The following is a 102473-nucleotide window of genomic DNA, read 5'->3' as shown; positions in this document are numbered from 1 at the left end:
ACTGGAACATCATCCGCAAGTTCAGCAACGTGTCGTACGACCTCACCGCCACCCAGCACCGCGAGGACGGCACCACGTCGACCACGGACGTGTTCCCGCTCACGCCGCAGCCGTGACCCCGACGAGCACCAGCTGACACCGCGGCCCACGCAGCAGGCGCCATGACAGCGGGGCGCTCCCGCACCGCGGGAGCGCCCCGCTCGGTCGCCGAGGGACGTCCACGATCCTCGGTGCACCCGTCGAGCGGGCGCCGGGACACCGATGCCCGCGCAACCGTGGGACAATCGTCCGACCGTCCGACCCACCTGAGGAACCGTGAGCCCACAAGCATCCGCTCCGCTCGAGCCCGCCGCGACTCCGGCCGAGGCGATCCGCAACTTCTGCATCATCGCGCACATCGACCACGGCAAGTCGACGCTGGCCGACCGCATGCTGTCGATCACCGGCATCGTCGAGGACCGGGCGATGCGCGCGCAGTACCTCGACCGGATGGACATCGAGCGCGAACGCGGCATCACGATCAAGTCGCAGGCCGTCCGGATGCCGTGGGAGCTCGACGGTGCGACCTACGCGCTGAACATGATCGACACGCCCGGGCACGTCGACTTCTCGTACGAGGTGTCCCGGTCGCTGGCGGCGTGCGAGGGCGCGATCCTGCTGGTCGACGCCGCCCAGGGCATCGAGGCCCAGACGCTGGCCAACCTGTACCTGGCGCTCGAGAACGACCTGCAGATCATCCCGGTCCTCAACAAGATCGACCTGCCCGCCGCTGACCCGGACAAGTACGCGGCCGAGCTCGCGCAGCTGATCGGCGGCAAGCCCGAGGACGTCCTCCGGGTGTCGGGCAAGACCGGTGTCGGCGTGCCGGAGCTCCTCGACCTCGTCGTCCGCACGGTGCCGGCACCCGTCGGTCGTGTCGACGCCGCGCCCCGCGCGATGATCTTCGACTCGGTCTACGACAGCTACCGCGGCGTCGTGACCTACATCCGCATGATCGACGGCTCGATCGCCCCGCGCGAGAAGGTCCAGATGATGTCGACCAAGTCGACGCACGAGATCCTCGAGATCGGGGTGTCGAGCCCCGAGCCGAGCCCGACGAAGGGCCTGTCGGTCGGCGAGGTCGGCTACCTCATCACCGGCGTGAAGGACGTCCGCCTGTCCAAGGTCGGCGACACCGTCACGAGTGCGCAGCGGCCGGCGACCGAGGCCCTGCCCGGCTACACCGACCCGAAGCCCATGGTGTTCTCGGGCCTGTACCCGATCGACGGCTCGGACTACCCGGACCTCCGTGAAGCGCTCGACAAGCTCAAGCTCTCCGATGCGGCGCTCGTCTACGAACCCGAGACCTCGGTCGCGCTCGGCTTCGGGTTCCGCTGCGGGTTCCTCGGGCTGCTGCACCTCGAGATCATCACCGAGCGCCTGTCCCGCGAGTTCGGGCTCGACCTCATCACCACGGCCCCGAGCGTCATCTACGAGGTCACCACCGAGGACAACTCGGTCACCGAGGTCACGAACCCCTCCGAGTTCCCGACCGGGCGCATCGTCGAGGTCCGTGAGCCCATGGTCCGCGCCGCGATCCTGGCGCCGAAGGACTACGTCGGGGCGATCATGGAGCTCTGCCAGCAGCGCCGCGGCTCCCTGCTCGGCATGGAGTACCTCGGCGAGGACCGTGTCGAGATCCGCTACCAGATCCCGCTCGGCGAGATCGTGTTCGACTTCTTCGACCAGCTCAAGAGCAAGACGCAGGGCTACGCCAGCCTGGACTACGAGCCGGTCGGCGACCAGGCGGCCGACCTCGTCAAGGTCGACATCCTGCTGCAGGGCGACCAGGTCGACGCGTTCAGCGCCATCGTCCACCGCGACAAGGCGTACGCGTACGGCACGCTGATGACCGAGCGTCTGCGCAAGCTCATCCCGCGCCAGCAGTTCGAGGTCCCGATCCAGGCCGCGATCGGCGCGCGGATCATCGCGCGCGAGAGCATCCGCGCGATGCGCAAGGACGTCCTCGCGAAGTGCTACGGCGGTGACATCACCCGCAAGCGCAAGCTCCTCGAGAAGCAGAAGGAGGGCAAGAAGCGCATGAAGACCATCGGTCGCGTCGAGGTCCCGCAGGAAGCCTTCATCGCCGCGCTGTCGGGTGACGTCGAGGAGAAGAAGAAGTAGGTCCCAGCGGCGCGACCGGGCGCGCAGGACCGTCGGGCAGACCGCCGGGAGGCTCGCCGCGGCCGGTCCCACCGCCCCGGTCCGCAGCACGCGCACGTCCACGGCCGCGCTGACGTCGCCCACAGTCGTCACGACGACCACGAGCGCGCCGCTGCCCGCATGCAGCGCTCGGCGGACCACCGGACGGGCGTCGTGGAGGTACGCACGCTGCCCACGACGGACGCGTCCGCGACGGCCCCGGGCCTCCAGTGCGGTGTGCACCGGCGGTGCGCCGCCCTGGTTCGTCGACGTCCGCGCGCCCCGATACGATTGCGTCATGAGCAGCCGCGGAGGGTACCTGACCGCCCTGACCTACGGAGCGGTCGGTGCGACGCAGGCGCCGGACCTCATGACGTACCCGCCCGAGGGCTTCACGCCGGCCGAATCCCGGGCCCGGATCGGCCACGGCGACCAGCGGTTCGAGACCGCGGTGACCCAGGCGCTCACGTGGCAGATCCAGGAGCGCAGCGGCATCGGGGTCCGCGTCGACCAGGCGCCCGACGACGACGAGGTCCGCTACAACCCGGTGACCTTCGACGACCAGGGGGTGCCGATCCGACCGGCCTCGATCGGCACGCCGCGCGTCGAGCAGTTCTCGGCCGACGGCACCCCGCTCGTCACCGCAGGCACCAGCGCCGTGCTGACGATGCACGCGTTCGGGCAGACGGTCCACGCGCCGGTGCGCGTCGTGTCGGTCATCGACGAAGCCGACCGCAAGGGCTTCGCCTACGGCACGCTCGAGGGGCACCCCCTGTCGGGCGAGGAGTCCTTCGTCGTCGAGCGCACCGCCGACGGCTCGGTGTGGCTGCAGATCCGGCAGTTCTCGCAGCCGGCCAGCGCGAAGTGGCGCTTCGTCGCGCCGCTGCTCCGTCGTCAGCAGCGTGTCATGGCAGAGAAGTACCTGACGGCGCTGCGCGGGGACTAGTCCGCGGTCAGTCCTCGTGTCGCAGCGGTGGCAGCGCCGCGATGGCGTCCTCGATGAGCGGCGCGTCGGACACGCAGTCCCGGGCGATCGCGACGGCGTTGGTGTGGCGGAGCGCGTCGACGTCGTAGACCCCGGTCGCGACGGCGAGGAACGGGATGCCCGCGGCGTCCGCGGCCTCACCGTCGCGGGGGGTGTCGCCGACGATCACGGCGCGGGTACCGGCCAGGGCGGCGGCCGCGAGGGCGGTGACGCCGGAGCGCTCGACCGCCTCGTCGCCGAAGTACGAGTGGTCCCAGTCGAAGGCGTCGACGTCGAAGCCCGCACCGGCGAGCTTGACCCGCGCCCGGTACGCCGAGTTGCCGGTGAGCAGGCCGTTCCGCCACCCGAGCGTGCCGAAGCGGGCGACGAGTGCGGTTGCGCCCGGAGCGGCGACCCGGTGCTCGCCCGAGCGGTGTCGTTCCTCGGACAGGTCGCGCAGGTGTCGGCTGACGACCGGGATGACCTCGTCGCCCAGGTCGTGGGCGCGGACGTGCTCGGCGATGATGCCGGCGTCGGTCCGGCCGTGCTGGTGCCCGACGAGCTGAGGGAGGTCCCGGCCGATGGCGCGCTCGAGGGCCAGGTGGTAGAGGTTGCCCGGCGAGGTCGCGTTGCGGACGAGGGTGCCGTCGATGTCCCACAGCACCGTGGTCGGGACGGTGTGGTGCTCCATGGCTCCATCATGGCGGACAATGGAGTCCATGCCGAGTGCTCTCCCGATCGCTGACCCGGCACCCGCGGACGGACTCCTCACACCGCGGGCTGACGCGGGCGACGTCCCCTTCGGCGTGTACGTGCACGTGCCCTTCTGTCGGGTGCGCTGCGGGTACTGCGACTTCAACACGTACACGGCCTCCGAGCTGCGCGGGGTCCGCCGTGACGACTACGCCGGGCACGCGGTGCGCGAGATCCAGTGGGCGGCGCAGGTGCTCGACCGGTCCGGTGTCCCGCGCCGGCCCGTCTCCACCGTGTTCTTCGGTGGCGGCACCCCGACGATGCTGCCGGCGAGCGACTTAGCGATGATCCTCCGGGCCGTCGACGACACGTGGGGCATCCTGCCCGGGGCCGAGATCACCACCGAGGCGAACCCCGACTCGGTCGACGCGTCCTCGCTCGAGACGCTCCGCGCCGGCGGGTTCAACCGGATGAGCTTCGGCATGCAGTCGGCGGTGCCGCACGTGCTCGCCACCCTCGACCGCACCCACGACCCCGAGCGCGTGCCGATCGTCGTGGACCTGGCCAAGCAGCAGGGCCTCGACGTCTCGCTCGACCTGATCTACTCGACCCCGGGGGAGTCCCTCGACGACTGGCGGACGTCACTGGACGCCGCGATCGCGTGTGAGCCGGACCACGTCTCGGCCTACTCGCTCATCGTCGAGGACGGCACCGCGATGGGCCGCGCGGTGTCCCGGGGCGAGCTGCCGGCACCGGACGACGACCTGGCCGCCGACATGTACGAGCTGGCCGACCGGGTCCTGGGCGAGGCGGGCTACGGCTGGTACGAGGTCTCGAACTGGGCGCGCGGCGATGCCCAGGCCAGTCGGCACAACCTGTCGTACTGGAAGGGCCACGACTGGTGGGGTGTCGGACCCGGCGCGCACTCGAGCGTCGCCGGCACCCGCTGGTGGAACGTCAAGCACCCCGCGGCGTACGCCGCCCGGGTGCTGGCTGCCGAGTCCCCGGCCGCCGGTCGCGAGACCATCGACGACGAGACCCGGTACGTCGAGCGCGTGCTGCTCGCGGCACGCGTGCGCGGGGAGCTCACGACGTCCGAGCTCCGCCAGGAGGCCCGTGGCCGGGTGGCGGGACTCATCGCACGCGGTCTCGTGGACGGCCGCAGTGCCCTCGGCACGCCCGGCACGGCGGGGCGCCTGGACCTGACGCTCCGGGGCCGGTTGCTCGCGGACGCGGTGGTGCGCGAGCTGCTCGACTAGGCCTTGATGAACTGGAACGTGAGCGGGTACTGGTAGAACCGACCCTGGTTCGCGGCGACGGCAGCCATGATCGCGAAGACGACCACGAGCACGCCGATGACGGGCAGCAGGACGAACCCGATCAGCACGACCGTCAGCAGGCCCGAGACGAAGCTCGCGATCGCGACGGTGATGTGGAAGTTCAGTGCCTGGCGGGTGTGCTCACGGACGAACTGCCCTCGGTCACGCAGCACGACGTAGGCGACGAGCGGCACGATGAAGTTGAAGAAGATGCCGCCGATGTGCGTCAGCGTGGCCCAGAGGCGCTGGTCCTCGGGCGACATCGGCCGGGGCGGCTGGTACTGGGGCCCGCCGGGCTGCTGTCCGTAGCCCTGGGGTCCGTTCGGCGGCTGTCCGTAGCTCATGCCCAGAGCGTATCGGCACGGTGCGCAGAAGTGCCTGACGTCGGTGCCCGGGCGTAGGATCAGCACTCGACACGTCCGAGTGCCAGTGCGACAGGAAGGGGTCCCGGTGGTCAGTGAACGCTCCCTCGAAGTCCTCAAGGCCATCGTGCGGGACTACGTCGCCTCGCGCGAGCCCGTCGGGTCCAAGACCATCGTCGAGCGCCACGCGTTCGGCGTCAGCGCAGCGACGATCCGCAACGACATGGCCCTGCTCGAGGACGAGCAGCTCATCATCGCGCCGCACACGTCGTCCGGCCGGGTGCCGACCGACAAGGGCTACCGGCTCTTCGTCGACCACCTGGCTGCCGCCCGTCCGTTGACCAGCGCGCAGCGGCAGGCGATCGAGACCTTCCTCGGGGCGTCGAACGACCTCGACGACGTCCTGAGCCGCACGGTCCGGCTGCTCAGCCAGCTGACGAACCAGGTCGCGCTCGTGCAGTACCCGTCGATGGTCCGCGCGCGGGTCCAGCACGTCGAGCTGGTCCGGCTCGGCGACACCCGCCTCATGGTCGTCCTGATCACCGACACGGCCCGGGTCGAGCAGCGCGTGGTCGAGACCGACGTCGACCTCGACGAGTCCGCACTGGTCGAGCTCCGCACCGTGCTCAACGGTGCGACCGTCGGACTGCTGCTGCACGACGTCCCCCGGGCGCTCCGTGCGATCCCGGCGCAGATCCGTCCCGAGTCCCAGACCCTCGCCGGGGTCGTCGTGGCGACGCTGATCGACCAGGTCGCCGCCAACCGGCAGGATCGCCTGTTGATGGCGGGCGCCGCGAACCTGGCGAAGAGCGAGTCGGACTTCTCCGGTGGCCTCTTCCCGGTGCTCGAGGCGATCGAGGAACAGGTGACCCTGCTCCGGCTGTTCGGGGAGATGCAGCTCGACGATGCCGCGGTCACCGCGCGCATCGGCGTCGAGAACGCCGAGTACGGCCTCGACGCCACCAGCATCGTCGCCGGCGGGTACGTCGCGGCCGGCGGCGAGGTCGCCCGACTGGGCGTCCTCGGGCCGACCCGCATGGACTACGGGTCGAACATGGCCGCGGTCCGCGCGGTCGCGCGGTACCTGTCCAGACTGCTCGGGGAGAATTGACGACCGCCCCGGTGTCCGCCGCCTCGGTGCGCGCCACCCCGACGACGCACCAGGCTGTCCGGACGCACCCCGGGCCTCCAGACCGATCCATCCACACCACCGACGAAACCTCCTGAGGAACACGTGGCAGACCACTACGACGTCCTCGGTGTCCCGCGCGACGCGGCCGACGCCGACATCAAGAAGGCGTACCGCCGACTCGCGCGCGAGCTCCACCCCGACGTGAACCCGAGCCCCGACGCAGCCGAGCGCTTCAAGGACGTGACGCACGCGTACGACGTGCTGAGCGATCCCGAGCAGCGACGCCGCTACGACGCCGGCCCCTCGGCCGACAGCCCGTTCGGCGGCGGTGGCGCGGGTGGGTTCAGCGACATCTTCGACGCCTTCTTCGGTGGTGGTGGGGGTGGTGGTGGCCGTGGCAACGGTCCCCGCAGCCGCGCCGAGCGCGGGCAGGACGCCCTGCTCCGCATCGAGGTCGACCTGGACGAGGTCGTCTTCGGCACCCACAAGGACGTCGAGGTCGACACGGCCGTGCTCTGCGAGACGTGCGGCGGTTCCTGCTGCGCTCCCGGCACCAGCCCTCGCACGTGTGACATCTGCGGCGGGACCGGGCACATCCAGCGCCAGGTCCGCTCGCTCCTCGGCAACGTGGTGACGAGCGCCCCGTGCGGCACCTGCCGCGGACACGGCACCGTCATCCCCAACCCGTGCCCGACGTGCCAGGGCCAGGGGCGCGTCCGCGCACGTCGGACCGTCCCCGTCGACGTGCCCGCCGGCGTCGACTCCGGTCTGCGGCTGCAGATGCCCGGTCAGGGCGAGGTCGGTCCCGCGGGCGGTCCCGCTGGTGACCTGTACCTCGAGATCCGCGTGCGGCACCACGACGTCTTCAGTCGCGACGGGGACGACCTGCTCGCCACCCTCGAGGTCGCGATGACCGACGCCGTCCTCGGCACCACCACCACGATCGACGGGCTCGACGGTCCGGTCCAGCTCGAGATCCGCCCGGGCGTGCAGAGCGCCGACGTGCTCGTGCTCAAGGACCGCGGTGTGACGAAGCTGCGCGGGAGCGGCCGTGGCGACCTCCGGGTCGGCGTGCAGGTCGTCACCCCCACAAAGCTCTCGCACAAGGAGCGTGGCCTGGTCGAACAGCTCGCCAAGTCGCACAAGGCGTCGCCGCCGCAGCTCGCCCGCTTCCAACAGGGCATGTTCGGCAAGCTGCGCGACCGCTTCTTCAACTTCTGATGGCGTCGCTCTACCTGGTCGACTCGCTCGACGGCGTGACGGTCGGCGGGTCCGTCGCCCTCGACGGACCCGAGGGCCGGCATGCCGTCACGGTGTCGCGCGTGCGGGTCGGCGAGACGCTCCGGCTGTCCGACGGCCGGGGCACCGTCGTCGTCGGGCCGGTCGAGTCCGTCGACCGCGACGCACTCGTGCTCACCGTCGCGACGATCACCACCTCGCCCGTCCCCGTGCCGTCGCTGACGCTCGTGCAGGCGCTCGCCAAGGGCGGTCGCGACGAGATGGCCGTGCAGGCGGCGACCGAGATCGGTGTCGACCACGTCGTGCCGTGGGCAGCGGCCCGGAGTGTCTCACGGTGGGAGGGCGCGAAGGTCGCGAAGGGCCGGGCCCGGTGGCAGGCCATCGCGCACGAGGCGGCGAAACAGGCCATCCGGTCGCGCGTGCCGTCGGTGTCGGACCCGGTGACGACGACCGCGATCGCCGCGACCACAGCGCCGTCCGCCGGCGTCGTGGTCCTGGTCCTCGACCCGACCGCCACCGAGCGGCTCGCGACGTGGGAACCACCGGCGGACGCCACCTCGATCGCGCTGGTCGTCGGACCCGAGGGCGGCATCGACGCCTCGGAGCTCGACCGGCTGTCCGCAGCCGGGGCCGTCCGAGTCCGTCTGGGCGACACCGTGCTGCGGACGTCCACCGCCGGCCCCGCGGCGCTCGCGGTGCTGCAGTCGCGGCTGGGGCGCTGGTGAACTCGGTGTGCCGGTCAGTGGCGCGTCCTACGATGGGTCCATGAGCAGCGTCTTCTCGAAGATCATCGCGCGCGAGATCCCGGCGACCGTCGTCACCGAGGACGACCGCGTCATCGCGTTCGAGGACATCGCCCCGAAGGCCCCCGTACACGTGCTGGTCGTCCCAAAGACCGAGGACTACGCCAACGTGACCGAGTTGGCCGCCGGGGACCCCGGACTCCTCGCCCACATGGTGGCCACCGCGCAACGCATCGCCGACGAGCGTGCCGGCGGCCAGTACCGTCTCGTCTTCAACACCGGCGAATCCGCCGGACAGACCGTGTTCCACGTGCACGCGCACGTACTCGCAGGCGACCTGCAGGAAGGCACCCTTGCCAGCTGACGAAACCGCACCCACCGAGACGGAAGCCGTCTCGGAACTCAGTGTCGACGGGATCGCGATGGTCCAGTTGCTCGGCCCCCAGGACCGACTGCTGAAGACCGTCGAACGCCAGTACCCGGGCGTCCGGGTCCTGGTCCGCGGCAACGAGGTCACCCTCACGGGGCCGGAGCGCGACGTCGCCCGAGCCCGCGCGCTCGTCGACGAGCTCGTCGGCATGGTCAAGCGCGGACAGGACATCGGGCAGGGCGACATCCCGACCTCGGCCCGGATCATCGACGAGGCGCGCAGCCCCGCCGACGTCTTCGGTGCGCCGATCGTGTCCAGCCGCAACAAGTCCGTGCGTCCCAAGACCGACGGGCAGCGCCGCTACGTCGACGCCATCGACGTGAACACCATCACGTTCGGCATCGGTCCCGCCGGCACCGGCAAGACGTACCTGGCGATGGCGAAGGCGGTGCAGGCCCTGCAGCGGCGCGAGGTCACCCGCATCATCCTGACCCGGCCCGCGGTCGAAGCGGGCGAGCGCCTCGGCTTCCTGCCCGGCACGCTGACCGACAAGATCGACCCGTACCTGCGGCCCCTGTACGACGCGCTCAACGAGATGATGGACCCCGAGCTCGTGCCGAAGCTGCTCGCGGCGGGCACGGTCGAGGTGGCTCCTCTGGCGTACATGCGCGGTCGCACGCTGAACGACTCGTTCGTCGTCCTCGACGAAGCGCAGAACACCACGCCCGAGCAGATGAAGATGTTCCTGACGCGACTCGGCTTCGGGTCGAAGATGGTCGTCACGGGTGACATCACACAGGTCGACCTGCCGGGCAACCTCTCGGGGCTCCGACTCGTCACGCAGATCCTCTCCGAGGTGCAGGACATCCACTTCGCCCGGCTCGGCAGCGAGGACGTGGTCCGGCACACGCTCGTCGGGCGCATCGTCGACGCCTACACGGTCTACGACGAACAGCGTCTGGCGGAACAGGCCGGTCATCGCCCCGGTGGCCGGGGGACCGCCCCGACGCCGAACCCGGGCGGCGCGAACCGCGCCGAGCGTCGCGGGCACGCGCCGCAGGACCGTCAGAGCGGTCCGTACCCCCAGAACGACGCCCGAGGAGGCACCCGGTGAGCATCGAACTCAACAACGAGTCCGGTGTCGCCATCGACGACGACGCGGTGCAGCGGCTGGCTGCGTTCGCGCTCGACGCGATGCACGTGCACGCCGACGCCGAGCTCGCCATCGTGCTCGTCGACGAGGGCGCGATGGAGCAGCTGCACATCCGGTGGATGGACGAACCGGGGCCCACGGACGTCCTGAGCTTCCCGATGGACGAGCTCCGTCCCGGCACCGAGGACGACCCGACGCCCGCCGGACTCCTCGGGGACATCGTGCTCTGCCCGCAGGTCGCCGAGGCCCAGGCCGCCACGGCCGGTCACTCGACGACCGACGAACTCCTCCTGCTCACGTGCCACGGCATCCTGCACCTGCTCGGGTTCGACCACGCCGAGCCGGACGAGAAGGCCGAGATGTTCGGGCTGCAGGGGGAGATCCTGACCGCCTTCGCCGCCCAGCGTCGGGGGCGGTGACCGCAGTGCTGCTCGTCGCCGTCCTGCTCGCGGTGGCGTTCGTGCTCGTCGTCCTCGGCGGTCTGCTCGCCGCGTCCGACAGTGCCCTCGGGGTGCTGTCGCGTGCCGACCTCGACGAGATCGCCCGCGGACACCAGCGCCGCCGTGCGATCGAGGCGATCGCCGACGACGTCGGTGCCCACGTCAACGCCCTCAACTTCTTCCGCGTGCTCGCCGAGACCGCGGCCGCGGTGCTGGTGACCATCGCGTTGTTCACCGTCCTCGACACCTGGTGGGTCGCGCTCGTCGTGTCCGCGGCGATCATGACCGCGGTGTCCTTCGTGCTCGTCGGGTCCAGTCCCCGCAGCGTCGGTCGTGCCCACGCGGACCGCCTGGTCGGGGCGACCGGCGGGCTGGTGCACGGGGTCCGCATCGTCCTGGGGCCGCTGGCCGACCTGCTCGTCGTGATCGGCGACCGGGTGACACCGGGGCGCAACGGCAGCACGTCGAGCGTCTCGAGCGAGGAGCAGCTGCTCTCGCTCGTCGACGAGGCGACCGAGAGCAACGTGCTCGAGGCGGACGACCGCGAGCTCATCCACTCGGTGTTCGAGTTCAGCGACACCCTCGTGCGCGAGGTGATGGTGCCGCGCACGGACATGGTGACCGCCGACGCCGCGCACACGCTGTCCGCCGTCATGGAGCAGTTCCTCGCCACGGGCGTCTCCCGCATGCCCGTGACGGGTCGCGACAGCGACGACGTCCTGGGCGTGGTGTACCTGCGCGACCTGGCCCGCGCCCTCCACGAGAGCAAGGACGCCGGCGGGCGCGTGGTCACCTCGCTGCTGCGCCCGGCCGAGTTCGTCCCGGAGTCGAAGCACGCCGACGAGACCCTGCGGCACATGCAGGCTGCCAAGAACCACCTCGTGCTCGTCGTCGACGAGTACGGCGGGGTCGCCGGGCTGGTCACGATGGAGGACCTCATCGAGGAACTGGTCGGCGACATCTCGGACGAGTACGACCGCACCGTGATCGACCGCGTCGAGGTCTCCGACGGCGTGTGGCGCGTCTCGGCGCGCATGCCGATCGACGACCTCGGCGACCTGTTCGGCGTCGACCTCGACGACGACGACGTCGACACCGCGGGTGGCCTGCTCACCAAGGAGCTCGGCCACCTGGCGACGGCGGGGGAGTCCGTGTCCGTGTCCGGCGTGGTGCTGACCGCCGACCGGGTCGAAGGCAAGCGCCGACACCTCATCTCCGTGCTCGCCGAACGCACCGACGCCCTCGCCGGCGCCGAGCAGGCGTTCGACGACACCGCATCCACCACGACGGGAACCACCCACGCATGAGCGACACCGAGCAGACCCCCACCTACCGCGCGGGCTTCGTCTCGTTCGTCGGCCGGCCGAACGTCGGCAAGTCGACGCTGACCAACGCGCTCGTCGGCGAGAAGGTCGCGATCACCTCGTCGAAGCCGCAGACCACGCGGCGCGCGATCCGCGGCATCGTGCACCGTCCCGACGGCCAGGTCATCATCGTCGACACCCCCGGTGTGCACCGTCCGCGCACCCTGCTCGGCGAACGGCTGAACGACCTGGTGCAGTCCACGCTCGGTGACGTCGACGTGATCGGGTTCTGCGTGCCGGCCAACGAACCGATCGGCCCGGGCGACCGGTTCATCAACGAGACGCTCGACCACTTCCCGCGTGCGAAGAAGATCGCGATCGTCACGAAGGTCGACCGCGCCGGCAAGGAGAAGATCGCCGAGCAGCTCCTCGCCGTGTCGGCGCTGCGCGAATGGGACGCGATCGTGCCCACCTCGGGCACCCAGGGCACGCAGCTCGAGGCGCTGCTCACCGAGATCACGTCGATGCTCCCCGAGTCGCCGCCGCTCTACGGCGCCGACGCGATCACCGAGGAGACGAGCGAGGAACGCATCTCGGAGCTCATCCGCGAAGCCGCGCTCGAGGGGGTCCGCGACGAGCTCCCGCACTCGCTCGCGGTCATGATCGAGGACATGGTCGAGCCGGACCCGGACGACGACCCGAACGGCCCGCTGCGCATCTTCGCGAACCTGTTCGTCGAGCGGGACAGCCAGAAGTCCATCGTCATCGGACACAAGGGCGAGCGCCTGAAGGACGTCGGCACCCGCGCGCGGGTCGAGATCGAATCGCTGCTCGGCGGGCGCCACGTGTACCTGAACATCCGCGTCAAGGTCGCCAAGGAGTGGCAGCGTGACCCGAAGCAGCTGGGTCGGCTCGGGTTCTGAGCGTCCACCGCGCGTCATCCCGGCGAACGACGCGCACATGACGGGCTCGACGTACCGTGGACGGGTGTTCCGTCCCATGCTGCGCGCGCAGGTCATCGCCGACCTGGTGATCGCCGGCGCGCTCGGGCTGCTCGTCGCGGCGTCGTCCGCGCGCGGCATCGACGACCTGAGCAGCTACGTGGTCATCGTGGGGCTCACCGCGGCACTCGCGCTCCGTCGCCTGTCGCCCGGGCTGGCGTTGACGATCGCCTGGGTGTTCGCCGTCGTGCAGATGGTGACCATGCAGGTGCTCGGGTCGAGCAGCGTGTTCCCGGCCGACCTGTTCATCGGCGGCGTGCTGTACACCACGAGTGCGTACGGCAGCCGGCGGGTGCGCCTGTACGGCCTGGTCTCGGCCATCACCGGGGCCGTCGTCGCGGCCGGCTACTACGGCATCACCGACTTCGCCACCCGGTCGCAGGGCGAGACGATGTACGGCGCCGGACCGGAGTCGTGGACGCTCACCGTCGGGGTGTTCGCGGTGGTGCTCGCCGTGCTGCTCCTCCCGTGGCTCGGCGGCGTCGTCGCCCGCACGCGGCAGACGGCCAGGATGAGCCGCGAGGCCCAGCTGCTCGCCGAGCGTGACGCCGCGCGCGCCGACCGCGCCGTGGCCGTCGAACAGGAGCGGGTCCGCATCGCCCGCGACATGCACGACATCGTCGCGCACTCCCTCGCCGTCGTGATCGCCCAGGCCGACGGCGCACGGTACGCGCTGAAGGCCGACCCGGCCATCGCCGACCAGGCACTCGGCACCATCTCCGGCACGGCACGACGTGCCCTCGGCGACGTGCGCGAGCTGCTCGGCGCACTCCGTCACGAGCAGGGGACCACACCGACCCCGGACGTCGACGACATCGAGCGGCTCGTCCACGAGATGCGGGACGTCGGCGTCGACGTGCGGGTCGAGCGGCGCGGGGACCCCTCGTCGCTGCCCACCTCGACGCAGCTCGCGGTCTACCGCATCGTCCAGGAGAGCCTGACGAACGCGTACAAGCACGGCGAACAGGGCACGCCTGTGCACACGACCCTGACCTACCGCCCGGACACCGTCGAGATCGACGTGGTGAACCGGCGCGCCGACGACGGCCGCGCGGGACCCGGCACGGGCCACGGCCTGGTCGGGATGCGCGAGCGTGCCACCATGTCCGGGGGCAGCATGACCGCGGGACCGCGCGGTGACGACTTCGCGGTGGCCGTCCGGATGCCGTCGCACCCCGCCAGCGGGCAGATGCCACGCGGGCTCTTCACCCCGACCGACCAGGAGCGAACCGCCCGATGACCGCCAACCCCATCCGCGTCGCGCTCGTCGACGACCAGGCGCTGTTCCGCACCGGCATCCGGATGCTCATCGACTCCCAGCCGGACCTGCAGTTCGTGGGTGAAGCGGGCGACGGTGCCGAGGGCGTCGAGCTCGTCCGCCGCCACCGCCCGGACGTGGTCCTGATGGACGTCCGGATGCCCGTGATGGACGGCATCTCCGCGACCGCCAAGATCGTCGAGGACGCGGGTCCCGACGGTGCGAAGGTCCTGGTCCTCACCACGTTCGACTTCGACGAGGCAGCTGCCAAGGCGATCCGGGCCGGCGCGAGCGGCTTCGTGCTCAAGGACGCCGACCCCGAGTTCCTGCTGGCAGCGGTCCGCACGGTGCACGCGGGCACCGCCGTGTTCGCGGCGTCCGCCACCCGCGAGCTCCTCCGCCGGTACGACGACTCGGCCGAACGAGCCGCCAACGTCCCCGCCGCCGTGGACGACCTGACCCCGCGGGAGCGCGAGATCTTCGACCTCGCCGCGCGGGGTTTCAGCAACAGCGAGATCGCCCAGCACGAGTTCGTCAGCGAGGCCACGGTGAAGACGCACGTGTCCCGCGTGCTGACGAAGCTCGGGCTGCGCGACCGCGTCCGGTTGGTCGTGTTCGCACACGAGCACGGGCTCGTCACCCGGGACTGAACCCGGCGGCGCGCCGGCGCTGCTGTCATCCCGCAGGATGAGTCCTCCACTGGGACGTGCACCGATCGGTCCATCCACAGGAGACGACCGGCCGACGCGCCAGGAGCCTCCAGCGGGCGAGGGTTGACCCATGACCACCAGCCACGCTCCGATCATCCGCCTCGACCACGTGTCCAAGCACTACGGCGACGCCGCGCGCCGGGTCACCGCGCTCGACGACGTCAGCGTCGACATCGGCGCGGGGGAGTTCACCGCGGTCATGGGACCGTCGGGTTCCGGCAAGTCGACGCTGATGCACGTCGCAGCCGGTCTCGACGCCGTGTCGACCGGCCGGATCTCGATCGACGGCACCGACATCACGCAGCTCGGTGACAAGGACCTCACCGAACTGCGCCGCCGCCGGCTCGGGTTCGTGTTCCAGTCGTTCAACCTCGTCCCGACCCTCGACGTCAGCGAGAACATCCGTCTGCCGTTCCTGCTCGGCGGCCACAAGCCCTCGCGGGACGAGGCCGCCTGGATCGACCGCCTGGTCGACCAGCTCGGGCTCGGCAACCGGCTCGGGCACCGCCCGCACCAGCTCTCCGGCGGCCAGCAGCAGCGGGTCGCCATCGCCCGGGCACTCGCCTCGCGCCCGGCCGTGGTGGTCGCGGACGAACCGACCGGCGCGCTCGACTCCCGGACCGGTCGCGACGTGCTGGCGATCCTGCGCGGTGCCGTGGCCGAGTGGGGCCAGAGCGTCGTGATGGTCACGCACGACCCCTCCGCCGCCGCCAACGCGGACCGGATCCTGTTCCTCGCCGACGGCCGCATCGTGGGGGACCGCCCCGCGATGTCCGCCGCCGAGATCTCCGCGACGATGCTCGGGATGGAGGCCGCAGCGTGAACGCCGTCCGCGACTTCCGGCCCACCATCCTGGTGGCTGCCCTCGGCACCACCTTCGGCTCCGCCCTCGTCATCGCACCCGGCATCGTCACGGAAGCGCTCGGCGCCGCCGGGTTCGGCGACGTCGCCGCGGTGAAGTCGATCCTCGACGTCATCGGGTGGCTGTTCCTCGGGATCGCGCTCTACGTCGGCGCGATCGTCACCGCCAACACCTGCGCGACGCTCATCGCGGGGCAGACCCGGGTGATCGCACTCCAGCGCCTGGTCGGCGCCACGGGAGCGTCGCTGCGTGCTCGCATCACCCGCGCCGGGCTCGTCGTCGGTGTCATCGGCGGCCTCGTCGGGGCCGTCGCGGGCACCGGTCTGAGCGCGTTGTTCGTCGCCGTCCTGCGCAGCAACGGGTTCCTGCCGGACACGTCGTACACACTGGTGCCGTGGCAGCTCGTGCTGCCGATCGTCGCCGTGGTGCTGGCGACGTGGGGCGCGTTCGCCGTCGGCTCCAAGCGCGTCCTCAGCGTGACCCCGCTCGAGGCCCTGTCCTCGAGCATCGAGCCGAGCCACGACGACCTGCGGTCCGGCACGGCGCGCAAGGTCTGGGCGATCCTGCTCATGGCCGGTGGTGGTGCACTCATGCTGCTGGGCCTGGTCCTCAGCGGGTCCACGCCCGTCGCCGTGCTGCCCGCGGCACTCGGCGGGTTCGTGTCCTTCGCGGGTGTCGCCGTCGGTGCCACGATCGTGATGCCGCCGGTCCTGGCACTCATCGGCAAGATCGGCGCGAAGGACCCGGTCGTGCTCCTCGCCGGGCGCAATGCCCTGCGCGCGCCCGGTCGTGCCGCACGGGCCACCATCGGGCTCGTCATCGGCGTCACCCTGCTCGTCACGTTCGCGGTCGCGCTCGGGATGATGCAGCACGTGCTCGAGACCGAGGTCGGCAAGCAGGTCCAGGGCGCCAGCGCCGACCAGGTGCAGGCCGTGCGCGACTTCTTCCTCCAGGTCAACGGCGTCGTCAGCGTGATCGTCGGGTTCTCCGCCGTCATCGCCGCCGTCGGGGTGGTGAACGCGCTGGCACTCGGCGTGCTGCAGCGGCGTCGTGAGCTCGGACTGCTGCGCGTCCTCGGCCTGACGGGCGCCCAGGTGCGGCGCATGATCATCACCGAGGCGGTCCAGATGGTCGTCGCGGCCGTCCTGACCGGGCTCGTGCTCGGCACCTTCTACGGCTGGGTGGGCGGGCAGACCCTGCTCGGCACGCTCGGCACCGTCGGAGCTCCGGTCCTGCCCACGATGACCATCGTCATCGTGGTCGTCGGCGCGCTGCTCCTCGCCGTCGCCGCGACCGTCGCCCCGGTGCGCCGCGCCATGCGCGTCCCGCCAACCGAGGCACTCGCGGTCGACTGACCCGCGGTGCGCGGCGCGCGGCGCGTGGCGGTGGCTAGTGGCGGTGACGCGACCGCATGAGGAACGGGAGGCCCGGTGCCAGCTGGCACCGGGCCTCCCGTTCGTCGTCGGTGCGCGGACCGGTGTCGTGTCCGGGCCGCTGCGCTACCGGCCGCTTCTGACCACGCCACGTGCTCGAGGTTCCGCGACTCGCCGCTCAGGCCCATCGAGGTGACAGGTCTCGAGCGTGTCGGCCCGCGAGATGTCGGAATTGTGGAACCTCGGGAAGGCCCTCGTCGCTCGCCCTGTCACAGTCACGAGCTCCGGTGCTACCGTTGGCTCGATGTACTCGGCGCTCCTCCTCCTTCGCTGCCGCGACGAGGCCTGACAACGGCCCACCTCGTCGCGGAGTCTGTCGTCGGCCGACACCACCTGACGAACCGAAAGCGAACGACCGATGCAGAACACCCAGCGCCCCTCCGGGATGCCGATCCACAAGTACGTCCCCTTCCACGAGCAGATCACCGTGGACCTGCCCGACCGCACCTGGCCGACGAAGCGCATCGACAAGGCCCCTCGCTGGTGTGCCGTCGACCTGCGTGACGGCAACCAGGCACTCATCGACCCGATGGACGCCGACCGCAAGCGCGCCATGTTCGACCTGCTCGTGGGCATGGGCTACAAGGAGATCGAGGTCGGGTTCCCCAGCGCCTCGCAGACCGACTTCGACTTCGTCCGCAGCCTCATCGACGAGGGCGCCATCCCGGACGACGTCACCATCCAGGTCCTGACCCAGGCGCGCGAGCACCTGATCCAGCGGACGTACGAGGCGATCGACGGCGCGAAGCAGGCCATCGTCCACCTGTACAACTCGACGTCGATCGTCCAGCGCGAGGTGGTGTTCCGCACCGACGTGCAGGGCGTCGTCGACATCGCGGTGGCCGGCGCGAAGCTGTGCAAGGCCGCCGAGGCGACGCTCCAGCACGACACGACGATCTACTACGAGTACTCGCCGGAGTCCTACACGGGGACCGAGCTCGAGGTCGCGCTGCAGATCTGCAACGCGGTGCTCGAGGTGTTCGAGCCCACTCCCGACCGCAAGGTGATCATCAACCTGCCGGCGACGGTCGAGATGGCGACGCCGAACGTCTACGCCGACTCGATCGAGTGGATGTCGCGCAACCTGGCCCACCGGCAGGACGTGATCCTGTCGCTGCACCCGCACAACGACCGCGGCACCGCCGTCGCCGCCGCGGAGCTCGGCTACATGGCCGGCGCTGACCGCATCGAGGGCTGCCTGTTCGGCAACGGGGAGCGCACGGGCAACGTCGACCTGGTCGCCCTCGGCATGAACCTCTTCACGCAGGGCATCGACCCGGAGATCAGCTTCGCGGACATCGACCAGGTCAAGCGCACGGTCGAGTACTGCAACCAGCTGCCCGTGCCGGAGCGCCAGCCGTGGGCCGGCGACCTGGTCTACACAGCGTTCAGCGGCTCGCACCAGGACGCGATCAAGAAGGGCTTCGACGCCATGCAGGCCAAGGCGGCCGCGGCGGGCACGAGCATCGACGAGGTCGAGTGGGCCGTGCCGTACCTGCCCGTCGACCCGAAGGACATCGGCCGCTCGTACGAGGCCGTCATCCGCGTCAACTCGCAGTCGGGCAAGGGCGGGGTCGCCTACCTGCTCAAGACCGACCACGCGATCGACCTGCCGCGCAAGCTGCAGATCGAGTTCTCCGGCGTCGTGCAGCAGCGCACCGACACCGAGGGCGGCGAGTTCACGTCGGAGAAGATCTGGGACCTGTTCCGCGACGAGTACCTGCCGGCCGACGACGAGTCGGACAAGTGGGGCCGCTACGAGATCACCAAGACGGCGACGTCGAGCGACTTCGCGGGCACCACGTCGCTCTCGGTCGCGATGCGCGTCGACGACGGCTCGGTCTCGGCCGAGGCGATCGGCACCGGTCCGATCGACGCGTTCCTGTCGGTCATGCGGGAGCAGGGCGTCGCCGTGACGCTCTACGACTACTCGGAGCACACCATGAGCGCCTCCGGTGACGCGAAGGCGGCGTCCTACGTCGAACTCGACGTCGACGGAGTCCGCCTGTGGGGCGTCGGGATCGACGCCGACATCGCCACCGCCTCGCTCAAGGCGATCGTCTCGGCGGTCAATCGTGCGGTCCGCGCGGGCGCCGCGTCCGGCGCGGCGCCGGAGCTCGTCTCCGCCTAGGCATCGCACCCCGCTCCACACATCGCGCCCCGTCCTGACGGGGCGCGATGTCGTTGCGGGGGTGCGATCCGTGCGGTCAACGGCACCACGGCCGGGAGGCGCGGTGCGGGTCCGACGCGCACCGCGCCTCCCGTCCGGTGTCGGCCCGGTGCGCACCGACCCCGTCGGCGCATGGTGTCGTGGGCACGGGGGATACTGGGTCCATGCCGCTGTACCGGGACGAGTGCGTCGTGCTCCGCACCCACAAGCTCGGCGAAGCGGACCGCATCGTCACCATGCTCAGCCGGCAGCACGGCAAGATCCGCGCCGTGGCGAAGGGCGTCCGGCGCACCGGGTCCAAGTTCGGCAGCCGGCTCGAGCCCTTCATGGTGGTCGACGCGCAGTTCTACGAGGGCCGCTCGCTCGACATCGTCACGCAGGCTGAGTCGCTCGGGTCGTACGGCGCCCAGATCGTCGCGGACTACGGCGCCTACACGGCGGCGAGTGCGATGGTCGAGACGGCCGACCGGCTCAGCGAAGCAGACGCCGGACTCCAGCAGTACCTGTTGCTCGTCGGCGCGCTGCGCTCCCTGTCGAGGAGCGAGCACATGCCGAGTGCGACGCTCGACTCGTACCTGCTGCGGGCGATGAGCATCGCGGGGTGGGCGCCCTCGTTCTCGGACTGCGCCGTGACGGGCGAGCCGGGTCCGCACTCGGCGTTCGTCGTGCAGCTCGGCGGTGTCGTCGCGAACAGCGCTGCGCCTCCCGGGTCACCGCGGCTCGACGGCACGACGCTGACGATCCTCGGCTCGCTGCTGGCCGGGGACTGGGCCACCGTCGACGCGGCGGACGAGCGCTCGCGGTCGCGCGCCTCCGGCGTGGTGGCGGCGTACGCCCAGTGGCACCTGGAACGATCGCTGAAGTCCCTGCCGCACGTCGACCGGTCCGAGCGTCCGGCCGCGGTGCCGGCGCACGACGGACCGGCGCACGACGGGGTGGCCGTGGTGGCACGAGCGGTCGCTGCGACCCCGGCGCCGCCGGTCCCGCAGCCGGACGAGCACGACCTGTCCTGACGGCCGGACACGGACACGCACACGCACACGCACACGGACACGCACACCCGTCCCGCACCCGCGGACGCATCCACCGAGGAGGAACGCACCGCATGAGCCCGCGCCGATCCGATGCCGCCGAACCCTTCCGGCCGGTCGACTGGACGGGCGAGACACCGCCCGCGATCCCCAAGCGCTTCGTCCCGCAGCACGTGGCGATCGTGATGGACGGCAACGGCCGGTGGGCGAACGGCCGCGGACTCACCCGCATCGAGGGGCACAAGGCCGGCGAGGCGTCGTTGCTCGACGTCGTCGCCGGGGGCATCCAGATCGGCGTCGAGCACATCAGCGCCTACGCGTTCTCGACCGAGAACTGGAAGCGGTCACCGGAGGAGGTCCGGTTCCTGATGGGCTTCAACCGCGACGTGATCCGCCGTCGCCGCGACCAGCTGAACGAGTGGGGCGTCCGCGTGCGATGGGCCGGCCGACGTCCGCGGCTGTGGCGCAGCGTCATCGACGAGCTCGAGACCGCCGAGCAGATGACGGCGGGCAACGACGTCCTGACGCTGACGATGTGCGTCAACTACGGCGGCCGGAACGAGATCGCGGACGCCGTGCGCTCCCTGGCCGAGGACGTCGCCGCCGGTCGACTCAAGCCGAGTCAGGTCACCGAGAAGGCGATCGCCAAGCGGTTGTACGTGCCCGAGATGCCCGACGTGGACCTGTTCCTGCGGAGCTCGGGCGAGCAGCGCACCAGCAACTTCCTGCTGTGGCAGTCGGCCTACGCCGAGATGGTGTTCCTCGACCGGCTGTGGCCGGACTTCCGACGGACGGACCTCTGGGGAGCGGTGGAGGAGTACGCACGCCGCGATCGCCGGTTCGGCGGTGCGGTGGACACCCCGACGGCATGATCGAGGGGCGCGATCCCGCGATCGGTACCCGGGAGACCGTCACGCCGACGAACGGCTGACGCGGACGCTACGACAGCAGTGCAGCCGCGGAACCGACGGCCTCGAGGGTGGCCCGCACACTCGGCACCCGCTCGGCCCCGGCCGCGACGACCACCTCGACGCGCCGGGCCAGGTCGTCGTCGACGGGGTCGATCACCACCTCGGCGGGGATCACCGTCGTCGCGAGCGCCAGTCGGGGGAGCAACGCCACGCCGAGCCCCGCGGCGACGAGCCCCACGACCGCGGCGGCGTTGTCGGTCTCGAGCACGATGTCCGGCGTGAACCCGGCCGTCGCGCACGAGGCGAGCAGGTGGCCCCGGCAGCGGGGGCAGCCGCCGATCCAGCGGGCATCACGCAGCGACGCCAGGTCCACCGTCGGACCGGATCCAGCGGACGCGCCGGACCCGGCCGACGCCCGCGAACCGTCCACGGGACCGTCCGCAGCGGACGCGTCCGACGGCCCAGGGCCTCCTGCCCGGACCAGCGCCAGCGGGTCCCGCCCGATCGCGCGCGTCAGCAGCGTCGGGTCCGCGACGACCTCGTCACCGACGTACGTGAACGTCAGCGCCAGGTCCACCTCGCCGCGGCGGAGCATCGCGAGCGCCTCGGGAGGCTCGACCTCGACGTAGGTGGTGCTGACACCGGGGACGGTCGCGGCCATCGTCGCCAGGATCGCGGGGACGAGCGTCGACGAGGCGCTCGGGAAGCCGGCGATCCGCACCCGTCCGCGCGTGAGGCCGCCGACGGCGTCGAAGTCCTCGCGCGCGGCGGCCAGCGCGGCCTGCACGTGCAGGGCGTGGTCGGCGAGCACCCGGCCGGACTCGGTGAGCGTCACGCCACGCGCACCGCGGAGCACGAGCGCGTGCCCGAGTCGCTGCTCGGAGCGGTGCAGCATCTGGCTGACGGCGGGCTGGCTGTACCCGAGGGCGGTGGCGGCCCCGGTGATCGAGCCCGCGTCAGCGACGGCTCGGAGCACACGGAGCAGCTGCAGGTCGATCGTCTCCACAACACGATGTTATGGCAGGGCGAAGGATCCTGTCCTGGTGTGATGGCTCGGGCTCCCGGACCATGGGCGGCATGGACTCCTACGTCGATGGCCACGGGTACCTGGCCGCCTGTACGGCCGGGTTGCCGACGCACGGCACGCTCGCCGCCATGCGCGCCGACCTGGACGAGTGGGGGCGCAGTGCGTCGGACCCGGCGCGCTACGGCGCGCTCGTCGAGGAGGGCCGCGCGCGGTTCGCGGCACTGGTCGGGGTGCCTGCCGACCGGGTCGCGACGGGTTCGCAGACCTCGACCATGACCGCGGTCGTCGCGGCGGCGCTGCCGGACGGAGCCGAGGTCGTGGTGCCCGACGGCGACTTCAGCTCGATCGTCTTCCCCTTCCTGGCACAGGCGCACCGCGGCATCCGCGTGCGGAGCGTCCCGCTCGCGACGCTGTCGACCGCGCTGACGTCGGACACGGCGCTGGTCGCCTGGTCGGCCGTGCAGTCCGCGACGGGGGAGGTGGTCGACTCCGCGGCCGTCGTCGCAGCGGCTCGTGCCGTCGGCGCCCGCACGCTGTGCGACCTCACCCAGGCCGCGGGCGTGCTCCCCGTCGCCGCCGCACCGTTCGACGTCACCGTCACCCACGCCTACAAGTGGCTCTGCGCGCCGCGTGGCGTCGCCTTCATGACCATGTCCGACGACGCGCTCGGCTGGCTGCGGCCCGTGCAGGCCGGGTGGTACGCGGGCGCCGACGTGTGGTCCTCGTGCTACGGCCCGGACATGCGGCTCGCCGACGACGCCCGGCGGTTCGACGTGTCCCCGGCCTGGCAGGCCTGGCCCGGGGCGGTCGCCGCCCTGCGGCACGTCGGATCCCTCGACATGGCCTCGGTCTGGAGGCACGGTGCCGGTCTCGCGGACCGGCTGGCGGACGCGCTCGGTGCGGTGCGGCAGTCGCAGGCGGTCATGACCGTGCCCGATCCGTCCGGCGCGGGGCTCGCAGCGCTGACGGCCGCGGGCATCACCGCGTCGGGGCGTGCCGGTCGGCTGCGGCTCGCCTTCCACCACTGGAACGACGACTCCGACGTGGACGCGGTCGCCCGGGTGCTCGCCCGTTAGTCTTGCCGGGTACGTTTCCGCACCGGGCACCCAGCTCGGCGACACTGATGGAGTTCTCCTTGGCTCAGCCCTCCCGTCTCGACTCGGTCATCGCCCTCGCGAAAGGCCGCGGGTTCGTCTTCCAGTCGGGTGAGATCTACGGCGGGTCCCGCTCCGCGTGGGACTACGGGCCCCTCGGCGTCGAGCTGAAGGAGAACATCAAGCGGCAGTGGTGGCAGCGGTTCGTCCGCGGTCGCGGCGACATGGTCGGCCTCGACTCCGCCGTCATCCTGCCCCGCAAGGTGTGGGAAGCATCCGGTCACGTGGCGACCTTCACCGACCCGCTGGTCGAGTGCCTGCACTGCCACCACCGCTTCCGCGAGGACCACCTGATCGAGGCCTTCACCGCCAAGAAGGGCCGTGCCCCCGAGGGTGGCATGGCCGAGATCGCCTGCTCGAACTGCGGCACCCGCGGGCAGTGGACCGAGCCCCGCGAGTTCTCCGGCATGCTCAAGACCTACCTGGGCCCGGTCGAGTCGGAAGAGGGCCTGAACTTCCTGCGCCCCGAGACCGCGCAGGGCATCTTCGTCGACTTCGCCCAGGTCGTCACGACCAGCCGCATGAAGCCCCCGTTCGGCATCGGGCAGGTCGGCAAGGCGTTCCGCAACGAGATCACCCCCGGCAACTTCATCTTCCGCACGCGCGAGTTCGAGCAGATGGAGATCGAGTACTTCGTGCCGCCGGCCTCGGCGCAGGAGCACTACGAGCAGTGGATCGCGGACTCGGTCGCCTGGTACACCGACCTCGGCATCGACCCGGAGAACCTGCGCCGCTTCGACGTGCCGGACGGCGAACGCGCGCACTACTCCGACGCCACCGCCGACATCGAGTACCGGTTCGGGTTCCAGGGCTCGGAGTGGGGCGAGCTCATGGGCGTCGCGAACCGCACCGACTTCGACCTGAACAACCACATCGAGTCCTCCGGCAAGGACCTGCGCTACTTCGACCAGGCCGCCAACGAGAAGTACGTGCCGTACGTCATCGAGCCGTCGTTCGGCCTGACCCGCGCGCTCATGGCCTTCCTGCTCGACGCCTACCACGAGGACGAGGCGCCGAACGCGAAGGGCGGCGTCGACAAGCGCACGGTGCTGCGGCTCGACCCGCGCCTGGCCCCGGTCAAGGCCGCCGTGCTGCCGCTGTCCCGCAACGAGCAGCTGTCGCCCGTCGCCCGCGGCCTGGCCGACGACCTGCGCAAGGTCTGGAACGTCGACTTCGACGACGCCGGCGCGATCGGCCGCCGCTACCGCCGCCACGACGAGATCGGCACCCCGTTCTGCATCACGGTGGACTTCGACACCCTCGACGACAAGGCCGTCACCGTGCGCGAGCGCGACACGATGAGCCAGGAGCGCGTGTCGCTCGACCAGCTGCAGGGGTACCTGGCCCAGCGCCTGCTCGGCGCGTAGCCACCGCCTCCGCGACGCGGTCGTGCTGCCGGGAATGCCGACGGCACGGCCGCGTTGACGGTCGTGTGAACGATTCTGTGAAGGTCGACGTCTGGTCCGACATCGCGTGCCCCTGGTGCTACATCGGCAAGCGCAAGTTCGAGGCCGGGGTCGCCGCGTTCGGCGGTCCGGTCGAGGTCGAGTACCACTCCTTCGAGCTCAGCCCGGACACCCCGGTGGACTTCGAGGGCACCGAGGCCGAGTTCCTCTCCGGCCACAAGGGCATGCCCGTCGACCAGGCACAGCAGATGCTCGACCAGGTGACCGCGATCGCCGCTTCGGTCGGGCTCGACTACGACTTCGACGCCATGCACCACACGAACACGGTCAAGGCGCACCAGGTCATCCACCTGGCCAAGCAGCACGGCAAGCAGCTCGCGATGGTCGAGCGGTTGTTCGCCGCGTACTTCGAGCGAGGCGAGCACGTCGGGCAGGAGTCCTCGTTGGCGGACCTGGCCGCCGAGGTCGGTCTCGACCGCGACGAGGTCCTCGCGACCCTGCGCGACGACGCCAAGGTCGCCGACGTCCGTGCCGACCAGGCACAGGCCCAGGCGTACGGCATCAACGGCGTGCCGTTCTTCGTGATCGACGGCAAGTACGGCGTCTCGGGCGCCCAGGACCCGGCGGCGTTCGAACAGGTCCTGCGTCAGGTCGTCGCGCTGCGCGAGACCACACCGGACGAGGTCGCGTCAGCGACGGAACATGCCGGGGACGACCGTGCAGCCGACGTGGCGGCGACCCGATGACGGACCTGGACGTGCGCGCCGCGGCCGCACCGGTCCTCCAGGCCGTGCCCGGACTGCAGCCGCTGCTGGCGGACGCCGCCGTGTGCGAGGGCGACGCCTGCTTCGTGCCCGGCGCCGAGGGCGACTGGTCAGAGGTCCCGGACTAGCGCTGTGGTTCCTCGTCGGTGATGTCGGCGACCGTCGCGTCGTACGCGGCGATCAGCGCATCGGCGTCGACGAACGCGCTGGCGCCGTGACGACCGGCCCCGAGCGCCACGCGGCGGCCGACGATGCGTTCGTCGGCGAAGACCGGCAGGTCGCCCGTCGCGCCGATCGGGGTGATCGTGCCGCGTTCGTAGCCCGAGGCCTGCAGGGCCGTCGCCGCGTCGGGCATCGACAGCTTGTTCACGCCGACGAGTGCGCGGAGCTTCTTCCACGCGATGCTCCGGCCCCCGGGCACGAGCGCCAGCACGAAGTCCCCGTCGTGGCGCTTCACCACGAGCGTCTTCACGATGTCGCCCGGGTCGATGCCGAGCAGCTCGGCAGCCTGGGCCAGGGAGTCGGCGGCGGGACGCTCCACGACCTCGACCTGCAGGCGCCGGGCTGCTGCGTCGGCGTCGAACCGGGCGATGGCGTCGGTGGTCATGTGGAGAACGCTACCGGCGGACGCCGACGTGGGAGGATGGAGGGGCGATGACGATCACACAAGCCCCCCGGAAGCCCCTGCGCATCGGCCCCATCGAGGTCGACGTGCCGGTCGTGCTCGCGCCGATGGCGGGCATCACGAACATGGCGTACCGCCGGCTCTGTCGTGAGTACGGCGCGGGCCTGTACGTCTGCGAGATGATCACCTCGCGCGCGCTGGTCGAGCGCACGCCCGTGTCGATGCAGCTGATCCAGCACCACGAGTCCGAGACGCCGCGGTCGATCCAGCTCTACGGGGTGGAACCGAACACCGTGGCCGAAGCCGCCACGATCCTGGTCGGCGAAGACCGTGCCGACCACATCGACCTCAACTTCGGGTGCCCCGTGCCCAAGGTCACGCGCAAGGGCGGCGGCGCTGCCCTGCCGTGGAAGACCGACCTGTTCCGCGACCTGGTGACGAAGACCGTCAAGGCCGCCGGCGACGTCCCGGTCACGGTCAAGATGCGCAAGGGCATCGACGCCGACCACCTGACCTACCTCGACGCCGCCCGCATCGCGCGGGACGCCGGCGTCGCCGCGGTGTCACTGCACGCCCGCACGGCGAACGAGCACTACTCCGGCCAGGCCGACTGGTCCGCCATCGCGACGCTGAAGGAAGCCGTCACCGACATCCCGGTGCTCGGCAACGGTGACATCTGGTCCGCTGCCGACGCGCTGCGCATGGTCGACGAGACCGGCTGCGACGGCGTGGTCGTCGGGCGTGGCTGCCTGGGGCGTCCGTGGCTGTTCGGCGACCTGGCGGCGGCCTTCCGCGGCGAGGGGCTGCGGTACATGCCCTCGCTGGGCGAGGTCGCGGTCGGGTTCCGTCGGCACGCCGAGCTGCTCGTCGAGTTCTTCGGGTCCGAAGACCAGGGGTGCAGGGACATGCGCAAGCACGTGGCCTGGTACTTCAAGGGCTACCCGATCGGCAGCGATGTCCGCTCCGGTCTGTCCATGGCGTCGTCGCTGCAGGAGATCGACGACCTGCTGGGCCAGCTCGACCACGACGCGCCGTACCCGGGCGCCGACGCCGAGGGGCCGCGCGGCCGTGCCGGACACCCCAAGCGCACCGCCCTGCCCGACCGCTGGCTCGAGAGCCGCGACGTCGACGCCGACTTCCGCCGGGTCCTGGCCGCCGCCGAGCTGCACCACAGCGGCGGATGAGCGCCACCGCCTCGTACGGGCCCGCCGACGCCGACCGGTGGTTGCCGGAGCAGCACGGCAACCGCCGCAGCGACTTCGCCCGTGACCGCGCCCGGCTGCTGCACTCCAGCGCGCTCCGGCGTCTGGCTGCGAAGACCCAGGTGCTCAGTCCGACGACCGGACTCGACTTCGCCCGCAACCGGTTGACCCATTCGCTCGAGGTCGCCCAGGTCGGGCGCGAGCTCGCCGACCAGCTCGGGCTCGACCCGGACGTCGTCGACACCGCGTGCCTGGCCCACGACATCGGTCATCCGCCGTTCGGCCACAACGGCGAGACCGCGGTGAACGCCTGGGCGGCTGACATCGGTGGGTTCGAGGGCAACGCGCAGACACTGCGGCTGCTGACCCGGCTCGAGCCGAAGGTCTACGGGTCCGACGACCGTCCGTACGGCCTGAACCTGACCCGGGCGTCGCTCGACGCATCGTGCAAGTACCCGTGGCCGGCCTCGCAGGGTGTCGGCGAAGCGTCCTCCGGGCGCACCAAGTTCGGCTTCTACGACGACGACCACGACGCGTTCGAGTGGCTCCGTGCGGGCGCACCCCGACGACAGCGCTGCATCGAGGCGCAGGTCATGGACCTCTCCGACGACATCGCGTACTCGGTGCACGACTTCGAGGACGCGGTGGTGGCGAGCTTCATCGACGTGGCGGCCCTCGGTGACCGCGTCGGCGAGAACGACATCGTCGCCGCCATGCACGCGTGGGTCGGCGACGACCTCAGCCGCGACGAACTGCTCGAGGCGTTCGACCGCCTGCGCGCGCTGCCGCTGTGGATGACCTCCTACGACGGCTCCCGGCAGGACGCGGCACGGCTCAAGAACCTGACGTCGCAGTTGATCGGCCGCTTCGCCCGCACCGCGACCAGTGCGACGCGACAGGCCTACGCGTCCGGCTCCCTGGTCCGGTTCGCAGCGTCGGTCGTGACCCCGCCCGAGATCATCGGTGAGATCGCGGTGCTCAAGGGCATCGTGGCGGCGTTCGTGATGACCCAGGGCGATCGGCAGCCGGTGTACCAGGACCAGCGCACGATCCTGACCGAACTGCTCGACGCCGTGGCCGACCGCGGGGACCGCGCCCTCGAGCCCGGGTTCGCGGCCGACTGGCGCGCCGCCGAGGACGAGGCCGGGCGGCACCGAGCGGTCGTCGACCAGGTCGCCAGCCTGACCGACCAGGGCGCCATCGCGTGGCACAGGCGCCTGGTCGTGGGGGAGCGGGAGCCCGTCCACATCCCCGTCTGAGCGGTCGGTGGGGTCCTCGGTCCGAACTAGGATCGAGGGGTGGCTGGACTCATCGTGCGGAACGACATCGACGAGGTCCGCGCGCGCGTGAACATCGCCGACGTCGTCGGTGACTACGTCACGTTGAAGTCGGCCGGGGTCGGCTCGTTGAAGGGCCTCTGCCCGTTCCACGACGAGCGATCGCCGTCGTTCCACGTCCGCCCGCAGGTCGGCCGCTACCACTGCTTTGGCTGCGGTGAGGACGGCGACGTCTTCAGCTTCATCATGAAGCAGGACCACACGACCTTCTCCGAAGCGGTCGAGCGGATGGCCGCCAAGATCGGCTTCACGCTCCACTACGAAGAGGGCGACGGGCCCCGCACCGACTACAACACGCGTGCCCGCCTGATCGCCGCCAACGAGGCGGCGCTGCAGTTCTACACCGCGCAGCTCACGACCCCGCAGGCCGACCCCGCCCGGCGCTTCCTGGGCGAGCGTGGGTTCGACCCGGCCGCCGCGCAGCACTTCGGCGTCGGGTTCGCCCCGAAGTCGTTCGACGTCCTGCGGGACCACCTGCGCGGGCAGGGCTTCACCCTCGACGAGATCGTCGCGGCGGGTCTGGTCAGCCAGGGGGACCGGTCGCCGTACGACCGGTTCCGTGGGCGGCTGATGTGGCCGATCCGCGACGTCACGGGGGCCACGATCGGCTTCGGCGCGCGCCGCCTGCTCGAGGACGACAAGGGCCCGAAGTACCTCAACACCCCCGAGACCGCGATCTACCACAAGAGCCACGTGCTCTACGGCATCGACCTGGCCCGACGTGACATCTCCAAGCAGAAGCAGGTCGTCATCGTCGAGGGCTACACCGACGTCATGGCCTGCCACCTGGCCGGGGTCACGACCGCGGTGGCCACGTGCGGCACGTCGTTCGGCGTCGACCACATCAAGTCGCTGCGCCCGATGCTCGGCGACGTCAGCGGCGGTGACCCGAACGCCAACGGCGAGGTCGTCTTCACGTTCGACCCGGACGAGGCCGGACAGCGTGCGGCCTCCCGAGCCTTCGCCGAAGAGCAGCGGTTCGCCGCCCAGACGTACGTCGCGGTCGCCCCCGGCGGACTCGACCCGTGCGACCTCCGGCTCGCCAGGGGTGACGACGCGATCCGACGGCTGGTCACGAACAAGCGGCCGATGTTCGAGTTCATGATCCGGCGCACGCTCGACGGACACGACCTCGAGACCGTCGAGGGTCGGGTCAGCGCCCTCCGCTCGGCAGCGCCCGTGCTCGCCGGCATCCGTGACCGCTCCCTGACCCAGGGCTACGTGCGCGAGCTCGCCGGCTGGCTCGGCATGGAGATGGGCGACGTCCGTCGTGCCGTGGAGAGTGCCCGGTCGCGGGCCTCGTCCGACCAGGGCCGCGGGCACGGATCCTCGAGCGCGGGGCAGTCCGGTCCCGGTACGCAGCCGGTCGCGCCGATCGACGAGCCCGTCGCCGGCATCCGGTCGTTGCCGAACGACCCGATCACGCGCATGGAGCGTGACGCGGTGATGGCGATGGTGCAGCAGCCGACGTCCGTGGGGGCGCCGCTCCTCGGCTTGGCGGCTGCCGCCACGTTCTCCGCGCCGATGCTGGCCGTGGTGCGCGACGCCGTCGTCGCGAACGTCGACGCGCTCGGCGGGAGCGACTGGCTCGACCGTCTGTCCTCGGACGTGCCAGCACCGGTCCGGGGCCTGGTGTCCGAGCTCGCGCTCGCGCCGATCCCCGCCCGCAACGACGAGGACCTGGCGATCTACTGCCGGGGCATCGTCGTGGCGCTGGTCGAGCGCGACCTGCTGGCGCGCAAGGCGTCGTTGCTCGGGCAGCTGCAGCGTGCCGACCCGAACGAGAACGCCGAGCGTCGCGGCGAGATCCAGCGTCAGCTCGTCGACCTCGACGCGCAGCGGATGCGGCTGCGCGCTGACGCCGAGGCGTCCTGACCGCTCGCCGTCCTCGCGTGCCCCCAGGCCCGGATCGGCGGCCGTCGCGGGGTGTTCGCGGGTCGTCGCGGGGTCCTTGCGGTCGTCCCGAGGTCGCATGACGCGCCGTCGGCGCATCGTCGGGGTCGCACGACGTGCCGCCCGCCGGAGCGCGAGGCGACCGATGGTGCGACCTCGCCGAACATGAAGGGCATGTCGGGCGACGTCGAGCAAACCCCGCCGTGGTGCGCGGCGCAACGAAGCTGCGCGACGCGCCGAACTCCAGTGGCGGAATCATGCGGCATACGCACGACTGCTGCGTTACAGCGGTGTAACAGAATCGCCCCCGGTGGAAGAAGTTCCGTGGCAGGGTGTCTCTCAATGAGTGTCCCTGGTCGGTCACACAGTCGAACCACCCTCCGTCCAGGGTCCCTGCAACCACCACCAGAGAGGCATCGGACATGGCATCCGTGTTCACGAACCACCGCGCCACGTGGGGCAAGCGCGCCCTCGCGCTCGGCGCCGGAGCAGCAGCGACGGCGCTGGTGCTGACCGGCTGCGCGGGCGGCGGCAGCGGCGGCTCCGGCGACCTGAACGGCCTGATCATCGGCACGACCGACAAGATCACGTCGCTCGACCCGGCGGGCTCGTACGACAACGGCTCGTTCGCCGTCCAGAACCAGGTGTTCCCGTTCCTGATGAACACCCCGACGGGCAGCCCCGACGTCAAGCCGGACATCGCCACGAAGGGCGAGTTCACCGACCCCACGACGTACGAGGTCACGCTCAAGAAGGGCCTCGAGTTCGCCAACGGCAACAAGCTGACCTCGAGCGACGTCAAGTTCTCGTTCAACCGCGAGATCAAGATCAACAACCCGAACGGCCCGCAGTCGCTGCTCGCGAACCTCAAGAGCATCGACACGCCGAACGCCACGACGGTCGTCTTCCACCTCGACCACGCGGACCAGACCTGGCCGCAGGTGCTGTCCAGCCCGGCCGGCCCGATCGTCGACGAGGACGTCTTCTCGGCCACCAAGCTCACGAGCGCCGACGACATCGTCAAGGGCAACGCGTTCGCCGGCCAGTACGTGATCAAGTCCTACAAGGAGAACGACCTGATCTCCTACGAGGCGAACGACAAGTACGACGGCGTGCTCGACAAGGCGAAGACCAAGGACGTCACCGCCCAGTACTTCACCAAGGAGACCGACCTGAAGCTGGCCGTGCAGAAGGGCGACGTCGACGTGGCGTACCGCTCGCTGACGCCGACCGACATCACCTCGCTCCGCAAGGACAGCAAGCTCCAGGTCATCGACGGTCCCGGCGGCGAGATCCGCTACGTGGTCTTCAACTTCAAGACCCAGCCCTTCGGCACCGGGCAGAGCGACGCCGACGAGGCGAAGGCCCTGGCCGTCCGCCAGGCCGTCGCCGACGTCGTCGACCGGAGCGCCCTGGCGAAGGAGGTCTACAACGACACCTACTCGCCCGTGTACTCGATGGTGCCGGACGGGCTGACGGGTGCCGCGACGCCGTTCAAGTCGATGTACGGCGACGGCGGCGGCGCACCGGACGTCGACAAGGCGAAGCAGACCCTGTCGGACGCCGGTGTCGACGGCAAGATCGAGCTCAACATCCAGTACGCACCGGACCACTACGGTTCGGCGTCCGATGACGAGTACGCGCTGCTGAAGTCGCAGCTCGAGGCCTCGGGTCTGTTCACCGTGAACATCCAGTCGACGGTCTACACGACCTACGCCACCGAGCGCACGAAGGACGCCTACCCGGAGTACCAGCTCGGCTGGTTCCCGGACTTCTCGGACGCGGACAACTACCTGTCGCCGTTCTTCACGAAGGACAACTTCGTGCAGAACCACTACGACGACCCGACGATCCAGAAGCTGATCGCCGACGAGCAGGAAGAGTCCGACAAGTCCAAGCGCGCGGACATCATCGAGCAGGCGCAGGAGCGTCAGGCGTCGCAGATCTCGACGCTGCCGCTGCTGCAGGGCAAGTCGGTCGCGGTGGCCGGCAAGGACGTCAAGGGCGTCGAGCTCGACGCGTCGTTCAAGTTCCGCTACGGGACCATCACCAAGTAACCCGGCGACGGGCAGGGGGCGCTCCCACGAGGAGCGCCCCCTGCTCGTGTCACTGGAAAGGCACCCCACCCCGTGACCCTCACGAACTCCGCTGGCGTCGACACGGAGCCCACCAAGCCACCGGCACAGCGACGTGCCAGCGGCGGCGGGCTCGGTCGCTACATCGTCGTCCGCTTCCTGCTCATCTTCCCGACCGTCTTCATCCTGGTGACGCTCGTGTTCTTCCTGATGCGCGTCATCGGGAACCCGATCACCGCGAGCGTCGGCGGACGCCTCACCCCCTCGCAGCTGCAGGAACGTCTGCACGCCGCCGGCTACGACCGCCCGGTGATCGTCCAGTACCTGGAGTACCTCGGCCAGATCGTCCGCGGCGACTTCGGCTCGTCGGTGACCGACAACCGTCCGGTCACCGAGATCATCCTGCAGTACGGCGGCGCGACGGCCGAGCTGGTGTTCTACGCGCTCGTCGTGGCCCTCGTGCTCGGCATCCCGCTCGGCATGCTCGCCGCGTACCTGCGCGACAAGTGGCCGGACGTGCTGCTCCGCGCGCTCGCGATCCTGACCTACGCGACCCCCGTGTTCTTCGGTGGCCTGCTGCTGAAGCTCGTGTTCTCGGTGTGGCTCGACTGGCTGCCGCTCGGCGACCGGGCGTCGACCCGCGCGCAGCTCGTCCTCGACCGGATCGACAACCCCACCGGCGTGTACATCATCGACGCGATCCGGACCGGCAACGGGCAGATCATCGGCGACGTCCTGTCGCACGCGGTGCTGCCGGCGCTGACCCTCGGTCTGCTCACCGCCGGGATCTTCCTGCGGCTCGTGCGCGCGAACATGATCGGGTCGCTCGGCTCGGAGTACGTCGACGCGGCCCGCTCGCGCGGCGTCCGTGAGTCGCGGCTGGTCCGGACGCACGCCTTCCGACCCGCCCTGGTGCCGATCATCACGGTGATGGGCCTGCAGATCGCGATGCTGCTGGGTGGCTCGGTCCTGACGGAGACCACCTTCGGCTGGCGCGGGCTCGGCTTCGAGCTGAACCAGTACCTGTCCGCCCGTGACTTCGTCGCGGTGCAGGGCATCGTCGCGATGCTCGCGGTCATCGTGGCCGTCACCAACTTCGTGGTGGACGTCGTCGCCGCGCTGATCGACCCGAGAGTGAGGTTCTGACGATGTCCGACATCACCCTCGTCGACCGCCACGAGCCGCTGTGGAAGCGGCTCCCCGTCGTCGTCCAGCTCCGCAAGAGCACCGGATGGCAGCGCGCGATGCTCATCGTCGGCGTCGTCATCTGCGCCGTGTACCTGCTCGTCGCCGTGTTCGCACCGCTCATCGCCCCGTACGGCTTCGGCCAGCTGCAGGGCACCGACGGGCAGAGCTTCCCCCGCACGGGCGCCCCGAGCGCCGAGCACATCTGGGGCACCACGGTCGGTGGCTTCGACGTGTTCAGCCGCGTCGTGTTCGGCACCAGGACCGCCGTGCTCGTCGTCATCGTCGCCGTCGTCGTCTCGATCATCATCGGCGTCCTGCTCGGGATGGTCTCCGGCTACCTGGGCGGCTGGCTCGACCGGGTCCTGGTCGTGGTGGCCGACGCCGTGTTCGCGTTCCCCTCGCTGCTGCTCGCGATCGTCGTGTCGATCGTGATCTCCGGCGGCAACTCGAGCTACCAGGGTGGCATCCTCGCGGCGGCGATCTCGATCACCGTGGTCTACGTGCCGCAGTACTTCCGCGTCGTCCGCGCTGAGGCCGTCCGCCTGAAGAACGACGCCTTCGTCGAGTCGGCGCGCGTGATCGGTTCGAACCCGTGGCGCATCATGACGCGCCACGTGCTCCGGAACTCGACGCGGTCGCTGCCGCTCATCCTGACGCTCAACGCGAGCGACGCGATCCTGACCCTGGCGGGCCTCGGCTTCCTCGGGTTCGGCATCGGCCCGACCGCTGGCGCGGAGTGGGGCTACGACCTCAGCCGTGCCCTGTCCGACGTCGCGTCCGGCGTCTGGTGGACCGGCGTCTACCCGGGTGTCGCGATCGTGGTCCTGGTCCTCGGGGTCACGTTCATCGGCGAGAGCCTCAACGACATCTCCGATCCCCGCCTGCGTGCGCGCCGGCGGCTGAAGCAGCTGGTCTCCACGCGCGACAAGGCGACCACCGCGGAAGGGGCAGCAGCATGACCGGCACCGACACGGATCCCCAGGGCGACCCGGTCGTCGTCGTCGACGACCTGACGGTCACCTTCGCGACCGACGGGGGCGCCGTCGACGCGGTCAAGGGCGTGAGCATCGACGTCCGACCCGGCGAGGTCCTGGCGCTGGTCGGCGAGTCCGGTTCGGGCAAGTCGGTGACGGCCAGGAGCATGCTCCGGCTGATGCCCGAGACCGCGACGCTCGGCGGCGCGGTGCTGCTCGACGGCACCGACGTGGTGTCGGTCGGGTCGCAGAAGCTCCGCGAGCTGCGCGGCACCGCCGGCGCGATGGTGTTCCAGGAGCCCTCGACCGCGCTCAACCCGGTCTTCACGGTCGGGTGGCAGATCGCCGAGGGGCTGCGGGCGCACGGCGGCGTGTCGAAGAAGGACGCCCGCGCCACGGCGATCGAGTACCTGCGCCGGGTCGGCATCCCGGACCCGGAGGACCGGGTGGACCACTACCCGCACCAGTTCTCCGGCGGGCAGAAGCAGCGCGTCGTCATCGCGAGCGCGCTCGCCCTCGAACCGAGCGTGATCATCGCGGACGAGCCGACGACCGCCCTCGACGTGACCGTGCAGGCAGAGATCCTCGACCTGCTGCGCCGGTGCCGGGACGAGTTCGGCGCGGCGATCGTGATCATCACCCACAACATGGGCGTGGTCGCCGACCTGGCCGACCGCGTGGCCGTGATGTACCAGGGCGAGATCGTCGAAGAGGCCCCGGTCGCCGAGCTGTTCGGCAACCCGCAGGCCGACTACACGAAGCGCCTGCTGGCCGCGGTCCCGCGTCTCGAGGCGAGCACCGGCGTCGCCCGGCGCGCCATCATCGCGGAGGACGTCGAGCCGGTCGTCCAGGCGACGGCGCTCGAGATCGAGTACCCCGGCCGTCTCGGCAGCCCGGCGTTCCGCGCGGTCAAGGGCGTCGACCTGGCCATCCGACCCGGCGAGGTCCTGGGACTCGTGGGGGAGTCCGGTTCCGGCAAGACGACCATCGGCCGGGCGATGGCTGGGCTGACGAAGGTCACCGGCGGCTCGCTCCGGGTGCTCGGGCAGGAGATGCTCGGCTACCGCGAGCGGGACTTCAAGCGGCTGCGCAAGGACATCGGGTTCGTGTTCCAGGACCCGGCGACGTCGTTCAACCCGCTGCTGACGATCGCCGAGTGCGTCGCCGAGCCGCTCATCGTGCACGGTGTCGCGTCGTCCCCGCGTGCGGCTCGCAAGCAGGTCGACGAGCTCATGGAGGCCGTGCAGCTCCCCGCCGCGTACGGCGACCGGTACCCGCACGAGCTCTCCGGCGGGCAGCGACAGCGTGCGTCGCTCGCCCGGTCGCTCGCGCTGCGGCCGAAGCTGCTCATCGCCGACGAGCCGACGAGCGCGCTCGACGTCTCGGTGCAGGCCCGCGTGCTGGAGCTCTTCCTCGAGCTGCAGCAGGACTTCGGGTTCGCGTCGCTGTTCATCAGCCACGACCTCGCCGTCGTCGGAGCGCTCTCCGACCGGATCGCGGTGCTGTACCGCGGCGACCTGGTCGAGACGGGCACCACTGCCCAGGTGCTCGGCGCGCCGCAGCATCCGTACACGCAGCGCCTGCTGGCGTCGCTGCCGGTGCCCGACCCCGTCGAGCAGGCCGAGCGACGGCGTACGCTTGAGCGACTGGAGCAGGCCGGAGCCTGACCCACCTGCTCCCTGCAGGAACGGGTCCGGACCGACCTCCCTGGAGGCCGCACCCGCGTTGACGACGCGGGTCGCGCCTCCAGGCAGGCAGCTCCGGTGCACGACGTCCGTCGCGCGGACCGATGCGGTCCGCGCTGCGCCGCCAGGGGGCGGCGCGGAAGGGGTTCCATGATCGGGCTGAACGACCCGACCGTCGTCGCGGACGACGTCTCCATCGAGTACCGGGTCCCCGGGTCCCGGCCGATCCGAGCCGTCGGTGGCGTGAGCCTGACCGTGCGGAGCGGCGAGATCCTGGCGGTCCTGGGTGAGTCCGGCTCGGGGAAGTCGAGCTTCGCCGCCGCGGTCGCCGGGCAGCTCGGAGCGCGCGGCGAGGGCGAGGGTGCGCACCGACGGCACATCGTCGGCGGGGAACTCACCGTCCTCGGCCAGCCGATGCGCGGACTGCGGGCCTCGTCCCGCCGGCTCGCGCGCCTGACCGGTCGGATCGGCTACCTGTCCCAGGACGCCGCCGACCGCCTCAGCCCCGACCTCACGGTGGGCGAGGCCATCGCCGAGCCGATCTACGCCCGCGACCGCCGGTTCGACCGGAAAGAGGCCGGCCTGATCGTCGCCCGGTTGGTCGACGCGGTGCACCTGCCGCTCGGGGTGATGCGGCTCAACACGTGGGAACTCTCGAGCGGACAGCGGCAACGCGTCGCCCTGGCCCAGGCACTCGTCCTCGAACCGGAGCTGCTCGTGGCCGACGAGCCCGCTCGTGGCGTGGACGTGCTGGTGCGCCAGGCCGTGCTCGAGGCCCTGGCCGGACTCCAGCGCAACCGGCAGTTCTCGGCGGTCGTCGTGTCGAGCGACCTGCGCGAGGCCCGTGCCCTCGCCGACCGCGTCGCCGTCATGAGCGAGGGCCGCCTGGTCGGGCTCGGCACGTTCGACGAGGTGCTCGACAGCCCCGTCGACCCCTACGTGCGGACCCTCGCGGCGACCGCCGCGCGCCCCGTCAAGCGTCCCGCCGGTGCCCAGGCGGCTCCGCGCCGGTCCGCGGCGCCGTCCGCTGCAGCAGCATCGTCCCCCGCGGCCGCCGGCACCGGCGCCCGTGCACCCCGACAGGAGAACGCGTGACCGACACCGACGTCCAGCCCCGCGGCCACCGAGCCGTCGTCACCGACGCCGGAGCGCCGCTGCCCGTGGCCCCGCCGGCCCCGGGTCCGATCGCGATCCTGCCGAAGCCGACCGACCTGCACGTGTCGGCCGTCACCGGCGCCGGCGGCACCGTCGCCGCACTGGACGGTGACACCCGTGGCATCGTCTGGCTCGACCCGCGTGACCCGTCCGGCCTGCAGGACGCCCTCGACGCCGCACCCGCGGTCTCCTGGGTGCAGCTGCCGTTCGCCGGGGTCGACGCCTTCGCGGACCTGATCGGCGCGCACGGCGACACCGTGCTGTTCACCTCGGCCAAGGGCGCCTACGCCGAACCGGTCGCCGAGCACGCGCTGGCGTTGACCCTCGCGACGCTCCGGGTGCTGCCAGCCCGGGCCCGTGCCTCGTCGTGGGCGACCGAGCCGGAGGGCGTGTCGCTGTACGGCCGCCGCGTCGTCGTCATCGGCGCCGGTGGCATCGCGCTCGAGTACCTGCGACTGCTCGCGCCCTTCGACGTGGACGTGACGGTCGTCCGGCGCTCGTCGTCCCCGGTGGAGGGCGCGGCGCGCACCGTGACCACCGACCAGCTCGACGCCGTGCTGCCGGACGCCGACGTCGTGATGATCGCCGCCGCGATGACCTCGGGCACCGCGAAGCTGCTCGGCGCCCACCAGTTCTCGATCATGAAGCCCTCGGCACGACTCGTGAACATCGCCCGTGGTGGCCTGGTCGACACGGATGCCCTCGTCGAGGCCCTGCGCACGGGGGAGATCGCCGGCGCCGGGGTCGACGTCACCGACCCGGAACCCCTGCCCGACGGGCACCCGCTGTGGGACACGCCCGGGGCGGTCATCACGCCGCACCAGGCAGACACGCCGGAGATGGTGGAGCCGCTGCTCGCCGAGCGGGTGCGGGTGAACGTGACCGCGTTCCTCGGCGGTGCGGGCGAGGGCTTCGTCGGCGTGGTCGACCCGGTCGCGGGGTACTGACCGGCGGCACGCCCGGGGTGCACGTCCGATGCGCGGGCACGGGCGCATCTCCTGCTATGCTCGTGTGCGTTGTCCAGGCCGGTTCGTCCGGAACGGCAGCTGATCCTCGATAGCTCAATTGGCAGAGCAGCCGGCTGTTAACCGGCAGGTTGTTGGTTCGAGTCCAACTCGGGGAGCGTCAGGCCCTCACCGTCCGCGGTGGGGGCCTCTTCGTTTCTGTCGATGATGTTCCCGGCTGGGTCCCCGGTCGAACCTGTTAGCGTTCACAGGTGCCCGTCCTCCGTCGATCCGCCGCCGCAGTGCTCTGCGTTGCGGTGGTCGCCCTCCTGGTCGGCTGCACCGCGGGCGCCGAGTCCGAGCCGGACGAGTCGGTCGACAGTGCAGCCTCCACCGAGGTGACGCCGTCGGGGACGTCGCCGATCGTGTTCGCGTTCGTGTGTGACTCCGGGGACGCCGAACGGACCGAGACCTACACGACGTACTCCGCCGTGTGGCAGGACGACCGCACGGGGTGCCGCGCCGAGCGCATCACCGGCACGGAGATGTCCGCGCAGCAGCAGGCCGCGGTCGAGGCCACCGACGGAGCCGCGACGCTCGAGGAACTGGCGACGACCTGCGCCCGCACCACGGGAGCACCATGGTCGACCGACGTCGGCGACTCGGACGCCGCGCACGTCGCCGACGGCCTCGTGCTCTACTGCCCCGGCCATCCCGCCATGCGACACCTGCGGGACGCGTTGGCGGCATACCGGGGCTGAGCCGGGCCTCCAGTCCGTGCCGGCTCCGGGCTGGTTGCGGTCTGCCTGCGGGCGTTCAGCCCTCGGGGTGGTCGCGGCCGGGCAGCCACGACTGACCGGGTCCGCCCCAGCTGTGCTTCTTGACGGCCTTCTGGACCTGCTTGGCGTACGGGTGGACGAGTCGGTCGGCGTAGAGCAGCCCGTCGAGGTGGTCGTACTCGTGCTGGAAGACCCGCGCGAGCCACCCGTGTGCCTCGATCTCGAAGGGGGCACCGTGCTCGTCGACGGCCCGGAGCAGCGCGCCCTCGGAGCGTCGGAGCGGGAAGCGAAGCCCCGGGATCGAGAGACAGCCCTCGGACTCCTCGTCCTCGTCGAGCTCCTCCACCGACTCGGGTTCCGGGGGAGTGATCCACAGGACCGGATTGATCGCCACGCCGCGCCACTGCACCTCGGCATCATCGACGAATGAGTACACGAACAGCCGCTTGCCGACACCCACCTGCGGCCCGGCCAGTCCCACGCCTGGCGCCAGGTCCATCGTCTCGAACATGTCCGCGACCAGCGCGCGCAGTTCGTCGTCGAAGGCGGTGACCTCGGTCGCGGGGTCGTGCAGGACGGGTTCACCGGTGATCCGGATCGGGAGGACGGCCATTCACCCAGGTTATCCGGCCGTGTCGGCTAGCCTCGACGCGTGACGCCGGACCTCCAGCTGCCTGCGGCAGTGAGCAACCTGACGCCGTTCCAGGCGCTGATGATCCCGGTCGCCCTCGTCGGAGCGGTGTTCCTGTCCCTGGGGGCGCAGTTCCAGTCGCGCGGGGTCAAGCGCGTCGAGGCGAAGCTCGGCAAGCAGTCGAAGGGGCTGAGCATCGGGCACGTCATGGCCCTGCTCGGCAGCGGCTACTGGGTGCTCGGCACGCTCATGCTCGGGATCGCCGTGGTCCTGCAGCTGATCAGCATCACGTTCGCACCGCTGATCGTGGTGCAGCCCCTCGGTGCGGTGGCGCTCGTGATCACCACGTGGTTCTCGTCCCGCTCGTCGGGCATCCCGCTCGGGCAGCCGGCGCGCCGCGCGGTGTGGACCTGCATCATCGGCGTCGGCATCTTCGTCGCGATCGCAGCGTTCGTCGGGCACGAGAGCGCGATCACCCAGCCCCAGCTGATCACGGTGCTGCTGATCCTGGCCGTGGTGCTCGCCCTGGTGCTCGTGTCCTTCCGTGTCGTGGCCAAGCACAAGAGCGCGCTGTACTACATCGTCGGGGCCGGCATCCTCTACGGGTTCGTCGCGACGCTCGCCAAGGTGACGCTCAACCGCTTCGTGAACCACACGTTCGACTGGGTGACCGTCCTGGCCATCGTGGGGGTCGTCGTCGCGGCGGCCCTCGGCGGGTACTTCGTGCAGAACGCGTACTCCACCGGGTCTGCGGACCTGGTGATCGCGGGGCTGACCGTGGTCGACCCCATCGTGGCGGTGGGCATCGGCGTGATCGTGCTCGGTGAGGCCTCCGGTGCGCCGGTGATCGCCGTGCTTGGGTTCGTCGTCGCTGCGGCGATCGCCGTCACGGGCGTGTTCCTGCTCGCCAAGCACCACCCCGAGGCCGCGCGCCGGTAGGCGTGCCGGCGGCGCTGCCGTCCTTTCGCCCTGCCGCCCCGTCGGTCCGGGCGCATGTCAGCCGCGCGGCGGACGTGCCCACCGATCGGCGTACGGTAGCGTTTCACACCCAGACCAGCCCGGTACCAGCGCCAGCAACGGGTACCGGACGAAGGCCCAGGAGAGGACGACGCCCGCCGTGTCAGGAGACGCCACCCCCGCCCCGCTCGACCACCCCACGGAGCACCGGCCACTGCGGGTGCTCATGGCCGCCGACACGTTCGCCCCGGACGTCAACGGCGCCGCGACCTTCACCGAACAGCTCGCCGTCGGACTCATCGAGCGCGGCCACGAGGTCCACGTGATCGCGCCGGCTGCCAACCGTCACCACGGCACCTACGACGAGGAACTGCACGGGGTCAACCTGGTCGTGCACCGTCTGCCCTCGTACAAGTGGCCGCTGCACGCGTGGCTCCGGTTCGCGTGGCCCTGGACGGTCCGCAAGCACGTCGCACCGATCATCGACGCGTTCAAGCCCGACGTCGTGCACATCCAGTCGCACATCATCGTCGGTCGGGGCGTCGCCCGCGAGGCGCACGACCGCGGGATCCGCATCATCGCGACGAACCACTTCATGCCGGAGAACCTGCTGGAGTACACGCCGTTCGGCCGGTTCACGCTGCCGATCGCGCTGAAGATCGCGTGGAACGACGCCGCGCACACCTACCGGCTCGCCGACGTCATCTCCACGCCGACCAACCTGGCTGCCGACTACCTCCGCAAGGCGATCGCCGGACAGCGGGTGCTCGCGATCTCCTGCGGCATCGACGCCTCGCGGTACCTGGCGCGTGAGGGCCGCCCGGCCACCAACGACATCACCTTCGTCGGGCGGATCGCGCCGGAGAAGAACCTCGACGTGCTCTTCCGCGCGCTCCCACTGCTGCCGTCCGAACTCCGCGCGACGATCACCATCGTCGGCGACGGCGAGATGATCCCGAAGCTCACCGCCCTGGCGAAGGAACTCGGCATCGAGGACCGCGTCACGTTCCTCGGGTTCGTCTCGGACGAGGTCAAGTACCGCGCGCTGACGAACTCGACGGTGTTCGCGATGCCGTCCACCGCGGAGCTCCAGAGCATCTCGTCGCTCGAGGCGATGGCCTCCGGACTCCCCGTCGTGGCCGCCGACTCCATGGCGCTGCCGCACCTGATCGACGGCAACGGGTACCTCTTCGAGCCGGGCAGCGAGCGTGACCTCGCCGACAAGCTCACGATGGTGCTCACCGCCTCCGACGAGGAGTACACGGCCATGCGTGCACGGAGCCTCGCCATGATCGAGGCACACGACATCAACCGCACGCTCACGACGTTCGAGGCGCTGTATCGTGGTGAACCGGTGGCCTAGGCCTGCCGACGAGGGGCGGTAGCCAAGCTGGTCAAGGCAGTCTGCTCATAACGGAACGATTCGCGGGTTCGAGTCCCGCCCGCCCCACGTAGTCGTGACCCAGCGCGGGTTCGAGAAGTTCCTGACGCTGGCCCGCTCCACGTCGTGACCCAGCGCGGGTCCGAGAAGACCCGAAAGGCCGGCCCGCCCCACGTGCACTTCCGCAAGAACAAGAGCCACGGACCTGACGTGGTCGATAGCCAAGGCCCCACCCCGAACGTGACGTTCGAGGCCTCCAAGGGATCCACCGGCGTGCGCGTGAACGCCTTCCGCATCGGGTTCATGGGCGGCATCGGTGTGCTCGTCGCCCTGCTGGCGGGTTCGCTGATCGGCCAGCTGTCGACCGTCCTGGTCTACATCGGCGTCGCCCTGTTCATCGCGCTCGGCCTCGACCCGCTGGTGACGTTCCTCGAGCGCTACATCCCGCGCTGGCTGGCCATCCTCGCGGTGGTGATCACGGTGCTGGCCGCGTTCGCCGGGGTCGTGTTCGCCGTGGTGCCGATCCTGATCGCCCAGGCCACGAACCTGGTGCAGAACTTCCCGGACATCGTCGAGAACGTCTCACAGCTGGAGTGGGTGCAGAACCTCTCGAAGCAGTTCGCCGGCTCGTTCGACGTTGACCACGCGCTGCAGTCGGTGCAGTCCTTCGTCGAGGACCCGGGCAACCTCCTCAGTCTCGGCGGCGGGATCCTCGCGGTCGGCAGCGGCATCCTGTCGGGGCTCACGGGCGCCCTCATCGTCCTCATCCTGATGCTCTACTTCCTCGCGTCGATGCGGGGGATGAAGCGCATGATGTACCGCTTCGTCCCGGCGTCGCGTCGGCAGAACTACATCGCCGTCAGCGAAGAGGTGACCTCGTCGGTCGGCCGGTACGTCGTCGGACAGATCAGCCAGGCCGGCATCAACGGGGTCCTCAGCCTGGTCTTCCTGCTCATCATCGGCGCGCCGCTGCCGGTGCTGCTGGCCACCTTCGCGTTCATGGGCTCGCTCATCCCGCTCGTGGGCACCATCGGCGCCGCGATCGTCATCTCGCTCCTGTGCCTGTTCGCGTCCCCCGCCACGGCCCTCGCCGCGGCGATCTACTACCTGGTGTACATGCAGGTCGAGTCGTACCTGATCTCGCCGCGCATCATGTCCCGCGCGGTCCAGGTCCCCGGTGCCCTCGTCGTGATCGCGGCCGTCGCCGGGGCCACGATCGGCGGGGTGCTCGGTGCACTCGTCGCGGTCCCGGTCGCCGCATCGGTGATCATCATCGTGCAGAAGGTCATCTACCCCCGGCAGGAGCAGGCGTGACCGAGCTCGACGACGCAGCGACGGCACGTGATCGCTGGGTGCGCAGTCCGCGTGGGCCGCTCGCCCTGGTCAATGCGCAGCGGGTCGACCAGCCCCAGGTGGTCTGGCCCGTACCCGGTCAGTGGGCCCCCGCCACGGGCGGACTGACCGTGACCGCCGGTGCCGAGGACGGGGTCGTCGTCGACGGGGTGCCGGTCGACGGCACGGTCCTGGTCGCTGGGGACGACGCCGTGGTCGCCTCCGTCGTCGCGTTCCCCGACGGGCGCGCCGGCACCGTCGCGGCGACCGGCGGTGGACACACCCTGCGTGTCTGGGATCCCGCCGCCGAGGCGATCACCCGCTTCGCGCGCATCGATAGGTTCCCCGCGTCCGATGGGTTCGTCACCACTGGCCGGTTCGTCCCGGTCTCCGACCACGCGGCGCCTGGTCACGTCCTCGACGCCGCCGGCGAACCGCTCGTGGTCGCCGGCACGGTCACGACGACTGTCGGCGGGCAGACGGCGGAGCTCGTCGCGGTGCGGTCGGCGCCGTACGGCGGGACGCAGCGACTCCAGCTGATCGTCCAGGACGGCACGAGTGCGCTGCCCGAGAGCGACCCCGGCAGCGCCTACTCGATGGGTCGGTTCCTGTTCCTCGACGACCCCGGCGTCGCCGCCGAGGTCGAGCTCGACTGGAACCGGCTGGTGCTGCCGCCGTGCGCGTTCTCGTACCAGTACGCCTGCCCGATCCCACCGCCGTCGAACCGCGTGAGCGCGCCGATCGCGGCGGGGGAGCGACACCCGCTCGACGTCGACGGGGCTGTCTTCCACTGATCGCGGGCGCGGCCTTGCCGTTCCCAGCGGGCACGCTGCATAATGGGCGTGTCCGACAGGACATCACAATCGCATATCGATGGTTCCGGGCCGCTCTCGAGCGCTGATCACGGATCCTCCAGCACTGGCCGATGGGCCTCCTGCACAGGTCGATGGGGAAGTCGCACCTGATGATCGGAGGAACCATGACCGGGACTGCGTCGGGAGTGCTCTACGTGCACTCCTCCCCTCGCGCGCTCTGCCCCCACGTCGAATGGGCAGCAGGTCGCGCGATGAGTCGCGCCGTGAACTTCTCATGGCTCGACCAGCCCGCTCAGGACGGCGCCCGTCGAACCGAGTACACGTGGACCGGCGCGATCGGCACCGGAGCGGCCATCGCCTCCGCGCTGCGCGGATGGGAGCACCTGCGCTACGAGGTCACCGAGGAACCCACAGCGGCTTCTGACGGCGGCCGGTGGATGCACACGCCCGACCTCGGCGTCTTCTACGCGCAGACCGACGTCACCGGCAACATGGTCATCCCCGAGGACCGTGTGCGCTACGCCATGGAGGTCGCCGGCAGCAACGCACTCGAACTGCACCGCGAACTGCGGCTGGCACTCGGGCAGGCCTGGGACGACGAGCTCGAGCCGTTCCGTCACGCCGCCGAGGGCAACCCCGTCGTCTGGCTCCACCGCGTCGGCTGACCCGCCGCGACCGCGCCCAGCGCGCCCCCGATCCCGCGAGACGCCGCCGAACACGGCGGCGTCTCGTGTGTGTCACTGCTCCGCACGACCGGGCCGAGGCGACGCCGGGAAGCCGCACCGGGCCTCCTGTCCGGTGGCTCCTCAGACGGCACCGGGGAACGGACACGGCACCCCGCGATCGCGAGGTGCCGTGTCCGTTCCGCGGTGCCGTGCGCCGCGTCGCTCTAGGCCGAGCGGAACGCGACGACCGCGTTGTGGCCACCGAAGCCGAACGAGTTGCTCAGCGCGACCAGGTCGCCCTCGGGCAGCTCGCGCGGTGCGGTCGCGACGTCCATGACGATCTCGGGGTCCTGCTGCGTGAGGTTGATCGTCGGCGGGGCGACCCGTTCGTGCAGCGCCAGGACCGTGAACACGGCCTCGAGCGCACCCGCACCACCGAGCAGGTGTCCGGTCGAGGCCTTGGTGGCCGACACGACGACGGAGTCGAGGTGGTCCCCGAAGACCCGGCGCATCGCGTGGTACTCGGCGATGTCCCCGACCGGGGTCGACGTGGCGTGCGCGTTGACGTGCACGACGTCCTCACGCGTGGCACCGGCGTGCTCGAGCGCCATGAGGACGGCGCGGGCGGCTGCGCTGCCCTCGGGGTCGGGCGCCGTGATGTGGAACGCGTCCGAGGTGATGCCGGCGCCGGCGACCTCGGCGTAGATCTTCGCGCCGCGGGCCTCGGCGTGCTCCTTCGTCTCGAGGATCAGCGCTGCAGCACCGTCGGCGAGCACGAAGCCGTCACGCGTGACGTCGTACGGACGCGATGCTGTCTCGGGGGAGTCGTTGCGACGCGAGAGCGCCTGCATCGCTGCGAACGACGCGAGCGGCATCGGGTGCAGTGCCGCCTCGGCCCCACCGGCGATGACGATGTCGGCGTCACCGGTCGCGACGTGCCGGTAGGCCTCGGCCAGGGACTCGGTGGAGGACGCGCAGGCGGAGAGGTAGGTCCGGGCGCCACCGCGGGCACCGAACTCCATCTCGATGGCCGCTGCCGGCCCGTTCGCCATCAGCATCGGGACCGTCATCGGCAGGACGCGCCGCGGGCCGCGCTCACGCAGGGTGTCCCACGCGTCGAGCAGGGTGTTGACCCCGCCGATGCCCGTGGCCCAGTCGACGATCAGCCGTTCGGGGACGACGGTCGCGTTGTCGATGCCGGCGTCGGCCCAGGCTTCGCGCGCGGCGATCAGCGAGAGCTGCGACGAGGGGTCGAGCCGCTTGGTCTCGGGGCGGGTGAGCTGGTCGGTGATCCAGTGGCGCGCCTGGCCGGCGAACTCGACGGGGAGTTCGAGCTCGGCGAAGCGCGGGTCCTCGATCCTGGTGATGCCCGACTTGCCCGCGAGCAGGGCGTCCCAGGTCTCCGAGGCGGTCGCGGCGAGGGGGGAGATCGCACCGATCCCGGTGACGACGACGGTCTTGTTGGTCATGGAACGACTGGTTTCTGCTGAGGTGGACATGGCGAGCGCCGCGGCCCGTGACCGGTGAGGTCGAGCCGGACCACGGCGCTCAGGAAGTTCGTGTCAGGCCTGGGCCTTGACGATGAAGTCGACGGCGTCACCGACGGTCTTGAGGTTCTTGACCTCTTCGTCGGGGATCTTGACGTCGAACTTCTCTTCGGCGTTGACGACGATCGTCATCATCGAGATGGAGTCGATGTCGAGGTCGTCCGTGAACGACTTGTCGGCCTGCACCGTGTCGGTCGCGATGCCGGTCTCGTCGTTGATCAGCTCGGCCAGGCCGGCGAGGACTTCTTCGTTGGACAGGGCCATGATGGTGTCTCCTTGAGGGGGGTGTCGTTTGACCGTGGACCAGCCTAGGGCACGGGGTGGACCCGCGCCCGCCGCCGGGCGGGACTGTGGGAAGTGGCGGTCGTCCTAGGGCAGGACGACCACCTGCGCACCGAACACGAGTCCGGCGCCGAACCCGATCTGCAGGGCGAGGCCGCCCGACAGGGCGGGGTGCTCCTCGAGCAGGCGGTGCGTCGCGAGCGGGATGCTCGCGGCCGAGGTGTTGCCCGTCGTCGTGATGTCGCGGGCGATCATCACGGACTCCGGGATGCCGAGCTGCTTGGCGAACTCGTCGATGATGCGGATGTTCGCCTGGTGCGGCACGAAGGCGGCGAGCTGGTCGGGGCGGACCCCGGCGGCGTCGAGTGCTTCGCGTGCGACCTTGACCATCTCCCAGACGGCCCAGCGGAACACGGTCTGCCCCGCCTGTCGCATCGTCGGCCGGGGAGCGCCGGCCGCCCACTCGTTGTAGGTCGCGGTCATGCCGATCGCGTCCCACTTGGAGCCGTCGGACCCCCAGATGCTGGGGCCGATCCCCGCGAAGTCGCTGGGTCCGACGATCGCGGCGCCCGCTCCGTCGCCGAGCAGGAACGAGATCGAGCGGTCCGTCGGGTCGACGACGTCGCTGAGCTTCTCGGCGCCCACGACCAACACGTGGTCGGCGACGCCGGACTTCACGAACGAGTCGGCCTGGGCGATGCCGTAGGCGTACCCGGCGCACGCGGCGCTGATGTCGTACGCCGCCGCGGGGGTGGCGCCGATGCGCTCGGCGAGGAGCGCTGCCATCGACGGGGTCGCGACGGTGTGGGTGACGGTGCTGACGAGCACGACGCCGATCTGGTCCGCGGTGATGCCGGACTTCGCGATCGCCTCGCGTGCGGCGGCCTCGGCCAGGTCGACGGCCTCGACGTCGGCACCGGCGCGCATGCGCGTGATGATGCCGGTCCGCTGGCGGATCCACTCGTCGGAGGAGTCGATCGGCCCGATCAGGTCGTCGTTCGGGACGGTCTTCTCGCCGCGGGCGGCGCCGAACCCGAGGATGCGGCTGAACTCGTGTCCGCGGCGCTGCGACAGCACCGGACGGACCGTCGCGGTCGGGCCGGCCTGGAGGTTCGTGGCCCGGTCGTCGGTGTTGCTTGCGTCCGTCACGCGGTCACCTCGGTCTTCTCCGCGCCCTGGGCGCTCTGCAGCAGTTCGATCGCGGCCGGCAGGTCCTCGGGGGTCTTGATCGCGACGGTGGGCGTGCCGCGCAGGCCGCGCTTCGCGAGTCCGACGAGTGCGCCGGCCGGCGCGAGTTCGATGATCCCGGTGACGTCGGCCTGTCGGAACGAGTCCATCACGGCGTCCCAGTGCACGGGGCTGGCGATCTGGCGCACCATCAGGTCGACGAAATGGCGGCCGTCGTCGACACGGGAGCCGTCGGCGTTCGTCCAGATCGGGAGCGTGGGGTCGGCGACGGACGCCGACGCGGCGACCGGGGCCACGCGGTCGACGGCCGGGCTCATGAAGCGCGTGTGGAACGCACCCGCGACGGCGAGCGGCACCACGCGGGCCTTGGCGGGCGGGTCGGCGGCGAGGGCGGCGATCGCTGCGGCGGGGCCGGCGACGACCGTCTGTCCGCCGCCGTTGTGGTTCGCGGGGACGAGGCCGTGCGCCTCGAGCGCCTGCGCGAGCTCGTCCGGGTCGCCACCGAGGACCGCGGCCATCGACGTCGGCTCGAGCGCGGCCGCGTCGGCCATCGCGCGCCCGCGTTCGGCGACCAGGGCGACGGCGTCGGTCGGCTGCAGGACGCCGGCGACCGCCGCCGCGGTGAACTCCCCGACGGAGTGGCCGGCGACGCCGCCGACCAGGGCGCGGCGGCCGTCGGCCAGCAGCGCGTCCGCGGTGACGATGCCGGCCGCGACAATGAGCGGCTGCGCGAGCGCGGTGTCCTTGATCGTGTCCGCGTCGGACTCGGTGCCGTGCAGGGCGAGGTCGACGCCGATCGCCTCGGACCACTCCCCGACGCGGTCACGGACGGCGGCGTCCTCGAGCCAGGGGGCGAGGAAGCCGGGGGTCTGGGAGCCCTGTCCGGGCGCGACGACGACGATCACCGGACAATCCTGTCGGGGTCGGGGAGCGGCACCCGTGTGGACACCCGACACAGATCGGGGAGCGACATTGTGGGACCCCTACCGGCGGACCGGGCGGCGACGGCCCGACGCCGACTCGGACATGGCCCCGAGGATGAGCGCCGACTGCACGATCAGGGCGTCACGGGCGTGCGTGGCGTCCCAGCCGATGATGTCGGCGACGCGGCGCAGGCGGTAGCGGACGGTGTTCGGGTGCACGAAGAGCTCCCGCGCCGTGGCCTCGAGCGACCGGCCGGTGTCCAGGTAGCACCAGAGCGTCTGCAGGAGCTCGGTGGACTGGTCCTTCAGCGGCACGTAGATGCGCTGCACGAGCGCGGACCGGGCGAGCGGGTCGCCGGCGAGTGCACGCTCCGGCAGCAGGTCGTCGGCCAGCGCGGGACGGGGAGCGCCGCGCCAGGCCCGCGCGACCGCGAAGCCGGCCAGTGCGGCCTTCGCCGAGGTGGACGCGTCCACCACCCCCGGGACCTCGTTGCCGAGGACCAGGTGCCCCTCGCCGAACAACGGCTCGAGTGACTGCGCGATGGCCATGAACGAGACCGGTTCCTCGCCGTCGGGCACGTCGTCGCGCGGGGTCGCGCGACCGATGACCACGACGAGTCGTGAGCCCTGTACCCCGATCAGCACGTCGGCGTCCATGTGCCGGGCCGTGCGGCGGACCTGGTCCACCTCGAGCTGCTTCGGCGCGGTCCCGACGAGCACCGCGACCTCGCCGTGCCCGTGCCAGCCGAGGGCGGCGATGCGGGACGGCAGTTCGTCGTCGTACTCCCCGGACAGGATCGAGTCGACGACCAGTGCCTCGAGTCGCGCGTCCCAGAGCCCACGGGCCTCGGCCGCGCGGGCGTACACGTCGGCAGCGGCGAAGGCGATGTCGCGGGAGTACTTGAGGATCGCCTCCTGCAGCATCTCGTCGTCGGCGGCGCGTTCCTCGACGACCGTCACCACGACGCGGATGAGCTGGAGGGTCTGCTGCAGGCTCACCGAGCGCAGCAGTTCGCGCGGTGCCGATCCGAAGACGTCGGCGGCCGCGATCCACGGGGTCGACGCGCTGCCCTCGAGCCATGAGATGAACGACGTGATGCCGGCCTGCGCCACCATGCCGACGGCGGACCGGCGGCCGGGTGGCATCTCGCTGTACCAGGGGAGCGTGTCCTCGAGCCGCTTGATGGTGGCGGTCGAGAGTTCGCCCGACACCTGCCGGAGCCAGGAGAGCGCGCGTTCGCGGTCGCTCTGCTGGCCCCCGGCAGGGTCGGTGCGGGGTGTCGTCACTACCGGCGTCAGCTCTCGCCGCCGGCGCTGCCCGTGGTGCCGGCGGTCACGTCGTGCAGGCGGTACTTGTCGATCGCCTGCTGGACGAGGGCGCCGTCGACCCGGCCCTGACGCGCGAGCTGCTGCAGTGTCCGCACGACGACCGAGGGGCCGTCGATGTGGAAGAAGCGGCGGGCCGCGGGGCGCGTGTCCGAGAAGCCGAAGCCGTCGGCGCCGAGCGTGGCGTAGTCGGTCGGCACGAACGGGCGGATCTGCTCCTGCACCTGGTGCATGAAGTCGCTGACGGCGACGACCGGCCCCTCGGTGCCGAGGAGGCGCTCGGTGACGTACGGCGTGCGCGGCTGCTCGTTCGGGTTGAGGAACGCGTGCTGCTCCGCTGCGAGGCCGTCGCGGTAGAGCTCACCCCAGCTCGTGACGCTCCAGACGTCGGCCGACACGCCCCAGTCCTCGGCGAGCAACTGCTGCGCTTCGAGGATCCACGGCACGGCGACACCGGACGCCAGCAGCTGGGCCTTCGGGCCGTCGTGCTCGCTCCGCTTGAGCAGGTACATGCCCTTGACGATGCCGTCGACGTCGATGCCCTCGGGCTCCGCCGGCTGCACGATCGGCTCGTTGTAGACCGTCAGGTAGTACATGACGTTCGGGTCGGCGTGCTTGGGCGAGCCGTCCTCGTTCGTGCCGTACATCCGGTCGAGACCGGCCTGCACGATGTGCCCGATCTCGTAGCCGTACGCGGGGTCGTAGGACACCACGGCCGGGTTCGTCGTCGCGAGGAGCAGCGAGTGGCCGTCGGCGTGCTGCAGGCCCTCACCGGTCAGCGTGGTGCGACCGGCGGTGGCGCCGATCATGAACCCGCGGGTCATCTGGTCGCCGGCGGCCCAGATGGCGTCGCCGGTGCGCTGGAAGCCGAACATCGAGTAGAAGACGTAGACCGGGATGAGCGGCTCGCCCTGCGTCGAGTACGAGGTGCCGACGGCGGTGAACGCCGCCATCGCCCCGGCCTCGTTGATGCCGACGTGGATGATCTGGCCCTGCGGGCTCTCCTTGTACGCCAGGAGCAGCTCGCGGTCGACGGACGTGTAGTGCTGCCCGTTCGGGTTGTAGATCTTCGCCGTCGGGAAGTACGCGTCCATGCCGAACGTGCGTGCCTCGTCCGGGATGATCGGCACCACGCGGTTGCCGAAGTCGGGGGAGCGCAGCAGGTCCTTCAGCAGTCGGGCGAACGCCATGGTCGTGGCGATCTCCTGCTTGCCGGAGCCCTTCTTGACGACCTGGTACTTGGCGTCGTCCGGCAGGGTGATCGACGTGTACTTGGTGCGGCGCTCGGGGACGTACCCGCCGAGGGCCCGACGGCGCTCGTGCATGTACTGGATCGCCTCGTCGTCGTTGCCCGGGTGGTAGTACGGCGGCGTGTAGGGGTTCTCCTCGAGCTGTGCGTCGGAGATCGGGATGCGCATCTCGTCGCGGAACTGCTTGAGGTTGTCGAGCGTGAGCTTCTTCATCTGGTGGGTCGCGTTGCGGCCCTCGAAGCTCGGGCCGAGGCCGTAGCCCTTGACCGTCTTCGCGAGGATGACGGTCGGCTGGCCCTTGTGCTCGGTCGCGGCCTTGAACGCCGCGTAGACCTTGCGGTAGTCGTGGCCACCGCGCTTGAGGTTCCAGATCTGGTCGTCGGTGTAGTCCTTTACCAGCTCGAGCGCCTTCGGGTCGCGCCCGAAGAAGTTCTCGCGGACGTAGGCACCGTTCTCCGCCTTGTACGTCTGGTAGTCGCCGTCGGGCGTCTGGTTCATCAGGTTGAGGAGCGCACCCTCGGTGTCGCGTGCGAGCAGGTCGTCCCACTCGCGGCCCCACACGACCTTGATGACGTTCCAGCCCGCGCCGCGGAAGAACGCCTCGAGCTCCTGGATGATCTTGCCGTTGCCGCGGACCGGTCCGTCGAGCCGCTGCAAGTTGCAGTTGATGACGAAGTTCAGGTTGTCGAGGCCGTCGTTGGCCGCGACCTGCAGCTGGCCGCGGGACTCGACCTCGTCCATCTCGCCGTCGCCGAGGAACGCCCAGACCTGCTGGTCCATCGCGTCCTTGATGCCGCGGTTCGACAGGTACTTGGCCTGCTGCGCCTGGTAGATCGCGTTGATCGGGCCGATGCCCATCGACACGGTCGGGAACTGCCAGAAGTGCGGCATGAGGCGCGGGTGCGGGTACGAGGACAGCCCGCCGCCGGCGTGGGACTGCTCTTGGCGGAAGCCGTCGAGCTGGTCCTCGCCGAGCCGGCCCTCCATGAAGGCACGCGCGTACATGCCGGGGGAGGCGTGGCCCTGGAAGAAGACCTGGTCGCCACCGGACGGGTGGTCCTGGGCGCGGAAGAAGTGGTTGTAGCCGACCTCGTACATGGCGGCGCTCGACGCGTACGTCGAGATGTGTCCACCCACCGCGATGCCGGGCCGCTGTGCGCGGTGCACCGTGATGGCCGCGTTCCAGCGGATCCACCGGCGGTACCGGCGCTCGAGCTCTTCGTCGCCCGGGAACTCCGGCTCGTTCTCCGGAGCGATCGTGTTGACGTAGTCCGTCGTCGGGACCATCGGCACGCCGAGGTGCAGCTCGTTCGAGCGCTTCAGCAGGCTCTGCATGATCTCGCGGGCCCGCTGGTGGCCGTGCGTCGCGACGAGTCCGTCGAGCGATTCACGCCACTCTGCGGTCTCTTCCGGGTCCTGGTCGGTCCCTGCGATGCTGCGCGGGTCCTGGTCGTTCACCGTCACCCTTGACCTCGTTCGTTCTCGTGGTGGTGGACATAGGTGGTCCACCGGTCGATCGGGTCGCGACCGTCGGTGGGAGCCGCGGTCCACTCTAGGCCCCACCACCGACTCGGACGCTGGGTGCGCGCACGCTTGCATTCACGTGTCGTCGGCGTACGATTGCCGATCGTGCCCACGCGAACCCGCGGGGCGTGGATCGACGGGCACACCCGCAGCCCGAGGAAGCAGCACCCAACGATGGCACTGGAGATCGGCTCACTCGCGCCGGACTTCGAGCTCCCGAACCAGTTCGGTGAGCACGTCCGCCTCAGCGACTTCCGCGGCACCCGCCCGGTCGCCCTCGTCTTCTTCCCGCTGGCGTTCTCGTCGACGTGCACGACCGAGCTCTGCGACCTCCGGGACAACATCACGATGTTCCAGGACAACCGCATCGAGCTCATCGGCATCTCGGTCGACTCGAAGGCCACGTTGCGGTCGTTCGCCGACCAGAACGGCTACGACTTCGAGCTGCTCGCGGACTTCTGGCCGCACGGCGCCGTCGCCAAGGAGTACGGCGTGTTCCTCGAGCACAAGGGCTTCGCGAACCGGGCGACGTTCGTCATCGACGTCCAGGGCCGCATCCGCGCGTCGATCATCTCCGAGCCCGGCGTGGCCCGCGACGTGACCGAGTACCGCGCGGCGCTCGACCGGCTCGCCGCCTGCACGGCGCCCGTCACCGTCGGCTAGCAACCGCTCGTCGGTCCGGTTCCGAATCCTCCGCAGGTGCATCCGCACCCGACAGGAGGCACGGTGCACGCCCACGACACGACGTCCCCACCCGACGTGGTCGCGTCCACCGCGTACGCCCCGTTCCCGGTGTCGTCAGACCCCGTCCCGTGGTCGCTGACCCGCATCGTCGTGCCGACCTCGTCCGGCCCCGTTGTCGTGCACGCGCGCCCGGGCGACCGACCACTGCTGCTGCTGCACGGCGTCGCCGGGTCGTGGACCACCTGGACGCCCCTGCTCCGTGCGGCACACGGGTACGGCGACCGCGGTCTGGTCCTCGTCGACCTGCCCGGGTGGGGTTCGTCACCCGCTCCGACGACCCCGATCGGCGTCGACGACACCGTGCGGGTGCTCACCGAGGTCCTCGACGCGGTCGGTGTCGGTGCCGTCGACGTCATCGGGCACTCGATGGGCGCGTTCATCGCCCTGCACCTCGGGGTCGCCGTCCCGGAGCGGATCCGGACGATCGGGCTCGTGTCGGGGACGACCTTCGCCGCGACGGACGCCGCCCGGCGCCCGCTCCGCGGCGTCCTGACCCTGCCGGCGTTCGCGCTGCTGCGCGCCGGTCTGGCGGTCGCCCGGAGCGCCGCGGTGCCGATGCTGCGCGGCCTGGCGCGCGTCGGCCTGCTGCGGCTGCTGGCCGCGCCGGTGTTCACGCACGTGCGGGCGCTGGACCGCAGCGTGCTCGATGCCTTCGTCGAGGAGCTCCGGCCCGCCGGCTTCCTGGCCGCCGCTGCCGCTGGTGGTGCCTACGACACGGACCGTTGGCGGACCGTCCGGAGCCCGGTCACCGCGGTCGCCGGACGGGACGACGTGTTCGCCCGGGTCGAGGACCTGGAGCGCCTCGCCGAGGTGCTGCCGCACGTCCGGACGGTCCTGCTCGACGACTGCGGCCACTTCGCGCACGTCGAGCACCCCGACGCCGTCGTCGCGGCGCTGGCCGGTCGGCCGGTCAGTGGTACTGCGGAGGCCAGTCGAACGCGGCCGAGCGGTGCGGGGCCTCACCGAACGTCGTGACGGCGATGTCGACCTGCTCCAGGTCCCGCAGCGGGATCGACCGCGGGTTCGCGAACCACCGGTCGCCGTCGATCCACACCGTGACGTCACCGTGCAGACCCCCGACGTGTCCGGGCCCGAGCGAGACTCCCCACTCGTCGAAGAACTGACCGAGGGTGAAGTCCCGACGTTCCGGGGACTCGACGTGGATGATGCCGGAGGTGTCGTGTGTGTGGATCTCGGCCGCGAACCTGCGTGCCGCGGAGTGCCCGATGTTCCCCGGCACGACGACGGGCTCGTCGCCGTCGGTGATCGACAGGTGCGTGTGGATGTGCTCGGCCAGCCGCTGCCCCCACACGTCGTGGAGTCCGGCGGCCTCGGCGCGTCCGGCGAGGTCCGTCGGCCGTGGCCACGGCGGAGCGCCCTGGTTCGCGGAACACCCCGTCAGGAGCACCACGAGCGCCGCTGCCGTCACCGCCACCGTCGCTCGTCGCACCCCTCAGTTCCTACTCGGTCGCACGCCGGCCGGGAACGTGGCCCTGACCCGCGCGCGGACTTCGGACACCACGGCCCGTCGCATGTGCGGGGAGAACAGCGAGTGGTCGCCCCCGGGGACGCGGACGAGGGTCACCGAACCCGGCTCGGCGCCCGGTGCCCAGCGCGCGAGGGCCGCCCGGCCACCGAGCCGGTCGAACAGGGCGGCGTCGACGTCCGCGGCGATCATCACGACGTCGGTGCCGGCGGAGACCAGCGGACGGACGTGGTCGACGACGCCGCCGGCACGGTCCCGTCGCGCGATGCGCTCACGCAGGGCCTCCGGCACGACCACGTTGTAGCGCTCACGCACCCACCGTCTGGCCGGTGACGGTGCGTCGACGGCCCGGACGCCGTCGCTGTAGCTGCCGGGTTCGGCGGCACGTCGCCGGTAGTCGTTCGGGCTGATCTCCACGACGAGTCGCGGGGACGCGGACGACCCGCGTCCCGCGAGCCAGGCGCCGGCGCACATGCCGACCAGCGCGAGCCGGTCGTGGTCGACGTCGAGCGCGGCCACCACCGCGGCCTGGTCGTCGATCCACTCCTGTGCGAACAGGTAGTCGCGTTCGTCGGCGGCCACGGGGGAGCTCTCGCCCGTGCCCCGGCGGTCGACACGCAGCACGCGGACGCCGTCCCGCGCGAGTGCCCGAGCGAGCTCCACCTGGTAGTCCGACGCGCCCACGCGGTGCTCCGCTGCGCCGTTGTGCAACACGACCACGGGGGCGTCCTCGTCGTGCGGCACCGTCTCGATCGCGAACAGGCGCTCCGGGCCGAGGAGCACGACACGCTCGGACACGCCGTGCCCCAGGTGCAGGACGTCGTCCACCTCCGGAGGGGTCGTGGCGGTCCCGGCGGCGGGTGCCAGGTCGTCGATCCAGGAGACCACCGTCTCGAGGGCGTCGGCGGGGATGCGCGCGTGGATGCTCGTGCCGTCGAGGAGTTCGGCGCTCCCGGCGACCTCGACGACGGCGACGTCCCCGAGGGCCTTCGGGGCGCGGGCACCGGGACGCACCAGCACCAGGGTGGCGTCCGACCGGGGGCCGTGTCGGAGTGCCCCGAGGGCCGCCAGCTGGTCCGGGTCGAGGTCGATGCCGACCAGGGTCTCGACACCGTCGACGACGCGGTCCGCACCGATGGTCATCGTCGCCAGGGCGCGCTGTCGCCGAAGCCAGGCGCGACCCGACTCCGGAGCGTCCCAGAGCACGAGCCCGTCGTCGTCCGTGGCCGCCGCAGCCGCGACGAGCGCCGCCGACGCCAGTCCGACGAAGACGACGCGCTCGACACCGGTCGTGCGGAGCACGGCCGCGGCGTGCCGGGCGGACCGGACCAGCGCGTCGGGGTCCGCATCGGCCTGGGCGTCACCACGTCCGGACGGGTCGTAGCGGATCGAGGCCACGCCACGGGCCTCCAGGCGGTCTGCCAGCAGGCGCAGCGTGCGGTAGGCGATCACGCCCTCCTGGCCGAGCGGCGGGCAGATCACGACGCCGAGCCGCGCCGACGGCGGCGTCTGGACGGCGACACGGAGGGCCGGGGAACCCGACCACCCGTGCGACGTGGTCACAGGTCCAGCGCGCGACGGACGTCGGCCGGCCACGAAGCCGGGTCGGTGCCGTGCGCGGCGAAGAGGGCGATGGTGACGCGTTCCAGTCCCCAGGCGACGCAGGCGCTGTGGGCGACCTCGCCGTCCTCGGTGCGGATGTCGAACGACGTGCCGAAGTGGTCCTCGTGCAGGTTGGCCGAGCCGATCGCGGTCGGGTCGCCGGCGTCGCCGTAGACCGGCGTGACGAACTCGAACTTCAGCGCCTGCTCGACCTGGTTGCGGGCCAGCATCCGGCCGACCCGGCCGAAGAACGGGTCGTTGGCCGGGACGACGTCGATCTCGAGGCCGAACGAGGTCAGCAGGTCGCGGATCACGGGGACACGCCCGTCGCGGTGCGCCTGCGCCGAGGCCGGGGTGCCGACGTGCACGAACTCGTGCATGTGGAAGGCCTGCAGGCGCATCGGGTCGAGCGACGGCTCGCGGCGGAACGAGTCACCGAAGATGTCGAAGGTGCGGCCCTGCTGCGGGACCGTCCCCGTCAGCAGCCCGTAGAGCGGGTGGCACACCGCCGGGGTGAGCATGAGGTCGGCGGGGTCGAGGAAGTCCTCCCACCGCTCGCCGCGCTCGCGAGCCGCCAGCAGCTCGCGGTGCTTGCGGTCGTCGCCGGTGAAGCCCGAGATGGACGCGGCCAGGTCGGGGAACGAGGCGATGTAGTCAGTGCGTTCGAAGGCGGCGAGGGGCTCGACCGGCGGGAAGCGGACCACCGCGGTGTCGAGGTCGGCCATCGACCGGACACCGGCGGCGTCGACCGCGCTGGACACGCGCTCGAAGACACCGGTCCGGCCGTACAGGCCGGGGGAGCCCAGGTCGATGAGCACACCGTCTGCGAGCAGGTCCCGGCGCAACGCTGCGCGGGCCCGGTCGAGCGGCGTGTCGGTCGCGGTGGTGGGGTCGGTGATCGTCATAGGATCGCTCCGGTCATCAGGGCCAGTCCGGCGTCGTTCTGCAGGAGACGGTCGTTGCTCACCATGACGGCGGCACCGTGGGCGTCGCGGAGGTTCCGCGAGATGCTCATCGGCCCGGAGGCGGCGTACCCGGCGATCCCGACGATGCGCAGCGCCTTCGTGACGAGGTCGGTGACCCGCTCGGACGCGCCGATCTTCAGCGCGTTGGCGGCGAGGGCGTACGCGCTCGACTCGAGCGTGTCAGGGTCGTCCGCGACGCTGTCGAACCGCTCCGCGGCGTGCCGGACGCCGTCGGCGAGGAACTGCAGCTCGACCAGCAGCTCCGCGAGCCGGAGCGCACCCGGGGGCGTGGTGCCGACGTTCGCCCGGGCCTGCTTGCGGACCGCTGCCCGCGCACGCTCGGCGGCCGACGCGGCGATGCCGAGCCAGACCGACGCCCAGAGGACGTGCGAGACGGGGAGGACGGTCTGCGCGGAGATCGTCGCGTAGTCGTCACGGAACACCGCGTCCGCCGTGGTCTCGGCGTCGAGGACCCAGCCGTTGCTGCACGTGCCGCGGAGCCCCATCGTGTCCCACGTCGAGGTCTGCGAGAGCACGGTGTCCTTCGTCCAGCAGCCGACGAGCCGCTGGTCGGACGCGGCGGCGTCGGGGTCGCGGCGCGCGGTGACGAGGACGACGTCGGCCTCGGTGGCGTAGGAGATGACCGGCGCGTCCTTGCGCAGGCGGATCCGGGCCGCAGACGAGGGCTCGTGCTCGGTGTGCAGGGTCTCGATCGCGCAGGTCGAGCGGCGGGCGTCACCACCGACGCCCTTCTCGGTCGTCGACGACGCGACCAGGGCACCGTCGCGGACCGCGGCGGTCATCGCGAGCACGCCGGCGCCGTCGCCGCCGTGCCGCCACAGCGCCATGACCTGCCCCTGGTGCATCGCGAACACCATGCCCGTCGCCGCGCACGCGCGACCGAGCTCGGTCGCGATGACCGAGAGCTCGGAGACGGAGGCACCCTCGCCACCGAGTCCGGTCGGCACAGCGGCGGCGAGCAGACCGTACTCGCGCATGGCGGCGATCGCCTCGCGCGGGGGACGGGCGTCGCGGTCGACCTCGTCGGCGTGCTGCGCGGCGACGGCAGCGACGGCGGCGGTGCGCTCCGCGAAGCGGTCGACGGGGACCGGTCCGGTCCGCAGCAGCGGGGTCTCGTGGTCCGTCAGGGTCATGAGGTCGCCAGCGCGGCGGCGGCGACGATGGACGCCACCGAGCCGAAGGTCGCGCGGTTCAGTACGTGGTCCGGGAACTCCGCGTCGAGGTCGTTCTCGACGGCGAGCATCACGTTGACCGTGGCGTGGGAGGTGAGCCCGAGCGCGTAGAGGTCGGCGGTCGACGCGACGTCCCCGGCGTCGACGGTCAGGCGTCCGTGGTCGGCGAGCGCACGTCGGACGGCCTGCTCGGCCGTCGGGTCAGCGAGTGCGAGCGAGGTCGCTCCGGTGTTCTGGTCCTGTTGCATGTGAGCAACCATAGGGAGCGGACGACCCCGGAAAACCGCCGTGCCGGTGCGGGAACCCGCACCCTCCGGACCCGTTCCTGCACGGGTTGACAGTCTCGCCGGGCATGTCCGCCGTCACCGCTCCGAGAGGGCCACAGCCGTCGCGAGCGCCAGCCCCCGTTCGTGGGACAGGGACACGTCGACGGTGGTGATGCCGGCCGTCGCCGCGAGTCCGGCGGCCGCTCCGACGAGCTCGACGGAGGGAGCGCCGTGCTCGTCGAGGACGATCGCGACGTCGCGGAGCGGGACCGACTCGGACCGCGTGGGGCGGAGGAGCTTGATGACCGCCTCTTTCCCGGCGAAGCGGGCCGCCAGGCGTTCCGGGTCGTCCCCGGCGTCGGCGCGCTCCCGCTCGGTGAAGACGCGGGCCAGGTACCGCTCGCCGTGGGCACTGATGCCGGCGCGGACGTCGTCGACCGACGCCAGGTCGCAGCCGGTGCGGATCTGGGTCATGCGGTCAGCGTACGGCGGGTGCTCAGCGGCGGACGAGCCGCGCCACCCCGATCTTCGAGTCGGCCATCCCGTAGAACACGTACCGCACCCCGTCGATCTCCTCGATCGCCGTCGGGAACACCACGTTCGGCACGATGCCCGACTGCTCGTCCTCGGTGTCGGCGGACAGCAGCGGCTCGGTCGTCCGGGACACGACCTGCCACGGCCGCTCCGCGTCGAGGATCATCGCCCCGGCCGCGTAGTTGACGTTCTGCTGCTGGGCGAGGGAGCCGACGAGCTCGCCGGTCACCCCGTGGTGCAGGAGCAACCAGCCCTCCGGCACGCGGATCGGCGCCGGTCCCGCCCCGATCTTGAGCGCCTCGAACGGCATCTCCGGTGCGGCGAGGACCCGGTGCCCGCGCCACTCCGCGAGTGCCCCGACGTCCTCGCGGACCCGGTCGAGGTGCACGAACGAGATCCAGATCGACGGCCGGGTGTCCTCGACCCACGACGGCGGGTGCACGCCCTCGCCGGGGCGGATCTCGGACAGGTCCCAGCCCGGGCGCTGCAGCACCGCGATGCTCGTGACGCCGTCCGGTCCGACGACCGGCTCGGGGAGGAAGACGCAGTCCTTGTTGAAGTACAGACCGAGGTCGACGTCGAGGGCGTCGTCGTACCCGAACCGGACGGGTCCGAGCCGGCGCCACGCGCGCAGGTCCTCCGACACGGCCACGGCCGTGTGCGGTCCGAGCGGCCCGTAGGCGACGTACGTCATGACGTGCAGGCCGATGGCCGGGAGGAACGTGGTGCGCGGGTCCTCGACGCCGGCGTTCTGCGCCCCCACCTCCCACGTCCGCTCCGGCTCGAGCACGATCCCCTCGCGTTCGACACCGACGGGCACGCCGTCCTCGACGACGACGCGGGCGATGCCGATCCGGGAGACGTTGCCGGTCGCCACGAGCCGGGGGAGCAGGTAGAGCTCGCCGTCCGGGCCGCGGCCGCTGCCGGGGTTCAGCACACCCTCGGCTTCGAGCGGGTCGTCCGCCAGCGGCGACATGAGCAGGCCGACCCGCTCGAGGGCGTACGGGAAGTCAGCGGCGGCAAGGGCGTCAGTCATGGTGGTCCTCTCGGTAGCAGTACATCTCGCGGGTGCCGCGCGGCGCGTCCCAGCCCTGTGCGAACACGCGGTCGCCGTCCCAGCGGAGCAACCCGCCCCACGCGAGGGACCCGCCGCTGTGCAGCTCGCGCTGGGTGAACGGGGCGTCGACGTCGTAGCGGGCCTGGGCGGCGGCGAAGTGCCCGGCGGGGTCGCGGTGGAAGAAGTCGAGGACGAGCCGGTCGCCGTCCACGACCGCGCACGCGACCTCGTACAGCTGCGGCCCGAGCGAGGACATGTCGAGGTAGTCCTCGGGCGCGAACGTCCAGTGCACCATGTCGTCGGAGTGGCCGACGGTCAGGCGTCCACCGCACCCCTCGGACAGGTACATGAGGTACTCGCCGCCGATCCGGACCGCTTCCCCGCGGTCGTTCCGCGGGATCACGGCGCCCTTCGCCCAGAGCTGCGACACGGCGTACGGCACGACCTGTCCGAGCTTCTCCCAGTGCACCAGGTCGTCGGACACCGCGAGGTTGATGTCGCATCCGACTTCGCCGTCCAGGTGGTCGGCGGACGGGTACTCGGCACGCTCGGGTGTCCCGGTGGTGTCCCAGATGCCGTTGTAGAACAGGAACCAGCGTCCCTCGGCACGGTAGAGCTTCGGGTCCTCGACCCCGAGCGACTCGTTGCGGAGCGTCGGCCAGAGGATCGGGCCGCCGTCGTCGACCCAGCCGTCCGCGGTCAGGACCGCGTGCCCGATCCGCGACGAGGTGCTCTCCTTGCGCGGGGCCGCACGGTAGACGAGATGCAGCTGCTCCGGGCCTCCTGGCCGTCCGTCGACCGGAGCGACGCCCAGCGTGGGGTTGAAGACGGACTCGGCCGTCCACCCGATCCCGGTGGGGTCCGCCCAGGCACGCGGCTGCGTGAAGGTGAGCGACGGATCGCGCCGGAACGGCCCGATCATCCAGGCCGGTGGGTCGTCGTAGACGGCGGAGAAGTCGTCCGTCGAGATCCGGTCGGTCAGCGCGTTGTCGTGCCGGAGGGCTCGCTCGTAGTCGGCGACGAGCTGGGCGCGGTCGAGCTGACTCGGTTCGGACCGGCTCGGGTCGAGGTCGGCGCTCATCCCTTGACCCCGGACCCGACGTCGGTCGAGATGAAGTAGCGCTGGAACACGATGAACAGCACGACGACCGGCGCGGCGAGCACGACCGCCCCGGCGAGGATCGCTCCGAACGGGTTCGCGGTCGACTGGGCGATGTTCGAGATGTAGTTGGCGAGCGACACCGCAAGGGGCTGCATCGATGCCTCCTTCGTGATGAGGAACGGCCAGAGGAAGTCGTTCCACGGCCCGATGAAGGTCACGAGCACCACGGTCACGAGCGCCGGCCGGACCAGGGGGAGTGCCACCCGCCACAGCACGCTGATCTCACCGGCACCGTCGATCCGCGCGGCGTCGAAGATCTCCTGCGGGACCTGCAGGAAGTACTGGCGGAAGATGATCACCGCCGTCGAGTTGATCGCGAACGGCAGGATCATGCCGAGGTAGTTGTCGGCGAGTCCGTAGTTCCGCGCGATGAGCACGTAGAGCGGGATCATCAGCAGCTGGAACGGGATGACCTGCACGAGGAGTGCCAGGGCGAAGGTGACGCCGCGTCCCTTCCACTGCAGGACCGCGAGCGCGTAGCCGGCGAGGACGCCGAAGACGACCGTGCAGATCACCACGCCGCCGGTGTAGATGCCGGAGTTCAGGAGCCCCTGGCCGAGGTTCACCCGGGAGTTGATCTCGGCGTAGTTGTGCCCGGTGATGTTCGACGGGTTCGGGAACGCACCGGCGATCGAGGTGTCCGGGGACGCCTGGAGCGAGCCGACGATCATGTACCAGAACGGGAACAGGAAGACCGCGGCGCCGATGAGGAGCACCACGAACCGGAGCGCCGCCTGGCCGCGGCTCAGCTGGATCCCGTCCATGCGGCGTCGCCGCGTGCGGCGCGGTCTGGAGGCCCGACCTTCGTCGTCCCCGCCGGTGCCGGTCCCCGGGACGGGGAGGCCCGCAGCGCCTGCGGCGCCGGTTGCTGTCTGGCTCATCGTTCTCTTCCTCCGGCGAATCGGTTCTGCAGGAACGCGATGACCATGACCCCGACGACCAGCACGATGCCGATCGCGGACGCGTACCCCGGGTGGTTCTGCTCGATGCCCTGCTGGTACATCACCAGCACGGGTGACGACGACGAGCCGTTCGGGCCGCCGCCGCCAGTCAGCAGGTAGGGCTCCGTGAACAGGTTCGCCCCGATGACGGTGCTGAGGAGCAGGACCAGCACGGTCGCGGGTCGGACTCCGGGGGCGGTCACGGAGAAGAACGACCGCACCTTGCCCGCACCGTCCGTCGCGGCTGCTTCGTAGAGCTCCTTCGGCACGTTCTGCAACGCCGCCAGGTACAGCAGGATGTAGAACCCGAGCTGCTTCCACGTGACGAAGAGCGCGACGATCGGCATCGCCCAGTGCTCGTTGACGAGCCACCCAGGGTTCGGGGCGAGCGGGCCGAGGAGCTTCGACACGAGGCCGGTCTGGTTGAACAGGAACAGCCAGACGCCGACGACGGCGACGGACGCCGTGACGTACGGCACGTAGTAGCTGACCCGGAAGAACGTCGACCAGCGGACGACGCTGTTGAGCGCCGCCGCGAGCACGAGCGACAGCACGACGGTGAGCGGCACGTTGATGAGCAGGAACTCGCCGACGTTCAGGAACGACTGCCGGACCTGGGGGTCCTCGAACGCCTGCACGTAGTTCTGCACGCCGATGAACGGTCGGTCGACGGTCGCCCCCGGGGCCGAGAAGAAGTAGTCGTGGAACGACATGTAGACGGCGAGGACCAGGGGGTAGGCGAAGATCACCAGCACGAACACCAGGTACGGCGCGCTGAAGAGCCAGCCGAGGGGGTTCCTGCCGAACACCCGGATGCGCCAGGGGTGCCGGTGCTGACTGCGGTCCCCAGCGGATGCGGCGGCCGGGGCGGTCGCTGTTGCGGTCATGGTCGGTCCTCCTTCACTTCTGGACAGCGAGCTGGGTCGTCTTGGTGGCCGCGGCGGCGAGCTGCGGATCGAGTTCGCCGTCGCCGGAGATGACGGCCTTCGTCCAGAAGTTCCGGAACGCCTGCAGGACGGCCGTCGAGTTGGGACCCGTCGGGTCGTCGACGGTCCTGGCTGCCTGGGCGCCGAACTCCCGGTACGACGGGTTCTTCGCGAAGTAGTCCGCGTAGGTCGACGCGAGGTCCTTCCGGATCGGCATCTGCCCGGTCGTCTCGAGCAGCGCGCGGTCCTGGTCGGGACTCGTCGCGTACTTGAGGACGTCCCACGCGGTTCCCTGGTTGCGGCACGACGCGTACATCGCGGCGTTCTTGGCGTCCGGGAACGTCCAGGTCGCGTCCGCTGCGGTGCCGTCCTTCGTCGGCACGGGCACGACGCCCCAGTCCACCGCACCCTTGTAGCTCGCGACCGCCCACGGGCCGACCATCGCCATCGCGGCCTGGCCGGTGGCGAAGGCGTCACCCTGGAGCTGGTCCTTGCCGGCGTACCCCTTGGCGTACACGGTCTTCCAGAAGTCCGCGACGTCCTTGCCGGCGGCGTCGTCGAACGTGGCCTTCTGGTCCCCGTCGAGCAGCCCCGTCCCGCCGGTCTCGGCGGCGTACAGCGGCAGGAAGTCGAAGTTCGGCTGGAAGAACTCGCTCGTCGCCGCGGGGTAGATGGCGAACGGTGCGGCCTTCGCAGCCTTGATCTTGGCGGCGGCGGCGAGGAAGTCGGCGTAGGTGCTGAGCTTCGGGTCGGTGGTGCTCAGCCCGGCCTTCGCGAAGAGCTTCTTGTTGTAGAACATCATCACCGGGTTCGACTTCCACGGCATCTGGTAGTAGTCGCCGTCCGGGGACTTGTACTGGTCGGCGGTCGTCCCCGAGCGCGCCTGGATGTAGGCGTCGGCACCGGGGAACTTCGACAGGTCGACCAGGCCGCCCTGCTTCTGGAACTGCCCGGTGGCGGCGGGCAGGTTGTTGAACACCAGGCACGGGGTGGTGCCCGCCGTGATCGCGGCGCCGATCACCTCTTCGGTGCTCTTGCCCGCCGGGACCTCCTGGGCCTTGATCGGCTCGTCCGGGTGGTCCTTGTTCCACGAGCTGACGAGCCCCTTGCCCCAGGTGACCTCCTGGGCGTTGTTCGAGTACCAGATCGTGATCGGACCGTGCTTGGTCCTCGCCTCGGGTCCGGCCACCGTGTTGCCGGTGGCGCAGCCGGAGACGGTGAGCGCCACGGTCGCCGCGAGGGCGGTGCCGATGGCGAGCATGCGGCGGTGCATGTGACTCCTTCGTCGGGGGTGCGTCCGAGCCGTCGAGGCTCCCGCGCGCACTACGCGGTCGTGTGCTGTCGGGTCGGGGGCGCGCCCGTCGACCCGCGGACGATGAGTCCGGCGGGGTGCAGAGCGCGGTCGACGGGCGTGGTGCCGTCGACGAGGTCGAGCAGTGTGGCGGCGACGATGCGTCCCCACTCGGCCGGGTCGTTGTCGAGGGTGGTGAGGGCCGGGAACACGAGCCGCCCGATCTGCGAGCCGTCGAGTCCGGTGACCGAGAGGTCGTCCGGCACCCGGAGACCGCGGTGCTGGGCGACGGACATGCCGGCGATCGCCATCGGGTCGTTGCCGTAGACGATCGCGGTCGGCCGGTCGCGCTCGGCGAGGTCGAGGAGCTGCTCGGTCGCGGCGGCCCCCTGTTCGGGCGAGAAGTCCGTCGGGACCACGACCGCGTCGACGCCGGCCTCGAGTGCTGCATCGGCGAACAGCTGCCGCCGCTCGTGTCCGTGCAGCATGGACTCAGGACCGGACACGTGGGCGATCCGCTCGTGACCGAGGCCGACCAGGTAGCGGACGAGCTCGTGGATGCCGGGGGCGTAGTCCCGACGGACCGCGGGGAACGCCGTCGGCACGTCGGGCTCGCCGAGCGTGACGGCGTGCACCCCGAGCTCGGCGATGAGCTCGATGCGGGGGTCGCCGGCGAGCAGGTCCGTGACGATGAACCCGTCGACCCTGGCGTCCGCCGCGAGCGTGCGGTAGGCGCGTTCCTCGGCGTCGTGGTCCCCGACGAGGCTGAGCACGAGGACCTGGCCGCGCTCCGACAGGACGGTCTCGAGGCCGGAGATGAACGACGCGAAGAACGGGTCGACCTCGATGATGCGGGGGTCGCGACGGACCACCAGGCCCAGGGCGTACGCACGACGGTTGGTGAGGCCACGGGCGGCCGGGTTGGGGCGCCAGCCGATGTCGGCCGCGACCCTGTGGATGCGTTCGCGGGTCGTGGCGTTGACACCGGGCCGGTCGTTGAGGGCGAGGGACACGAGGCCCTTCGAGACGCCCGCTTCGCGTGCGACGTCGACGATGGTGGGGCGTCGTGTCATCGTCCGCTCCTTCGCGTCGTGCCCGTGTTCATGGTTCTAAACCGGTTCAGGGGCATTTATACCGGTTTAGGTGCAGCGTCGCAAGCATCGACCCAGAACCGGACGGGAGGCGCGGGTCGGGCCCGCACCGCACCTGGCGTCCGTCACCAAGTACGATCGTCGCTGCGGGCTCTTAGCTCAGTTGGTAGAGCACTTCGTTTACACCGAAGTGGTCGGCGGTTCGAGCCCGCCAGAGCCCACCGTGCCCCCACTGCGGTCGTGGTCCGGGTCGCGGACCGCCGAACAGGAGCCCGACGCATGCTCACGCCGCAGCTCGTCACCGGGACGCTCGTCGGCATCAGCGCACTCGTGGTCCTCGCAACGGTGCTGCTGCTGGCGGTCCGGGCGCCGAAGCCGTTCGCGCCGGCGCTCGCCGTCCTGCAGGGCACCGTGCAGCTCGCTGCCATCAGCCTCATCCTGTCGAACATCATCCGCAGCCCGTTCTGGATCGGCGTCGCCCTGTTCGTCATGTTCACCGTGGCGACGTGGACCGCGGCCCGTCGGCTGGGTGCGTACCGGCGCATGGTCGGACCGGTCGCGAGCGCCATGGGCGCCGGCGTCGTCGTCAGCCTGGCAGTGGTGTTCAGCACCGGAGCGATCGAGTTCTCGCCCCGGTACGTGCTCGCCATCGGCGGGATCGTCATCGGGAACGCGATGACGATCGCCACGCTGAGCGGTCGGCGGTTCGTCGAGCTCACCGGCGACCACTGGGAGGAGGTCGAGGGGTGGCTGGCGCTCGGCGCACGTCCACGCGAGGCGACCGTGGACCTGGTGCGCCGTGCTGTCCACGCCGCCATGGTCCCGACGACCGACCAGACCCGCACCACGGGGCTCGTGACCCTGCCGGGAGCGTTCGTCGGGGCCGTGTTCGGCGGGGTCTCGCCGCTCGAGGCGGGGCGGTTCCAGATCGTGGTCCTGGCCAGCATCATCGGCTGCGGCGCGGTCGTGGCCATCGTCCTCACGCGGTGGCTCGCCCCCGTCCGTGTGCGGCCGGCGGTCCTGCACAACTGACGAACGCGCGACGGCAGCGCCGTGGTGGTCGGGACAGGTGGGCGTGCACCTGACCGGCCGCCCGTCGACGCCGCGCCCCGGGCGCCTCGCGGGGTGATCCGGCATGATCGACAGGTGCCCTCCCCGAACGTGACCGCCGCGTACCGCGCCGCCCGTGACCAGCTCCTCGCCGTGACGGACCCAGCACGAGCTGACCACCCGGCGCTGCCCGGCGCGACCGTCGCCGGGTTCGCCTGGCCCGACCTCGGCGACACGTTCAACTGGGCCGACGACTGGTTCGACGTCATCGCCGCGGGCAACGACCGCACGGCGCTCTGGCTCGCGGACGCCGACGGCGACCGCCGGTTCAGCTACGCCGAGATGGCCGCGCGCTCCGACCGGCTCGCGGTCGTCCTCGACGCCCACGGCGTCCGGAAGGGCGACCACGTGCTGGTGATGCTCGGCAACCAGCTCGAACTGTGGGAGACGATGCTCGCGGTCATCAAGCTCGGCGCCGTCATCCTGCCGACCTCGACGATGCTCGACACCGCCGACCTGCAGGACCGCGTCGACCGCGGGTCCGTCGCCCACGTGGTCACGAACGCGTCTGAGACCTCCAAGTACACGGGCGTGCACGGGGACTTCTCACGCATCGTGATCGGCGGCGCCGCGGACGGGTGGACGCCGTACCCCGACCACCTCGGCGACCCGGCACCCGCGGGCGAACAGCGCCCGGTCGTCACCACCCGGACGACCGACCCGTGCCTGGTGTACTTCACGTCCGGCACCACCTCGAAGCCGAAGATGGTCGTGCACACGCAGACCTCGTATCCGGTCGGGCACCTCAGCACGATGCACTGGATCGGTCTGCGGCCCGGCGACGTCCACCTGGCGATCAGCTCACCGGGGTGGGGCAAGCACGCGTGGAGCTGCTTCTTCGCACCGTGGATCGCCGAGGCCACCGTGTTCGTGCACGACACCCCGCGCTTCGACCCCGCGGCGCTGCTGGCACAGCTCGACCGGGCCGAGGTCAGCACGTTCTGCGCGCCGCCCACGGCCTGGCGGATGATGCTGCAGGCCGACCTCGGAGCCCGGCCACGGGCACTGCGCGAAGTGGTGTCCGCCGGCGAGCCGCTCAACCCCGAGGTCATCGACCGGGTTCGCGAGGCATGGGGCCTGACGATCCGCGACGGCTACGGCCAGACCGAGACGACGGCGATCATCGGCAACGCCCCGGGCGCGGACGTGACCGCCGGCGCGATGGGGACGCCGCTGCCCGGCGTCACCGTGGTGCTGCTCGACCCGGTGACCGGTGCACCCGGGGACGAGGGCGAGGTGTGCCTCGACCTGAGCGAGCGCCCGGTGAACCTGATGGCCGGGTACCTCGGCGAGGCGGACCGGACCGCCGACGCGATGCGCGACGGCCACTTCCACACGGGCGACATCGCCGCCCGTGACGCGGCCGGACAGCTCACCTTCATCGGCCGCACCGACGACGTCTTCAAGTCCTCCGACTACAAGGTCTCGCCGTTCGAGGTCGAGAGCGCCCTGCTGCAGCACCCGGCCGTCGCCGAGAGCGCGGTCGTCCCCGCACCCGACCAGGCGCGGCTCAACATCGTGAAGGCCTACGTGGCGCTCGCCGCGGGCTGGGAGCCGACGGCCGACACGGCGCGCCAGGTCCTCGAGCACGCACGCGACGTCCTCCCCGTGTACGCACGGGTCCGCCGCGTCGAGTTCGCCGAGCTGCCGAAGACCATCTCCGGCAAGATCCGCCGGGTGGAACTCCGTGAGCTCGAGGAGCGGGCGGCAGCGAGCGGGACCCCCGCCGTGGGTGAGTGGCGCGAGGACCACTTCCCCGAGCTCCGCGGCGCGCGCGCAGCCGAGGCGCCCGGCGCGAGCTGACGCGGCGCCAGCCCGGCGCGACCCACGGCCGGACAGGAGGACCGGGCCGGGCCCGCACCGCGCCTCCCGTCCGGTGGTGACCGCTACCCGTGCCGCGGGGACGCGGTCAGGGCACCCTGCAGCGCGCGCGCCTGCGCGAGCCAGAAGGCACGCGACACACCGGCCTTCGGCATCACCGCGTCGAAGCCGTGGAACGCGCCCGGCACGACCTCGAGCGTGCAGTCGACCCCGGCGGCGCGGAGCCGCTCGGCGTAGTCGACGTCCTCGTCGTGGAACAGGTCGTTCGCGCCGACTCCGACCCAGGCCGGCGGCAGCCCTGCGAGGTCGGTGCGGCGGGCCGGGGCCGCGTACGCCGACACGTCCGGGCTGCCGGGATCGGTGCCGAGGTACGTCGCCCAGCCGTAGCGGTTGCTGCCCGGCATCCACACGTGCACGTTGGTGGTGTCCATGTCGGTCCGCAGCACCGTGCGGTCGTCGAGCATCGGGTAGACCAGCAGCTGGAAGACCGGCACCGGACCCGGTCGGTCCACGGCCATCAGGGTGGCCGCGGCGGCGAGCCCACCGCCCGCGCTCGCACCCCCGATCGCGATCCGGGCCGGGTCGATGCCCAGCCGTCCGGCCCGCTCCACCAGCGCGACGAACGCGCTGTACACGTCCTCGGCGGCGGCGGGAGCGACGGCGTCGGGCGCCAGGCGGTACCGGACGGCGGCGACCGCGATCCCGAGGCTGCGGACGAAGCCGGCGTTCGCGCGGTCGTCCTGCTCCGGGCTGCCGGAGATGAGCCCGCCACCGTGGACCCAGAGCAGCAGCGGCGTCGGGCCCTCGGCGAGCGCCGGACGGAGCAGCCGGACCGACACGTCCGGGTTGCCCGCGGTGCCCGGCAGGTGCAGTTCGGATGCCGTGACCTCCGGCCCGAGGTCGGCCGGCCGCGGCCGCACCCGCCGGACGAGCCCCGTCAGGCGCGGTCCCCAGGAGAACCCGGGCAGGAAGCGGATCGCACGGAGGTCGGGGTGGGTGGGGGTCATCGTGTGCTCCTGGCTGTGCCGTCTGCCGGTCCCGTTCCGCCGGTGTGCCGAACGTACTCGTCGACGAGGGCGAGTTCCACGTCGGTGACCGGCTCGAACACGCCCTCCGCCCACCGCAGGTCGTCCTCGGTCAGGGGTGCCGACCCGGGCGCGGCAGCGGCGTTGCGACGACGCAGCCGCTCCCACAGCGTGTCGTGGTCGACCTCGAACACGTGGAAGCGCACCCGCGCACCGCAGGCTCGGGCGTCCGCGAACTTCTGCCGCCGCTCGGCAGCGGTCCACAGCCCGTCCTCGAGGACCACGTCCACGCCCGCCCGCAGCAGGGTCAGGGCATGCCGGTACAGGACCACCTGCAGGGACTCGTGGAAGTCGGAGTCCGCGTGCGGGACGCCGATCATCGCCTGCCACTCGTCCGTCGCGATCCGGATGCCGTCGCCGGCGGCCTCGAGCCGGCGTGCCAGCGTGGTCTTGCCGGACCCGGGCAGCCCGCAGAACAGGGTGAGGGTGGGTGCGCTCGGGGACAGGGCCATGCGCGCACTCTGCCACGGTCGGTCGTGCCATGATCGGGCGATGACCCGGCACATGGTGGCACTCGGCAGCTCGTTCGCCGCCGGACCGGGGCTCGCGCCCGTGGTCGACCGGCTGGCCGGGCGCTCGGGTGCCAACGCGTCGCACCAGATCGCTCGTGCACTCGGAGCCCGCCTGACGGACGCATCGGTCAGCGGTGCGACGACGGACACGGTCCTGCGTACGGCGCAGCGCGTCGGCCCGAAGCGGCTCCCACCGCAGATCGAGGCCGTGCGCCCCGGTTCGGACGTCGACCTCGTGACGATCACCGCGGGCGGCAACGACCTGCGGTACGTCGGATCGCTGTCGGAGGCGGCGTGGGGGAGCTGGCTGTCCGCACGGCCCCTGACCCGCGCGCTCGGCCGACGGCTCCAGCGGACGGCAACGGCCGACCCGCCGACGCAGCGGGACGTCGACGCCGCGACCGCCGGGCTGGTGGACGTCGTCCGGGCAGTCCGTGACCGCGCACCCGCGGCTCGGGTCGTGCTGGTCGACTACCTGACGATCATCGGGACGGCCACCACGCGCTCACGGCTGGCGCCCTTCTCCGAGGACCAGATGCTGGCGTTCCGACGGACCGCCGACCAGCTCCGCGACGCCTTCGCCGCGGCGGCAGCGCAGTCGGGCGCCGAGCTCGTCGACGTCGCCGGGATCAGCGACGAGCACGCCGTCGGCTCCGCCGAGCCGTGGGTGCAGGGCTTCACGGCCTTCCGCAAGGGCGACGCGGCCTTCTTCCACCCCACGCCCGCCGGCATGCGTGCCGTCAGCGACGCGGTGCTCGCGCACCTGCGCCGGTGACGGACGGGAGGCACGGTGCGGCCCCGCACCGCGCCTCCCGTCCGCGATGCCCCCGGCTGGTCATCGCGGCGACCGGCTCAGGAACCGGGCTGGATCGCCTGGACCTCGAGCTGGGTGTCCTGCGTGTTCGTGCACGCGGACAGCTGCAGCTGGCCGGCGTCGATGAACAGCGACTGCTTCGACCCGGGCGGGTAGACGCGGAAGCCGTCGGCGGTCGTCGCGCCGCAGTCGCCGAAGTCCCCGGCCTGCGCGACGATCACTGTGGCGTGGGCGATGCTCCCCGCGGCGATCGTCACCGTGCCGTGCGGGCTCGCACGGTCGAAGGACGCGGCGGCACCGAGTTGGGTGCCGTTGCCCTTCCCGACGAACGAGACGCCGGGCCAGCCCTGCAGCGTGCACGGCTTCGACCCGGTGTTGCGGAAGACGAGCTCGTAGCCCTGGTGTCCGGCTGCGCCGCCCCCGGGGGTGCTCGTCACGGACCCGGCGAGGTCGGTGGTCGCGCAGGCGCCGGTGCGGAGCGAGTCGCCGCCGGTGCCGCTGCCGCCGGTGCCGCTGCTGCCGGTTCCGCTGCCGCCGGCTGCGCTGCTGCCGGTGGTCGGGCTCGCCGTGCCGGAGGCGGTGCTCACGTGTGTGGCGGGCGTCGCGGCGGTCGTGGTGGCGGTCGTCGGCTCCGCGGTGACGGATCCGTTCGCGGCGCACCCGCTCAGGGCGATGAGCGTCGCGATCCCTGCCGCGCTGGCGAGTGCCAGGGTCTTCGAGGGTGTCATGGTCAGGCTCCTTCCTGTCGGCCTGCGTCCACGATGCGCGCGGGTGTGTGAGGTTTCGATGAGGCCGTCCGACGTGCTGTCCGGAACCGGATCGTGACCGTCAGGCCGGGTCGCTCGCGGTCCCGCGGGTCCGTGTCGGCCAGGGACAGCGTCGCTCGTTGGACGCGCGTCGCCCACTGCACGATGGCCAGCCCGGTGCCGGTCCCGGCGCCGCCGGTGCTGCCGGCCCGCAGTGCACGTCTGCGGTCCCGCGCCGGGATGCCCGCGCCCGAGTCCGCGATCGTCAGGGTGCCCTCCGCCACCCGCACCCGGATCGGCGGACTGCCGTGGCGGTCGGCGTTCGCGAGCAGGTTCTGCACGATCTGGTCGACCAGGTCCGGGTCGGCGTCGACCGTCGTCGGTGCGAGGTCGACGTCGAGGTCGCGCGCGGTCGCGTCCCGGTCCAGGGACGTGATCACCGCCGACTCGACGACCTGGTCGAGTCGGATCGCCTGGGTGCTGACCACCGAGGTCGACGACGACCGTGCGCGCAGGAGCAGGCGGTCGGAGAGCGTGACGAGCCGGTCGACCTGCCGGATCGTCTGGTCGGGTGGAGCACGCCGCTCCGCGAGGACCCGCAGGGCAGCGAGGGGAGTCCGGAGCTCGTGGGCCGCCTCGACCAGGAACTGTTCCTGTGCCTCGAGCCCGCGCACGGCGGGCCGGACCGCCAGACCGGAGACCAGGTGCGCGAGTGCCGCGGCGACGACGGTCAGGGTGCCCGCGGCCAGCAGCAGTCCCGTCCGGAGCTGTGTGTGGCCGGCCGCGGCGGCCACGGGCTTCCCGGCGACCGCGATGCCGCCCGTGTAGGTGCCGTCGACGTAGGTGCCGTAGTCCGTGATCGTCGACGCTGCCCAGTGCAGGCGCTCCCCGTCGGGGGATGCGGCCTCCGGCGCCACGAAGGTCACGACGCCGCCCTTCGCGTGCCGCGCGTCGGCGAGGGCACGCCGGAGGACCGCGTCGCTCGGCAGGGCGTCCTGGGCGGGTTGGGCGTAGGCGATGGCGGTGTTGGTGACGAAGCCGTACACGGGGACCGACCCGGCCGCGTGGCTCTGTTGCACCGGACCGAGGTGCAGCTGCTGGTCGTCGCCGAACGTCACCAGGTCGGCGAGGGTCTCCACCCGCTGCTGCAGGTCGGTGTCCGTGGCCTCGCCGCGTGAGGCCAGGTCGATGTGCAGCGCCGCCGCGACGAGGACCCCGAGGCACGCAGCGGTCGCCGCGGCGAACACGACCGTCGTCGTCCACCGGATCCGTGCGATGCGACGGCGCGCCGGGTCGGACCGGCGAGCGGAGCTGCTGCCGGGCATCACACGGGCACCCGGTAGCCGACGCCGCGGATGGTCTCGATCGGGTCCGGCGGACCGAGGCGGCGACGGAGTTGGCCGACGAGCACGTCGACGACGTTCGAGCCGGGCGGGCTCATCTCGTCCCAGCAACGCTCGAGCAGCTCGGTGCGCCCGACCACACGTCCCGTCGCGGACAACAGGACCTCGAGGACCTGGAACTCCTTCGCGGTCAGGGTCAGGAGAGCCCCGTCGCGGCGCGCCTGGTGCCGCGCGAGGTCGAGTTCGAGGTCGCCGGCTCGCAGCACCGGCGGGCTCGGATCGACGCCGCGGCGACCGAGCGCACGGATCCGCGACACGAGCTCCGCGAACGCGAACGGCTTGACCAGGTAGTCGTCCGCCCCGTGGTCGAACCCGGCGACTCGGTCGGACACCCGGCTCCTGGCGGTCAGCAGCAGTGCCGGGGTGGTGTCGCCGTCCTGCCGCATCCGGTCGACGAGCGCGAGTGCGTCCCCGTCGGGGACCATGCGGTCGAGGACCAGGCAGTCGTAGTGGGTGGCCACGCGCTGGACGTCGGCGACCCCGATCGTGGTGACGTGGTCGACGACGAAGCCCTCGTCGCGCAGGCCGTCGACGACCGCAGCGCCGAGCTCGACGTCGTCCTCGAGGAACAGCACCTTCACGCGTGCGACGGTACGGCAGTGCCGGGGGCGTCGTTCGCGCGCGCCGCGATCAGCGCAGCGGCAGCGCCGCGCTCAGCGCAGCCGCAGCGCCGCGCTCAGCGCAGCGGCAGCTGGGCCGCAGCCGGGTCGAGCGCTCCGAGCAGCTCGGTGAACGCCGCGTCGGCGCGTTCGAGGTCGCCCGTCGCCTCGACGTCCATGAGTAGGCCGCGGATGACCGCGAGCACCAGGGTCGCCGAGCCGCCGCGGCCGATGCTCGCGAGCCCGGCGTCGAGCGGCCCCAACCAGTCGGTCGTCGCCTGCCGCGTGAACCCGGGCCACAGCGACTGCTCGGACTGCTGCCGGAGCTGGGTGAACATCCGCAGGAACGGTGCCTCGTCCGGGCCGGTCATCGACACCCACGCGCGGCCGAGGGTGGTCGCGTAGTGCTCGTCCGGGCGGAGCCGCAGCAGCCCTCCCCAGCTGTCGAGGTGTCGCCGTCGGGCCTGCCGGAGCACCGCGAGCAACAGGGCGTCGCGTGTGCCGAAGTGGTACAGGAGCATGCGTGCCGAGGTACCGGTGGCCTGCACGAGGGGCTCGAGCCGGTCCGGGAGCCCGTGCTCCAGCGCGTGGTCGGTGCACCGCTCGAGCAGCTGCTCGGCGATCTCCGGCCGCGGGTGTCGTCCCATGTCGGCATCGTCGCACACCGCCCGCGTTTCACGTAACGATCGCTACATGTACCGTTGACGAGACACCGCTGTCGAACCAGGAGGAACTCATGGACGTCGTCTTCGTGCACGGAGCACTGGTCCGCGACGGGACGTGGTGGTGGCAGCCCACCGCCAACGTGCTGCAGCAGCGCACAGGGATGCGCAGCCACGCGGTCGCCCTGCCGTCCTGTGCCGAGGGCGGCTCGACCGAGGTCGCCGCGGACGGCCTGGCTGCCGATGCCGCAGCGCTCCGCCACGTGCTCGACCAGCTGGACGACGACACCGTCGTCGTCGCCCACTCGTACGGCGGGACCGTCGTCGCCGAGGCCGGCCACCACCCGGCCGTCGCGCACCTGCTGTTCGTGTCGTCGTACCTGCCCGACGTCGGCCAGCCCCAGGGCGGGATCATGAGCGGCGAGCCCGACCCGGTTGCCGTCGCCGAGGTCCGTCCCGGCGTGATCGGTGTGGACGGGTACGACGCCGAGTCGTTCGGCGCCCGGTTCCTGCAGGACGCCGACCCGACGACGCAGCAGGCGGCGTGGAGCCGCGTGACGGAGCAGGCCGTCGGGGCGTTCGCGACGCCGACCACCGTCGCCGGGTGGCAGGGCGTCGACTCGACGTACCTGGTGTGCACCGAGGACCGCAGCACCACCGTCGGCCTGCAGCGGCACCACGCGGCGCGGGCGACGCGCAGCATCGACCTGCCGACGGGGCACCACCCGTTCATCACGCGACCCGACCTGGTCGCCGACGCGGTCGAGCGGTTCGTCACCACCGCATGACGGGAGGCCCGGTGCCAGCTGGCACCGGGCCTCCTGTCCGACCCGTGATCGCGGCTCAGGCCGCCATCGGGCCGTACCGACGGTGCCCCTTGACGTCGTACCGGTCGAGCATCATGACCTTGTCCCAGACGCGGACGAAGTCGGCGACGAAGCGCTGCTGCCCGTCGCTGCCCGCGTAGGCGTCGACGACCGAGCGCAGCTGGGCGTTCGAGCCGAACACCAGGTCGTTGCGCGTCGCGGTGAAGCGTCGTTCGCCGGTGGCCTGGACCGTGCCCGCGAAGGTCGACTCGGTGTCGTCGGTCGTCGTCCAGACCAGCTCGGTGTCCGTCAGGTGCACGAAGAAGTCCGTGCTGAGGACACCGACGCGGTCCGTGAACACGCCCGCGTCCGAACCGTCCCAGTTCGCCCCGAGGACCCGCAGGCCCCCGGTCAGCACGGTCCACTCCGGCGCGGTCAGGGTCATCAGGTTCGCCTTGTCCAGGAACGTGGCCTCGGGGGCGACCCCGGGGGCGAACTCGGCGAAGCGGTCCGACACGAAGTTCCGGAACCCGTCGGCGACCGGGCGGAGCCACTCGAACATCTCGATGTCCGTCAGCTCCTGCGTGGTGTCGACGCGACCGGGCGTGAACGGCACCGTCGTGTCGGAGCCCGCCGCTCGCGCTGCCTGCTCGACCGCAGCGCAGCCGGCCAGCACGACCAGGTCGGCCAGTGAGACGTGCTTGTTGGACGTGCGGGCGAAGTCGGCCTGGACGCCGCGCAGGGCCTCGACCACGGGGACGGTCCGCCGGTTGACCGCCCAGTCCTTCTGCGGCGACAGCGCGATGCGGCCGCCGTTCGCCCCGCCGCGCTTGTCGCTGTCGCGGTAGGTCGACGCTGCGGAGAACGCGGTGAACACCAGGTCGGACACGGACTGCCCGGACGCCAGGACGGCCTGCTTGAGCGCCTGCACGTCGGCGTCGTCGAGCGGGGCGCCCTCGGCCTCTGGGAGCGGGTCCTGCCAGAGCAGGTCGTCGGCGATCGTCACCTCGGGTCCCAGGTAGCGGTGCTTCGGGCCCATGTCGCGGTGGGTCAGCTTGTACCAGGCCTTCGAGAACGCCGTCGTGAACAGGTCGAAGTCGGCCAGGAACCGTTCGCAGACCTCGCGGTACGCCGGGTCGACCTTGAGCGCGATGTCCGACGTCATCATCATGAGCGGGTTCATCTGCCCGGGCACGTGCGCGTCCGGGGTCTTCGGCGCGGCGGGGTCCGTCGGGGTCCACTGCAGGGCACCCGCGGGGCTCTTCGTCTGCTCGAAGTCGTACGCGAACAGGTTCTCCAGGTAGGCGTTGTCCCACTGGGTCGGGTTCGGCGTCCAGCTGCCCTCGATGCCGTTCGTCGAGGTGTACTCGGCGTTGCCGGTGCCGACCGGGTTGTGCCAGCCGAGACCCATCGACTCGATCGGCGCGGTCTCGGGCGACGGGCCGATGTCCGACGCGGGGACCTGCCCGTGGCTCTTGCCGAAGGCGTGGCCGCCGGCGATCAGTGCGACGGTCTCCTCGTCGTTCATCGCCATCCGCGAGAACGTGATCCGGATGTCGCGCGCCGAACCCATCGGGTCCCCGTTCGCGTACGGGCCCTCGGGGTTGACGTAGATGAGCGCCTGGTGCGACGCGGCGAGCGGACTCTGCAGGTCGTAGTCCGCGTCGCCGTTCTGCCCGGTCCACCGCTCGTCGCGCGTGACCATGTCGTCGCCCTGGTGCGCCTCGTGCGGGTTCCACACCTCGGGTCCCCACCAGGTGCCGTCGTCGGGCTCCCAGGCGTCGAGCCGGCCCCCGCCGAACCCGTACGTCGGCAGGCCCATCAGCTCGAGCGAGCAGTTGCCCGTCAGGACCATCAGGTCCGCCCAGCTCAGCGCGTTGCCGTACCTGTGCTTGATCGGCTGCAGCAGCCGGCGGGACTTGTCGGTGTTGCCGTTGTCCCACCAGCTGCCGATCGGTGCGAACCGCTGCATCGCGGTCCCCGCGCCACCGCGGCCGTCGGCGATGCGGTACGTGCCCGCGGCGTGCCACGCCATCCGGATCATCTGCGGGCCGTAGTTGCCGTAGTCCGCCGGCCACCAGTCGACCGAGGTCGTCAGCAGCTGCTTGATGTCGGCCTTCAGCGCGTCGAGGTCGATCGTCGCGAAGGCGGCGGCGTAGTCGAAGTCGGCGCCGAGCGGGTCGGCGTCGATGCCGTTGCGGTGCAGCAGCTCGACACGGAGTCGCTGCGGGTACCAGTCGGACAGGGTCGGGGACTGCCCGAACGTGCCGCCCTGGTGGTCACCGCCCGCGGGCAGTGCACCCCCCATGTGGAAACTGCAGGTGTTCGTCCCGTCCGGGTCGGTCGTGTCGGCGGGGGACCCTCCGGTGGAGGTCCCGTTGGTCTCGGCGGTGCGGTGTTCGGTCACGGCTGCTCCTCGTCGTGCGGTGGGACGCGCCAGGTGCCCCGTGGCGACGCGTCCGCAGCCAACGTTCCGCCGTCGCGCTGGGAGAAGTGCGCACAGTGTTCGCAACGGGACTCGAATCCTCGAATGAACGGACCGGACGCCTCGTGGGGGCGGACGATGGCACCCGGGTCAGTCGCGATCCGCCTGCGCATCTGGTGCCCGACCCGAACGGGCACCAGGTGTCGTCGCAAGTGACGCTCGCGTCTTCCCGCAGCGACGAGGCGAAGCGACGGGCCGAGGCCGACGACGCGCACCGCCGGCGGCAGGACTACCGGCCGTAGCCGCGCAGGTCCTCGTCGCTGACGTGCTCGTTCCACGTCGTCGTGGCCGCCGGGTCGTCGCCCTGCTCGAGCATCGCCAGGTGTTCCATGAACCCGTCCTCGGTGGCGGCGTGCCAGTGCTCCTGCCCCGGCGGCGTGTACAGGGTCTGCCCCGGGCGCACCTCGACGACCTGACCGTCACGGGTCCCGAATCGGGCGGTGCCCTGCGTGACGCGCAGGTACTGGCCACGGGCGTGCGAGTGCCAGGCGGTGCGGGCGCCCGGAGCGAACCGCACGAGGGCGACGGTCATGCGCTGGTCGGCTCCGTGCGGGGCGGCGACGGCGTCGACCCAGACGTCGCCGGCGAACTGTTCCGGTGGGTTCTTGACGGTGGGGGTGCGGGGTTCGATGTTCATGCGTCCTCCTGCTCGTGCTGCGGATCGGCGTGTTCTGCGCCGGTGGCCGGTGCGGCGTCCTCGACGACCGCGAGTCCGTTGAGCGTCCGTGGGTACCCGATGTCCTGCACCAGCACGGTCAGGACGTCGACCAGGTCCCGACGGGAGTTGCCGACGGTGCGGTTGCCGGCGACGTGCGCGCGGACCTGCGCGTCGGCGCCGCCGAGGGCGACGAGCATCGCGAACGTCAGCAGCTCGCGCGTGCGGAGGTCGAGTCCGTTGCGGGCGACGGTGTCGCCGAAGCAGTTGTCTGACAGGAACCGCGGGAAGTGCACGGTGTCGGCAGGCGCTCGGTCGTACAGTGCGTCGACCTGGTCACCGCCCACGATCGCCTTCTGCACCGCGAGCCCGCGCTCCGACCGTGACGCCGGGTCGGTCGTGCTCTGGCCGGGCAGCGGGAGTGCGACACCGCGGGCGGACAGCTCGGTGTTCGTGACGGCGAGGAAGTCGCCGGTGCGGGCTGACCCGACGTAGGCAGCCGCCTGGTAGACGACCTCCTTGACCTCGACGGGCGTGATGCCCGCGTCGAGGGCGGTGGTCAGGACGGCTCGGAAGGCGGTCTGCGCGCCGACGGCGATGGTCGCGCCCAGCCGGACGACCAGGCGGTGGTGCTCGCTCAGCGCCACGCGCTGCAGGGCTTCGACGGCGAAGGCGCTGGTGTAGGCGGTGAACTCCGGGTCGGTGGTGGAGGAGGTGTCGGACGGCATGTCCTCGACGCTACGTCGGCGGCACGCAGCGTGGGGTGGTCCCTCGAGAGGTGCTCCGACGGGACACCCCTCGCCATCCCGTCCGCGCGTGACGGTTCGCGCGACGGCCCCGCCGACGACATGATGGACATTCCCACAGCAACGAGGAGTGCCCTTGCCTGACCTGCCCGTCGTGTTCGAAGTCGGGTCGATGATCGCGATCGTCGTGATCCTGCTCGCCGACCTGCTCATCGTCGCGCGACGCTCGCACGTGCCGGCCGTGAAGGAGTCGGGCCTGTGGGTCGGCCTCTACGTCGGGCTCGCCCTGGTGTTCGCGGTGCTGATGCTGGTCGTCGCGGGTGGGGACGCCGCCGGGCAGTTCGTCGCCGGCTGGCTGACGGAGTACAGCCTGAGCATCGACAACCTGTTCGTCTTCGTCATCATCATGGCGCGGTTCTCGGTGCCCAAGCAGATCCAGCAGTCGGTGCTGATGATGGGCATCATCATCGCCCTGGTGCTGCGGGGCGTGTTCATCCTGCTCGGCGCACAGCTGATCGAGGACTTCTCGTGGATCTTCTACCTCTTCGGCGCGTGGCTGGTGTACACCGCGATCCAGCAGGTGCGCGAGGACCACGACGACGACGCCGAGCAGCAGGACAGCTTCATCGTCCGCCAGCTGCGTCGCCGGGTCCGGATCACCGACACCTTCGACGGCATCAAGCTCCGGACGACCCAGGACGGCGTCCGGCACCTGACGCCGATGATCGTCGTCCTGATCGCCATCGGGACCACCGACCTGCTCTTCGCCCTCGACTCGATCCCCGCGATCTTCGGTATCACCGAGAGCGCCTTCATCGTGTTCACGGCCAACGTCTTCGCGCTCATGGGCCTGCGGCAGCTGTACTTCCTGCTCGGCGGCCTGCTCGAGAAGCTCGTCTACCTGAAGTACGGCATCGCGGTGATCCTGGCCTTCATCGGGGTCAAGCTCGTGCTGCACGCCCTGCACGAGAACGAGCTGCCGTTCATCAACGGCGGCCGTCCGGTCGAGTGGGCACCGGAGATCACGACGGTGACGTCCCTGGTCGTGATCATCGTGTCGATCGGCCTCGCGACCCTCGCCAGCCTGGTGCGGATGCGCCACGAGTCATCGACCGAACGGCAGTCGGCCGACCACTGACCCGTGCCCGTGGAACGCGAGGAGTCCCGATGACGGTCGTCACCACGACCCTGCAGATGCTCGCTCCGCCGCGGACTGCCCCTCGCCCGTTCCCCGAGGACGTCCGGCTCGACCGGGCGGCACGGGTGTCACCGGAGTACGCCCGCTTCCTCTACGGCCTGGTCGGCGGACCATGGCACTGGACGGACCGGCTGGGATGGTCGCGGCAGCAGTGGGTCGACGAACTCGCCACCGCGGCGACCGAGTTCTGGGTCCTGTACGGCGACGGCAACCCGCTCGGGTACGTCCACCTGCACCCCCAGCCGGCTGACGGTGGGACAGCGGTCGAGATCCGGTACTTCGGGCTCGCCGAGACCGCGATCGGCCGCGGGCTCGGCGGACGCCTGCTGGAACACGGTGTCCGGGCCGCCTGGACCCTCCCTGAGCGCGCGGGGATCCCCGCGGTGTCGCGCGTGTGGGTCCACACCTGTTCGCTCGACGGACCCGCCGCCCTCGCGAACTACCGGGCGCGTGGGTTCGTCGCCACGGGCTCCGAGGAGACGGACGAGGACGTCCCCGACCGTCCGATCGGCTCGTGGGTCGCCACGGGCGGCCCGGCCGGCTGACCGCCGGGGACGGGAGGCCCGTGGCTGGCTGGCCACGGGCCTCCCATCCGGGTCCACGACCGACGGGTGGTCCGGTGCGGGCTCGCCACGGGCCTCCCGTCCGCCACACGGTGTCGAGCGGGCTCAGCCGATCGCCAGCACGTCGAAGGCGCGCTCCATGGCGTGCGCCGGACTGCCGGTGTCGTCGTGCAGCGCCCACCAGGTCAACGCCGCGCTCGCCGCGGCGGCGACCGCATGTGCGCGGACGGTGACCGCCAGGTCGTCCGTCGGTCGTCCCTCCCGTTCGGCGACGAAGCGGACGATCGTCTCCGTCAGGGACGTGACCGTCGCCTCGCCGCCGCGTTCCAGGGACGGGTTCGCACGGATGACGCGCAGCCGGCGCCGCGTCACCTCGAGCGTGTCGTCCGGGAACGACGCGCCGACCAGGTAGGCGGTGCGCAGTGCCACTCCCGACGCCTCGGTGGCGGGTCGGCGCTGCAGCGCCTCGGTGAAGCGTGCGGCGAACTCGTCGAGTCCGCCCCACACCAGCGCGGACTTGCTCGGGAACAGGCGGAACAGCGACCGACGACTGATCCCGGCCGCCGCGGCGATGTCGTCCATCGACACGGCGTCGAAGCCGTCGTCATCGAAGAGCCGGAGCGCGGTGAGGGACACCGCGCCGGGGTCGATCGTGCGCGGGCGCCCGGTCGGACGGTCGCTCGTCGGACTCATCGGTTCCTTTCGGCACTGAGTGCTACAACTGGGTTCGGCGCACACCGCGCCGCTCGACGAGGAGGCACCATGACCGACACCACCGCCGGACGCTTCACCGGCAGGACCATCATCGTCACCGGAGCAGGATCCGGCATCGGGCGCGCCACGGCGGCCCGGATCGCGCACGAGGGCGGCCGTGTGATCGCGACGGACGTCGTGGCCGAACGACTCGACGCCCTGCGTGCCGAGCTCGTCGACTCCGCCGGACTCGCGGTCGAGACGGTCGTCGGGGACGTCACCGGCACCGAGACGATCGACGCGTTGCTCGCTGCCGCGGGCGACCGCATCGACGGCCTGGCCAACGTCGCCGGGATCATGGACGCGTTCCTGCCGCCGAGCGAGGTCGACGACGCCACGTGGGACCGGGTGTTCAGCGTGAACGTCACGGGTCCGATGCGCCTGACCCGGGCGGTGCTGCCGGTGATGATCGCTGCCGGGCGCGGCGCCGTCGTGAACGTGGCATCGGAAGCGGCCCTGCGTGGGTCGGCGGCCGGCGTGGCGTACACGGCGTCGAAGCACGCGATCGCCGGGTTCACCAAGAGCGTCGCATTCTTCCACGGGCCGCAGGGGATCCGCGCGAACGCCGTGGCGCCGGGTGCCGTGGCGACCAACATCGAGGCGCCGATGCGCAGCGAGTACGCGGCCGGACGGATCGGCCCGCTCCTGCAGGTCGTCGTCCCGCCGGTGGCGCAGCCCGAGCAGCTCGCGGCCGCGATCACCTGGCTGCTGAGTGACGACTCGGCGAACGTCAACGGTGCCGTCCTGCCGAGCGACGGCGGCTGGTCGGTGGTCTGACGGACGCGAGCCGCGCCTCCAGGCCGCGCACCGTGCGCGGTTTGTCTTCGGTGCGAGCTTGACGGCTCGGTGCGAGGCACCAACCTTGCACCGAGCCACCAAGCGCGTGCGGACCGGGCCGTCCGCGTGCGGACCGGGGCCGTCCGCGCGAGCACCGGGGCGTCCGCGTGAGCACCGGGGCGTCCGCGTGCTCAGCCGCGCCGCATTGCCGCCGTCCGGACCGACAGCCAGATCGCGACGCCGTAGACGACGAACGCCAGCACGACGTGCCACGGCGTCACCCAGTCCCAGCCGAGGGTCGTGATCGCGTGGCCGAGCAGCCACTGCACGACGCTCAGGACGAACAGTGCACCGGCGCCGACGGCCGCGAGCCGGGCAGTGCCGAGCCGGGTGAACGCGACGACGGCCGCGGCCAGGGCGAAGACCATGATCGGGTAGGCGACGAGCCCGTGGACGTCGGTCCAGGTCGCCTTTGCGGACTCGGGCAGGCCGTCGGAGATGAACTCGCCGGCGGTCAGCGACTGCAGGAAGACGAACAGGACGGTCAGCCCGACCAGGATCGCGAAGGCCCGCCGGGGTCCGGCGGGGAGCGTGCTCGTGGTGCGGGAGTCGGACCGGGTGGTGGGGACAGTCATGGCGAGGACGTTAGTCAGCCCGGCGCGCACCGTGCCCGCGCGGCGTCGTTCGAAACCTCACACGATGCGCGGGCTGGATGCTGGTTGGCTGGGGGCATGGCGGCGATCCTGGTGGTGGAGGACGACCCGGCGATGGGCGCCCTGGTCGCGCGCGGGCTCACCGGCGAGGGCCACACCGTCACGGTCGTGACCGACGGCGTCGAGGCGCTCCTCCGTGCCCGCGAGCAGGCGTTCGACGCGGCGGCCATCGACGTGATGCTGCCGGAGATGACCGGCTTCGAGGTGTGCCGCCGGCTGCGCGAGATGGGGCAGGACCTGCCCGTGATCCTGGTGACCGCGCGCGACGCCGTCGACGACCGCGTGTTCGGGCTCGACTCCGGCGCCGATGACTACCTGACCAAGCCGTTCGCGATCGCCGAGCTGAACGCCCGGATCCGCGCGCAGCTGCGTCGTCGTGCAGCGGGCACCGCGACCGTCGTGACGGCCGGACGGGTGCGGCTCGACGTGGTCGCCGTGCGTGCATCGGTCGACGGACGCGACCTGCCACTGAGCGTCAAGGAGTTCTCGCTGCTGCGCTTCCTGATCCAGGGGAGCCCGGCGACGCGCTCGCGGGCCGAGGTGCTGCAGGAGGTCTGGGGGAGTGCCGAGCACTTCGATCCGACGATCGTCGACCAGTACGTCAGCTACGTCCGGAAGAAGCTGTCCGCCGCCGGTGCCGACGTGTCGATCCGCACGGTGCGCGGTGTCGGCTATGCACTCGAGGTCGTCCCCGCGTGATGCGGGTCCTGGGGCGCCTGTCGATCCGTGCGCGCATCACCCTGGGCAGTCTGCTCATCGGTGCCGTCGTGCTCACCGGGGCGGCCGGGGTGCTGCACCTGCAGATCCGGCAGGCGACGCTCGCGACGGACCGGTCGCTGGCCGCGGGTGACGCCGCCCCGTTCGTCTCCGACCTGCGGAACAACCCCGACGAACCGCCGGACCGCCCGGCCGAGGACGTCCTGGTCGGCATCCGGAGTGCGGACGGCAGCTGGGTCGTCGACGCCCTTCCGGCCGACGTCCGCCGGGTGCTGCCCGACACCGTCCCGGACGACCAGGTCACGCTGCGCCTGCACACCGACCGTCGGAGCGTCACGGTCGTCGGCACCCCGGTCGTCAACGACCGTGGGACGTTCGTCGTCTGGGCCGCACACGACGGCCGCGCCGGGCAGGAGACCCTGGAACGCGTCGACCGGTCCCTGGTGATCGGGGTGCTCCTGGCCGTCGCGGCGTTCGCGGGGACGGCGTGGCTGCTCTCGACGCTGGCGCTCCGGCCGGTGGGTCGGTTGCGACGCACCGCCGAGGACATCAGCGCGGGCCGCAGCGGTGGGCACCTGCCCGTCGGCACGTCGGCCGACGAGCTCGACGACCTGGCGCGGACCCTCAACGCGTTCATCGACCGGCAGCGCGCGGACGCCGCACGCGAGCGACAGATGGTCTCCGACGCCAGCCACGAACTGCGCACCCCGTTGGCGGCGCTGACGGCGCGGCTGGAGCTGGCACACCGCGAGTCCGGCGACGCCGAGGCACTCGAACGCGAGCTGAGCGCGGCCGAGGTCGACGCGGGGCGGCTCGTCGCGCTGGCGAACACGCTGCTCGAGCTGAGCCGCCTGGACGAGGACGGTCCGCAGCCGACCACGACAGCGCGCGACCTCGTCACCGAGTTGATGGGCAGCGTGGACCGCGCCCGGGCGCTCGGCGGGGTCGAGGACCGCGACATCGACTTCGACGTCGAAGCGCCCGACAGCGACGTCCGGTACGCGATCGGCACCGCGGCCTTCGCCCGCGTCGTCGACAACCTGGTCGCGAACGCGGTCGCCGCCGGCAGTGCGGGTGGTGTGGTGCGGGTGGCACTCGGCCAGGAGGACCGGCTCGGCCTGGTCCTGCGGGTCACCGACGACGGTCCCGGCGTGCCGGTGGACTTCCTCCCGCGGGCGTTCGACCGGTTCACGCGTGCCGACGAGGCCCGGCGCTCCCGGCTCGGCGGCAGCGGGCTCGGGCTCGCGCTCGTGCGGGCCGTGGCTGAGCGGGCCGGCGGGAGCGCATCACTCGCCAACCCGGTGGGCGGGGGCGCGGAGGCCGTGGTCCGGTTGCCCGCGCTCTGACGGCGGCGCTTCGTTCGAGGTCTCGAACGAAGCGCCGTGGCCGTTCCCGGTCCACGCATAGGAGTCATCCTCAGGCTGTGTGTCACCCGACCACCTGCTGAAGAGGAGCGCGACGATGATCGACACCGCTCGCCCCGCCCGCACCGCCGTCCGACACGCGGTCCCACCCGCTGCCGAGCCGCTCGACGTCGCTGTCGGACGCCGCCGCCGAGCCCACCGTCGGCGCACCGCCGCGGGCGACCTGCTGGGTGTCCTGGCGTGGGCGTCGGCTGCCGCCGCGGTCGCGCTCTGGCTGGCCTCGCCGGGGTCGCACACGGTGTCCGGCATCAGCGGCTGGCTGACCGACGCGGGCATCGTCGCGGGGCTGGTCGCGACCGACCTGGTGCTGGTCATGCTCGTGCTGGCCGCCCGGGTCCCGCTCATCGACCGCACCTTCGGCCAGGACACCGCGATCGCCGTGCACCGCTCGCTCGGCAAGCCCGTGCTGTACCTGCTGCTCGCACACGGCCTGTTGCTCACCCTGGGCTACGGCGCGGCGGACCGGACGAACCCGATCGCCGAGACCATCGCGCTGTTCTCGACGCCGGACATGCCGCTGGCGTACCTGGGACTCGGGCTGTTCGTGGCCGTCGTGGTGACGTCGCTCGTCGCCGTGCGCCGGCGCCTGCCGTACGAGGCGTGGCACGTGATCCACCTGCTCAGCTACGCCGCGGTGCTCGTGGCGCTGCCGCACATGCTCAGCGTCGGCAGCGTCCTGGCGAACGGCACCTGGCAGCGGGTGTACTGGATCGCGCTGTACGTGATCGCGCTCGGGCTCATCGTCGTGTACCGGTTCCTGCTGCCCGTCGTGGTCTCCCTGCGGCACCGCATCCGTGTCGTGGCGGTGGAGCCGATCGCACCCGGCGTGGTGTCGATCCACCTGACCGGGCGGGACCTCGACCGGCTGGGAGTGCGCGGCGGGCAGTACGGCGTGTGGCGGTTCTGGACCGCACGGACCTGGTGGCACGCACACCCGGTCTCGTTCTCCGCCGTTCCCGGTGCCCGCTCTGCACGCATCACCGTGCGCGACCTCGGCGCCGGATCGGCCCGACTCGGTCGGATCACCCCCGGGGCGGTCGTCTCGCTCGAGGGGCCCTACGGACTGTTCACCACGCGAGCCCGGACGGCTCCCTTCCTGGCGCTCGTCGCGTCCGGGATCGGCATCACCCCGGTCCGCGCGCTGCTCGAGGACACCGACCTGCGGCCGGGCGAGGCGACCGTGCTGCTGCGCGGGACGGACGCCGACCAGCAGTACCTGTGGCACGAGACCGCAGCGTTGGCCGCGTCGACCGGCAGCGTGTGCGCCACCATGGTCGGTCCCCGCGCATGGTCCCGCGAGAGCTGGATGACCGAGGACGACGTCCGACGCGGTGTGACGCTGCGCGCGGTGTTCCCGCGCCTGCTCGAGTCCGACCTGTACGTGTGCGGCCCGCAGGTGTGGGCTGACCTGGTCGTCCGCGAGGCCCGGCTCGCCGGCGTCCCCGAACACCAGATCCACCAGGAACGGTTCGGCTCGTGAGGGCGCGGATGGTGGCCGGCGGGATCGTCTCGTCCGCCGCGGTCCTGGTCATCGGCTGGCAGCTCGGCGCGCAGCCGGCGGTGACGACACCGGTGCAGCAGGGCACGACCAGCGGCAGCACCTCGTCGGGCAGCGGTACCTCCGGAGGCACGTCGAGCGGTGGCGCGTCCACCGGGACCGGGACCTCGACCGCGTCCGGCACGTTCACCGGCACCACCGCCCAGACCCGGTACGGACCGGTCCAGGTCGAGATCACGGTGGCCAGCGGGAAGATCACCGAGGTGACGGCGCTCCAGCTGACCAACGACGGCGGTCGCTCGGTGCAGATCAGCCAGCAGGCCGCCCCGATCCTGCGGCAGGAGGCCCTGCAGGCGCAGTCCGCGAAGATCCAGGCGGTGAGCGGCGCGACCTACACCAGCGACGGCTACGTCACCTCACTGCAGTCCGCGATCGACCAGGCGGGCCTGTGAGCGTCCGGACGTTCCCGACGATGGGCACCGTGGTCAGCCTCCGCGGTGCCGACGACGCCACCGCGGCCGAGGTCCGCAGCGTCTTCGCCGGGTACGACCACCGCTACAGCCTGTACGACCCGAGCTCGGTGCTGCGCCGCGTGGCCGACGGGGCGCTCCGCCTGCCGGACACCCCGGACGAGGTCCGTGCGACGTACGCCCTGGCGCTGGCATGGCGTGACCGGACCCACGGGGCGTTCACCCCGCACCGCCCGGACGGCGTCGTCGACCTGTCCGGGGTCGTCAAGGCGATGGCCATCCGTGACGCCGGCACGGTGCTCGACGCGGCTGGTCACGACTGGATGCTCAGCGTGGGCGGCGACGTGCTGGTGCGCGGGCAGCACGAGGAGCAGCCCTGGGGCGTCGGGATCGTCGACCCGACCGACCGGCAGCGGGTGGTCGCCGTCGTCCCCCTCACAGCACCCCGTCGGGCGGTCGCGACGTCCGGCACGGCGGAACGCGGGGAACACATCTGGCGCCGCGCCGCCCCGACGTTCGTCCAGGCCACCGTGGTCGCCGACGACATCGTCACCGCCGACGTGCTCGCCACCGCGATCGTCGCCGGCGACGAGACCGACCTGGCCGGGTTCACCGCGGACGAGGACGTCGACGTCATCGCGTTCAGTGCCGACGGCCGGGTGTGGGCGACGCCGGGCCGCGCGACCGCCGCGCTGACGCAACCGAGCACGGTGCGAGGCTGACGGCCTCGAGCACGGTGCGAGCTTCCCGCTCGGTGCGAGGTTGACGGCCCGGTGCGGGGGGGGGCAACCGCGCACCGGGCGGCCAAGCTCGCACGGACCGCCGCCGCACCCCGCCCGGTCAGCGGAACGTGATGTCGAGCGCCACCTGCCGCGGCCAGAGTGCGTATCGGGGGAGCACGTCCGGCCCGCATGCCCGTGACCCGAGCCCGTGCTGCGCAGCGTCGAGGTACAGGTGGAGTCGATCGGACGCCGGCAGCTCGTGCGCGTGCCCGACGGCGCTCCACTGCTGGGCGCTGTGCCGCGCGACCTGGAAGCCGGGCAGCGTGGCGCCGTGCCCCTCGGCGGCGGCGACGACGAGCGGACCGAGCCGCAGTTCGTGCAGCCCCGGCCGGTGCCCGGTCTCCTGCGGCCGCGCGTACCGGATGCCGAGGTCGTCGATCGGCGCGGTGAAGCGTCCGACCTCGACGCCGTTGCGGGCGTCGGCGTAGGACTCGTGCGGACCGGTGCCCCACCACGAGGCGTCGTCGGTCAGGTCCTCGGGCAGCTCCAGGTGCAGCCCGATCCGCGGCCACGTGCAGTCCCACGGACCGATCGGCACGGTGGTCCAGCGCAGGCGCAGGCTGCCGTCGTCGCCGGTCCAGCGGAACTCGGACTCGATGCCCGTCGAGGAGCCCGCCGGCATCGACCGGACGCGCTGCACGAGGGCCCGCCCGTCGGTCTCGAGCGACAGCACGCGGTGTGTCAGCCGGTCGAGGCCCCGCTCGCGCCAGCGGTCGGCGGACGGCGGGACGGACTCGTCGCCCCGTCCCGAGGTGAGTTCCGGCAGCACCGTCTCGGAGGACCCCTGTCCGGCGGCACGGTCGTTCTCGGTGGGCGCACGCCACAGTTCCGGCCGCGGTCCGGCGAGCGGGACACCGCGCCACGACCGCAGCGTGCCGTCGTCCGAGAACACCGCGGACACCGGCAGTGCGGTCCGGCCCGGCCGGCCGGACTCGGCCTCGACGGGCTCGACTGCGACCACGTCGGCCGCGACCTGGCCGCTCGCGACGGCGTGCCCGGCGTCCGCCCATGCGGTGTCGGCACGCAGGTCCGCTCGGAAGGTCAGGTGCGCACGGTGGCCTCGCCGCGGGGCGATCGCCTCGCTCGGCAGGGCGACTGTCGCCTCCGAACCGGGGCGGACGGGAGGCACGTCCAGCGTCCCGTCGTCGACCGCGCGTCCGTCGACCCGCAGCTCCCACGACACGACCAGGTCTGCTGTGTCGGCGTGCGCCCGGAGGTTCCGGACGGTCAGCGACGAGCCCGTCCGGACGAAGCGGACGGGCGCCCAGAGCGCCGCCAGGTCGGCGAGTGCGGGGGTGGGCGTGCCGTCGGACAGCACCAGACCGTCCATCACGAAGACCCCGTCGTGGACGGGCTCGCCGAAGTCGCCGCCGTACCCGAAGTACGTCGTGCCGTCGGCCGTCCGGGTGCGGAGGCCGTGGTCCCGCCACTCCCACACGAACCCGCCGTGCAGCGACGGCCACCGCTCGATGCGCTCCTGGTACTCGGCGAGCATGCCCGGCCCGTTGCCCATCGCGTGGCCGTACTCGCACAGCAGGAACGGCTTGGCCCGCTGTCGGGCACCGGCGGCGGGACCCGAGGTCTCGTGCACCGGCATCGTGACCGTGCCGCACACCGAGTCGATCTCCTCGAGCGTCGGGTACATCCGCGAGTAGACGTCCGTGTACGCGCCGTCGACGTCGCCCTCGTAGTGGATCGGCCGCGAGGGGTCGCGCTGTCGGATCCAGTCCGCCATCGCCGCCAGGTTCCGCCCGGTGCCGGACTCGTTGCCGAGCGACCACATCACGACCGAGGCGTGGTTCTTGTCCCGCTCGACGGTGCGCCGTACCCGGTCCAGGTACGCGTCGCGCCACGTCGGGTCGTCGGAGGGGTTGCCGACCCAGTCGACCTCCCAGAAGCCGTGGGTCTCGAGGTCGCACTCCAGCACGACCCAGAACCCGAGCTCGTCGGCGAGCTCGAGGAAGCGCGGGTGCGGCGGCTGGTGGGCGGTGCGGACCGCCTGGACGTTGTGGCGCTTCATGAGCGCGAGGTCGGCGCGGACCACGTCCTCGTCGAACACCCGGCCGAGGTCGGGGTGGGTCTCGTGCCGGTTCACGCCGTGGAACACGAGCGGGACGCCGTTGGCCAGCAGCTGGTCGCCGACGACCTCGACGCGACGGAACCCGACCCGCATGCGGACCCGTTCGCCGTCGGTCGCGACCGTCAGGTCGTACAGCCGGGGGATCTCGGCCGACCACGCGTCGACGACGCCGACGTCGAGGTGGGCCGGCGAGGCGGGGCTGATCCGGGCCTCCAGTCCGGTCTCCGGCAGCCGGACCGTGACCGACCCGGCGGTGGTGACCGTCTCGATGCGCAGCCGGCCGCGGCCCGTGACGGGGTCGCGGTCTGCGGTGACGAAGACGTCGTCGAGCGCGTCGACCGGGCGGTGTTCCAGCGCGACCGAGCGGAAGACGCCCGGCAGCCACCACTGGTCCTGGTCCTCGAGGTAACTGCCCTGCGACCACTGGTGCACACGGAGCGCGACCGTGTTGGTGCCCGGACGCAGCACGTCGGTGACGTCGTACTCGACCGCGAGCCGGCTGCCGGTGGACCAGCCGATCTCGGTGCCGTTGACCCACACATGGGCGAGCGACTCGGCGCCGTCGAGCCGCAGCACGGTCCGCCCGGTCGCGGGCCAGTCGTCGGGGAGATCGACCGTGCGGACGTGGTCGCCGGTCGGGTTCGTGTCGGGGACGTGCGGCGGGTCGACCGGGAACGGGTAGCGGATGTTCGTGTACCAGGGGGATCCGTGGCCGTGCAGGGGCCAGTGGGACGGGACGACCAGGTCGTGCCAGTCGGCGCCGTCGGATCCGTGCACGGCGAACGGCGGGATGCCGTCGACCTCGTCGAGCGGCGCGTGGTCGGTGAGCCGGAACCGCCACACGCCGTCGAGTGACAGTGCCCTGGCGTCCGACCGGACCCGTGCGCGAGGAGGCAGGCGCGAGTCCGAGCCGGGCGTCGTGGTCCCAAGGGGCCGGACGGCGTGCGGTGCGCTCACTTGATGGCGCCCTTGGCGATGTCCCCGATGAACTGGCGGGCACCGATGAGGAACACGACCAGCAACGGCAGGACGGACAGCAGCGCGCCGGCCATCACCATGCTGTAGTTGTTCGCGAAGGTGGTGTTGAGCTGCGCCATCGCGACCTGCAGCGTCAGGTGGTTCGGGTCGTTGAGCACGATGAGCGGCCACAGGTAGTCGTTCCACGAGCCGATGAACGTGAAGATCCCGAGGAACCCCAGGCCCGGACGGATGAGCGGCAGGCACACGGTCCACCACTGCCGGAAGAACCCGGCGCCGTCGATCACCGCGGCGTCCATCAGCTCGTCCGGGACGCTCGACAGGATGTACTGCCGCAGCCAGAAGATGCCGAACGCGTTCGCCGCGGCCGGCACGATGAGCGCCTGCAGGTGCCCGACCCAGCCCAGGTTCGTCATCGTGATGAACTGCGGGATCACCGACAGCTGCATCGGCAGCATGAACGTGACGAGCACCACGGTGAACAGCGTCTTGCGCAGCGGGAAGTCGAACTTGGCGAACGTGAACGCCGCCAGCGAGTCGAAGAACAGCACGAGCGCGGTGACGCTCACCGAGACGATCACGGTGTTCAGCAGCGCGCCGCCGAAGTCGATCTTGTCGAAGACCTCGCCGATGTTCTGGAAGAGCCACGGCCCCGGCACGAACACCGGCGGCGACTTGTAGATGTCGCTCGTGGTGTTGCTCGCCATCACGAACAGCCAGTACAGCGGGAAGATCGACACCACGGCGCCCAGGGTGAGCAGCGTGTACAGCACCACGCGTGACGCGGGCGGTCGACGGTGGCGGCGCCGGGTCAGGGGAGAGCGCGGTTCGGTCTGCGCCGCCGTCGGGCGCTGGGTCAGGACGGTCACGACTGTGCCTCTTCCTTGCGGCCGGCGGTGAAGCGCCAGCTGATGATCGTGAACACGACGACGATGAGGAACACGCCCCAGGCGATGGCTGCGCCGTAGCCGAAGCGGTTGAAGCCGAAGGCCTGCTGGTAGAAGTAGAGGACCATCGTCAGGCCGCCCTGCCCGGCACCGCCGCTGTTGGTGGACCCGGCGGTGGTGGTCAGGACCTGGGCCTCGGTGAAGCTCTGCAGGCCGGTGATCGTGCTGACGACCAGCACGAAGATCACCGTCGGGCGCAGCAGCGGCAGGGTGATCGAGAAGAAGCTGCGGAAGGCGCCGGCGCCGTCGATCTTGGCTGCCTCGTACACCTCGCCGCCGATGGACTGCATGCCGGCCAGGAAGATGATCGCGTTGTAGCCCGTCCACTGGTAGGTGATCAGGAGCGACACGGTGACCTGGATGCCGAACGGCGTGCTCAGCCACGGCACCGCGGGCAGACCGACGGCATGCAGCAGGGTGTTGGCCAGGCCGAAGTTCTGCCCGAAGATCGAGCCGAACAGCACCGCCATGGCGACGACCGACGTGATGTTCGGGATGAAGTAGGCGATGCGGAGTGCCGTGCTGTAGCGGACGGCGCTGTTGAGCATCGCCGCCACGACGATGGCGATGACGAGCATCGGGAACGTCGACAGCGCGAAGATGACGAAGGTGTTGCGGATCGACAGGTAGAACGTCGGGTCGGCGAAGAGCTTCTGGAAGTTCTCCAGGCCGACCCAGGTCGGGTCGCCCAGACCGTTCCAGTCCTGGAAGGACAGCACGAGCGAGTACATCGTCGGGTACAGCCCGAACACCAGGAACAGGATGAAGAACGGTGCGACGGCGAGGTACATCGGCCAGGTGCGGCGGATGCCCCGCCAGCGACGGTGCGACGGAGGTCGTCACTTGGCTGACTCCAGCGCCGACTTCGCGGCCTTGACGGCGTCGTCCCAGGCCTGGTCCGCGTCCTTGCCCTGCGACTGGATGTTCGTCAGCTGGGTGAGGTACGGCGCCGAGACCTGGGCGTCGTAGGGGCTGGTGTACTTCGTCGGCATCGACTCGATCGCGTCCTTGAACACGGACGCGGTGTCCTGGCCGCCGAAGAACGAGTCACCCTTCGTCAGCGCTGACTCGTCGAGCGCCTTGGACGAGGACGGGAAGTTGCCGACCTGGCTGTACGTGGTCGCCTGGGCCGACGGCGAGATCAGCGACTCGATGACCTTGAGTGCGGTCTTCTTGTCGGACGTGGCGGCGGGGATGGTCAGGAACGAACCACCGACGTTGCCGGGCCCGCCGGGCGTCGCCGTGACGCGCCAGCTGCCCGACGTGTCCGGCGCCGCGCTCTTGATGTCCCCGGCGTGCCATGCGGCGCCGAGGACGGTCGGGATGGTGCCCTCGTTGACGGCTGAGGCCCAGTCCGGGCTGCCGTCCTCGATGCCGGCGACGATGCCGTCCTTCTCGGCGGTGACGGCGCGGTCCCAGGCCTGCTTGACCGTGTCGCTGTCGCCGGTGAACTTGCCCGACTTGTTGACGAACCCGCTGTCGGCCTGCGCCATCGACCAGCTGAAGACGTCGCCCATCGAGACCTCGAGCGACGCGCCCGTCTTCTCCTTGAGCTGCTTGCCGAACGCGAAGTACTTGTCCCACGTACTGGTGGCGTCCGCGACGGCTGCGGGCTCGGAGGGCAGCCCCGCCTTCTCGAGGACGTCCTGACGGTAGAACAGCGCCGAGGGGCCGATGTCCGTCGGCAGCCCGATCAGCTTGCCGTCGGCGGTGGTGGCCTCGGCGAGCTTCCACTTCGGGAACTGCGCGAGGTACGAGGCCGGCACCACGTCCTTCAGATCGGTGAACAGACTCGACTGCTGCAGGAAGTAGGGCATGTCCTCGCCCTTGACGCCGGTGATCGAGGGGATGTTGCTCTTGCCGGTGAACGTCGTCACGAGCTTCTGCTTGAAGTCACCGCCGATGACGTTGACCTGCAGCTTGTCGGAGCTGAACTCCTTCTTGGCGCTCGAGACCACCGTGTCGCCGACGGCGCCGGGCCACAGCCAGGTGGTGAGCTTGCCGGACGATGCGGACGAGCCCGCGGAGCAGCCGGTGAGGACGATGGCCGCGGCGACCGCGGTGGCGAGGACCGCGGCGGTGCGGCGACGCTTCGAGGAGGTGCGCATGGGGTGTCTCCTGGTGTTCGGGAAGTGGAGCGGGGAGGGGGAGGTGGTGGGTCAGGTGGTCCGGCCCGCGGTGGCGGGCGTGACGGACAGGAGGCTCGTGGCGAGGAACCCGAACCGGTCCGGATCCGCGGCGGCCGGGTTGGCGGCCAGCCACGGGGCCAGGTCACCGGCGCGGGGGGCGGTGGACGCGCCTCCGGGCCGGGAGACGGTGATCGCGGCGACGAGCGCGGCGAAGTCGACCCGCTCGCGCAGCGGCAGGTCGGTGAGCGAGGCCACGGCGAGCGCGGCGCAGAAGACGTCACCGGCGCCGGTCGCGTCGACCGCGCGGACCCGGACGGGCGCCGCGACGACCTCGTCGCCGGTGCTCGCGTCGACCGCGACGACGCCGTCGCCGCCCATGGTCACGACACTGAGCGGGACACGCTCGGCCAGCGCTCGTGCGGCTCGGACCGGGTCGTCGGTGCGGGTGTAGGCCATCGCCTCGCGGTCGTTCGGGGTGAACGCGTACGCGCCGTCGATCGCGTCGAGGAGTGCGGGGTCCCAGGAGCCGGACGCGTCCCAGCCGACGTCGGCGAAGACACGCAGACCCCGATCACCGCTGGCGCCGACCCAGTCGGCGGTGGTCGCGTCGACGTGGAGTGCGGCGACGCGCCCGCCCCGTGCCGGCAGCAGGTCGTCGAGGGCGACGGGGGACTCGGTCCCACCGGTGACGATCGCGCGGTCGCCGTCGTACCCGAGGCAGGCGCTGACCGGGACGCTCCAGCCCGGCACCGTGCGGAGCAGGTCGGTGCCGATGCCCTCGGCCGCCAGCGACGACCGGCACAGGTCGCTCAGGGCGTCGTCCCCGACGGCCGCACAGGCGTCGGTGGACGCACCGAGGCGGGCCGCGGCGATCGCGAAGTTGGCGATGCCGCCGGGCGTCCAGGCGAAGTGCCGGGTCCAGTGCTCCTCGCCCAGGACGGGTGCGCCGTGCAGGTCGGCGAACACCGCGTCGAAGAACAGCATGCCGGCAACGAGCACGTCGGCATCGGTGCTGGGGTGCAGTCGGTCGTCCATCGCGGTCTCCATCGGTCGGCGCTGAGGAAGTTGTAACACAGATCGATCCCGATCGCGCAGGATTTTGGTTGAAGATCATTGCAAGTTGATCGATTTTGATCGCTATGCTGGTGACCATGAAGGACATCCGCGATCTCGCCATCCTCGATCGACTGCGGGCCGCCCGCGCCGCGTCGGTGACCGACCTGGCCGAGGCGACCGGGTCCAGCGTCGCGACGATCCGCCGCGACCTGCAGCGGCTCGACGATGCCGGCCTGCTGCGGCGCACCCGCGGCGGCGCGGTCCTCGCCGACGGCCACGAGGGCGACGCCCCGTTCCCCGAGGTCGAGACCGTGCACCGCGACGAGAAGGTCCGCATCGCCCGGGCCGCCGCCGACCTGATCGAGGACGGCCACACCGTGGTGCTCGACATCGGTACGACCGTCCTGCAGCTCGCGATGCTGCTGCGCGGGCGCCCCGTCACCGTCATCACCGCGAACATGGCGGTGTTCGAGGCGCTCAAGGACGACGCCGCCGTGCACCTCGTGCTGCTGCCGGGCGACTACGACCCCGTGTACCACTGCGTCTCGGGACCCCTGACCACCGACTCGCTCCGACTCATCCGCGCCGACCACGCCTTCCTGGGCGTCAGCGGGATCTCGGCGAGCGGCGACCTGCGCGACACCACGATCGCGCAGGTCCCCATCAAGCAGGCGATCGCCACCGCGTGCGACGAGGTCACCGTCCTCGCCGACAGCAGCAAGTTCCCGGGCACCGGGGCCGCGCGCATCGACCTGCCGTCATCGATCGTGCGGGTCGTCACCGACGCCGAACCGCCGGTCCCGGTCGCCGCCGCGTTCGCCGCGCACGGCGTGGAGGTTCTCGTCCCGTGAAGCTCGTCATGATCGGCGGTGGCGGGTTCCGCACGCCGCTGGTGTACTCCGCCATGCTCCGCGACCACGCCCCCGGGCGGGTCACCGAGGTCGCCCTCGTCGACGTCGACGCCGACCGCCTGCGCACGATGGCCCGGATCCTCGCCGACCAGGCCGACGGGGTCGCCGACGCCCCCGTCGTCTCCGTGCACACCGACGTCGAGGCGGCGCTCCCCGGTGCCGACTTCGTGTTCTCGGCGATCCGGGTCGCGGGGATGGAGGGCCGGGCGACCGACGAGCGGATCGGCCAGTCCCACGGCGTGATCGGGCAGGAGACCGTCGGCTTCGGCGGGATCTCGTACGCGCTCCGCACGCTGCCGATCGTCATGGAGCTGGCTCGGACGATCCGCCGTCTTGCTCCGGACGCCTGGGTGATCAACTTCACCAACCCCGCCGGCGTCGTCACCGAGGCCATGTCGACCGTGCTGGGTGACCGTGTGATCGGCATCTGCGACTCGCCGATCGGCCTGGCCCGTCGTGCGCTGGGCACGCTCGGCATCCAGCACGGCCCCGACGTCGAGCTCGAGTACGCGGGTCTGAACCACCTGGGCTGGCTGACCGCCCTGCGCGTCGACGGGGTTGACCGGCTGCCCGAGGTGCTCGCGGACCCGGGGCGGATCGAGTCCTTCGAAGAGGGCCGCCTGTTCGGCGCCGAGTGGGTGCAGGCGCTCGGGGCGCTGCCGAACGAGTACCTGCACTACTACGCCTACCGCCGGGACGTGCTGCAGGCCGACCAGTACGCGCCGCACACCCGCGCGCGCTACCTGGTCGAACAGCAGGACCGGTTCTGGGCGGACGCCGCGCAGAGCCCCCAGCCGTTCCACACTTGGCAGGAGAGCCGCCACGAGCGTGAGTCGACCTACATGGCGACCAACCGCGACTCGGTCGGCATGGGGGAGCGCGACCTTGAGGACATGACCTCCGGCGGCTACGAGGACGTCGCGCTCTCGCTCATGCGGGGCATCGCGTACGACCAGCCTGCCCGGCTCATCCTCAACGTGCCGAACCGGGGCACGCTCGCCGGACTCGACGACGACGCCGTGGTCGAGGTCCCGTGCACCGTCGACGCATCCGGCGCGCACCCGATCGCCGGAGCCCGCGTGCCCGACTTCGGGCTCGGCACCGTCACCGCGGTCAAGTACGTCGAGCGCCAGACGATCGAGGCAGCGCTCCACGGCTCCCGTTCCGCCGCGCTGCGCGCACTCGCCCACCACCCGCTCGTGGACTCCGTCCGGGTCGCCCGGGCGCTGCTCGAGGACGCGACCACGTCGTTTCCGCACCTGTCCTACCTGAGCTGACCCGCGACTCCCGGTCGACCCACCGACCGTGCTCGTCCCAGCAGCCCCGCCCACCCTGGCCCCGCCCACACGGCCCGTCCCGAAAGCCCCGCCATGCACCAGAACCAGAAGCTCGTCGAGGAGCGCATCGAGCGCGTCCTGAACGAACGGATCGTCCCCGCCGTCCACCAGGCCCGGACGCCCGTCGCACTGCGTGCGTGGCAGGTGCCCGACGAACCGGTGCCCGCGGACGAGGCCCTGGGCGCCGAGTACCGTCCCTTCGCGGTCGGTGAGCCGTGGGGTCGGGCGTGGTCGACCTGGTGGTTCGAGGTCACCGGCACGGTGCCGCCCGAGTGGGCCGGCCGGACCGTCGAGCTGCTCGTCGACCCCGGGTTCCAGGGGGACTGGCCCGGCAACCAGGCCGAGGGGCTGCTGCACACGCCGGACGGCACGCCGGTCAAGGGCATCCACCCGCGCAACCACTACCTGCGCATCGCGGACCAGGCGGAGGGCGGCGAGCAGGTGCACTACTTCCTCGAGGCCGCGGCCAACCCTGACATCCTGGTCAACGAGTTCGTCCCGACGCGGTACGGCTCGAAGAAGACCGCGCCCGAGACGCCGATCTACACCTTCCGCACCGCGGAGCTCGCCGTGTTCGAGCCCGAGGTCTGGGCGCTGCGGTTCGACGTCGAGGTGCTGTTCCAGATGGTGCGGGAGCTACCTGAGACCGACCCCCGCCGCGACGAGGTGCTGCGCGACCTGGAACGCGCGATGGACGTGCTGGCACTCGACGACATCGTCGGCACCGCAGGCGCCGCACGCGCCGAGCTCGCCGGTGCCCTCGCCAGCCCGGCCAACCGCTCCGCCCACCGCCTGAGCGGCATCGGGCACGCGCACATCGACAGCGCCTGGCTCTGGCCGATCCGTGAGACCAAGCGCAAGACCGGCCGGACGTTCTCGAACGTGCTCGCCCTGGCCGAGCAGTACCCGGACCTGAAGTTCGCCGCGTCGAGCGCCCAGCAGTACGCGTGGGTCAAGGAGCGGTACCCGTCGGTCTTCGCCGGGATCAAGGCCGCCATCGCGCGCGGCCAGTGGATCGTCGTCGGGTCGCAGTGGATCGAGCCGGACGGCAACCTGCCCGGCGGCGAGGCCATGGTCCGGCAGGTCACGCAGGGGCTGCGGTTCTTCGCGGACGAGCTCGACGTCGAGACCCACGGGATCTGGCTGCCCGACTCGTTCGGCTACACGGCGGCGTTCCCGCAGATCGCCAAACTCGCCGGGCTCGACTGGTTCCTGACGCAGAAGCTGTCGTGGAACCAGACGAACACCTTCCCGCACCACACCTTCTGGTGGGAGGGAATCGACGGCTCGCGGATCTTCACGCACTTCCCGCCGATCGACACCTACAACGCGACGCTCGAGGGCGAAGAGCTGCACCACGCCGTGCGGCAGTTCCGCGAGAAGGGTGCCGCGACCACCTCCCTGGTGCCCTTCGGGTACGGCGACGGCGGCGGTGGCCCGATCCGCGAGATGATGGAGCGCCAGCGCCGGGTGGAGTCCCTCGAGGGCTCGCCGCGCGTCGAGATCGAACACCCGGACGACTTCTTCGCCCGAGCGCGTGCGGAGTACCCCGACGCGCCGGTCTGGGTCGGCGAGCTGTACCTCGAACTGCACCGCGGCACCTTCACGTCGCACGCTCGCGAGAAGCGCGGCAACCGCCGGGCCGAGCACCTGCTGCGCGAGGCCGAGCTGTGGTGGACCGCGGCGGCACTGCACGGCGCCGACTACCCGTACGACACGTTCGACCAGCTCTGGCAGGCGACCCTGCTGCAGCAGTTCCACGACATCCTGCCCGGGTCCTCGATCCAGTGGGTGCACGAGGAGAACGAGGAGACCTACCGCCGCACCCACGCCGAGATCGAGCAGCTCGCCCTCGACGCCCTCGCGGCGCTGGGGTCCGCCGCGGGCGCGGTCGGCGCGGTCGCGAACCCGGCCGACCACGCCCGCCGGGAGCTCCTCGTCGACGCTGACGGTCGGGCCGTCGGCGTCGTCGAGGTCCCCGGTCACGCGGTCGTGCCCGTGCGCGCGGTGTCGCCGGTGCACCCGGTCACGGCCATGCAGGACGAGGACGGCATCGTGCTCGACAATGGGCTCGTGCGCGTCCACGTCGACGCCGAGGGGCTGCTCGACTCGATCCGCGACCTGACCGCCGGCCGCGAACTCGTGCCCGCGGGCCGTTCCGCGAACCTGCTGCACCTGCACGAGGACCTGCCGAACGCGTGGGACGCGTGGGACATCGATGCGCACTACCGCCGCTCCGTCGTCGAACTCCGCGCCACGGACCGCATCGAACTGGACACGGACGGTGACCTGCGCGCGGTCGTGCGCGTGCACCGCACGTTCGGCTCGTCCGAACTCGTGCAGACCGTCACCCTGCACGCCGACGACGTGCGCGTGCACCTCGGCGTCGACCTCGAGTGGCAGGAGCGCGAGAAGCTGCTCAAGGCCTCGTTGCCGTTCGTCGTGCACGCGCAGCACCACAGCGCCGAGATCCAGTTCGGCCACCTGCGCCGCCCGACCCACACGAACACCTCGTGGGACGACGCCCGCTTCGAGGTGATGGCGCACCGGTGGGTGCACGTCGAGGAACCGGGCTACGGCATCGGTGTGACGAACGCCGGCACCTACGGGCACGACATCACGCGCCGGGTGGGTGACTCCGGCGAGGTCGAGACCGAGGTCCGGCTGAGCCTGGTCCGCGGCGCGCAGTCACCCGACCCCCAGCAGGACCTGGGACACCACACCTTCGCCTACGCCGTCCACCCGGGCGCCGACATCGCCGCCACCGTGGCGAGTGGCTACGACCAGAACCTGCCGTTGCGTGCGGTGGCGGCGGGCGCGGACCTGACCGCTCCGGTGGTGTCCTCGTCGTCGGGCGTCCGCGTCGAGTCGGTCAAGCTCGCCGACGACCGGTCCGGCGACGTCGTCGTCCGGCTGTACGAGGCGCTCGGCGCACGGACCGACACCGAGCTGGACCTGCGGGTCGACGCGGCGTCGGTCGAGCAGGTCGACCTACGCGAACGGCCCCTGTCCGACCCGGCGCTGACGGCGCGGCACTTCGACTGGACGGGCGGCACCGTGTCGCTCGGGCTCCGGCCGTTCCAGGTGGTCACGCTGCGGGTGCGGCCGTGCGCCTGACTGAGCACGGTGCGGGGAGCACGGTGCGCACGTGCGCACCGTGCTCCCGACGCGTCAGCCGAGCCGCCGGACCTGCTCGGCCGCTGCAGCGCCCCAGCCCGTCGGGTCGTCGCCGGGCGGCACGAGCGCCAGGGACGTCCACAGCACCAGGACGTCCCACCACGCTGACTCGGCCGACGACAGCGGGCTGACCGACTCGACCGCCTGGCGGAACGCCGCCCGGACCTCGGCGTCGACCGGCCCCCAGTCGTGGAAGCGCGTGCCGAGCAGGACGGCCCCGCGAGCGAGCTCGACGACGCGGTGGTCGAGCCGGAGGTCCTCGAAGTCGATCAGGCCGACGACCTCGCCGTCGGCGCACAGGACGTTGGCCAAGCGGACGTCACCGTGCACGACCTGTACCGGCAACGGCTCGCTCGGCACCGAAGCGAGCCGAGCGCGCAGCAGGTCGAGCGCCGCGGGCGGCAGGTGCGACGGGGCACCGTCGAGCCATCCCGTCACCTGGTCGACGAGCGGCAGGGGCGCCGGCCGGACGGCGGCGACGTCGTCGTGGCGCGGGCAGGCGGCCAGTGCGTCGTGCACCCGCGCGATCAACCGACCCGTCGACCGCACCGCATCGGGGTCATCGACGTCGAGGAGCTCGCCGCCGATCACACGCTGCAGCCCGGCCGACACGCCGTCGACCTCGACCTGCACCGACCCGTCTCGGGCCGGCACGGGTGCCGACACCGGCAGCCCCCGGTCACCGAGCCACGCGACGACGTCGGCGGCGACCGCCAGCCGCGGGAAGCGTGAGGGCTCGATGCACCACTTGAGCAGGACCTGACCGGTGTCCGTGGCGAGCCATGCCAGGGCGTTCCGGTCGCTCATGACGATCCGCGTGCACGCCGAAGCTGCGATGCCCCAGTGCTCGCTTGCGGCCCGGACCGCCCACCCGGCTGCCTCGTCCTCGGACGCGAACCCGAACCGGTCGCGCAGCACCTCGGCCGCGTCGGCCGTCTCCCACAGCATCGTGATCC

At 71.4% G+C, this 102473-nt stretch carries 94 protein-coding genes and 3 tRNA genes; 57 read left to right on the top strand and 40 right to left on the bottom strand.

Going from position 1 to position 102473, the window contains the following annotated elements; genetic code table 11:
- Nucleotides 1-315 precede the first annotated feature (315 nt).
- Both lepA and ASG04_RS13810 read left to right on the top strand, forming a co-directional pair.
- Entirely contained in the window at nucleotides 316-2163 is a 1848-nt protein-coding gene (lepA, locus tag ASG04_RS13815; protein WP_056125390.1) for a translation elongation factor 4, read from the top strand.
- A gap of 316 nt (nucleotides 2164-2479) precedes the next feature.
- Nucleotides 2480-3127 (top strand): DUF1990 family protein, encoded by a 648-nt coding sequence (locus ASG04_RS13810; RefSeq protein WP_056125388.1) that lies wholly within the window; start codon nucleotides 2480-2482, stop codon nucleotides 3125-3127.
- A gap of 7 nt (nucleotides 3128-3134) precedes the next feature.
- On the opposite strand, the gene ASG04_RS13805 is transcribed toward ASG04_RS13810, so the two are convergent.
- Nucleotides 3135-3836 (bottom strand): HAD family hydrolase, encoded by a 702-nt coding sequence (locus ASG04_RS13805; RefSeq protein WP_056125385.1) that lies wholly within the window; start codon nucleotides 3834-3836, stop codon nucleotides 3135-3137.
- A gap of 28 nt (nucleotides 3837-3864) precedes the next feature.
- Here ASG04_RS13805 and hemW point away from each other — a divergent pair, with 28 nt between their 5' ends.
- The gene (gene hemW / locus ASG04_RS13800; protein ID WP_056125836.1) at nucleotides 3865-5097 is read left to right on the top strand and encodes a radical SAM family heme chaperone HemW; all 1233 of its coding nucleotides are present in this window, start codon (nucleotides 3865-3867) and stop codon (nucleotides 5095-5097) included.
- On the opposite strand, the gene ASG04_RS13795 is transcribed toward hemW, so the two are convergent.
- On the bottom strand, nucleotides 5094-5501 hold the full coding sequence (locus ASG04_RS13795; protein ID WP_056125383.1) for a DUF4870 domain-containing protein: 408 nt from the start codon (nucleotides 5499-5501) through the stop codon (nucleotides 5094-5096). The two genes, hemW and ASG04_RS13795, sit on opposite strands and share 4 nt — an antisense overlap.
- A 106-nt stretch (nucleotides 5502-5607) precedes the next feature.
- On the opposite strand from ASG04_RS13795, the gene hrcA reads away from it, so the two are divergent.
- From hrcA to ASG04_RS13720, 15 genes are all read left to right on the top strand, one after another.
- Nucleotides 5608-6630: a heat-inducible transcriptional repressor HrcA gene (gene hrcA / locus ASG04_RS13790; RefSeq protein ID WP_056125382.1), complete on the top strand. Its 1023-nt coding sequence runs from the start codon at nucleotides 5608-5610 to the stop codon at nucleotides 6628-6630.
- Nucleotides 6631-6753: 123 nt separating this feature from the next.
- Complete coding sequence (dnaJ, locus tag ASG04_RS13785) at nucleotides 6754-7872, top strand: molecular chaperone DnaJ (RefSeq protein ID WP_056125380.1); 1119 nt, start codon at nucleotides 6754-6756, stop codon at nucleotides 7870-7872.
- Nucleotides 7872-8615: a 16S rRNA (uracil(1498)-N(3))-methyltransferase gene (locus ASG04_RS13780; RefSeq protein WP_056125378.1), complete on the top strand. Its 744-nt coding sequence runs from the start codon at nucleotides 7872-7874 to the stop codon at nucleotides 8613-8615. The genes dnaJ and ASG04_RS13780 overlap by 1 nt, the downstream gene beginning before the upstream one ends.
- A 40-nt stretch (nucleotides 8616-8655) precedes the next feature.
- Nucleotides 8656-8997 (top strand): histidine triad nucleotide-binding protein, encoded by a 342-nt coding sequence (locus ASG04_RS13775; RefSeq protein WP_056125376.1) that lies wholly within the window; start codon nucleotides 8656-8658, stop codon nucleotides 8995-8997.
- Nucleotides 8987-10117, top strand: coding sequence for a PhoH family protein (locus tag ASG04_RS13770; protein ID WP_056125374.1), 1131 nt, complete (start codon nucleotides 8987-8989; stop codon nucleotides 10115-10117). The genes ASG04_RS13775 and ASG04_RS13770 overlap by 11 nt, the downstream gene beginning before the upstream one ends.
- Nucleotides 10114-10575 carry an rRNA maturation RNase YbeY gene (gene ybeY, locus ASG04_RS13765; RefSeq protein WP_056125372.1) on the top strand — a complete coding sequence of 154 codons (462 nt, stop codon included), beginning with the start codon at nucleotides 10114-10116 and terminating at the stop codon, nucleotides 10573-10575. The genes ASG04_RS13770 and ybeY overlap by 4 nt, the downstream gene beginning before the upstream one ends.
- A complete protein-coding gene (locus tag ASG04_RS13760; protein ID WP_321164490.1) occupies nucleotides 10572-11903 on the top strand; it encodes a hemolysin family protein in 1332 nt (443 codons plus the stop codon). Before ybeY ends, ASG04_RS13760 begins: the two co-directional genes overlap by 4 nt.
- Nucleotides 11900-12823, top strand: coding sequence for a GTPase Era (gene era, locus ASG04_RS13755; protein WP_056125369.1), 924 nt, complete (start codon nucleotides 11900-11902; stop codon nucleotides 12821-12823). Before ASG04_RS13760 ends, era begins: the two co-directional genes overlap by 4 nt.
- 64 nt (nucleotides 12824-12887) lie before the next feature.
- On the top strand, nucleotides 12888-14141 hold the full coding sequence (locus ASG04_RS13750) for a sensor histidine kinase (protein ID WP_200938516.1): 1254 nt from the start codon (nucleotides 12888-12890) through the stop codon (nucleotides 14139-14141).
- Nucleotides 14138-14809 carry a response regulator gene (locus tag ASG04_RS13745; RefSeq protein ID WP_056125362.1) on the top strand — a complete coding sequence of 224 codons (672 nt, stop codon included), beginning with the start codon at nucleotides 14138-14140 and terminating at the stop codon, nucleotides 14807-14809. The genes ASG04_RS13750 and ASG04_RS13745 overlap by 4 nt, the downstream gene beginning before the upstream one ends.
- 130 nt (nucleotides 14810-14939) lie before the next feature.
- Complete coding sequence (locus tag ASG04_RS13740) at nucleotides 14940-15692, top strand: ABC transporter ATP-binding protein (protein WP_056125359.1); 753 nt, start codon at nucleotides 14940-14942, stop codon at nucleotides 15690-15692.
- Nucleotides 15689-17086, top strand: a complete 1398-nt coding sequence (locus ASG04_RS13735; RefSeq protein WP_056125357.1) for an ABC transporter permease — start codon at nucleotides 15689-15691, stop codon at nucleotides 17084-17086. Before ASG04_RS13740 ends, ASG04_RS13735 begins: the two co-directional genes overlap by 4 nt.
- 436 nt (nucleotides 17087-17522) lie before the next feature.
- A complete protein-coding gene (gene leuA, locus ASG04_RS13730) occupies nucleotides 17523-19295 on the top strand; it encodes a 2-isopropylmalate synthase (RefSeq protein WP_056125355.1) in 1773 nt (590 codons plus the stop codon).
- Between the two features lie 203 nt (nucleotides 19296-19498).
- Entirely contained in the window at nucleotides 19499-20347 is an 849-nt protein-coding gene (gene recO / locus ASG04_RS13725) for a DNA repair protein RecO (protein ID WP_056125352.1), read from the top strand.
- Nucleotides 20348-20439: 92 nt separating this feature from the next.
- Nucleotides 20440-21237 carry an isoprenyl transferase gene (locus tag ASG04_RS13720; RefSeq protein ID WP_056125350.1) on the top strand — a complete coding sequence of 266 codons (798 nt, stop codon included), beginning with the start codon at nucleotides 20440-20442 and terminating at the stop codon, nucleotides 21235-21237.
- A gap of 67 nt (nucleotides 21238-21304) precedes the next feature.
- Here ASG04_RS13720 and ASG04_RS13715 read toward each other — a convergent pair whose 3' ends face one another.
- The gene (locus ASG04_RS13715) at nucleotides 21305-22282 is read right to left on the bottom strand and encodes a LysR family transcriptional regulator (protein ID WP_056125348.1); all 978 of its coding nucleotides are present in this window, start codon (nucleotides 22280-22282) and stop codon (nucleotides 21305-21307) included.
- A 71-nt stretch (nucleotides 22283-22353) separates the two neighbouring features.
- Between ASG04_RS13715 and ASG04_RS13710 the strand changes: the two genes are divergently transcribed.
- The 4 genes from ASG04_RS13710 to ASG04_RS17490 all read left to right on the top strand — a co-directional run bounded on the left by ASG04_RS13710 (nucleotide 22354) and on the right by ASG04_RS17490 (nucleotide 25755).
- Nucleotides 22354-23379, top strand: a complete 1026-nt coding sequence (locus ASG04_RS13710; protein WP_082518212.1) for an aminotransferase class V-fold PLP-dependent enzyme — start codon at nucleotides 22354-22356, stop codon at nucleotides 23377-23379.
- Nucleotides 23380-23438: 59 nt separating this feature from the next.
- Nucleotides 23439-24824, top strand: a complete 1386-nt coding sequence (locus ASG04_RS13705) for a glycine--tRNA ligase (protein WP_056125832.1) — start codon at nucleotides 23439-23441, stop codon at nucleotides 24822-24824.
- A 65-nt stretch (nucleotides 24825-24889) separates the two neighbouring features.
- Nucleotides 24890-25609, top strand: a complete 720-nt coding sequence (locus ASG04_RS13700) for a DsbA family protein (protein ID WP_056125344.1) — start codon at nucleotides 24890-24892, stop codon at nucleotides 25607-25609.
- Nucleotides 25606-25755: a hypothetical protein gene (locus ASG04_RS17490; protein ID WP_156463673.1), complete on the top strand. Its 150-nt coding sequence runs from the start codon at nucleotides 25606-25608 to the stop codon at nucleotides 25753-25755. The genes ASG04_RS13700 and ASG04_RS17490 overlap by 4 nt, the downstream gene beginning before the upstream one ends.
- Here the strand turns inward: ASG04_RS17490 and ASG04_RS13695 are convergent.
- Nucleotides 25752-26234: an aminoacyl-tRNA deacylase gene (locus tag ASG04_RS13695; protein ID WP_056125342.1), complete on the bottom strand. Its 483-nt coding sequence runs from the start codon at nucleotides 26232-26234 to the stop codon at nucleotides 25752-25754. The genes ASG04_RS17490 and ASG04_RS13695 overlap by 4 nt on opposite strands.
- Nucleotides 26235-26281: 47 nt before the next feature.
- Between ASG04_RS13695 and dusB the strand changes: the two genes are divergently transcribed.
- The 11 genes from dusB (at nucleotide 26282) to ASG04_RS13640 (ending at nucleotide 39466) form a co-directional block, all read left to right on the top strand.
- Complete coding sequence (gene dusB / locus ASG04_RS13690) at nucleotides 26282-27436, top strand: tRNA dihydrouridine synthase DusB (protein WP_056125337.1); 1155 nt, start codon at nucleotides 26282-26284, stop codon at nucleotides 27434-27436.
- Nucleotides 27433-28713 carry a deoxyguanosinetriphosphate triphosphohydrolase gene (locus tag ASG04_RS13685; RefSeq protein WP_056125335.1) on the top strand — a complete coding sequence of 427 codons (1281 nt, stop codon included), beginning with the start codon at nucleotides 27433-27435 and terminating at the stop codon, nucleotides 28711-28713. The genes dusB and ASG04_RS13685 overlap by 4 nt, the downstream gene beginning before the upstream one ends.
- Nucleotides 28714-28752: 39 nt before the next feature.
- On the top strand, nucleotides 28753-30666 hold the full coding sequence (dnaG, locus tag ASG04_RS13680) for a DNA primase (RefSeq protein ID WP_056125333.1): 1914 nt from the start codon (nucleotides 28753-28755) through the stop codon (nucleotides 30664-30666).
- A gap of 440 nt (nucleotides 30667-31106) precedes the next feature.
- A complete protein-coding gene (locus tag ASG04_RS13675) occupies nucleotides 31107-32741 on the top strand; it encodes an ABC transporter substrate-binding protein (protein ID WP_056125332.1) in 1635 nt (544 codons plus the stop codon).
- Nucleotides 32742-32813: 72 nt separating this feature from the next.
- On the top strand, nucleotides 32814-33905 hold the full coding sequence (locus tag ASG04_RS13670; protein ID WP_056125330.1) for an ABC transporter permease: 1092 nt from the start codon (nucleotides 32814-32816) through the stop codon (nucleotides 33903-33905).
- Nucleotides 33906-33907: 2 nt separating this feature from the next.
- A complete protein-coding gene (locus ASG04_RS13665; protein ID WP_056125327.1) occupies nucleotides 33908-34906 on the top strand; it encodes an ABC transporter permease in 999 nt (332 codons plus the stop codon).
- A complete protein-coding gene (locus ASG04_RS13660; protein WP_056125326.1) occupies nucleotides 34903-36588 on the top strand; it encodes an ABC transporter ATP-binding protein in 1686 nt (561 codons plus the stop codon). Before ASG04_RS13665 ends, ASG04_RS13660 begins: the two co-directional genes overlap by 4 nt.
- 168 nt (nucleotides 36589-36756) lie before the next feature.
- Nucleotides 36757-37701 (top strand): ATP-binding cassette domain-containing protein, encoded by a 945-nt coding sequence (locus ASG04_RS13655; RefSeq protein WP_056125324.1) that lies wholly within the window; start codon nucleotides 36757-36759, stop codon nucleotides 37699-37701.
- Nucleotides 37698-38708 (top strand): D-isomer specific 2-hydroxyacid dehydrogenase family protein, encoded by a 1011-nt coding sequence (locus tag ASG04_RS13650; protein ID WP_082518141.1) that lies wholly within the window; start codon nucleotides 37698-37700, stop codon nucleotides 38706-38708. The genes ASG04_RS13655 and ASG04_RS13650 overlap by 4 nt, the downstream gene beginning before the upstream one ends.
- A 103-nt stretch (nucleotides 38709-38811) precedes the next feature.
- Nucleotides 38812-38884: transfer RNA gene (locus tag ASG04_RS13645), tRNA-Asn, on the top strand.
- Between the two features lie 93 nt (nucleotides 38885-38977).
- Nucleotides 38978-39466 carry a hypothetical protein gene (locus ASG04_RS13640; RefSeq protein ID WP_146245272.1) on the top strand — a complete coding sequence of 163 codons (489 nt, stop codon included), beginning with the start codon at nucleotides 38978-38980 and terminating at the stop codon, nucleotides 39464-39466.
- Nucleotides 39467-39521: 55 nt separating this feature from the next.
- Here the strand turns inward: ASG04_RS13640 and def are convergent, their stop codons facing one another.
- A complete protein-coding gene (def, locus tag ASG04_RS13635; RefSeq protein WP_056125320.1) occupies nucleotides 39522-40097 on the bottom strand; it encodes a peptide deformylase in 576 nt (191 codons plus the stop codon).
- 39 nt (nucleotides 40098-40136) lie between these two features.
- Between def and ASG04_RS13630 the strand changes: the two genes are divergently transcribed.
- The 6 genes from ASG04_RS13630 to ASG04_RS13605 all read left to right on the top strand — a co-directional run bounded on the left by ASG04_RS13630 (nucleotide 40137) and on the right by ASG04_RS13605 (nucleotide 45265).
- The gene (locus ASG04_RS13630; protein ID WP_056125318.1) at nucleotides 40137-41054 is read left to right on the top strand and encodes a hypothetical protein; all 918 of its coding nucleotides are present in this window, start codon (nucleotides 40137-40139) and stop codon (nucleotides 41052-41054) included.
- Between the two features lie 178 nt (nucleotides 41055-41232).
- The gene (locus tag ASG04_RS13625) at nucleotides 41233-42435 is read left to right on the top strand and encodes a glycosyltransferase (RefSeq protein WP_056125317.1); all 1203 of its coding nucleotides are present in this window, start codon (nucleotides 41233-41235) and stop codon (nucleotides 42433-42435) included.
- A 12-nt stretch (nucleotides 42436-42447) separates the two neighbouring features.
- Nucleotides 42448-42522 (top strand) — tRNA-Ile (locus tag ASG04_RS13620).
- Between the two features lie 57 nt (nucleotides 42523-42579).
- Nucleotides 42580-43767: an AI-2E family transporter gene (locus ASG04_RS13615; RefSeq protein ID WP_235515545.1), complete on the top strand. Its 1188-nt coding sequence runs from the start codon at nucleotides 42580-42582 to the stop codon at nucleotides 43765-43767.
- Nucleotides 43764-44579 carry a DUF1684 domain-containing protein gene (locus tag ASG04_RS13610; RefSeq protein ID WP_056125314.1) on the top strand — a complete coding sequence of 272 codons (816 nt, stop codon included), beginning with the start codon at nucleotides 43764-43766 and terminating at the stop codon, nucleotides 44577-44579. Before ASG04_RS13615 ends, ASG04_RS13610 begins: the two co-directional genes overlap by 4 nt.
- A gap of 185 nt (nucleotides 44580-44764) precedes the next feature.
- Nucleotides 44765-45265: a DUF3145 domain-containing protein gene (locus tag ASG04_RS13605; protein WP_082518210.1), complete on the top strand. Its 501-nt coding sequence runs from the start codon at nucleotides 44765-44767 to the stop codon at nucleotides 45263-45265.
- Nucleotides 45266-45489: 224 nt separating this feature from the next.
- On the opposite strand, the gene ASG04_RS13600 is transcribed toward ASG04_RS13605, so the two are convergent.
- The 6 genes from ASG04_RS13600 to aceE all read right to left on the bottom strand — a co-directional run bounded on the left by ASG04_RS13600 (nucleotide 45490) and on the right by aceE (nucleotide 53245).
- Nucleotides 45490-46734 (bottom strand): beta-ketoacyl-[acyl-carrier-protein] synthase family protein, encoded by a 1245-nt coding sequence (locus ASG04_RS13600; protein ID WP_056125312.1) that lies wholly within the window; start codon nucleotides 46732-46734, stop codon nucleotides 45490-45492.
- A 93-nt stretch (nucleotides 46735-46827) separates the two neighbouring features.
- Nucleotides 46828-47076 (bottom strand): acyl carrier protein, encoded by a 249-nt coding sequence (locus ASG04_RS13595; protein WP_056125310.1) that lies wholly within the window; start codon nucleotides 47074-47076, stop codon nucleotides 46828-46830.
- A 105-nt stretch (nucleotides 47077-47181) separates the two neighbouring features.
- Nucleotides 47182-48171, bottom strand: a complete 990-nt coding sequence (locus ASG04_RS13590; RefSeq protein ID WP_056125825.1) for a beta-ketoacyl-ACP synthase III — start codon at nucleotides 48169-48171, stop codon at nucleotides 47182-47184.
- Nucleotides 48172-48239: 68 nt separating this feature from the next.
- Complete coding sequence (locus ASG04_RS13585) at nucleotides 48240-49187, bottom strand: ACP S-malonyltransferase (protein WP_056125308.1); 948 nt, start codon at nucleotides 49185-49187, stop codon at nucleotides 48240-48242.
- A 78-nt stretch (nucleotides 49188-49265) separates the two neighbouring features.
- On the bottom strand, nucleotides 49266-50492 hold the full coding sequence (locus tag ASG04_RS13580; RefSeq protein WP_056125306.1) for a PucR family transcriptional regulator: 1227 nt from the start codon (nucleotides 50490-50492) through the stop codon (nucleotides 49266-49268).
- Nucleotides 50493-50500: 8 nt separating this feature from the next.
- Nucleotides 50501-53245 carry a pyruvate dehydrogenase (acetyl-transferring), homodimeric type gene (aceE, locus tag ASG04_RS13575; protein ID WP_056125305.1) on the bottom strand — a complete coding sequence of 915 codons (2745 nt, stop codon included), beginning with the start codon at nucleotides 53243-53245 and terminating at the stop codon, nucleotides 50501-50503.
- Nucleotides 53246-53479: 234 nt separating this feature from the next.
- Here aceE and ASG04_RS13570 point away from each other — a divergent pair, with 234 nt between their 5' ends.
- Together ASG04_RS13570 and ASG04_RS13565 are read left to right on the top strand one after the other, a co-directional pair.
- Complete coding sequence (locus ASG04_RS13570) at nucleotides 53480-53968, top strand: peroxiredoxin (RefSeq protein WP_056125303.1); 489 nt, start codon at nucleotides 53480-53482, stop codon at nucleotides 53966-53968.
- A gap of 63 nt (nucleotides 53969-54031) precedes the next feature.
- Entirely contained in the window at nucleotides 54032-55024 is a 993-nt protein-coding gene (locus ASG04_RS13565; protein WP_056125301.1) for an alpha/beta fold hydrolase, read from the top strand.
- Here ASG04_RS13565 and ASG04_RS13560 read toward each other — a convergent pair.
- From ASG04_RS13560 to ASG04_RS13505, 12 genes are all read right to left on the bottom strand, one after another.
- Nucleotides 54960-55499, bottom strand: a complete 540-nt coding sequence (locus ASG04_RS13560; RefSeq protein WP_056125298.1) for a hypothetical protein — start codon at nucleotides 55497-55499, stop codon at nucleotides 54960-54962. The genes ASG04_RS13565 and ASG04_RS13560 overlap by 65 nt on opposite strands.
- 3 nt (nucleotides 55500-55502) lie before the next feature.
- Nucleotides 55503-57098, bottom strand: coding sequence for an alpha/beta fold hydrolase (locus tag ASG04_RS13555; protein ID WP_056125296.1), 1596 nt, complete (start codon nucleotides 57096-57098; stop codon nucleotides 55503-55505).
- A complete protein-coding gene (locus tag ASG04_RS13550) occupies nucleotides 57095-58042 on the bottom strand; it encodes an amino acid--[acyl-carrier-protein] ligase (protein WP_056125293.1) in 948 nt (315 codons plus the stop codon). Before ASG04_RS13550 ends, ASG04_RS13555 begins: the two co-directional genes overlap by 4 nt.
- On the bottom strand, nucleotides 58039-59256 hold the full coding sequence (locus ASG04_RS13545; protein ID WP_082518135.1) for an acyl-CoA dehydrogenase family protein: 1218 nt from the start codon (nucleotides 59254-59256) through the stop codon (nucleotides 58039-58041). Before ASG04_RS13545 ends, ASG04_RS13550 begins: the two co-directional genes overlap by 4 nt.
- Nucleotides 59253-59543, bottom strand: coding sequence for an acyl carrier protein (locus ASG04_RS13540; RefSeq protein ID WP_056125291.1), 291 nt, complete (start codon nucleotides 59541-59543; stop codon nucleotides 59253-59255). The genes ASG04_RS13545 and ASG04_RS13540 overlap by 4 nt, the downstream gene beginning before the upstream one ends.
- A 114-nt stretch (nucleotides 59544-59657) precedes the next feature.
- Nucleotides 59658-60035 (bottom strand): holo-ACP synthase, encoded by a 378-nt coding sequence (locus ASG04_RS13535; RefSeq protein WP_056125289.1) that lies wholly within the window; start codon nucleotides 60033-60035, stop codon nucleotides 59658-59660.
- Nucleotides 60036-60057: 22 nt separating this feature from the next.
- Nucleotides 60058-61131, bottom strand: coding sequence for a glycosidase (locus tag ASG04_RS13530; protein WP_056125288.1), 1074 nt, complete (start codon nucleotides 61129-61131; stop codon nucleotides 60058-60060).
- On the bottom strand, nucleotides 61124-62233 hold the full coding sequence (locus ASG04_RS13525) for a hypothetical protein (protein WP_056125286.1): 1110 nt from the start codon (nucleotides 62231-62233) through the stop codon (nucleotides 61124-61126). The genes ASG04_RS13530 and ASG04_RS13525 overlap by 8 nt, the downstream gene beginning before the upstream one ends.
- On the bottom strand, nucleotides 62230-63078 hold the full coding sequence (locus ASG04_RS13520) for a carbohydrate ABC transporter permease (protein WP_056125284.1): 849 nt from the start codon (nucleotides 63076-63078) through the stop codon (nucleotides 62230-62232). The genes ASG04_RS13525 and ASG04_RS13520 overlap by 4 nt, the downstream gene beginning before the upstream one ends.
- A gap of 113 nt (nucleotides 63079-63191) precedes the next feature.
- Nucleotides 63192-64142, bottom strand: coding sequence for a carbohydrate ABC transporter permease (locus ASG04_RS13515; protein WP_156463672.1), 951 nt, complete (start codon nucleotides 64140-64142; stop codon nucleotides 63192-63194).
- 13 nt (nucleotides 64143-64155) lie between these two features.
- A complete protein-coding gene (locus tag ASG04_RS13510; RefSeq protein ID WP_056125281.1) occupies nucleotides 64156-65454 on the bottom strand; it encodes an ABC transporter substrate-binding protein in 1299 nt (432 codons plus the stop codon).
- A gap of 50 nt (nucleotides 65455-65504) precedes the next feature.
- Nucleotides 65505-66545, bottom strand: a complete 1041-nt coding sequence (locus ASG04_RS13505) for a LacI family DNA-binding transcriptional regulator (RefSeq protein ID WP_056125279.1) — start codon at nucleotides 66543-66545, stop codon at nucleotides 65505-65507.
- A gap of 166 nt (nucleotides 66546-66711) precedes the next feature.
- Between ASG04_RS13505 and ASG04_RS13500 the strand changes: the two genes are divergently transcribed.
- The 3 genes from ASG04_RS13500 to ASG04_RS13490 all read left to right on the top strand — a co-directional run bounded on the left by ASG04_RS13500 (nucleotide 66712) and on the right by ASG04_RS13490 (nucleotide 69476).
- Nucleotides 66712-66784: transfer RNA gene (locus tag ASG04_RS13500), tRNA-Val, on the top strand.
- 58 nt (nucleotides 66785-66842) lie between these two features.
- A complete protein-coding gene (locus tag ASG04_RS13495) occupies nucleotides 66843-67595 on the top strand; it encodes an ABC transporter permease (protein ID WP_056125277.1) in 753 nt (250 codons plus the stop codon).
- 114 nt (nucleotides 67596-67709) lie between these two features.
- On the top strand, nucleotides 67710-69476 hold the full coding sequence (locus ASG04_RS13490) for an AMP-binding protein (RefSeq protein WP_082518133.1): 1767 nt from the start codon (nucleotides 67710-67712) through the stop codon (nucleotides 69474-69476).
- A gap of 83 nt (nucleotides 69477-69559) precedes the next feature.
- On the opposite strand, the gene ASG04_RS13485 is transcribed toward ASG04_RS13490, so the two are convergent.
- Both ASG04_RS13485 and ASG04_RS13480 read right to left on the bottom strand, forming a co-directional pair.
- Nucleotides 69560-70501, bottom strand: a complete 942-nt coding sequence (locus ASG04_RS13485; protein ID WP_056125270.1) for an alpha/beta hydrolase fold domain-containing protein — start codon at nucleotides 70499-70501, stop codon at nucleotides 69560-69562.
- Nucleotides 70498-71031, bottom strand: coding sequence for an AAA family ATPase (locus ASG04_RS13480; protein WP_056125266.1), 534 nt, complete (start codon nucleotides 71029-71031; stop codon nucleotides 70498-70500). Before ASG04_RS13480 ends, ASG04_RS13485 begins: the two co-directional genes overlap by 4 nt.
- Nucleotides 71032-71071: 40 nt before the next feature.
- Here ASG04_RS13480 and ASG04_RS13475 point away from each other — a divergent pair, with 40 nt between their 5' ends.
- Entirely contained in the window at nucleotides 71072-71866 is a 795-nt protein-coding gene (locus ASG04_RS13475) for an SGNH/GDSL hydrolase family protein (protein ID WP_082518129.1), read from the top strand.
- Between the two features lie 77 nt (nucleotides 71867-71943).
- Here the strand turns inward: ASG04_RS13475 and ASG04_RS13470 are convergent, their stop codons facing one another.
- The 4 genes from ASG04_RS13470 to ASG04_RS13455 form a co-directional block, all read right to left on the bottom strand.
- Nucleotides 71944-72633, bottom strand: coding sequence for a DUF4232 domain-containing protein (locus tag ASG04_RS13470; RefSeq protein ID WP_056125262.1), 690 nt, complete (start codon nucleotides 72631-72633; stop codon nucleotides 71944-71946).
- A 2-nt stretch (nucleotides 72634-72635) separates the two neighbouring features.
- A complete protein-coding gene (locus tag ASG04_RS13465; RefSeq protein ID WP_156463671.1) occupies nucleotides 72636-73976 on the bottom strand; it encodes a sensor histidine kinase in 1341 nt (446 codons plus the stop codon).
- Entirely contained in the window at nucleotides 73976-74635 is a 660-nt protein-coding gene (locus ASG04_RS13460; protein ID WP_056125259.1) for a response regulator transcription factor, read from the bottom strand. Before ASG04_RS13460 ends, ASG04_RS13465 begins: the two co-directional genes overlap by 1 nt.
- A 95-nt stretch (nucleotides 74636-74730) precedes the next feature.
- Entirely contained in the window at nucleotides 74731-75300 is a 570-nt protein-coding gene (locus tag ASG04_RS13455; protein ID WP_056125256.1) for a hypothetical protein, read from the bottom strand.
- Nucleotides 75301-75389: 89 nt separating this feature from the next.
- Between ASG04_RS13455 and ASG04_RS13450 the strand changes: the two genes are divergently transcribed.
- A complete protein-coding gene (locus ASG04_RS13450; protein WP_056125253.1) occupies nucleotides 75390-76103 on the top strand; it encodes an alpha/beta hydrolase in 714 nt (237 codons plus the stop codon).
- A 55-nt stretch (nucleotides 76104-76158) separates the two neighbouring features.
- On the opposite strand, the gene katG is transcribed toward ASG04_RS13450, so the two are convergent.
- The 3 genes from katG to ASG04_RS13435 all read right to left on the bottom strand — a co-directional run bounded on the left by katG (nucleotide 76159) and on the right by ASG04_RS13435 (nucleotide 79989).
- The gene (gene katG, locus ASG04_RS13445; RefSeq protein ID WP_235515544.1) at nucleotides 76159-78528 is read right to left on the bottom strand and encodes a catalase/peroxidase HPI; all 2370 of its coding nucleotides are present in this window, start codon (nucleotides 78526-78528) and stop codon (nucleotides 76159-76161) included.
- A gap of 307 nt (nucleotides 78529-78835) precedes the next feature.
- A complete protein-coding gene (locus ASG04_RS13440) occupies nucleotides 78836-79243 on the bottom strand; it encodes a cupin domain-containing protein (protein WP_056125251.1) in 408 nt (135 codons plus the stop codon).
- A complete protein-coding gene (locus ASG04_RS13435; protein ID WP_056125249.1) occupies nucleotides 79240-79989 on the bottom strand; it encodes a carboxymuconolactone decarboxylase family protein in 750 nt (249 codons plus the stop codon). The genes ASG04_RS13440 and ASG04_RS13435 overlap by 4 nt, the downstream gene beginning before the upstream one ends.
- Before the next feature lie 148 nt (nucleotides 79990-80137).
- Here ASG04_RS13435 and ASG04_RS13430 point away from each other — a divergent pair, with 148 nt between their 5' ends.
- Nucleotides 80138-81145, top strand: coding sequence for a TerC family protein (locus ASG04_RS13430; protein ID WP_056125247.1), 1008 nt, complete (start codon nucleotides 80138-80140; stop codon nucleotides 81143-81145).
- Nucleotides 81146-81174: 29 nt separating this feature from the next.
- Entirely contained in the window at nucleotides 81175-81750 is a 576-nt protein-coding gene (locus ASG04_RS13425) for a GNAT family N-acetyltransferase (RefSeq protein ID WP_056125245.1), read from the top strand.
- A 123-nt stretch (nucleotides 81751-81873) separates the two neighbouring features.
- On the opposite strand, the gene ASG04_RS13420 is transcribed toward ASG04_RS13425, so the two are convergent.
- Entirely contained in the window at nucleotides 81874-82461 is a 588-nt protein-coding gene (locus tag ASG04_RS13420) for a TetR family transcriptional regulator (RefSeq protein WP_056125243.1), read from the bottom strand.
- 69 nt (nucleotides 82462-82530) lie between these two features.
- On the opposite strand from ASG04_RS13420, the gene ASG04_RS13415 reads away from it, so the two are divergent.
- The gene (locus tag ASG04_RS13415) at nucleotides 82531-83298 is read left to right on the top strand and encodes an SDR family NAD(P)-dependent oxidoreductase (protein WP_056125242.1); all 768 of its coding nucleotides are present in this window, start codon (nucleotides 82531-82533) and stop codon (nucleotides 83296-83298) included.
- A 191-nt stretch (nucleotides 83299-83489) separates the two neighbouring features.
- Here ASG04_RS13415 and ASG04_RS13410 read toward each other — a convergent pair whose 3' ends face one another.
- A complete protein-coding gene (locus ASG04_RS13410) occupies nucleotides 83490-83933 on the bottom strand; it encodes a hypothetical protein (protein ID WP_056125239.1) in 444 nt (147 codons plus the stop codon).
- 96 nt (nucleotides 83934-84029) lie between these two features.
- On the opposite strand from ASG04_RS13410, the gene ASG04_RS13405 reads away from it, so the two are divergent.
- The 5 genes from ASG04_RS13405 to ASG04_RS13385 all read left to right on the top strand — a co-directional run bounded on the left by ASG04_RS13405 (nucleotide 84030) and on the right by ASG04_RS13385 (nucleotide 88842).
- A complete protein-coding gene (locus ASG04_RS13405) occupies nucleotides 84030-84710 on the top strand; it encodes a response regulator transcription factor (protein WP_056125236.1) in 681 nt (226 codons plus the stop codon).
- Nucleotides 84710-86074 carry a sensor histidine kinase gene (locus ASG04_RS13400; RefSeq protein WP_056125234.1) on the top strand — a complete coding sequence of 455 codons (1365 nt, stop codon included), beginning with the start codon at nucleotides 84710-84712 and terminating at the stop codon, nucleotides 86072-86074. The genes ASG04_RS13405 and ASG04_RS13400 overlap by 1 nt, the downstream gene beginning before the upstream one ends.
- Before the next feature lie 115 nt (nucleotides 86075-86189).
- Nucleotides 86190-87632: a ferric reductase-like transmembrane domain-containing protein gene (locus ASG04_RS13395; protein ID WP_056125812.1), complete on the top strand. Its 1443-nt coding sequence runs from the start codon at nucleotides 86190-86192 to the stop codon at nucleotides 87630-87632.
- Nucleotides 87629-88102, top strand: coding sequence for an FMN-binding protein (locus ASG04_RS13390; RefSeq protein ID WP_235515543.1), 474 nt, complete (start codon nucleotides 87629-87631; stop codon nucleotides 88100-88102). The genes ASG04_RS13395 and ASG04_RS13390 overlap by 4 nt, the downstream gene beginning before the upstream one ends.
- Nucleotides 88099-88842, top strand: a complete 744-nt coding sequence (locus tag ASG04_RS13385; RefSeq protein WP_235515542.1) for an FAD:protein FMN transferase — start codon at nucleotides 88099-88101, stop codon at nucleotides 88840-88842. Before ASG04_RS13390 ends, ASG04_RS13385 begins: the two co-directional genes overlap by 4 nt.
- A gap of 118 nt (nucleotides 88843-88960) precedes the next feature.
- Here ASG04_RS13385 and ASG04_RS13380 read toward each other — a convergent pair whose 3' ends face one another.
- Genes ASG04_RS13380 through ASG04_RS13360 form a run of 5 tightly spaced genes read right to left on the bottom strand, consistent with a single transcriptional unit; the run spans nucleotide 88961 to nucleotide 96071 of the window.
- Nucleotides 88961-91939, bottom strand: coding sequence for a glycoside hydrolase family 2 TIM barrel-domain containing protein (locus ASG04_RS13380; RefSeq protein ID WP_082518127.1), 2979 nt, complete (start codon nucleotides 91937-91939; stop codon nucleotides 88961-88963).
- Nucleotides 91936-92829: a carbohydrate ABC transporter permease gene (locus tag ASG04_RS13375; RefSeq protein ID WP_235515541.1), complete on the bottom strand. Its 894-nt coding sequence runs from the start codon at nucleotides 92827-92829 to the stop codon at nucleotides 91936-91938. Before ASG04_RS13375 ends, ASG04_RS13380 begins: the two co-directional genes overlap by 4 nt.
- The gene (locus ASG04_RS13370) at nucleotides 92826-93698 is read right to left on the bottom strand and encodes a carbohydrate ABC transporter permease (protein ID WP_082518125.1); all 873 of its coding nucleotides are present in this window, start codon (nucleotides 93696-93698) and stop codon (nucleotides 92826-92828) included. Before ASG04_RS13370 ends, ASG04_RS13375 begins: the two co-directional genes overlap by 4 nt.
- 48 nt (nucleotides 93699-93746) lie before the next feature.
- Entirely contained in the window at nucleotides 93747-95015 is a 1269-nt protein-coding gene (locus tag ASG04_RS13365) for an ABC transporter substrate-binding protein (RefSeq protein WP_056125229.1), read from the bottom strand.
- Nucleotides 95016-95066: 51 nt separating this feature from the next.
- Complete coding sequence (locus ASG04_RS13360) at nucleotides 95067-96071, bottom strand: carbohydrate kinase family protein (protein ID WP_235515540.1); 1005 nt, start codon at nucleotides 96069-96071, stop codon at nucleotides 95067-95069.
- A gap of 116 nt (nucleotides 96072-96187) precedes the next feature.
- Between ASG04_RS13360 and ASG04_RS13355 the strand changes: the two genes are divergently transcribed.
- The 3 genes from ASG04_RS13355 (at nucleotide 96188) to ASG04_RS13345 (ending at nucleotide 101457) form a co-directional block, all read left to right on the top strand.
- Entirely contained in the window at nucleotides 96188-96943 is a 756-nt protein-coding gene (locus tag ASG04_RS13355) for a DeoR/GlpR family DNA-binding transcription regulator (protein ID WP_056125804.1), read from the top strand.
- The gene (locus ASG04_RS13350; protein WP_056125224.1) at nucleotides 96940-98280 is read left to right on the top strand and encodes a 6-phospho-beta-glucosidase; all 1341 of its coding nucleotides are present in this window, start codon (nucleotides 96940-96942) and stop codon (nucleotides 98278-98280) included. Before ASG04_RS13355 ends, ASG04_RS13350 begins: the two co-directional genes overlap by 4 nt.
- Nucleotides 98281-98373: 93 nt before the next feature.
- Nucleotides 98374-101457, top strand: a complete 3084-nt coding sequence (locus ASG04_RS13345; RefSeq protein ID WP_056125223.1) for an alpha-mannosidase — start codon at nucleotides 98374-98376, stop codon at nucleotides 101455-101457.
- 54 nt (nucleotides 101458-101511) lie between these two features.
- Here ASG04_RS13345 and ASG04_RS18100 read toward each other — a convergent pair whose 3' ends face one another.
- Nucleotides 101512-102324: a phosphotransferase gene (locus tag ASG04_RS18100; RefSeq protein ID WP_414835834.1), complete on the bottom strand. Its 813-nt coding sequence runs from the start codon at nucleotides 102322-102324 to the stop codon at nucleotides 101512-101514.
- Nucleotides 102325-102473: the final 149 nt, after the last annotated feature.

Origin of the sequence: Curtobacterium sp. Leaf183 (assembly GCF_001424385.1) — a bacterium.
In the GTDB taxonomy this organism is placed as follows: Bacteria; Actinomycetota; Actinomycetes; order Actinomycetales; family Microbacteriaceae; genus Curtobacterium.
The sequence above is the reverse complement of the archived record's forward strand: the minus strand, read 5'-3'. Positions and strand labels throughout refer to the sequence as shown.

Coding starts and splice junctions, on each gene's coding strand:
- ASG04_RS13810 (WP_056125388.1), top strand. CDS start 2,480: ATGAGCAGCCGCGGAGGGTACCTGACCGCCCTGACCTACGGAGCGGTC.
- ASG04_RS13805 (WP_056125385.1), bottom strand. CDS start 3,836: ATGGAGCACCACACCGTCCCGACCACGGTGCTGTGGGACATCGACGGC.
- hemW (WP_056125836.1), top strand. CDS start 3,865: ATGCCGAGTGCTCTCCCGATCGCTGACCCGGCACCCGCGGACGGACTC.
- ASG04_RS13795 (WP_056125383.1), bottom strand. CDS start 5,501: ATGAGCTACGGACAGCCGCCGAACGGACCCCAGGGCTACGGACAGCAG.
- ASG04_RS13780 (WP_056125378.1), top strand. CDS start 7,872: ATGGCGTCGCTCTACCTGGTCGACTCGCTCGACGGCGTGACGGTCGGC.
- ASG04_RS13775 (WP_056125376.1), top strand. CDS start 8,656: ATGAGCAGCGTCTTCTCGAAGATCATCGCGCGCGAGATCCCGGCGACC.
- era (WP_056125369.1), top strand. CDS start 11,900: ATGAGCGACACCGAGCAGACCCCCACCTACCGCGCGGGCTTCGTCTCG.
- ASG04_RS13745 (WP_056125362.1), top strand. CDS start 14,138: ATGACCGCCAACCCCATCCGCGTCGCGCTCGTCGACGACCAGGCGCTG.
- ASG04_RS13740 (WP_056125359.1), top strand. CDS start 14,940: ATGACCACCAGCCACGCTCCGATCATCCGCCTCGACCACGTGTCCAAG.
- leuA (WP_056125355.1), top strand. CDS start 17,523: ATGCAGAACACCCAGCGCCCCTCCGGGATGCCGATCCACAAGTACGTC.
- recO (WP_056125352.1), top strand. CDS start 19,499: ATGCCGCTGTACCGGGACGAGTGCGTCGTGCTCCGCACCCACAAGCTC.
- ASG04_RS13720 (WP_056125350.1), top strand. CDS start 20,440: ATGAGCCCGCGCCGATCCGATGCCGCCGAACCCTTCCGGCCGGTCGAC.
- ASG04_RS13710 (WP_082518212.1), top strand. CDS start 22,354: ATGGACTCCTACGTCGATGGCCACGGGTACCTGGCCGCCTGTACGGCC.
- ASG04_RS17490 (WP_156463673.1), top strand. CDS start 25,606: ATGACGGACCTGGACGTGCGCGCCGCGGCCGCACCGGTCCTCCAGGCC.
- ASG04_RS13695 (WP_056125342.1), bottom strand. CDS start 26,234: ATGACCACCGACGCCATCGCCCGGTTCGACGCCGACGCAGCAGCCCGG.
- dusB (WP_056125337.1), top strand. CDS start 26,282: ATGACGATCACACAAGCCCCCCGGAAGCCCCTGCGCATCGGCCCCATC.
- ASG04_RS13685 (WP_056125335.1), top strand. CDS start 27,433: ATGAGCGCCACCGCCTCGTACGGGCCCGCCGACGCCGACCGGTGGTTG.
- ASG04_RS13675 (WP_056125332.1), top strand. CDS start 31,107: ATGGCATCCGTGTTCACGAACCACCGCGCCACGTGGGGCAAGCGCGCC.
- ASG04_RS13665 (WP_056125327.1), top strand. CDS start 33,908: ATGTCCGACATCACCCTCGTCGACCGCCACGAGCCGCTGTGGAAGCGG.
- ASG04_RS13660 (WP_056125326.1), top strand. CDS start 34,903: ATGACCGGCACCGACACGGATCCCCAGGGCGACCCGGTCGTCGTCGTC.
- ASG04_RS13655 (WP_056125324.1), top strand. CDS start 36,757: ATGATCGGGCTGAACGACCCGACCGTCGTCGCGGACGACGTCTCCATC.
- def (WP_056125320.1), bottom strand. CDS start 40,097: ATGGCCGTCCTCCCGATCCGGATCACCGGTGAACCCGTCCTGCACGAC.
- ASG04_RS13605 (WP_082518210.1), top strand. CDS start 44,765: ATGACCGGGACTGCGTCGGGAGTGCTCTACGTGCACTCCTCCCCTCGC.
- ASG04_RS13600 (WP_056125312.1), bottom strand. CDS start 46,734: ATGACCAACAAGACCGTCGTCGTCACCGGGATCGGTGCGATCTCCCCC.
- ASG04_RS13595 (WP_056125310.1), bottom strand. CDS start 47,076: ATGGCCCTGTCCAACGAAGAAGTCCTCGCCGGCCTGGCCGAGCTGATC.
- ASG04_RS13570 (WP_056125303.1), top strand. CDS start 53,480: ATGGCACTGGAGATCGGCTCACTCGCGCCGGACTTCGAGCTCCCGAAC.
- ASG04_RS13550 (WP_056125293.1), bottom strand. CDS start 58,042: ATGACGATCACCGACCCCACCACCGCGACCGACACGCCGCTCGACCGG.
- ASG04_RS13545 (WP_082518135.1), bottom strand. CDS start 59,256: ATGACCCTGACGGACCACGAGACCCCGCTGCTGCGGACCGGACCGGTC.
- ASG04_RS13540 (WP_056125291.1), bottom strand. CDS start 59,543: ATGCAACAGGACCAGAACACCGGAGCGACCTCGCTCGCACTCGCTGAC.
- ASG04_RS13535 (WP_056125289.1), bottom strand. CDS start 60,035: ATGACCCAGATCCGCACCGGCTGCGACCTGGCGTCGGTCGACGACGTC.
- ASG04_RS13530 (WP_056125288.1), bottom strand. CDS start 61,131: ATGACTGACGCCCTTGCCGCCGCTGACTTCCCGTACGCCCTCGAGCGG.
- ASG04_RS13525 (WP_056125286.1), bottom strand. CDS start 62,233: ATGAGCGCCGACCTCGACCCGAGCCGGTCCGAACCGAGTCAGCTCGAC.
- ASG04_RS13520 (WP_056125284.1), bottom strand. CDS start 63,078: ATGGACGGGATCCAGCTGAGCCGCGGCCAGGCGGCGCTCCGGTTCGTG.
- ASG04_RS13515 (WP_156463672.1), bottom strand. CDS start 64,142: ATGACCGCAACAGCGACCGCCCCGGCCGCCGCATCCGCTGGGGACCGC.
- ASG04_RS13510 (WP_056125281.1), bottom strand. CDS start 65,454: ATGCACCGCCGCATGCTCGCCATCGGCACCGCCCTCGCGGCGACCGTG.
- ASG04_RS13505 (WP_056125279.1), bottom strand. CDS start 66,545: ATGACACGACGCCCCACCATCGTCGACGTCGCACGCGAAGCGGGCGTC.
- ASG04_RS13495 (WP_056125277.1), top strand. CDS start 66,843: ATGCTCACGCCGCAGCTCGTCACCGGGACGCTCGTCGGCATCAGCGCA.
- ASG04_RS13485 (WP_056125270.1), bottom strand. CDS start 70,501: ATGACCCCCACCCACCCCGACCTCCGTGCGATCCGCTTCCTGCCCGGG.
- ASG04_RS13480 (WP_056125266.1), bottom strand. CDS start 71,031: ATGGCCCTGTCCCCGAGCGCACCCACCCTCACCCTGTTCTGCGGGCTG.
- ASG04_RS13475 (WP_082518129.1), top strand. CDS start 71,072: ATGACCCGGCACATGGTGGCACTCGGCAGCTCGTTCGCCGCCGGACCG.
- ASG04_RS13470 (WP_056125262.1), bottom strand. CDS start 72,633: ATGACACCCTCGAAGACCCTGGCACTCGCCAGCGCGGCAGGGATCGCG.
- ASG04_RS13465 (WP_156463671.1), bottom strand. CDS start 73,976: ATGCCCGGCAGCAGCTCCGCTCGCCGGTCCGACCCGGCGCGCCGTCGC.
- ASG04_RS13455 (WP_056125256.1), bottom strand. CDS start 75,300: ATGGGACGACACCCGCGGCCGGAGATCGCCGAGCAGCTGCTCGAGCGG.
- ASG04_RS13450 (WP_056125253.1), top strand. CDS start 75,390: ATGGACGTCGTCTTCGTGCACGGAGCACTGGTCCGCGACGGGACGTGG.
- ASG04_RS13440 (WP_056125251.1), bottom strand. CDS start 79,243: ATGAACATCGAACCCCGCACCCCCACCGTCAAGAACCCACCGGAACAG.
- ASG04_RS13435 (WP_056125249.1), bottom strand. CDS start 79,989: ATGCCGTCCGACACCTCCTCCACCACCGACCCGGAGTTCACCGCCTAC.
- ASG04_RS13425 (WP_056125245.1), top strand. CDS start 81,175: ATGACGGTCGTCACCACGACCCTGCAGATGCTCGCTCCGCCGCGGACT.
- ASG04_RS13420 (WP_056125243.1), bottom strand. CDS start 82,461: ATGAGTCCGACGAGCGACCGTCCGACCGGGCGCCCGCGCACGATCGAC.
- ASG04_RS13415 (WP_056125242.1), top strand. CDS start 82,531: ATGACCGACACCACCGCCGGACGCTTCACCGGCAGGACCATCATCGTC.
- ASG04_RS13410 (WP_056125239.1), bottom strand. CDS start 83,933: ATGACTGTCCCCACCACCCGGTCCGACTCCCGCACCACGAGCACGCTC.
- ASG04_RS13405 (WP_056125236.1), top strand. CDS start 84,030: ATGGCGGCGATCCTGGTGGTGGAGGACGACCCGGCGATGGGCGCCCTG.
- ASG04_RS13400 (WP_056125234.1), top strand. CDS start 84,710: ATGCGGGTCCTGGGGCGCCTGTCGATCCGTGCGCGCATCACCCTGGGC.
- ASG04_RS13395 (WP_056125812.1), top strand. CDS start 86,190: ATGATCGACACCGCTCGCCCCGCCCGCACCGCCGTCCGACACGCGGTC.
- ASG04_RS13370 (WP_082518125.1), bottom strand. CDS start 93,698: ATGTACCTCGCCGTCGCACCGTTCTTCATCCTGTTCCTGGTGTTCGGG.
- ASG04_RS13365 (WP_056125229.1), bottom strand. CDS start 95,015: ATGCGCACCTCCTCGAAGCGTCGCCGCACCGCCGCGGTCCTCGCCACC.
- ASG04_RS13360 (WP_235515540.1), bottom strand. CDS start 96,071: ATGGACGACCGACTGCACCCCAGCACCGATGCCGACGTGCTCGTTGCC.
- ASG04_RS13355 (WP_056125804.1), top strand. CDS start 96,188: ATGAAGGACATCCGCGATCTCGCCATCCTCGATCGACTGCGGGCCGCC.
- ASG04_RS13345 (WP_056125223.1), top strand. CDS start 98,374: ATGCACCAGAACCAGAAGCTCGTCGAGGAGCGCATCGAGCGCGTCCTG.
- ASG04_RS18100 (WP_414835834.1), bottom strand. CDS start 102,324: ATGAGCGACCGGAACGCCCTGGCATGGCTCGCCACGGACACCGGTCAG.